Source organism: Hymenobacter frigidus (assembly GCF_014640435.1).
Classification (GTDB): Bacteria; Bacteroidota; Bacteroidia; order Cytophagales; family Hymenobacteraceae; genus Hymenobacter; species Hymenobacter frigidus.
This window is the reverse complement of sequence record NZ_BMGY01000013.1, coordinates 1-100,884: the sequence shown is the minus strand read 5'-3', so window position 1 is coordinate 100,884 and position 100,884 is coordinate 1. Positions and strand designations below refer to the sequence as shown.

Sequence of the window (100,884 nt, the reverse complement as noted above, 5' to 3'; positions counted from 1 at the left end):
AGGAAGCGAAAGGGTCCATGCCCGAAACTAACCTACAGCCCGCTTACTTTTGGTGCGGAAGCCCTAGTATCGATGTACTTGCTCGACCCCAAAGGGCGGCACCGGGTATGGGGGGCGTTCGGCCCCGGCCCGTTTGCCATTCTCAATACCATGACCGTGCCCACCCGGCTGGTGAAGTTTAAGCAGGGCGCGGTGCAGCGCATACGCTTCGACCTGCAGGCCGACCGCCAGCGCACCACCGGCACCATGCGGGCCGAGTATTCGGGCCTGCAGCTGGAGTTGCTGGGCTACAAAGAGGATGAGATAAAGAAACCGCTGCTGAAACGGGTTATCTCGAAGGCGGCCAACGTGGTAGTTATCCGCGACCAGAACCCGCGCAAGCGCGGCGAGCTGGTGACCGGCGAAATGACGAGCACCCGCGAGCCGCGCTTTTCGATGTTCACCCTTTGGCGCCAGGGTATCGTAAGTGGTTTGTTCCACAGCATTGGCGTGCCCCAGAAATTAGCGCAGAAGCTCAGCGAATCGAAGGACGAAGCGCCCCTGCCCAAGTAGCAAAGCGGAATTCACAGCCTGAAGACGCTGTACCTTACGACAGCAATGGCTTAACGCTAGCTTTGTTTTGAACATTTTGGGCCTGCGGGACCTTTTTTGCCATTCGCCCGGTGGCGCAGCTACACCTATGATAATCCTCGCCTTTTTCCTCGCTCACTGGTACCTGTCGCTGTTTACGCAGACGTTTTTCCAGCACCGCTACGCCGCCCACCGCATGTTCACGATGGGCCCGCTCACGGAACGGGTGTTTTTCCTGCTGACCTACGCCACGCAGGGCAGCAGCTTTATGTCGCCGCGGGCCTATGCGCTGCTGCACCGCATGCACCACGCCTACTCCGACACGGCCCACGACCCGCACTCGCCCCACAACAGCACCAACGCCTTCACCATGATGTGGAAAACCCGCACCATTTACCAGGATTGCGTGAACGGCACCAGCGTGGCTGCGGAGCGCTTCGCCGGCGACTATCCGGTCTGGAATTCGCTGGAGGAGTTCGGCAACAAGTGGTACTCCCGCGTGGGCTGGGCGGTGGTGTACGTGCTGTTCTACGTCAACTTTGCTACCGCCTGGTGGCAGTTTCTGCTGCTGCCCATCCACCTAAGCATGGGCGCGGTGCACGGGGCCATCGTGAACTGGGCCGGCCACAAGTACGGCTACCAAAACTTCGATAACAACGACAAGAGCCGCAATTCGCTGTTTTTCGACTTCCTCACCGGCGGCGAGCTGTTTCAGAACAACCACCACAAGCTGCCCAGCCGCGTCAACTTTGGCGTGAAGAAGTGGGAGCTTGACCCCTCCTACCCCGTCATCTGGACCCTGGACAAGCTGGGCATTATCAAGCTGCGCCTGGTGAAGGTGGCGGCGCTGGAAACCGCCGCCGCCCAGGCAGCGGCAGCGGCTTAACGGTTTCGAACAACGCAAAAAGGGCCTCTTCCGGACGAAAGAGGCCCTTTTTGCGTCAAGCGCAACTGCCTTACTAAAAAATAACGCGGTTGATGCTGAACTGGCTCACGGCTGGCATCCGGCCCGAAAATAAGGCGTCGAGGTTGGCGTATAGCACGTAACTGTTGCCGTCGCGCCGGGCCAGGGTGGTCGGGAACTGGGGCTGCGTGGCGAAAGTACCCGAAAGCGTGGCCGCCCCGAAGCCGTTGGTGGTAGCCAAGCGGAACACCTTGGCCTGGGCGTTGCACACCACTTGCAGCGTGTTGTTGTCCTGCAGCAGCAGGCCATCGGCGGCCGTTAAGTTTTGCGTGGTGGCCACGGTAGTGAACGTGCTGGGGGCGGCCAGCGGAATTTTAAACAGCTTGCCCTCATCCGACTTGGCCACCAGCAGGTAGCCGTCGGGGTGAAACACGATGCCGTTGAGGCCGAACGTGCCGGCCGGGGCCACAAACTGCGGGCTTTCCAGAAAAACCGAAGCGACGTTGGTCGTGGCGTCAACTTTATAGATGATGCCGGAGAAGCTGTCCGTCACGTAGGCATTGCCCTGGACGTCCACGGCGATGTCATTGGCGAAGTGGCCCACGTTGGGACGCAGAGTGCCCAGTTCCACCACCACGGGCGCGGCCGTGGGCGTGGTGCGGTTGTAGATGGCCAAGCGGGCCAGCTTGCGCAGGGTGGCAGTGCTGGTGCGCTGCTGGTTGGCGCCGGGGTCGGAAATAGCCACCAGCACGCGGTTGCGGGGCTCGTCGAGGTACATGCCAATGGCCGACACCAGCTTGGGGTCGTCGGGAAAGGCCGTGCTGTAGGTGCCGTCGTCCTTCACCTGGCCCACTTGGCCGGTGGTGAGCGAGGTAACCAGGAACCGCTTGTTGGCGGCGTCGTATTGCACGCCTTCGGGGTAGAGGCCCGCCCGGGTGAACGTGATGGTGGCCGGAGCCTCGGGCACCGGCACGGGCGGTTCGGTATCGCCTTTGGAGCAGGATGAAAGCACGGCCAGGCCGAGCAGCGCCACCGAAGCCAGGCGGCTGACCGCCGCCGGGGAAAAATTGCGCGAAAAAGTAGCAGACATAAGCAAATGGAGTTAGTGAACGGTGTAGCGCGAGGCTGATTCGTGTATCGACATTTTTGATACAGCCATCCCAGCCTTTTGGTTATGGTGTGCGCGGCTGATTCCGTGAAAAAAACCGATGGGCCCACCCCTGCGCCGTACCTTTGCACCCGAATACCCCGCGACCCCATGATTTCCATCTCCGACCTCGACTTTCACTTTGGCTCCCGTGCCCTGTACGACAACGCGAGCCTGCACATCAAGCCCAAAGACAAAATCGGCCTCATTGGCCTGAACGGTACCGGCAAATCGACGCTGCTGCGCCTGCTGGTGGGCGAGTACAAGGCCGATGGCGGCAATATTTCGATGGCCAAGGACGTGAGCCTGGGCTTCCTGAACCAGGACCTGCTCAGCTATGACACGCACGAAAGCATCCTGCACGTGGCCATGCAGGCCTTTGAGGAAGCGCTGGAGCTGCAGAAGAAGATTGATGACATTCTGGTGCTCTTCGAAACCGACTACTCCGATGACCTGATTGACAAGCTGGCCACCATGCAGGAGCGGTTTGAGGCGCTGGGCGGCTACACCATGCAGTCGCGCGCCGAGGAAATCCTCGAAGGCCTGGGCTTCAGCACCGAGGAGCTGACCAAGCCGCTCAAGTCCTTCTCGGGCGGCTGGCGCATGCGCGTGATGCTGGCCAAAATCCTGCTTCAGCAGCCCTCGCTGCTGCTGCTCGACGAACCCACCAACCACCTGGACTTGCCCTCCATTAAGTGGATAGAAAACTACCTGGCCGACTACGAGGGCGCGGTTATCATCGTGAGTCACGACCGCGAATTCCTGGACCGCACCACCAACACCACCGTGGAGGTAATCGGCGGCAAGCTGGTGCCCTACGCCGGCAACTACTCCTATTACTTGGAAGAAAAAGAGGAGCGCAACATCATTCAGAAGGGCGCTTTCGAGAACCAGCAGTCCCAAATCCGGGCTGCTGAGCGGTTCATTGAGCGCTTCAAGGCCAAGGCCAGCAAGGCCAAGCAGGCCCAGAGCCGCGTGAAGGCGCTCGATAAGCTGGAGCGCATCGAGGACGTGGCCCAGGACGCGGCCAAAATCAACATGAAGTTCACCTTCAAAACCGAGCCCGGCCGCCACATCCTCCGCATGGAGCACGTGACCAAGAAGTACGACCAGAAGCTGATTTTCCGCGACACGAACGTGCACATCGAGCGGGGCGACAAAATCGCACTCATCGGGGCCAACGGCAAGGGCAAATCCACGCTCATGCGCCTGGTGGCCGGCACCGAAGCCCCCACCGCCGGCAAACACCAGCTGGGTCACAACGTGATTATGTCGTTCTACGCCCAGCACCAGTTGGAGAGCCTGACGCTGGACAACGAGATTTTGCAGGAGATGAGCGAGGCCGGCTCGAAGCGCAACGACATGGAGCTGCGCTCGGTGCTGGGCTCGTTCCTGTTCACGGGCGAGGAGGTTTTCAAGAAAATTAAGGTGCTAAGCGGGGGCGAGAAAAGCCGCGTGGCCCTGGCCAAAACCCTGATTTCGGAAGCCAACTTCCTGCTGCTCGATGAACCGACCAACCACCTGGACATGGTATCGGTAAACATCCTGATTCAGGCCCTGGAGCAGTACCAAGGCACGTTCATCGTCATTAGTCACGACCGGTTTTTTGTGGAGAACGTGGCGACCAAAATCTGGTACATCGAGGATTTCCAGCTGAAGGAGTACCCCGGCACCTACGCCGAGTACGAAACGTGGCAGGAAGACCGCGAGAAAGCCGCCAAGAAAGCCGGCCTGCCCAGTCCCTCGGCCCCCAAGCCCGTCCCGGTGGAGCAGCCCAAAGCGGTGCACGCATCCAACAGCAACGACGCGAAGAAAGCCGCCAAAGAGCTGGCCGAAGTGGAAGTTCGCATCACCGCGCTCGAAAAAGAACTGGCGGTGTACGAAGCCCAATTGGCCGACTCGGCCATCTACGCCAACGTGGCAATGCTGAAGGACGCTACCCTCAAATTTGAAGCGGTGAAAAAGGAGCTGACGGCCCAAACCAAGCGCTGGGAGGAATTGATGTAACCAAGGAAATCCTCGGTTGCTGAGGCTCCGGGGCGGCGTCGTTGCAAGGATTTATTTCTTGCAACGACGCCGCTTTTCTTTGTTCAATTGTTGATGAGACGAATGCATTTTTTACCTCCAACCAATGTTTGGATATCCACACGCCCTGTTTTCATCACCTGATAAGGGTGCCAGGCATGAAACCGTTTGAGTGCCCACGCACAAGTAACCGGATGAAGAAGAACGTCATTCCGAACTTGCCAATGCTTGCCGCTGCCAACCGACTTATATGACATAAAGAAGAACGTCATTCCGAGCTTGCCGAGGAATCTTGCTCGCGCCAGTAGGCGGCGCGGATGACTCCGGCGAGATTCCTCGGCAAGCTCGGAATGACGTTCTCTATCCGGTTGCTTGTGCGCGACTGTTTAGTTGTTCGAAAATGCCATCCCGCCCGTCCTAATCGTCTGGAATCTGCTTACCGCAACACGAATTTTCGACAATTATAATCTCTGCTTATAAAAACATCAATTAAATCAATTTTGATTATGAAAAGAGTGGTTGTAAGTTTGTACCAGTCCTAACTCTATGAGCGGACTAAATCCAGCATCATCGAATAATTAACCCTATCGAAGGAGCTGGCTAACATAATCAGAGCGGTCGATTTTTGACCACCAAGATTCGCAAAACAGGACGAAATAAAAATCATTATCAAGATGGAAAACCTGCATAGCCTCCCCCCGGAAAACTCAGTCTTGTACGAACTCAATGAGCCGGCAGCCCAATGCCCGTTTAGCACCGGCGCGGTGAAGAAAAGCGCCGGTGGCGGCCGCACCGTCCGCGATTGGTGGCCTAATATGCTGAATATCAGCATCCTGCGCCAACACGCGGACATGTCAAATCCCCTGGGCAAAGATTTCAATTACGCCGAGGAGTTCAAGAAGCTGGACCTGAATGCCGTCAAGCAGGACCTTTTCGAGCTGATGACGAACTCGCAGGACTGGTGGCCGGCCGACTACGGCCACTACGGCCCGTTCTTCGTGCGGATGGCCTGGCACAGCGCCGGCACCTACCGCATCGGCGACGGCCGCGGCGGCAGCGGCTCCGGGGCCCAGCGCTTTGCGCCCCTCAACAGCTGGCCCGACAACGCGAACCTGGACAAGGCCCGCTTGCTGCTCTGGCCTATCAAGCAGAAATACGGTCAGAAGATTTCCTGGGCCGACCTGATTGTCTTCGCCGGCAACTGTGCTCTGGAGTCGATGAACTTCCAACCCTTCGGCTTTGGTGCCGGCCGGACCGACGTATGGGAGCCCCAGCAAGACATTTATTGGGGCCCCGAAACTGAGTGGCTGGGCGACAAGCGCTACACCGATAAGCGGGAGCTGGACAACCCGCTCGGCGCCGTGCAGATGGGCCTCATCTACGTGAACCCGGAAGGCCCGAATGGCGTACCCGACCCGCTGCGCTCGGCCCACGATATCCGCGAAACCTTCGGCCGCATGGCCATGAACGACGAGGAAACCGTGGCGCTGATTGCCGGCGGCCACACCTTCGGCAAAACCCACGGAGCTGCCGACCCCGGCGAACACGTGGGCAGTGAGCCCGCCGGTGCCAGCATGGAAGAAATGGGTCTGGGCTGGCGCAACAGCTTCGGCCAGGGCCATGGTGGCGACACCATCACCAGCGGCCTCGAAGGTGCCTGGACCAGCACGCCCGCCTTGTGGAGCAACGACTACTTCGACAACCTGTTCGGCTACGAGTGGGAGTTGACCAAGGGCCCCGGCGGAGCACACCAGTGGCGGCCAGTGGACGGCGGCGGTGCCGGTACCATTCCCGATGCCCACGACCCGGCCAAGAAGCACGCCCCCTTCATGCTCACCACGGACATCGCCCTGCGCGTAGACCCGGCGTATGAAGTTATTTCCAAGCGCTTCCACGAGAATCCGGACGAGTTTGCCGATGTCTTTGCCCGCGCCTGGTTTAAGCTGACGCACCGCGACATGGGACCCAAAGAGCGGTACCTGGGCCCGGAAATCCCCACGGAAGAATTGCTCTGGCAAGACCCAATCCCAGCCGTCACCTACCAATTAGTTGACGACCAAGATATCGCCACGCTGAAAGGCAAGATTCAGGCTTCCGGCCTGTCGGTGAGCCAGCTGGTGTCTACGGCCTGGGCATCTGCCTCCACCTACCGCGATTCAGACAAGCGCGGTGGTACCAACGGTGGCCGCCTTCGTTTGGCTCCGCAGCGAAACTGGGAAGTAAACAACCCAGCGCAGCTGGCGCAGGTACTCCAGAAACTGGATGGTATTCAGCGGGAGTTCAACGGTGCCCAAACCGACGGCAAGCAGATTTCAATGGCCGACCTGATTGTGCTGGCTGGTGGTGTCGGCATCGAGCAGGCTGCTCAAAATGCCGGGCATGAAGTGACGGTTCCGTTCACCGCTGGCCGCGCCGATGCTTCCCAGGAGCAAACCGACGTCATGTCGTTTGCGGCCATGGAGCCGGCAGCCGACGGCTTCCGCAACTACCTGAAGTCGCACCACAAGGCGGCGGCCGAGGAAATGCTGATTGACAAAGCCCAACTCCTGACGCTGACCGCGCCGGAGCTGACGGTATTGTTTGGCGGCCTGCGGGCCATCAACATCAACTCCGACCAGTCGCAGCACGGCGTCTTTACCGACCGTCCAAACACGTTGACCAATGATTACTTCGTGAACCTGCTCGACATGGGCACCACGTGGAAGGGTACGACGGATGCGCAAAACGCCTTCAACGGCCGCGACCGCAAAACCGGCGCTGTGAAATGGACCGGCACCCGGGTGGACCTGATTTTCGGCTCGAACTCCGAGCTGCGGGCCCTTGCTGAAGTGTATGGCTACGCCGATGCCCAGGAGAAGTTCGTAACCGACTTTGTGGCCGTCTGGACCAAGATGATGAATCTGGGCCGCTTCGACCTGGCTTAAGAGTAAGGCAAACCGGCCAGTAGTTGTCGTGCCTGTTTCGTGATGAAAGGTGGCCTCGGAAGAGGTCACCTTTTTTTGTGCGGGGCGGCCACTCGGCTGGGCTGGGGGCGGCGGGCACCGCGAGCAGCCGACGCAAGCTGTACTTTCGCATCATGCGCTTTTCCAGTCTCTTTGCTTCCCTCCTGCTCGCTACCGCCTGCGTGCCGCTCGGCACGCCCATCACCAGCACCACCCCGGCCGCTCCTGGCCAGCAAAAGCCCCCCGAATACTACGCCGACAAAACCCTGCGCTATCGGGACTACACCTACGCGCCCGAGGTGCGCAGCGTGCAATGCTACGTGGCCACCGGCCAGCCCAACGAGGTGTTTCAGCCGCCGGTGGTGCCGCTGGGCCAGAGCCCCGGCATTCTGCTGGAGTTTGACGTGCTGGGCGAGCAAAGCCAACGCTACACGGCCAAGCTCATTCACTGCGACGTGGACTGGAAGCCCTCTGTGCTGACGGACATGCAGTTTCTGAACGAGATAAACGAGTTTCTCATCACCGACTTTCGGGTGGGCACGGGCACCAAGGTGCCGTATTTCCACTACCGGCTACGGGCCCCGCAAGTAAAAATCAGCGGCAACTACCTGCTGGTGGTGCAAAGCCCGGGCAGCGTGCCGGTGGTATCGCGCCGGCTGCTGGTGTATGAAAACCGCGTGCAAGCGAGTTTGCAGCCCGGCATTGTGATTGGCGGCCAGGAGCGGTTTACGCTGCAGCAGCTCGACTTTGCCATCAGCTACGCCAGCGTGGAGCTGGTGAACCCGGCCGTGGAGGTGAAGGTGGTGCTGCGCCAGAACTTCCGCTGGGACAATGCCAGGTACAACCTGCGCCCCACCTTCGTGCGCGACGCCGAGCGCCGGCTCGACTACCAGTACTTCGGTTTCGAAAACGCTTTCCCGGGCCTGAGTGAGTACCGCTTCTTTGATACCCGCTCGGTGCAGGCCGCCGGCATTGGCGTGCTGCGCGTGGACCCGCGCGCCACGCCCGTCACGGCCCTGCTGCAGCCCGAAGTGACGCGCAGCCAGCAGGCCTACAACCAGTACCAGGATGCCAACGGCCAGCGCGTGTTCGAAAGCCGCGAGTACGGCAACGGCGCTACCAACGCCGACTACGCCAACGTCACCTTTCAGCTAAAGGCTACCCAGGCCGCCCCCGGCCCGGTTTACGTGTTCGGCGCGCTCACCGACTGGCAGCTCAAAGATGAGTTTCGCCTCGCCTACGACGAAGCCCAACAACTTTACACCGGCCACGCGCTGCTCAAGCAGGGCTACTACAACTACGACTTTGCCGTGGCCGGCGCCCGCGGTGCGGTCCCCAATGAAGTGTACTTCGAAGGCACGCACAATGAAACCGAAAACCAGTACGACCTGCTGGTGTACTACCGCCCGCCGGGAACCCGCACCGATTTGCTCATCGGTTACCAAACCACAGGGTTCAACAGCCGCCGATAGCATCTGGCAACAACCCGCTGCGTCGCGTTGCGTTTGTTAGCGCACACCTCATGCCGGCAACAGGCGGACCAATTCCGGCCCGTTTTCCGGTTCTGGGTGCCTCTTTCTTATGAAAACACGTCTTACTCTGACGGTTGGCGCGGCAGCGGTTTTGCTTTTTAGCCGCTGCGCCGTGAACCCCGTCACTGGCAAAAAAGAAGTCATCTTGGTATCCGAAGGCCAGGAAGTGGCCATGGGCGCGCAGTCGGACCCAGCCGTGACGGCCCAGTTCGGTTTGTATTCCGACCCGAAGATGCAGAAATTCATCGACGAGAAAGGGCAGAAGATGGCCGCCATCTCGCACCGCAGCAGCCTGAAGTATCAGTTCAAGGTCGTCGATTCGCCGGTGATTAACGCGTTTGCCGTGCCCGGCGGCTACGTGTATTTCACACGGGGTATTATGGCTCATTTCAACAACGAAGCCCAGTTTGCCGGGGTCTTGGGCCACGAAATCGGGCACGTTACGGCCCGGCACTCGGCCCGGCAGCAAACCAAGGCCATTCTGGGCCAGGTGGGGCTGATGGGCGCCATGATACTCTCGCCCCAGGTGGCGCAGTTTGGCGACCAGGCCATGCAGGGCATGCAGCTGCTGTTTCTGAAATTCGGCCGCGACGACGAGCGGCAATCCGACGAGTTGGGCGTGCAGTACTCGTCCAAAATTGGCTACGATGCCAGCCAAATGGCCGATTTTTTCCAGACCCTGTCCCGTGAGCAGGCTAAGAGCGGCAAAGAAGCCATTCCCGACTTCCTCTCCACCCACCCCAACCCCGAAGACCGGTACAACACCGTGAAGCAACTGGCCGAGCAGTGGAAACAGGCCAACGGCAACCCCAAGCTCGCCGTGAACCGCGACCAGTACCTACGCCTCATCGACGGCATGGTGTATGGCGAAGACCCCAAGCAGGGCTTCGTCGAAAACAGCGTGTTTTACCACCCCGAGCTGAAAATCCGCTTCCCCGTGCCCACTGGCTGGAAGCATCAGAACACGCCCCAGCAGTTCCAAATGGCCGACCCTGCCGGCAAGGCCCTGCTCATCCTGATGACGGCTCCCGGCGCTTCGCTCGACGAGGCTGCCCAGGCCATCGCCAAGCAGCTTAGCCTGCAGGCAGCCGAGGCCCCGCGCCGGACCACCATCAACGGCTTTCCGGCCCTGGCTTTCGTGGCCGACCAAGTGCAGCAAGACCAGCAAACCGGCCAGCAAGTAGCGGGCGTGCGCGTATTGGGCCATATTATTCAGGACGGCAAAACGTTGTATGCCCTGCTGGGCGTGACCGCTCCGGCCGATTTTCCGACCTACGCGCCGCAGTTTAGCGGCGTGGCCGAGGCCTTCCAGCGCCTGAGCGAGCCCAACAAGCTCAACCGCCAGCCCGAGCGCGTCCGCATCGTGAAGCTCAAATTGCGCAGCAACTTATCCAAAGCCCTGACCACCAACGGTGTGCCCGAGAAACGACTGGAGGAAATGGCTATTCTGAACGGCATGCAGCTCAACGAGCAGGTGAACGCCGGCTCCCTGATAAAGGTGGTCGGAAAATAACTGGCATGTTGTTGGTTTACGCGCACCTGCCCTTGCCGCGCAACCCTGTTCCCAGCGGCGCGTTTGCAAGCTCAGCCGTCGCAGCTTACGCGGCGCATTTAGATTACTTTTTGGACTATGAATTTTTCCTTCCTTCGTACCAGTGCCGCGTTGCTCCTGCCCCTCACGCTGGTCAGCGCCATTCCCACCAGCCCCAATCAAGGCCCCAAGCCCGACCCGGCCGTGATTGCCCAGTTCGGCCTGTATAACAACGCCACGCTGCAGCGCCTGATTGACACCAAGGGCCAGCAGATGAACAAAGTATCGGACCGCCCCGGCGACTACGGCTTCACTATTGTCGACTCGCCGGTGATTAACGCCTTTGCCACCCCGGATGGCCACGTGTACTTCACGCGCGGCATTATGGCGCACTTCAACAGCGAAGCCCAATTTGCCGGCGTGCTCGGCCACGAGTTGGGCCACATCACGGCGCGCCACGGCCAGAGCCAGCAGCGCCGCTCCACGGCCGCCGGCATCGGCATGCTGCTGGGCTCCATTGTGGCCCCTCGGCTGATGCAGTCGACGGTTGGTGGACTGCTGCAACAGGGCGTAGGCCTGGGCATACTCAAATACGGCCGCGACGATGAACGCGAATCGGACCAGTTGGGCGTGAAGTATTCGACCAAAATCGGCTACGATGCCAGTCAGATGGCCGACTTTTTCCAGACTCTGCAACGCAACCAGTCGGCTGGCGGGGGCTCTTCCATGCCCACCTTCCTCTCCTCCCACCCCAACTCGGCCGACCGCTACACCACGGTGAAAAGCCTGGCCTCGCAGGCCAAGCAAAATGCCGGCGGCCGGCAGCTCACCGTGGGGCGCGATACCTACCTGCGCATGATTGACGGCTTGGCCTACGGCGAAGACCCCCGCCAAGGCTACGTGGAAAGCGGTGTATTCTACCATCCCGACCTCAAGTTCCGCCTGCCCATTCCTTCGGGTTGGAAGTCGCAGAACTCGCCCACCCAGTTTCAAATGGCCGAGCCTAACGGCAAAGCCCTGCTGGTCTTGATTCCGGCCGGTGGCAACTCCCTCGACGAGGCCGCCCAGGCCTTGGCCAAGGGCATCGGCCTGCAAGCGGCCAATGCCCAGCGCACCACCATCAACGGCTTTCCGGCCGTGGTGATGCAGGGCGACCAAGCCGGCCAACAGGGCCAGGCCGGGGCCCGGGTGCTGGCCCACATCATTCAGGACGGCAGCAGCTACTACGGCATTGTGGGCCTGAGTTCACCCGACGCGTTTGCCAGCTACTCCAATACCTTTAGCGGGGTAGCCCAGGGCTTTGCCCGCCTCTCCGATGCCAGCAAGCTGAACCGCCAGACCGAAAAAGTCCGCATCCGAACCGCCACTGGCAACCAAACCCTAGCCTCAGCCTTTGCCGCCGCCGGCATCCCGAGCCGGCGCTACGAGGAACTAGCCATTCTGAATGGCATGCGAACCACCGACCGCCTGGGTAAGGGGATGTTGTATAAAGTGGTGGGCAAATAAATCACGGATTACACGGATTTCGTAATCGATTCAGAGACCGTGAAATCCGGGAGCCTGAAAACCCAAAAAAAGGCTTGCCAAATGGCAAGCCTTTTTTTGGGTTACGACAATCGCAAATCGTCCACGAAATCCGTGAAATCCGCGCGACTCCGTGGTCTTAGACGTTGAAGCGGAAGTGCATGATATCGCCGTCCTGCACCACGTATTCTTTGCCTTCCACGGCCATTTTGCCGGCTTCTTTGATTTTCACCTCGGTCTTGTACTCCTGGTAATCCGCGAGCTTGATAACCTCGGCCCGGATGAAGCCTTTCTCAAAATCGGAGTGGATGACGCCGGCCGCGGCGGGCGCTTTGTCGCCGCGGTGCACGGTCCAGGCGCGTACTTCCTGCACGCCGGCGGTGAAGTACGTAATTAGGTTCAGCAACTCGTAGCTGGCCCGGATGAGCTTGTTCAGGCCCGATTCGGTGAGGCCGTATTCGCCCAGGAACATGGCTTTTTCCTCGGGGTCTTCCATCTCGGCAATCTGCGCCTCGATGGCGGCCGATACCAGCACCACTTGGGCACCTTCGGCCTTCACGTGCTCACGCAGGGCGCTTACGTGGTGGTTGCCATTGGCCGCAATGCTGGCTTCGTCCACGTTGGCCACGTAAATCACGGGCTTGATGGTGAGCAGCTGCAAATCGGCCACCGCCTCCAACTCGTCAGCGGTAGCAACCACGGCGCGAGCGTTCTGGCCCGCTTCCAGCTCGGCTTTAAAGCGCTGCAGCACGATTACTTCTTTTTTGGCCAGGGCCTCGCCGGCTTTGGCGCTGCGCTCCGACTTTACCAGCTTCTTATCAATGCTCTCCAAATCTTTGATTTGCAGCTCAGTGTCGATAACATCTTTGTCAAAAACGGGGTCAACCCCGCCGGCTACGTGCACGATGTTGGCGTCGTCGAAGCAACGCACTACGTGGATGATGGCATCTACTTCGCGGATGTTGGCGAGGAATTTATTGCCCAGGCCTTCGCCCTTGCTGGCCCCTTTCACCAAGCCGGCGATGTCCACGAATTCGATAATCGTGGGCAGCACGCGCTTGGGGTTCACAAGGGCTTCCAGAATCTGCAGGCGCTCATCGGGCACGGTGATGACGCCCACGTTGGGCTCGATGGTGCAGAACGGGTAGTTGGCCGATTCGGCCTTGGCGTTCGATAACGCGTTGAAAAGAGTGGATTTACCGACGTTCGGCAAGCCGACGATACCGCAGCGGAGGCCCATTTTTTGGAGTTATTGAATGTTGAGTTATGAATCAGGCGTTAGCCTAATTCGGCCGCAAAGGTACGGCTTGCAACCACGCAAAACGGCGCGAACAGATTCTCATCCATTCGCGCCGGTAAAATTGGTCCGGGAAATTACCCGCTACCCACTACTCGTTAACCACTCCTTGCTAATAGTTGTCGTCGCTCCGGTTGGGGTCAAAAGCGGGGCGGTCAAGCTCCGGCCGGGGACGGTCGAGTTCCGGCCCAGGGCGGTCGAACTCGCGGCGGGGCTGGTCACGGTCGTCGTAGTCGCGGGGGCGGTCAAGCTCGGCCACTTCTTCGGGGCTCAGCAGCTCTTCGCGCACATAGTCCACGGCATCCTGCAGGGCATCCACAAATTTGAGAAAATCCTCCTTGTACAGAAAGATTTTATGCTTTTCGTAGCTCACGGAGTCGTCGCCGTTCTGGCGCCGCCTGCTTTCGGTGATGGTCAGGTAGTAATCCTGGCCGCGGGTGGCTTTCACGTCGAAGAAGTACGTGCGCTTGCCGGCTTTAATGCGTTGGGTATAAATTTCTTCCTGGTCGTGACGGTCGTCCACGGCGTTGGGTTGGGGTATGAGTGGGAAATAGAATCGGTCGGTTGATTGAAAGGCCTAACTTACGAAATGCGGGCTAAAGATAGACGACTAGAGTGGTGGCCGTGTTAGAAGGGTATCTTTGAAGTCTGTCATCCTGAGCGCAGCGAAGGACCTTATGATGCTTCTGCAGACTTGCATTACTAGCAACTCTCTAGCGGTGATAAGGTCCTTCGCTGCGCTCAGGATGACAGACGTTTCCAAGCGCCAAAATCCTTTCTCGCGCCACTTACCCATGCCCCTCGACCTCGCCGCCATCCGCTCCTTCGAGAACCTCGAATTTCTGGCCCGCCAGCTGGTCGATGGGTTCATCACCGGCCTGCACCAGTCGCCGTACCACGGCTTTTCGGTCGAGTTTTCGGAGCACCGCCTCTACAACCCCGGCGAGAGCACGCGGCACATCGACTGGAAGGTATTTGCCCGCACCGATAAGCTATTTGTGAAGCGCTACGAGGAAGAAACCAACCTGCGCGCCCACCTGCTGCTCGATGTGAGCCCCAGCATGTACTACCCCAGCCCAGGCTACGACAAGCTGAAGTTCAGCATTCTGGCGGCGGCCGCGCTCACCACGCTGCTCACCCGCCAGCGCGACGCCGTGGGCCTCGTCACCTTCGCCGATACCATTGAGCTGCAGACGCCGGTGCGCTCCACCAGCACTCACCGCCATACCCTGCTGCTGGCCCTGCAGCAGCTGCTGGAGCGCCCGCCCGCGCCCAAAACCGGGCGCGGCACCGATGTGGCCGGCACCATTCACGCCATTGCGCAGCAGATTCCGAAACGCTCGCTCGTCATTCTCTTCAGCGACATGCTGGGGCGCGGCGCGGCCGAACAGGATGCTGCCCTGTCCGCTTTGCAGCACCTCAAGCACCAGCACCACGAAGTGCTGCTTTTCCACGTGCTGGACCGGGCCACCGAGGCCGATTTCGACTTCGCCGAGCGTCCCTACATTTTCGAGGACGTCGAAACCGGCCTCGAAATCAAGCTCCAACCCGGTCAGATTAAGGAGCAGTACCGCGCTGCCATGACGGCCTACGAGCAGGAGCTGGCGCTGCGCTGCGGCCAACTCCGCATCGATTTTGTTCCCGTAGATGTGCGAGAGCCCTTCGAGAAGGTGCTGTATGCCTACTTGGTGAAGCGCGGCAAGGTGCGGTAGCAATCCGCCAGCTCAGTTCACTTATTCTTCGTTTCTATTCCCAAATTCGTGTTTTTACTTCGCCTGCTTCTCATTTTCGCGGTTTCCCTACTGGTCTTTGCTCCCATCACGGGCTACATTGCCTATAGCTACGGCCGGTCGTTCTGGCGGTGGTTTGGGTTTGGGCTGGTGGTGCCATTCTTTTCCGTATTCGTGGCTTTGTTCATGGCCATGCGCACCCGGGCCACCGAGGACGAGGCCACCAATCGCCTACCGCGCCCCTAGTGGTGGGCGCAGCTTTTGCCCCGCCTGAAACCTGCGCCACGCAACACCCGGGTCCAATGACAACCCTGTCGGCCTTAGTTTTGCAGCGACATCAGCACCGCAGTTTTGTTATGGTTGAGGTCCTTATGGTTGTTCTGACTCCGTTGTTTTTCGTGCTGCTCGCAACGGCGTTTATGGCCGCCAGCCACGGCAGACCGTTCTGGCGGTGGTTTGGCTGGCGAGTGCCTTACCTATCGCTGTTCGTGGTGCACCACGATAAAACGCGGCTTGCCGTAGCCGTAACGGCCTAATGAGCTCGACCAGCGCGGTATTTTTTGCTTATTTCTTTGCTCACCTCTTCCCCTTTTTATGTACCAATCCCTTCTCCTGCTGCACTCCTGGTCCCGCTGGTTCGTGCTGATTTTCGGCCTTATTGCCGTGTACCGCGCCTACGTGGGCTGGACCGGTCGCCGCCCCTTCCTGAAGGCCGATAACGGCATGGGAGCCGCTTTCTCAGGCTTTGTATGGCTCCAGATAATTATCGGCCTGGGCCTGTATTTCGGCCTCAGCCCCTACGGCCTCAAGGCCATGAAGGTGGCGGGCGCGATGAAAGACCCAACGGCGCGCTTTTTCGGTATGGAGCACGTAGCCATAATGATTCTGGCCGCCATCGTGGCGCAGGTGGGCCGCATTGTCGTCAAAAAAACGGGCGATGCGACGCTCAAGCACAAGAAGGCTTTCCTGTACTTCGGCGTGGCCCTGGTGCTGGTGCTGATTATGATTCCGTGGGGCATTTGGAATCCGTACCGGCCCTTGTTCCGGTTCTAAGCCCTGCTTTTTCCCAACAAAAAAACGCCTTTCCGCATGTAGCGGAAAGGCGTTTTTTTGTTGATGCCGGGCCGGCTACGGGAACATGCCGCCCGCTACTTCAAGCCGTGTAGCGACACTCCGACACCTGACTCAGGCTTTACGCCGGCACCCCTATGTGGCCGTACGTGCCCTTGCTTTCACATGCGCCACTTCCAATATTGCGACTCCAGGTATTTTCCTGGTTTTTTTTCCGACACTCTTCCCTTCTGTCGTTCGATTACTCCACACCTCTGGCGGCGGTAGTAGCCACCGACGCCCTTGAAAATGCCTCCGGCGGCGGCCCACTGGCCCAGCACGCCTGCCTCGACTGCGGCGCGGCCCTGACCGACCAGTATTGCGCCCACTGCGGACAGCCGGCCGACACGCACCGCGTCACCCTGAAGCACCTCTTATTTCACGACGTGCCGCCCTCCGTCTGGCATGTGGACAAGAGAATCGCACACACCTTCTGGCAGATACTCACGCGCCCCGGCCTCACCATCCGGGGGTATTTGGCCCGACTTGCGACCGAACCTTGCGCCAAAGCAGCCCCGCGCCGCCGCCACGCGGTAGCTGTGGCAGCCTGTGCCCGCCGCCCGCCCAAAATCGCCCGTGGTTTTGGGCGGGCAAGCCGGTATTTTTTTGAAAATGAGCGCGGCGGGCATCGTCGCAGAGCAAGCCGATTTTTCATTTTCAATTTTTGAATACTTAAGTTTGACCCGTTGCGTGTTAGGCGTAGCACTCGGCTATACTGCCCGCTTACCCTTTGCCATTCCGTTTGTGTCCAACGCGCCGCACCGTTCCTACACCGTAGAAGACTTTACCGATTTGATAAACGCCCGCTTGCAGCAGTTGGAGCGGCGGAAAGAAGCGCAACAGCATTATGGCAGTTTGTTGGTGGTGCTGCGTCAGCAGGTCGATGCGTACCGGCAGCGGCGCACGGCCAGCTGAACACTAGCGCTGGGGATTCAGCGGCAGTTTCCGCGGTTGGCCCGCAGTTTTAAGATTCGTTGAAACATTGTTTCTTATTTCGAATGCCCGCCTTTCCCAAGGCGGGCATTTTTTGTGCCCCATCGCCAAAAATCCTACCTTCGTCGCCTCACTCCCCCATTCCCACCCACCATGACCAACCTACAAGACCACGCCCACATCGGCGGCCAAATGCTGCGCCCCGAAAGTTTGATGATGAGCTACGGCTACACGCCCGCCTGGAGCGAAGGGGCCATCAAGCCCCCCATTTTCCAGACCTCCACCTTCGTTTTTAAGAACGCGGAGGAAGGCAAGGCCTTTTTCGAGCTGGCCTACGGCCTGCGCCAGGCCAACCCCGACGAGGAAATGGGCCTCATTTACTCCCGCCTCAACAACCCGAGCCTGGAGATTCTGGAGCACCGTCTCTGCCTCTGGGACGGGGCCGAGGAAGCCGCCAGCTTTGCCAGCGGCATGGCCGCCATCAGCACCACGCTGCTGGCCCTGCTGCAGCCCGGCGACGTGGTGCTGCACTCCGAGCCCGTGTACGGCGGCTCCGACTTCTTCCTGAAAAACGTGCTGCGCAAGTTTGGCATTGAGGCCGTGGGCTTCCGGCCCACCGATACGCCCGCGCAGCTGGCCGCCCGTGCCGCCGCCATCGTGCCCGGCCGCCTGGCCATGATTTTCGTCGAAACGCCCGCCAACCCCACCAACCACCTCGTGGACCTGGAAGCCTGCGCTGCCCTGGCCCGCCAGTACGCCACGGCCGATAAACCCGTGCGCCTCGTGGTCGATAATACCTTCCTCGGCCCGGTGTTCCAGCACCCGCTCAAGCACGGGGCCGATGTGGTGTTGTACTCGGCCACCAAATTCCTGGGCGGCCACTCCGACCTGATTGCCGGTGCCGCCCTGGCCAGCAAGCCGCTGATGAAGGAAATCAAAGCCATGCGCACCTTCATGGGCACCATGTGCGACCCCAACACCGGCTGGATGCTGATGCGTAGTTTGGAAACCCTGAAGCTGCGCATGGAGCGCGCCGCCCAATCGGCCCAGACCATCGCCGACTGGCTGCGCCAGCACCCGCTGGTGGCCCGCACCTACTACCTCACCCACCTGGAGCACAACCCCGCCCAGCAGGACATCTACCGCCGCCACTGCCTCTCGCCCGGCTCCATGATTTCCTTCGATATCCGGGGCGGTGAGGCCGAAGCCTTCCGCTTCCTCAACGCCCTCAAGCTTATCAAACTAGCCGTGAGCCTGGGCGGCACCGAAAGCCTCGCCGAGCACCCCGGCACCATGACCCACTCCGACATCACGCTCGACGAGCAGCGCGAAATGGGCATCACCCCGCAAATGATTCGCCTGAGCATCGGCGTGGAAGACCCACAGGACCTGATGCTGGATTTGAGCCAAGCGTTTGAGGCCGTGGGGGTAGTGAAGGAAATGGAGTTGGAAATGGCGTAGGGACTAATTATTAGCCACCAAGCCAAAGAGCCTGCCGCTTCATCAGCGGCAGGCTCTTTGGCTATAAATTCCTAATCAAGTCTTCTAACTCGTGTTGGCTAATGCTGGCCGTATCAGCTTTGTCGTAGATGTAAAGCAAACTCACCGTTTGGGTTGCTTCATCGGTTACAAGCACCGTTTCCAAGTGGGTAATGACGCGGGCCCCACCGCTCTTGCCCCGGCCTTTGCTACGAATGGCTAGCCGGACTTTACACGCATTCTGCCCCAGGGGGTGTACCAGAGTCCAGTTTGGCCAACAATTGGGCTTCCAATGTTGCCAAGTCGGCTTTCAGCGACGGGTACTTCTTCAGCAGCTTCTTGGCTGCCACCAAAAAACTCGGCGCGGTGACAATGTTAACCGGCATCGTCCAAAAACTTGCGCAACGAAGGGAGCGGTTGCCCGGCCCGCTGTGCTCCCTTCACCTCGGCAAAACCGGCGCTGATGCCCTGCATAATTTGCAGTTTCTGCCGGAGCTGCTGTTGCCGACGTTGCAGCTTTTCCCACTCGGCATAGGCTACCACCACAGCGGTGCGCTCGCCAGCTTCGTTGGTGAGGTATTGAACGTTGCTTTTCATTTCATTAAAACTGCAATGAGCGGCGACTGGTTCAGCCGCCGCTCGTCAACCTACTGCCCCAGCACAATGGCGAACACCAGCGGCGCCACAATGGTAGCGTCCGATTCGATGATGAACTTCGGCGTTTTTTCGCCCAGCTTGCCCCAGGTGATTTTCTCATTGGGCACGGCGCCCGAGTAGCTGCCGTAGCTGGTGGTAGAATCCGAAATCTGGCAGAAATAGCCCCACAGCGGCACGGTGGTGCGGCCCAGGTCCTGGTGCAGCATGGGTACCACGCAGATGGGGAAGTCGCCGGCAATGCCGCCGCCAATCTGGAAGAAGCCCACCGTGCTGTCATCGGTGGCCTGGGCAGTGTACCAGTCGGCCAGGTACATCATGTACTGAATACCGGTACGCATGGTGTGCACGTTCTTGATATCACCCGTCATCACATGGCCGGCGTAGATGTTGCCGAGCGTAGAATCTTCCCAGCCGGGGCAGATGATGGGCAGATTTTTCTCGGCGGCGGCCAGCATCCAGGAGTCTTTGGGGTCAATCTGATAGTACTGCTCCAGCTCGCCCGAAAGCAGAATCTGGTAAAAAAATTCGTGGGGAAAGTAAGCTTCGCCGGCCTTGTCAGCCTTTTCCCAGAACTTGAGTACGGTATGCTCGATGCGGCGCATGGCCTCTTCCTCCGGGATGCAGGTATCGGTCACGCGGTTCATGTGACGCTTGAGCAGGGCGGTTTCGTCGGCTGCGGTCAGGTCACGGTAGTTGGGCACCCGCTCGTAGAAATCGTGGGCTACGAGGTTGAAGATATCCTCCTCCAGGTTGGCCCCGGTGCAGCTGATAATCTGCACTTTATCCTGGCGAATCAGCTCGGCCAGCTGAATACCCATTTCGGCGGTGCTCATGGCTCCGGCCAGGGTAATCATCATTTTACCACCCTCGGCGAGGTGCTTGTTATAGCCATCGGCGGCGTCGATGAGGGCGGCCGCGTTGAAGTGGCGGAAGTGGTGACGGAGAAAATTGGATACTTGCATTTGGAAGAATTGGGGTGTTGTTATGCGTTTTGGGGTCAGGCAGAAAGACCGTCATGCTGAGCGCAGTCGAAGCATCTCTATCGCGCAAGTATTAGTTACTATCGAGGTAGAGATGCTTCGACTGCGCTCAGCATGACGCGCTGCTTGGGTGTTGTAATTCCGGCTAAACCGGCGATTCAATCATCAGATTGTGATTGGTGTAGATGCAGATATCGGCCGCGATGTGCAGCGCGTCTTCCACCATCTGGCGGGCGGTGAGGTGAGGCGCGTGTTTCTTGAGAGCCAGCGCGGCGGCCTGGGCATACATGGCCCCGGAGCCGATGGCGGCCACGTCGGAATCGGGCTCCAATACGTCGCCGGTGCCGCTCAGGATTAGCAGCTCGTCTTTATCGGCCACCACCATCATGGCTTCCAGCTTGCGCAGGTACTGGTCCTTGCGCCATTCTTTGGCCAGCTCGATGGCGGCGCGCTTGAGGTTGCCGCCGTAGCTGGTGAGCTTCTCGTCGAACTTGTCAAGCAGCATGAAGGCATCAGCCGTGGAGCCAGCGAACCCGGTCACGACTTTACCGTCTTGCAGCTTGCGGATTTTGCGGACGTTGCCTTTGGCTACGTGCTTGTCCATGGTGGCCTGGCCGTCGGCCCCGACGGCGATTTCCCCGTTGTGGCGCACGCCCAGGACGGTAGTAGAGCGGATTTTTGCTTGCATAATGGGGCAAAAATACAACGGGCAGGCGCAGTAGCGGCCGTCATGGGTGTTTGAATAAAATAAGAACGTCATGCTGAGCTTGCCAAAGCATCGCGCAGGCAGCAGTAATTCTTTTCTTGCGATTGAATTACTACCCCACGCGAGATGCTTCGGCAAGCTCAGCATGACGTTCTTTTCGGGTCGTTCAACCCTACTACTTGCTCACCCGAAACTGCAGCTTGGCGAACAGGAAGCGGCCGTTGCTGCCCATTTGCACGGCATCCCAGGCCCCACCGTTCTCGGTGACCTGGGGGTTGAAGAAGTCGGGATATTGGTTGAACAGGTTGGACGCACCCACCGAAAGACGCAACTGGTTGGTGAGGCTGTACGAGAGCGCCACGTCGGTGGTGAGGCGGTCGCGGTAGGCATTGCGCTCCGTGTTGTAATCGTAAAGCAGGACGTGGCCGAACTGTACAAAGCGCACCAGCGCCCCGAAGCGACCAAGGCTGTAATCGAAGGTCAGGTTGACTTTGTAGGGCGGTGCCGAGGCCTTCACGAAGGCCTGCTCGCGCACGCCGAAGAAGATTTCTTCCTTGCCGGCCAGGCCCGGCGTGGTTTTAGCATTCCCCACGATGAGCAGGCGGTTGAGGTTGGCGGCCAGCGTGGTGGTGAGGCGGCCGGTGCCCACGGCGCTGCTGTTCGAAAGCACCGCGTCGAGGCCCCAGGTGTCGGTCGAAATGGCATTGGCGAAGAACTGGGCCTGGCCCACGCTCAGGCTTTGCAGAATGGGACCAATCTTGTCGTCGTCGTCGGCAAAGGTGCCGGTGAGCACAATCCGGTCCTTAATATGGATGTAGTAGCCATCCACCGTGAAGTTCAATACCGAGCCAACGCGACCCGTGAAGCCCACGCTGGCTGACTGCGACCGTTCCTGCTTCAGGGCCGGAATGCCCACCGCCCGCGATACCGCACCGTTGTTACGGTCCAGCAAAATATCAACCGGCTTGCCGCCCACCACGTTGGTAAACACGGTGTTAAAGTTAATCTGCGCCAGCGAAGGAGCCCGGAAACCAGTGCTTGCAGTGCCGCGCAGCGAGAAGTTTTCGTTCAGTTTGAGTCGGGTAGCTACTTTACCAGTTACGATGCTGCCGAAATCGGAATAGTTTTCGGACCGTGTGGCGAGGGCTACTAAAAACGACTTGGTTACGTCCAGTTCGGCATCGGCATATAAGCTGAAGTTATTCCGACTGGCATTCACCTCATTGCGGGGCTGGAAGCCGGGGAAACCTTGCGAACCCGCCGCCCGGTCATTTAGCGCGCCGGGATACTTGCGGTACGACCCCTCTTCGCCGGCAAACAACGAGTACCATTCGCGGCGGTATTCGCTGCCCACAGCCACGTTCAGGCCTTCGAGCACCGTCTTGAAACTACGGCTTGCGTCGAGGTTCACCACATTTTGCTGGAGCTGAAACCCACCCGCGTCGAACGAACGGGGCGAAGCCGCACCCAGCGTGGCGTTCAGCGTGTTGTCTACGCCGTAGTGAAAGCGGTTCGAGCCAAAGCCGTTGCTCAGGTCCACATCGAACCCACCGAAGGTGCCACGCACGCCCGCCACGCCGTGGGCATCAGTGAGGGAGCTGGTGATGATGGGGTCGAAACCGTTGGGGTACAGGGTCGGGTTGCTGCGCGGGTTCGGAATGGGGTTGTCATCGTCGTCGAGCACGGTGGGAAAACGCGTGTAGGCGTAGGCTTCACCCTTGCGAAAGTTCACCCCGCCAAACAAGTAGCCGTAGATGTTCTCGCTGATGGGCAGCTTGCTGTTAAGGTACGCCGACGTGTTACTAGCCTTCGGGTCGCCATACTGACGGCGCTGAATGTCGTCCGGAGCCGGCACGTTGGCCCGCTGGGTGTGCTGGCGCTGGTTAAAATCGACAGTCGCGTTCACGAAGCCCCCTTTGCCCACGCCCACCCCGTAGTTGAGGTTGGCGTTGAAGTTGCCGCCGTCGAAAGTCTTGTCGTCAAAGCGGTACTTGGCGGTGTAGGCCCCGTAGTTGGCGTTGGCTGTGAGCTCGTTCACGCTGGTTTTCAGCACGATGTTGATGACGCCCGCAATGGCATCGGAGCCGTACTGGGCCGAAGCCCCATCGCGCAAAATCTCAATCCGCTCGATGCTGGCGGCCGGAATCGTGTTCAAGTCGGTGCCGGTGTTGCCCCGGCCGCGGCTGCCAAACAGGTTCACGAGGGCCGACTGGTGCCAGCGCTTGCCGTTCACGAGTACGAGGGTCTGGTCGGGGCCGAGGCCGCGCAAGCTGGCCGGGTCCACGTGGTCGGCGCCATCGGCCCCGGTCTGGCGGTTCGAGTTGAACGAGGGCGCCACGAATTGCAGCAGCTGGTTCACGTCGAGCTGGCCGGTTTTGGCCGTCACCTCCCGGATGTCAATGATATCAACCGGCGAAGGCGAGTCGGTCACGGAGCGGTTCACACTGCGCGAGCCCACTACCTGCACGGCATCGAGGCTGGTGCTGCTTTCGGCCAGCTTGATGCTGGCGGCTTCCGTCGAAGCCACTTCCTGCGTAACGTAGCCCAGCGAGCTAATCACGAGGCGGGGCGCAGCCGTGCGGGTTCGCAGCGTGAAGCGGCCGTCGCCGCCGGTGGCAGTGCCGTTGTTGGTTCCTTTTTCCACTACCGAAGCCCCGATTACGGGCCGGCCGGCGGGGTCTACCACCTGGCCGGTCAGGTTGGCTCCCTGGCCCCAGGCCACCCCACTCACAAGGCAGATGAGCGGCGTTAGTAAACTGTTTTTCATAAATCAAGCAGAATTTAAAGGTGAAGACTGGCCGCAACTTGCGGCACTGTTGGGTTGTGCGGCAAGCACAAGCTAGTGCATTTCCGCACAAAAAAACCAGCCTTGACCGGCTGGTTTTTTTCGTTATTTCTTATCATTGGCTCAAATCATCAGGCGCATAGGGTCTTCCAGCAGGCTTTTCAGCGTTTGAAGGAAGGCCGCACCGGTGGCACCGTCCACCACGCGGTGGTCGCAGCTCAGCGTCACCTTCATGATGTTGCCGATAGCGAGTGCGCCGTCTTTGACAATGGCGGTTTGCTTGATACCGCCCACGGCCAGAATGCAGGAATCGGGCGTATTGATGATGGCCGTGAATTCATCGATGCCAAACATGCCCAGGTTCGAGATGGTGAAGGTGCTGCCCTCCCACTCGGCCGGCTGCAGCTTCTTGGTTTTGGCTCGGCCGGCCAGTTCTTTTACTTCGGTCGCGATTTGGGCAAGACCTTTCTGGTCGGCGTTGCGAATCACGGGCACGAGCAGGCCTTCGTCCACGGCCACGGCTACACCGATGTTGATAAGCTTGTTCTGGCGAATTTTATCGCCGAGCCACGAGGAGTTCACCACCGGATGCGAGCGCAGTGCAATAGCCGCCGACTTCAGCACCAAGTCATTAAAACTCAGCTTAATGGGCGACAACTCATTGAGTTTCACACGAACCTCGATGGCCTTGTCCATGTTGATTTCCATCGTGAGATAGAAATGCGGGGCCGTAAACAGGCTTTCCGACAGGCGCTTGGCAATCACCTTACGCATCTGCGACACGGGCGTGTCGGTGTAGGTATCGGCTGCCGGAGCTGGGGCGCTACCGGCGGGCTGGACGGCTGGAGCAGCGGCGGGCTGAGCAGCCGGAGCAGCCACAACGGCCGGAGCAGCCGCTGGCGTGGGCGCAGGCGCGACCGCCGTTCCGGGCTGGAAGTTCTCCACGTCGCGCTGCACAATGCGGCCGTTATCGCCGCTGCCTACTACCTGGGATAGGTTGATGCCCTTTTCCTTGGCAATGCTCTTCGCCAGCGGCGAGGCCAGAATGCGACCGGTAGTAGCCGGAGCCGCAGCCGGCTGGGCCGGAGCGGCTGATTCTGCCGGGGCCGGGGCCGGGGCAGCAGGTTCAGTTGGCGCATTTTCTGCCGGAGCAGGAGCTGCTGCCGGAGCAGGAGCTGCGGCGGAAACCGCAACTGCGGCGGCCCCGCCGGCTTGGCCGCCGAGCAGGGATTGAATATCAGCGCCTTCCTCGCCGATGATGGCCAGAATGCCATCGACAGCTACGGCTTCGCCGGCTTTGGGGCCGGTGTAGAGCAGGGTGCCGTCCTCGTAGTTTTCGAGCTCCATGGTGGCTTTGTCGGTCTCGACTTCGGCCAGAATATCCCCGGATTTCACTTTGTCACCCACGTTTTTCAACCAAGCGGCAATGGTGCCTTCGGTCATCGTGTCGCTCATCTTGGGCATGCGCACCACGGTGGCTTTTTTGCCATTGGCGGGCGCGGCCGGAGCTGCTGGTGCAACAGGAGCTGCCGGAGTAGCGGCGGCGGGTGCAGGAGCCGGAGCAGCGGCAACTTTAGGCGCTTCCAGTGCGGGTGCGGGTGCTGCGGCGGGAGCCGGCGCAGGCTCGGCTTTGGGCGCTTCAGCGGCCGGGGCCGCGCCGCCGCCCTGGCCGCTGAGCAGGCTGGAAATGTCTTCGCCTTCCTTGCCCACAATGGCCAGGATGCCATCAACCGGCACCGAATCATTCTCTTTGGGGCCAATATAAAGCAGGATGCCGTCCTCGTAGTTTTCGAGCTCCATGGTGGCCTTGTCAGTCTCGACCTCGGCCAGAATGTCCCCGGATTTAACTTTATCACCCACTTTTTTGAGCCAGGCCGCGATGGTCCCTTCGGTCATCGTGTCGCTCATTTTGGGCATTTTTATGATTTCGGCCATCGGATTTGTCGCGCTTGTATAGAAGAGGCCAAAATTAGCCCGAAAAGTTGGGGAGGGCAATGTTATGGGCAGGAGAATGAAAGCGCTGGCCCAAATAACAATACAGCGTCAGGCTTCACCTGGCGTCCGCGTAGTTGAAGCCTGACATTCGGACTACATCAAAGCAACCAACCGCAAATCAGCCCGCGACCTGCAGATGCGAAACGTCCAGAAAATTCTTGATAGTGAAAACCGTGCCCGTAAACTCCAGCTTGTACAGGCATAAGTTGCTGTGCTCGAAACCTTCCATGTAGCTGAGCGGGTAGTTCAGGAGCTGGCAGAGCAGCACGCGCATGGCCCGGCCGTGCATGCAGACGAGCACGGTGCGCTCGTCGTCGCGCGATTTCAGCAGCTCGATGACGGGGCGCTGGCGGGCGGCTACTTCTTCGGGGCTTTCGCCACCGGTGAGCCGGCCGTCGGTACTGCCGGCCGCCCAGCCGGCCAGCACTTCGCGGTATTCGGCGTCTTCTTCCAGGGTAATGCGAGTGCCTTCGCGCACGCCCCAGCTTATTTCGTTGAGGCCGGCGTGGGCTTCGTGCGGGTGGCCGGCATCCAGAAACCGCTGCACCGATTCCTGGGTCCGGCGCAGGGCTGAGGTATAAACCTTATCGAAGGGCACGTGGCCGTAGGCGGCGTAGAACTGCGCGGCCTGGCGGCGGCCCATCTCATTCAGGCTCGAATCGATGCCGCTGCCCTGCACAATGCCTTGCACGTTGAAATCGGTCTGGCCGTGGCGCAGGAGAAAGATGGTTCGGGGCATTACGCTGCGTGGTAGTTTTGTGCGACCGTGCGTCAACAATCCTACAAAGTACGGGGTTTAAATCCCGACCGTTGACCGGCAACACCCGAATATCACCCACGACTGCGAAGTTATTTGCCGCGCAGTCTGCCCGCCTGCCCTTGCCCCATGACCCTGGAAGAAGTGAAGCGCTGGACCGCCTCCCGCCCCACCCTGGCCGATGCCCTTGGCATTGAAATCACCGCCGTGGCCGATGACTACCTCGAAGGCCGCATGCCCGTGGATGGCCGCACCCACCAGCCCATGGGCCTGCTGCACGGCGGCGCCTCGGTGGCGCTGGCCGAAACCCTGGGCAGCATTGCCGCCGCCCTGCGCCTGCCCGACCGCACCACTCAGGCCTGCGTGGGCCTGGAAATCAACGCCAACCACCTCAAAGGAGTGCGCGATGGCTGGGTGCGCGGCCGGGCCACCCCGGTGCACGTGGGCCGCAGCACCCAGGTGTGGGAAATCCGCATCACGCACGAGGAAACCGGCGCGTTGGTGTGCATCAGCCGCATTACTATGGCCGTTATCGACCTGCCGGCCGCCCAGAGCACGCAGGCCTGATGGGCGTAATTGAACCCCGCCAGCTGCCGTGGCCAGCCGGGGCCGCCGGCCTTCCGGCCGAGGCCCGGCTGCGCCATTTGGCCGCCGGAGCCCTGCGCACCGGCCGGCCGCTGGCCCTGTGGCGCGAACCCGGGGCCGACCACCCACGCCTGCTGATTGCCCGTTCCCTCGAAGCAGCTTACACCGGCCTGCCGCCTGCGCTCGATGAGCAGGCCCCAGCGGGCTTTGCGTTTTTTCCCTTTCGCGACTCTGACCACAACCCGGCCCTGTTTCTACCCGCCGATGTGGGCTACGACCTGACCCAGCCAGACTTCGTGACCGTGGCGCTGGCCGCCCGCGACCTCGTGCCCAACCTCACCGCCTGGCTGGCCGCCGCCCCCGCGGAGGTGCTAGCCTGGCACTACAGCCCGCGCCCAGCCCCCCACGCTGCTACCGAAGCCGAATACAAGCAGTTTGTGCGCGAGGGCGTGACGGCCATTGCGGAAAAGGAAGTGATGAAAGTAGTGACTTCGCGGGCCGCCCGCCGCCCGCTGCCCGCTGGTTTCGACCCACTGGACGCGTTTCTGGAACTGAACCGGAAGTACCCACAGGCGTTTGTGTCGCTGGTGAGCGTGCCGGGCATTGGTACCTGGCTGGGGGCCACGCCCGAGGTGCTGGCCGAAGTCACGGCCGATGGCACGTTCCACACCATGGCCCTGGCCGCTACCCAGCCGCTGAAGGCCGATGTTTCGCCGCGCACAGCCATTTGGCGGCAGAAGGAGATTGAGGAGCAGGCCCTGGTGGCACGCTACATCGTAAACTGCTTCAAGCAGCTGCGGCTGCGCGAGTACCACGAAACCGGCCCGCGCACGGTCATTGCCGGCCAGCTACTGCACTTGCGCACCGATTTTGAAGTGAACCTGCGGCAAGTGCCCTTCCCCAATTTGGGCACCGATATGCTCCGGCTGCTGCACCCCACGTCGGCCGTGGGCGGCATGCCCAAAGTAGCGGCGCTGCAGTTTTTGCAGCAGCACGAGGGCTACGACCGCGCCTACTACAGCGGCTTTCTGGGCCCGGTGAACGTGGCCGCGCCCGGCGTGGCCCGCCTCTACGTGAACCTGCGCTGCCTGCAACTACGCCCCGATGAGGCCATTCTCTACGCCGGTACTGGCCTGACGGTGGACTCCGACCCGGCGCGGGAGTGGCAGGAAACCGAGATGAAACTGCAGACCGTGGGTGCGGTGGTCGCAGTTGCCGCTTTCTAACATTGGTCCCAAGACGAGTTAACGAATCGAGGAAAATGTTTCGCGGCGCCCAGCATGGTGTTCGTTCCGCACGGCGTCAGAAATAGTTGCCCTTTGCGTTGGCCCTGCCCCTTCGGCCAATACCTTCGCTTCAACATCTGTCCAAATTCATTCACTTGAAGCAACGTCCCGTGCTCATGCGTTTTTATACCATGTTATTACTGCTCATCGGCTGGGCTGAACTAGCTGCGGCGCAGTCGCCGGCGTTGCTGCAGGCCTATGCCCGCACCAGTGCAGTGGCGGGCCGGGAAGAGGAAGCCAGCCGGTTTATAGAATCTTTGTTTAAGGCCGGGACGTTGCAGCGCGACCGGCTCGGCAACGTGGTGCTGGTGTTGGGCCGCGGCACCCCGCGCCGCCTGCTGGTGGCCCCGCTCGATGAGCCGGGGTACGTTGTGAGTCAGATTCAGGACAACGGCTATTTGCGGGTAGCGCCCGTGGGCGGCGGGCAGGTTGGGCCGCTGTTTCATCAATTTTTGGAAGGCCACGATGTTCGGATTATAACCGAGCGCGCCGCCGTCAACGCCATTTCGTGCGTGCCGTCGTCGCACTACGACAACCAACGGGCGGAACCAGAGCGGAACAAAGCGCCTTTTTCCTGGCAGGCCGCTTTTTTGGATGTGGGCGCGGCTTCGGCAGCCGACGTGGCCCAGCAAGGCATCCGCTTGCTCGACCCGCTCACCCTCGACAAACAACCCGCTCTTATTGGGCAGCAGTGGGTAGCGGCCCCGGCCATGAAAGCCAAAGCCGCCGCCATGGCGCTGGCCACGGCAGCCCAAACCCTGGCGGCAGCGCCAGTGAAGGGCACGGTGGTCATCGCCTGGACCACCCAGGAATTGCTGAATGGCAAAGGCTTTGAGGCCGTGGCCAACCAGTACGGTCCTTTTGAGGAAGTGTACCGCTTCGACCGGACGCTCGCAACCGAGGCCACGGGCACCGGGCAATTCTTGGCCACCCAAGCGCTGCTGGCTGCCGGACCGGGGCAGGTGCTCGTGCAGCCTCCCCGCCCGGGCCGCAAGCCGGTGCTGCCCAATGCCAAACTCGCCACCGCCCGCACCATCTTGCTGGGGCTGCCCGCCCGGTACGCCAATACGCCCGTGGAGGCCGTCGCGGTGGCCGATGTGCAGGAGCTCGCCAAGGCTTGGCTGCTGGCAGCCGAAGCGCCAACCGCGGCGCTGGTGGCGCTGCCGCTGCCAGCCGCTGCCGCCGGGCCTGCGCCCCCGGCCCTGTTGCCGTCGGTTAAGCTGTTGGCGGGCCTGGTGGCCCAATATGGCGTGAGCACCGCCGAAACTCCGGTGCGGGAATTCATCGCCCGGCAGCTACCGGCCTGGGCCAAACCGGTGGTAGACCAAGCAGGCAACCTGACTATGACGTTTGGGCAGGGCAAGCGCCACCTCGTGTTTGTGGCCCATATGGACGAAGTGGGTTTCATGGTCGACTCCATTCGCCCCAACGGCCGCTTGGTGCTCGCCCTAAAAGGCGGGGCTTTCCCCTGGCTTTGGGAAGCCCAGCCGGCCCTGCTGCACACCCCCGGCCAGGCCGATATCGCGGCCGTATTTGAGCCGCGACCGGCCTACATGCAGGCCACAAAAAGCACCTTTACCATCCCGCTCACGGTTTTTGCGGGCTATACTTCGGCCCAGCAGGCCCAGGCGGCAGGCATCCGCCCGGGCAGCACTTCCGTGACCATGCCCAAGCAATTGCGGCCCTTGGGTGCGCGGCGCGCAGCGGCGCGGGGTCTCGATGACCGGGTGGGGTGCGCGGCCCTGCTGCTGAGCTTACAAGGGCTGGACCCCGCCAAGCTGCCCTGCCGGGTTACCTACGTGTGGTCGGTGACCGAAGAAATTGGGCTGCTGGGCTCGGCTTTCGCGGCGCAGCAGCTGCAGGATGCCACCGTGGTGTATCCAATCGACACGTTTGTATCGTCCGACGCGCCCCAAGAGTCCCAGGCGTTTGGCTATTGCCCGCTGGGGCAGGGTGCCGTTATTCGGGTGTTGGAAAGCCCCAACTTCGCCCCGCGCAACTTGGTACGCGAAGTGCACGCGCTGGCCGACCGCAACCAAATACCCATTCAGGAAGGCATGACGGCCGGTGGCACCGACGGGCTGGAGTTTCTGAATTACGGCATTCCTTCCGTTCCACTTTCCTGGCCCGGCCGCTACTCCCACTCGCCCGTAGAGGTACTGGATTACCGCGACATGGACAGCTTGGTGCGCCTGTTGCGGGCATTGGTGCTGCCACCAGCCGCAGCCAAGTCCGCATCGCAGGTCACCAAACCACGACGCTAACCACGGCCGCCACGCGCCGCCTTTCGCATTTTTGACTGCCACCATTTCATGACAATTCAAGCCGTTTATAACATCGCTGAAATCTGCGCCCGCCACGGCATCACCGACGTAGTGCTCTCGCCCGGCTCGCGCTCGGCCCCGCTCACGCTGGCCTTCGCCCGCCACCCGGCCCTGACGGTGCGCGTGGTGCCCGATGAGCGGGCGGCGGCCTTCATCGGCCTTGGCATTGCGCAGGCGCAGCGGCGGGCGGTGGCGCTGGTGTGCACCTCCGGCACGGCGGGTTTGAACTACGCGCCGGCCGTGGCGGAGGCTTTTTTTCAGCAGATTCCGCTACTAATTTTCACCGCCGACCGGCCGCCCGAATGGATTGACCAGCTTGATGGGCAGACCATCCGCCAGCACAATTTGTACGGTGCCCACGCCAAGGGCGCATTCGAGTTTCCAGTTGAGACTTCACACCCCGATGCCAAGTGGCATTCGGCGCGAATAATTAACGAGGCCATAAATCTGGCGCAAGCCGCGCCGGCCGGGCCGGTGCAGGTGAACGTGCCGTTGCGCGAGCCGTTTTATCCGAAGGCGGGGGAGGAAATTCGGTATGAGCAGGATGTGAAGATTATTCGGGAAACTCCCGCAATTTTTTTAATATCCGAGACTGAAATAGCCGAATTGCGACAGCATATTCAGCAAGCCAAGCAAGTGTTGGTAGTATCCGGACAACACCAAGAAGATGCACAGCTTAATGCGGCGCTGGAAAACTTTCAGTCAGTTTTTGGAGCAACCGTAGCTGGTGATTCAATTGCTAATATTCGCAGCCATTCCGATTCAATAATTACGAATCAGGATATTTTCTTGACGGGGTTTAGCCAGGAACAAAAGTCCTTTTTGAAACCTGATTTATTAATTACGTTCGGGCAGTCACTTATTTCCAAAAGCCTTAAACTGTTTTTGCGGGACAGTGCTCCGGCACAGCATTGGCACATTCAGGCCAATGGCTCCGCAGCCGATACTTTCCGTTCCTTAAGCCGCCTTATTCGCACCGAGCCAACAGATTTTTTCCAAACTCTGACGAGTGCAATCGCGCGTGGCAGCTCAGCTGCAATGGCTAAATCTGGCTTCAACCTAGCTTGGACTTCGGCCCAGCAACGTGCAGGAACCGCTTTGCAGGATTTTTTCAGCAGCCAAGGAGATAGACACCAGGGCTTTCAGACAGTTTTTAATGAGTTTTCGGCATTTGCCGATACGTTGGCTTCCGTACCTGCGAACACCGCCCTGCATCTCGCCAACAGCATGGCCGTGCGCTACGCCAATATCCTAGGCATCCCGCAAGGCCGGCAAATTGAGGTTTTCGCCAATCGCGGCACCAGCGGCATCGACGGCTGCACCAGCACCGCCGTGGGCGCGGCCCTGGCCCAGCCCGACCGCCCGGTGGTGCTGCTCACCGGCGACGTGGCGTTTTTCTACGACCGCAATGCCTTCTGGCACAACTACCCGCTGCCCAACCTGCGCGTAGTGCTGTTCAACAACCACGGCGGCGGCATTTTCCGCATGATTGACGGGCCGCGGCAGCAGCCGGAGTTGGAGGAGTTTTTTGAGACCCGGCAGGCCCTAACGGCTGAGAACACGGCGCGGGATTTCAACCTGCGCTATTTCCCGGTTTCGTCGTTTACTGAACTCGAAGCCGCGCTACCGGTTTTCTTTGCAGCCGAAACCGGCGCGGCGTTGCTGGAAGTCTTTACCGACTCAAAAACCAACGCGGCATTTTTTGAAGAATACCGTAGTGCGGTAAAACAAGCCTTTTCGTAACTGTCATGCTGACGAAGGAAGCATCTTATCACGGCTGCTTTCGTCGGATTTAGTAACCCCAGCGGCGCGGACGTGATAAGATTCTTCGCTGCGCTCAGAATGACAACCTTATATGACCGAACCCATTAGCTGGACCCCGATTAAGGAGTTCAAAGAAATTCTCTTCACGCAGTTTGGCAGCATCGCCAAAATCAGCATCAACCGGCCGCAGGTGCACAACGCCTTCACGCCGCTCACGGTGCAGGAGATGATTGAGGCCATGCGCACGTGCCAGGACCGCACCGATATCGGCGTGATTATCCTCACCGGCGAGGGCGGCCGGGCCTTTTGCTCGGGCGGCGACCAGAGCGTGCGCGGCCATGGCGGCTACGTGGGCGAGGACACCGTGCCCCGCCTCAACGTGCTGGAACTCCAGAAAATCATCCGCTCCATTCCCAAGCCGGTCATTGCCATGGTGGCGGGCTGGGCCATCGGCGGCGGCCACGTGCTGCACGTGGTGTGCGACCTGACCATCGCGGCCGACAACGCCCGCTTCGGCCAGACCGGCCCCAACGTGGGCTCGTTCGACGGCGGCTTCGGGGCCTCCTACCTCGCCCGCGTGGTGGGCCAGAAGAAGGCCCGCGAAATCTGGTTCCTCTGCGACCAGTACGACGCCCAGGAAGCCCTCGACATGGGCCTGGTGAACAAAGTGGTGCCGCTCGATAAGCTGGAGGAAACCACCGTGGCCTGGTGCCACAAGATTCTGCAGAAAAGCCCGCTCGCGCTGCGCATGCTCAAATCCAGCTTCAACGCCGAGCTGGATGGCCAGGCCGGCATTCAGGAACTGGCCGGCAACGCCACGCTGCTCTACTACCTGAGCGACGAAGCCAAGGAAGGCCGCAACGCCTACATGGAAAAGCGGCAGCCGGACTTCTCGAAATTTCCAAAATTTCCGTAAGGCGCGGCTCGTTCCCCGCCGGCACAAGGTCCGTCGCATTTCGTCCGCGAAGCGTGACGGGCCTTTTTTTGGTTGGCGATGCGCGGACGCGCGCTGGCCGTTGCGACCGGCCGGGCAGCAGCCGCAACGCTTGTTTGACAACATGGCGGCGGAAGTACTTCTATGAAATATTCGCACAAGGTTTAGTATCAAGAGTTCTGTTGAACCCGAGTGCTAAAAAGCCCTGCCTATCGCCAAGCCTCAACAAATGCTGCCCTAAAGCAACCCTTGCGAAACCTATACTTTTACCAGCCGACAATACTGATGGGACTCACCGACCTGAAAAAAGAGCTGAAAATACTGGACAAGGACCAACTCGTTGCCCTGATTGCCGATTTGTACAAGAAGAACAAGGCGGCCCAGGAGTACCTGGATTTCTACGTGCAGCCCAACGAGCGGGAACGGTTCGAAAAGTACCGGACCAAGGTGGTGGAGGCCTTTTTCCCCAAGCGCGGGTATCAGCTCCGGCTGCGCGAGGGCAAAAAGGCCGTCAGCGACTTTCAGAAGCTGGAACCGGCGGCGGAGCTGCTGGCCGACCTGCTGCTCGTATTTGTGGAGACGGGCGTGCGGTTTACCAATGAGTACGGCGACATCGACGAGGCTTTCTATACCAGCCTGGAAAATACGTACGCCAAGGCCCTGACCCTGATGCAACAGGAAAAGCTGCTGGTTCAGTTTGCGGCTCGCACGGCGCAGATAGTACGCGACACCCGCGGCATCGGCTGGGGCTTTCACGACTACCTGACCGAGACGCGGGAGGAATTTTACCCAAAAAAATGAGGCCGTCAGCCTTTCCGGATGCGCCGGATGCCCTTCAGCCAGTAGTAAAACGCCACCGAAGCAGCATGAACAAACCCCTAACCCCCAAACAAGCGGAGCGGCTCCGCGAGCAAATCGCTGACGTGAAGCGGGTGCTGGCCGCCGAAAAGCGCCGCTTCGGAGACTACGACGACAGCCAGGGCTACCGTTATTTGCCGCCGAAGCTGTACGTGCAGCTGGGCGATTACGCGGGCGGCCTGCGCTACGTGCGGTGGTTCGATAAAAACTTCGGCGATGATATCGGCTATCCCGACTTTTTGTTTGAATGGACCATTCTACTCTTCAAAAACGGCCGGTTGCGGGACGCGGAGCGCAAGGCGGTGCAGACGTATTGCCTCAATACGTACCTGTACGACCAGTTTTTTGGTCGCCCGCTGGTGCCGCTTGCCAAGTGGGAAGGCTCGAACCTGGAAATGCCCTACCTGGCCGAGCAGCTGCCCTATTCGAGCCAACAGCCCGCACTGGCCGATTTTGCTGCTTGGCTGGGCCAGTTTGAGCACTCAGAGGAATACGTGGCTTTCACGACGCGCTTCGTCCAGCTCCGCCAGCAGCTGAAGGTGGCCGACGGCTACGAAACCCGGCGGGCCTTGCTCGACGAGCTACGCGGGCTGGAAACCGGGTTTTGACCGCGGTGGCCGGCGCGAACCGACGGCCGGGCCGGGCCGCGTCCCGCAGCTGGCAAACCGACGGCCGCTCGGGCGGGTTACTTGTTGCACTTGCCACGGCAGGAAAAAACATGCCTTATTTGCACTCGTGACGGACGCTGACTTTCACCAGGCTATTGGCCGCATCCGCCGGCGGCACTGGCTGCACTACCCCGTGCAGGCCCTGCTGATGGTGGGCGGCATCCTGGCCGGCAGCAGCCAGGCCGCTGTGGGCCCCACGCTGGAGCCCCGGCTGGCCACCTGGCCGACGCTGCTGGGGCTGCTGGCCCTGCTGCCGGTGGTGGGCGGGCTGCTCTACATCGTGTCCCGGTACCTGCGGCCCAACCTGCGGCGGCCGGCCGAAGAAAACCTGCGCATCTATCAGGGCCGGGTGGTGCTGCGCAACAGCCTGCTGGGCCTGCTGGCCTTGCCCCTGCTCGTCTCGTACGCCATTGGGCACCACCCGCTCGACCTTGCTTTGGGGGGTATGATACTGGTGGCACTAGGTTGGCAAACGCGGCCCTCAGCCCAAACGTACCAGCAATGGCTGCTTGGGTAGCACCGGGCCGGTCCTGCTGGCGGTATTTGTTGCTCTTTTAATGTGGTGATTTATATGTCTGTTGCTTCCGCCAACCTCCCTACTTCTCTCCTGCTCAACGGCCGCGAATACGCCTACGCCGCCATCCGCGAATACCCCGCCCAGCTGGATGGACCCGTGAACGGCTATGAAGCCAAGGTGCTGGATTTCATCCGGCAGTGGCTGAATGGCACCCAGGAATTCAGCCTCACCACCTCCGGCAGCACCGGCCCGCCCTCGCCCATCGTGCTGCGGCGGCGGCAGCTGGAAGCCTCCGCCCGCCGCACCGCCGACTTCTTCGACCTCGGGCCCGGCGACCGGGCGCTGGTCTGCCTCAACTGCGAATACATCGGCGGCATGATGATGCTGGTGCGCGGGCTGGAACGCAACCTGCACCTGACCATCGTGGAGCCGCACGCCGACCCTTTCAGCTACGTGGCGGCCGATGCGGAATTCGATTTCACGGCCTTTGTGCCCTTGCAGTTGAAAACCGTGCTGGCGGCTGGCCACGCCCCGCGCCTCAATCAGATGAAGGCCCTGCTGATTGGTGGGGCACCGGCCGACGCGGCGCTGCAACAGGAGCTGCAGCCCCTCACGGTGCCGGTGTGGCTGACGTATGGCATGACCGAAACCTGCTCGCACGTAGCCCTGCAGGGGCTCAATGGCCCGCAAGCCACCACCGCCTTCCGGGTGCTGCCGGGCATCGCGGCCGGGCAGGACGAGCGCGGCTGTCTCACCCTGCGCGGCGACGTGACCGACGACCAGCTCATCATTACCAACGACGTGGTGAATTTGCGCGATGCCCACACCTTCGAGTGGCTGGGCCGGGCCGATTTTGTGATAAACTCGGGTGGCGTGAAGGTGCCGGCCGAGAAAGTGGAGCTGGTGCTGGACGTGGCCTTGGCCGAAATTGGGGCCGGGCGGCGCTGCTTCGTAGCCGGCCAGCCCGATGAGCGACTGGGCCAAACCGTGACGGCTTTCATTGAAGGGCCGGCGCTTTCCGCTGGTTTGGAGGAGGAATTAAAGGCGCTACTGGCCGGGCGGCTGGGCCGCTACGAACAGCCCCGCCAACTGGTCTACGTGCCCGAATTCCAGGTTACGGCCACGGGCAAGCTCAACCGGGCAGCCACGCTGCGCAGCTTGTAGCACAACGCCACGGTTCAGCCCGGAAAAATACTTGACCGCTTGGAAGAATAACGATAGGCCTGGGGGGAATTATGTGGTGAAGCTGTTTAGAAAATCGATTTTTTTGAGCGTTTGTCATCCTGAGCTTGCGAAGGACCTTGCCACGGCTGGCTGTTTGTAGTAATCCCTTCGATGCGGCCGTGGTAAGGTCCTTCGCAAGCTCAGGATGACAGAATATTCGACTTTCTAAACAGCTTTCACATGAAAAGACCTTTTACGCCAGTTTTCAGTGGAATTCTCGTTGGCACATTGCTGCTGCAAAGCTGCGCTACCATCATTGCAACCCCCTTTCAGACGGCGCGCGTGGTGGCTCCGCCCGCCGGCAGCACGGTGTACGTGAACGACAAGGAGGTTAAAACCAAACCCATTGCGGGCAGCAACGACGTGAAAGTGCGGGTGGCTGATGGCCTGACGGCCAAGGGCCGCGTGGTGCGGGTCAATGCCGAAATGGGCCTGGCGCTCATCAAAATTGATGCGGATGGTTTCTCCACCTTTCGACTGCCCAGCGTGAGCTGGGCCAGACTGTCTCGAAGGGCATCATCAGCGGGCGGCGCAAAATAGAGGGCCACGCGCTGCTGCAAACCGACGTGAGTATCAACGGCGGCAACAGCGGCGGGGCCTTGGTAGCCCGCTCGGGCCAGCTGCTGGGCATTGTGAACGCCAAGCTGGTGGGCCGGGGCATCGAGGGCATCGGTTTCGCCATTCCGGCCGAGCAGGTGACCGAGGCGTTGCAGCTCAAGTTTATCGACTAGTTGAAGCGGCGGGCGGGCCGGGCGTTGGCATAGCTTAAGGAGAAAACGGCCGGCTGTCCTCGGGACAGCCGGCCGTTTTGCGTTGCGCGCACGGCTCAGTCGGGCCGCATGTTGGACTGCGTAAAGAGCGGCTCCTTGTCTTTCATCACCTTAATCAACTCGCCCAGAAAGACGTTGCCGCGGAGGTAGAAAACGGGGCCGTTCAGCTCTTTTTGGATGGCGGCGGGCACGAATACCGGCTGCCGCCAGCCCAGGCCCGTGCCCACGCCAGCCCAGCGAAACACCCGCAGCTGGGCGGCCATCGCGGGCTCCACTACACCCAGGAAGTCATGGGGCGTTTTGTCGAGGTCGCCGGCGGCGTTTTGGTAGCGAACGTAGGCCGAGCCCGTGCCCAGCTGCAGGTTGGCGCTGAGCTCCCAGCGCTTGGTTTCGAGCAGCGCGTAGCCGGCATACACGGCCAGGTAGCGGAAGCGCAGCTCGGCGTCGGCGTCCTCGGCGGCATTCTCGGGCTTGGCCCGGCGGGTAGGCACGCCGGTGCTCAGGAAGTAAATGGCCGCCCCGGTCCGGAAGCGGTTTTTGAACTCGATGCCCAGCTTCAGGCCGTTGATGGTGGTGAAGTGGCGATTGATGATGGAGTAGCGGGAGTCGTACTGGGCCACGAAGCGGTTGTGGGGCAGGCGCAGAATGGCGGGGCGGCGCAGGACGGTATCGGCCCGCGGAACCGGCGCAGACTGGGCCTGCGCGCCCACCGGCAGCAGGACCAGACCCAACAAAACAACGCGCACAAACCACTCCATCACGAAACTACTAGGGGCAACCGCCGGAAACCACTCCGCATTTCACCCGGTCCCAACCGCTGCCTGACCCCAACGCTTTGCCGGTTCACCTGCTAACGGCTGGCGCGGCCCGGCGGTTGCCGCTAGTTTTGACGCACTTTCACGACCTGCCCACCATGCTCACACCCGACCTCCTCTTTGCCGTTGCCAACCCCGTAGCTCTGCTGGGCTGGGCGCTGCTGGTGCTGGCCCCGCGCTGGCGCGGCACCCGCGCCGTGGTGCTGAGCGGAGCGCTGCCCCTGCTGCTGGCCGCCGCCTACGCCGTGCTCATCGGTTATCAAACTGTTGCCCACCCGGCCACTGGCGGCGGGTTTGGCTCGCTGGGGCAAGTGGCGGCGCTGTTTCAGGAGCCGTGGGCGCTGCTCGCGGGCTGGGTGCATTACCTGTGCTTCGATATGTGGATTGGAGCCTGGGAAGCTCGCGACGCCCAGCGCCGGGGCGTGCCGCATTGGGCCCTGGTGCCGTGCCTAGCAGCCACGTTCATGCTCGGGCCGTTGGGCTTGCTGCTGTACTCGGCCGTGCGGCGGCGCTACCCGTTGCCTGTACCAGCCGCACGCTAATCTTCGATTTTTAAGCTGCTCGACTCATGAAAACTGCGCTACTTTCCTCGCTCAATTTCTCCCCGGCCGGCCCTACGGCAGTTCCCAGCACGCCACCGGTGCGGGAGTGGCTGCGCACGCTGCATCGCGTGAATCCGGCGCTATCATGGACGGGCTGGCTGAACGTGGGGCTGGCGGGACTAGCCCTGGTACTGCTGCCCCTCGACCAGCGCCTAGTAACCGGAGCCTTGGTGTGGCTCAAGCTACTGAAATTTTCGCTGTCCATCATTGCCTTCGCCTGGACGCTGGGGTGGCTACTAGCCGATTTGCCGGCCGCGGCCCAGCGCAGCGTGCGCCGCCTCAGCCTGGGCGTGGCCCTGAGCATGGCAGTGGAGCAGGCCGTTATTTTCATTCAAGCGGCCCGAGGCACCACGTCGCACTACAACCTCGCCACCGCGTTCGACGGCCTCCTTTTTGCCGCCATGGGCATCTTCATCGCGGTGAATACGGCCATGACCGTCTGGGCCCTGTACTTGGCATGGCGGCACCGCCCGCACGGGCCGGCGGGCTACGTGTGGGGCTTGCGCCTGGGCCTGCTGGTGTTTTTGGTGGGCTCGATGCTGGGCGGCCTGATGATTCACAACGCCCAGCACACCGTGGGCGCGCCCGATGGCGGCCCCGGCCTGCCCGGCCTGGGCTGGAGCACCCGCGCCGGCGACCTGCGCGCGGCTCATTTCCTGGGCATGCACGCTCTGCAAGTTCTCCCGCTGCTGGGCTGGGCCCTGAGCCGCTGGACACCGCGCCGGGCCGCGCTACTGACGTGGGCCGGGGCCACGCTGTACGCCGGGGCCGTGGCCGGACTCTTCGCGCTGGCCCTGGCGGGCCGGCCGCTGTGGGCGAGGTAACTCCGGCGCGTTTGACATCTTTGCAGCATGAATGACCGTCGGTTCCGCCGCTGGGGCATCCCCGTGCTGGCCCTGCTCATTGCGCTGCTCAACGGACCGTATGCGGGGGCCGACGCGCCGGCCCGGTTTGTGGTGAGTTGGGGGGTCGCGCTCTACTTCACGGCGGCGCTGTGGGTGGGCAGCCGAGCGCTGTGGACGTGGCTGCTGCGCCGCCTGCCCCGCGTGGAGCAAACCGGGCGGCGGCTGTGGGCGCTGGCGGGGCTGTCGGTGGCGTTTGTAGCGGGAGCCACGGTGCTGCTCATGCTGCCGCTGCACGCACTGGCCCCGACCTTATTCCCATTGAAACCGGTCCACTTGCTGCACCAGATGCAGTTCAATCTGCTGCCCACGGCCGTGGTTCAGACGCTGTACGAAGCGCTTTACTTTTTTCAGCAATGGGAGGCCAATGCCCGCCGCGCCGACCAGCTGGCCCGCGCCAGCACCCAGGCCCAGCTCGACGCCCTGCAAAGCCAGCTCGACCCGCATTTTCTGTTCAATAACCTCAACACGCTGACGGCCCTCATCGAGCCGGGCAATGCGCCCGCCCAGCAATTCGTGGAGCAGCTGGCCGATGTGTACCGCTACGTGCTGCTGGCCCAGGGCCACGCCACCGTGCCGCTGGCCGAGGAGCTGGCTTTCGTCGAAACCTACCTGGCGCTGCACAAAGTCCGGTTTCGGGATAATCTGGTGGTTGATATAGCCGTGCTGCCCGCCGCCCTGACCCGCCGGGTGGCGCCGCTCAGCGTGCAGGTCTTAGTTGAGAATGCGCTGAAGCACAACGTGGCCTCGCGCCAGCATCCGCTGCACCTGCGCCTGGCCGTGGCGGCCGGGCAACCGGATGTGCTGATGGTCGAAAACACGCTCCGGCCGCGCACCGCCGGCCTGACTCCCGGCACCGGCACGGGCCTGGCCAACGTGCGCCGCCGCTACGAGCTGCTGCACGCCGCCCACCCAGTGGAAGTGACGCAGGCCGATGGCCAATTCCGGGTGAAATTGCCGCTCCTGTAGCTCCTTTCGCCCATGACCATTCTCCTGCTCGAAGATGAGTACCCCGCCGCCGAACGCCTCCAGCGCCTGCTAACCCAGGCCGCGCCCGGAGTCCAGGTGCTGGCCGTGCTCGATACCGTGGCCGCCGCCCTGGCCTGGCTGGCCGCCAACCCCGCGCCCGACCTCATCCTGAGCGACATTCAACTGGCCGACGGCCTGAGCCTAGAAATCTGGGAGCAGGCCGTGGTGCCCAGCCCGGTCATATTCACCACTGCGTTTGATACCTATGCCATCCGGGCTTTTCAGGCCAACAGCATCGCCTACCTGCTGAAGCCGGTGAAGCTGGCGGAGCTGCAAGCCGCCCTCACCAAGCTGCGCCAATGGCCGGGGAGGAAATTAGGAATTAAAAATAAAGAATTAAAGAACGTTGCAGGCTCAACCGAAGCAATTTTTAATCCTTCATTTTTAATTCCTAATTTTCCAATTGAGCGTTTGCTTGATGCCCTACCCCGGCCCGGCCGGCCCTACAAAACGCGGTTTTTGGTTCGGCAAGGGGAGCAGCTATTGCCCCTGCCGGTGGCTGAAATTGCCTGGTTTCTCAGCCGAAACGAAACCGTGACGCTGGTGGCCGCCGATGGCCGCCGCTTTGTGCTCGACTACACCCTGGAGCAGTTGGAAAGCCTGCTCGACCCGGCCCAATTTTTCCGCCTCAACCGCCAAGTGATTGCCCAGCTACCGGCCGTGCGCCGCCTGCACCCGCACTTTGGCGGCAAGCTGCTGGTGGAGCTGCACCCCGCCCCCGCCGAGGGAATCCTGGTGAGCCGCGAAAAAGCCAACGCCGTGAAAGCGTGGCTGGAAGGGTAATAGCGGTGGGAAATGGGAAAATGGGCAATGAGCAAGGGGAACGTCATGCTGAGCTTGTCGAAGCATCTCTACCGCTTCGTTGCAATCAGCATTGAATAGTTACGCGGGAGAGATGCTTCGACTACGCTCAGCATGACGTTCTTAGCTTTGTAAGAACAAAAACTACCTGTCCAGCCAGCTCTTGAACACGTTCACCTTTTCGCGGCTCACCAGCACCTGGGTATCGGGAGCGAGGGGCTTGAGCACGGTTTGCAGGCGGGAGTTGGTGTAGTGGATGATGTCCTGAATGGCCGACTGCTGGGCCAGGTAGGCGCGGTTGAGGCGGAAGAAGCGGCGCGGGTCGAGCAGCGTTTCGAGTTGGTCCATGGTGTAGTCGACCACGAATTTTCGGCCTTCGATGGTTTGCAGGAAGGTGGCTTTTTCGAGGCTGAAGAAGTAGGCAATCTGGTCGACGGGCACCACCTTCAGGTGTTCGCCCACGCGCACCACAAACTGCGTTTTGTAGGGGACGGCGGCAGGCGCGGTTTGCTGCATCTGCTGCATAAGCTGGGCCAGCAGCGCGGGGTCGAAGGCGGGCGCGGCGGCGGGCAGGCGGGCACGCAGCTTAGCCAGGGCCGTTGTCAACTCCGCTTCATCAATGGGTTTGAGCAGGTAGTCCACGCTGTTCACCTTGAAGGCTTGCAGGGCGTACTGGTCGTAGGCGGTGGTGAAAATAACCGGGCAGCGCACCAGCGTCAGTTCAAATATCTCAAAGCTCAGGCCATCGGCCAGGTGAATATCCAGAAACAGCACGTCGGGCACGGGTCCGGCTTCGAGGAGTTGCACGGCTTGCACCACCGATTCGGCCGTGCCCAGGATTTGCACGGGTTCGGGCGGGCGAACCAGCATGTCGGCGAGGCGGCGGGCGGCGAGCGGTTCGTCTTCGACGATGAGGGCGCGGAGAGGCATGGAGGGTAACGCTAAAGCAGAAAAAGGCGAAGGCAAAAGAACGTCATGTCGAGCGCAGCCGAGACATCTCGCGTGCAGCACTAATCTAATCGGCAGCTTTACTACCCCTGGCGAGATGTCTCGGCTGCGCTCGACATGACGTTCTAAAATTCATTCATCACAGCTTCAGCAGCGGCAAAGCAACCACGAATTCGCCCGCCTCTTCGCCTATTACCAGCGGTTTATCCGTCAGGAAAGCGTAGCGGGCCGCCAGGTTTTTCAGCCCCCGGCCCGACGACTCGCCCGGCGCGAGGCGGCGCGGGCGCAGCGTGTTGCGCACCGTGATGGTGCGGGCGGCGGTGTCCAGGGTCACGCGCAGGTGCAACGGGTCGGCCTGGAAGGCGGTGTTGTGCTTAATGACGTTTTCGAGGAGCAATTGCAGAGCCAGGGGCGGCACGTGATACGGCGCCAGGGCGGCGGGCGGCAGGTCCATTTCCACGGCCAGGGCAGCGCCCAGACGGGTTTTTTGCAGGAACAAATAGCTTTCGGCAAAAGCTACTTCGTCGACCAACGGCACCAGCTCCTGGCTCTGGCTGTCGAGCACGTAGCGGTACACCTGGCTAAGCTGGCGAATGAAGCGCACGGCGCGGACCGGGTCGTTTTCCTCCACCAGGCTGGTGAGCGCATTCAGGGAGTTGAATAGAAAGTGCGGGTCAACTTGGCGGCGCAGGGAGTCGAGGCGGGTCACGGCAGTTTCTTTTTCGAGGCGCTCGGCGCGCACGGCGGCCTCGCGCCACCGGAAGAAAAACGCCCGGCTGTGATTGAACAGCGAAATAATGACCGTAATGATGAGCGGCAGCATCAGCGGCCAGTACATGGCCGGGGCAAACAACTGGGCCAGCGGCTTGCCGCGCAACAGCAGCAGCACGGCGTTCATCAGTAAAATAACCAGCACCGAGCCCCCCAACGATACCGACAGCGTGAGCAGCCGCCGCCGCACGGGTTGCACCGTCCAGGTATAGCGCCGGTTGAGCCATTCCACCACGTAGCCGTTGGTCAGCCATAAACTCAGGCTGTACATCAGGGTGTAGCCGTAGGTGATGGCAAACGCTGCCCAGCTGCCCAACGCCCGCGGGTTTACCAAGACGCTGATGACGAGCGAAAGCACCAGCATGATGCGTAGGGCTTTCCACCAGCTGTGCGCCGCGCCGCTGGGCAAGTAGCCGCCAGCCGCGGGCGGGCCCACCGGAAGCGGACGAACCGAAGAAGCGTTGGGGGAAACCACGGGGGAGAAGGGAAATGTTTCCATCAAAGTAACAAAAAAGGCCGGGCGCTGCTCCCCCGCCGGTTGGCGAGGCCCAGCGCCCGGGCAGGCAGTCGCTTACTTGGTGGCCTCGGCGCTGGTTTTGGCCAGCATGGCGTCGTTCATTTTCTCACCCCAGGCCGGGCTCAGGGCCGTGGCGGGCCTGAAGGTGGCAAACAGGGCTTTGGCCTTGGCGTAGAGGGGCTGCGCTTTTTCGGCCCCGCCCCCGAACATGGCGGGACGGTAGAACAGGTCGTTGCCGAGCAACAGGTACACGCGGGGGTTGCCGGGGGCCAGGGCCTTGGCCTGTCCCAGGGCGTCGGCCACGCGGCCCGCGTACACCATGCCGCGCGTCATCGGGCTCACCATGATGCGGCCCTGGTAGATGTAGGCTTGCAGGATGAGCACCTCGGCCTGGTCGGCCCCGGGCAGCTTCTTGGCCTGGTCCAGCGCGGTCTGGGCCTGGTCGAAGAGCTGGTCCTGCTGGTCGCCGTCTTTGCCGGCGAAGCCGAGCTTGAGGTAGCCGCGGGCCTGGTAGTAACGGGGCTCCCAGGCGCTGGGGGCGGCAGCGGCCACCCGCTCCAACTGGGCAAGGTTGGCCTGCACATCAGCCGGGGTGGCGGCGGCGCTTTGGGCCGCCACGGTGGCCGTCATCACGATGAGGTAGGCGCTGGGGGCCGTGCTGGCGGCGGGCGCGGCGACCGAAGCCGAAGCCAAAGCAGTAGTTTTGGCTTGGGCGGCGGCTACGAGCGAAGCAGCGGCCAGGGCGAGGGTGGGAAGAGTGGTTTTCATGGCTTTGAGATGAATGAGGGGATGAAATGGAGCGTTGTGCGGGGATTGATGATTCAAAGGTGGCGGGCGGCCAAGGCGCGGGAAAATGCTTGTGACCGAAGCGTCGTTTGAGGCGGATGAACCGCCGGGCCGGACGGACCGTAGCGGGAGCCCGGTTAGTCGGGCCGCTTGTCCAAATCCACTTTCGACGTCTTATTAATCGAAATGAACACGCCTACAAACAGCATGCGGGGGGCGGGCTGCGTCACGGCCACGCTACGGAGCTGGCCGCTGGCATCGGGCTGCCCGGCGTAGGTGTGGCCGAAGATGTTGTTGCGCCCCAGTACGTTGCTAGCCGACACGTACACAATGGTGAACTGGCCGAACCAGTGCGTGAGGTAGCTCGCGTTCAGGCTCAGGTCTTGGTAGGCGGGCAGGGTGCTTTGGTTGTAGCCCGGCAGGTTGGGGTTGTGGTAGCGGCGGCCGCTGCCGTAGGCGTAGGTGAAGCCGAACTGGGTGTGCATTTTGGCCACGTAGTATTTGCCTACCACGCTCAGGTTGTGCCGGGCGGCGAAGGTGGGCACGGCCTGAATCGGGTCGGCGCGGAACTGGCGGCGCGTGTCCAAAAAGCCGTAGCTCACCCAATAATCGGCCATTTTGATGGAGGTGCGGTCCCGAAACAGCACGTCGAGCCCCCGGGCATAGCCACTGCCGGCGTTCTGGTACGCGGCGGGGTTGAAGGGCTGGCCGCGGTCGAAGGTGGTGAGCCGGGCGTAGTTCTTCTGGTAGATTTCGGTCCGCAGCGTGCGGTCCTTCACCTGGTGCTGATACGTCAGCAGGTAGTGTTCGGCCCGCTCAAACTGCAGGGCGCGGCTGACGCGAAGCAGGTCGGTGGTGGGGGTTTGGTAAAACCAGCCCCAGGCGGCCGAAAGCTGGCTGTTGGGGCCGGTTTTGTAGGCCAGGCCCAGGCGCGGGGCGGCGTTCCAGCGGCCCAGCAGGCGCGAGTATTCAGTGCGCAGGCCGGCGCGGCCCGCAAGGCGCTTGGCCAGCACCAGCTCGCTTTCCGCGAAGCCGGCGGCGCGCTGCTCGTCCACGCCCAGGGCCAACGGGGCGGCATCGACGGTGGGCTGGTACTGCTGCCGGTAGCGCTGGGCATAGCCTTCGAGCCCCATTTTGAGGTTGAACCAAGTGCTGGCCGAGTCGTTGGTGAGCACCGCACGGGCCACGGCCGAGCGGTCAAGCTCGTGCACGGTTTGCACGTCGGGGCGCAGGGTGTTTTCGTCCTGGGTCAGGGCCAGGCCGGTGTTCAGGCTCCAGCCGCGGCGGAGCGGGGCGCGGTAGGTAGTGTTGAGGTAGAGGTTGTCGTTGGCCAGGCGGATGGGCCGGCCGGCGGCTTCAAATTCGGGGTTGGCATCGGGCTGGCGCAGGGCCAGGCGCTGCCGGCCGTAGGTGGCGTAGAGCTTGAATAGACCGGCGGCCCCGACTTTGTGAGCCAGCTTGAGCGCGCCACCCAGGGCCAGCGGGGCTTTGTCCCAACCCAGGTTTTGCGGCACGAGGTGGTAGTACGGCGCGAGGTTGGTGTAGTCGGCGCTCACGGCCACCGACGTCCGCGCCCAGCGCCTGGTGCGCGAGAGGCTCCCGCCCACGCTCATCAGCGAGACGCCGGTCTGGGTTTCCTCGGCCAAGTCGGTGGAGTGCAGGGCCACCACGGCGCTCAGGGCCTGCCCGTACTCGGCCGAGTAGCCGCCCGTGCTGAACACCATGCCCTTGAACAGAAACGGCGAAAACCGCCCCCGGGCCGCCACATTGGGCACCGCCCCGGCATAGGGCGTTTGCACGGGCAGGCCGTCGAGGTACTGCTTGGTTTCGGAAGCGGCCCCGCCGCGCACGAATAGCTGGCCGGTTTCGCCCACCCGGGTGGTACCGGGCAGGGCGTTGAGCGCCCCGGCGATATCGCCCAGCGCACCGGCCGTAGTCACAATATCGAGAGGCTTGAGCACGCTGGCCCGCTTCTCGTCGCTGGCCTCGAAGGCCCCGGCCGTCACCACCACATCGCCGAGCTGGGCGCGGTTTTCTTTGAGCTTAATGGTGGGCAGCGAGACAGCGCCCTGGCCCAGCGTCACAGGCAGCTGCTGCGGCTCGTAACCAATAAAGCTGACCACGAGCACCGCGGACCCGGCGACGTGGTCCGTACGGAAGCTGAACCGGCCCAGCGAATCGGTGCTGGCCCCGTCGAAAGTGGTTTTCAGGAATACGTTCACGCCGGGCAGGGGCCGCCCGGCGGCATCACGCACCTGGCCGGTGAGTGAATGAGTGGTGGGATGACTGAGTGACTGTTGGGCCGGTGTGGTTTGGGCCCGGACGGCTGGGGCGGCGCCTAGCAGCAGGAGTAGCAGGAGCAGCGGGAGTAGCGGGGTTTTCATAGAGCCAGCGGTTAGTTGATGGCTCAAAGGTGTTGGCCGCGCCTACCCCCGTTCAACTCGCTGTTGCCGAAGCGACGAATGAGCCGGATGAACCGCCGAGCCGGCCGATGAATCGGACGACGGCCCGCCTGTCATCCTGAGCCTGCGAAGGACCTTCTCACCGTCAAACGGCTCGCAACAATCCAAAAGGCGCGAGCGTGACAAAGTCTTTCGCGGTGCTCAGGATGACGGACGGGCGCAGGATGACCAATAAAGTTGACTCTTCAACCAGAAAATCAAATCACCAAGCCGCTACCGGATGTATTTTCGGCTTCCCGTCCTTCCCCCCGCCGCCATGCGCTTCCGCACCTTTCTCACCTACCTCAGCCTGCTGCCGCTGAGCGCCTGCACCAAATCGTGCAACGACTACGATAACAACGAAGAGTTTGCCCGGGCCAAGCTGCCGGCTTACTCCGAAACCGGGGCCCACACCCTGGGCTGCCGCTTGGGGCCGCAGGCGTGGACTGTGCTGGGCAAGCACCAAACCAGCAGCCCCCTCGGTAGCGGCTGGATGCCCAATACGCTGGAGGTATATGGCGGCTACTCGGTGCCGCCTCACCTGACGGCCATCGGCCAAATGACCGGCGTGCGTGACAGCAAGGAATTCTACGATGTGCAGCTGAGCCTGAACATCCGCCTCACCGACACTTTGGGCGGCCTGCACCTGCTGGGCTCCGATACCTCGCGCACGGTTTCCTCCTCCCGCTTTACCGAAACCCTGGAAGCCCAGGATATGCTGACCTACCACGATTTCCGCAGCAACTTCCGGCACCCGGTGCGCCTGCTCGTGCGCAAGCTCGACCGCCAGCAGCGCATCATCAGCGGCACGTTTGAAGGGCAGCTGTACGGTGGGGCCAGCGGCCGCGACTCGCTGGCCGTGGCCGATGGCCGCTTCGATTTGAAGTATTAAGGCTGTTTAGAAATTGCCGGGCTTCGTACCACCAGCTAACCCCGCGAGCGGCGGACTCAAACTTTCTGGCTCATCCTCACGCGCGCCCACCACTTTGTGCTGAAGCTGTTTAGAAAGTCAAATTTTTTGGGCGTTTGTCATCCTGAGCGCAGCGAAGGACCTTATCCCGGCTACAACACGCTTGAACGAGACCGTTCAGCTGTGATAAGGTCCTTCGCTGCGCTCAGGATGACAGACTTCTTGACTTTCTAAATAGCTTCACTATCCACGCCCTTCACCAGCATCCACAAACACTTAGGATAATTCGCCAACCAGGCACGGCAGCAGCGCGGCAAGCAGGATACTACTTGCCAAAGTCGGGGAAGAGAGGGCGGCCCAGCAGGCTACCAAGTTACACCCTCCCGCCGCTTGCATCAGGACGCCTAAAACCTTTGGGAAATAACCTACCTTAAAAATCAGATATCCATTCATCAAGCAAGTGCCGCCAAAAAACAACAGCGCAAGATTCGCCAGAATCGGCACCTGTTGAGGACCAAAGACCTGCTGGTACTGGGCACTTTCCAACGTGGACAGCACCAACAGCAGAAACACTTTGCTTGCGGCCTCCACCGCCAGGGAAACCAGATTAGAAAACAAAGCCAGCAGCAGCAGGCTTTTGCTTGCGGGCCGAGGAAAAAGCCCCAAACAAGATGATGACGTGGTAGAACGCGCCGCCGAGGCGGGCGTAGCCCAGAGGCGCAATTTCAATCGAACGAATGGCCATTGGAGATTAGCGCTGCCTGAATACTAGCGCCGGACAACTGTAGCGAGCTTATGCTCCGCCATATCATCCGCAGCTGCAGGCTGGTTCTTTGCGGAAACCAGGCTTCGGGTTGTAGTTAGCAAATGCGGATTTAGGACCGAGCTTTTAACTAAAGTCCTGACCCAAATGACGGCAAATGCCCTCCCCCTATTTTGCGTACTTGCGCCAAGCCGAAAAAGTGCGAACTTTGCCTGCCAGCGACTAAAATCCACTACCTGCCCAGCCTTCATTACGGCTTCATCCCTGCTCACCAGTTTTGCGTCAACAATTCTCTTTCATGGCTGATTTTCCTGCTTCCATCGATTACCAAGCGCTGTTTCGCGTCCTGCCTGGTGCTTACCTGCTAATGACCCCCGATGGCACCATCCTCGATAACTCCGACCAACACGTGCAAGTATCGCTGCTGCCCCGCGAGCAGGCCTTAGGACGCAATATTTTCGCGGCCTTTCCCTCCGCCCCCGAAAGCCAGCGCGACCTTGCGGCCTCGCAGGAGGAAGTGCGCCGCACCTTGCAGCCCCACGCGACGCCGCTGCTGCGCTACGACCTGGAGCGCCCCGCCGCCCAGGGCGGCGGCACCGAGGAGCGGTACTGGCAGATTACGAACTATCCCCTGCTCGATGCGCGCGGCGAGCTGCAGTACCTCCTGCTAGCGGCGCAGGACGTGACCGATGCCACGCTGGCCGCCCAGCACGCGGCCCAGGTGCAGCAGGACCTCAAAGAAGCGACCACGCGCAACCTTTTCATTCTCGAAAGCCTACCCCTGATGGTGTGGACCTCCAGTTACGATGGCTTGGTCGATTCCTTCAATGCCCGCTGGACGGACTTTACCGGCCGGCCGCTCGCCCAAACCCTGGGCTGGGGCTGGGTCGAAGACCTGCACCCCGACGACGTGGAGCGTACCCGCATCCGCTGGCAGGCCGCCCGCGACCAATGCAGCCCCTACCAGGCCGAATACCGCATGCGCCGCCATGATGGCAGCTACCGCTGGCACCTGGCCACGGGCGTGCCCCGCCTGGACTCCGACGGCCGCATTCAAATGTGGGTGGGCTGCAACACCGATATCCACGAGCAAAAGCTGATGGTGGAAGAGTTGCTGCAAGCCAACGAAGAACAGGCCCTTCTCTCGGACCAGGCCTACCAGCAAGGTGAGCTGGCCCGCCAGCAGCGCCAGCAGCTGCATACCCTCCTGATGGAGGCCCCGGCCTACGTCAGCATCATGCGCGGGGCCGAACACCGCTACGAATTTGCCAACAACCGCTTCCGCGAATTGGTGGGCAACCAGGAAACAGTGGGCAAAACCGTGGCCGAAGTTTTCCCCGAAATCGTGGGCCAGAGCGTCATGAAGCTGCTCGACGAGGTTTTTCGGTCCGGAGAGCCGGTCATCGGCCACGAATTGCTGGTGCAGATAGCCGCGCCCGACGGCAGCGGAACGCTGCGCGACACCTACTTTAACTTCTCGTACCAACGCTTCGAGGAAAACGGCATTCCCGTCGGCATCACGGCCTACTCCTACGACGTCACCGAGCTCGTGCAGACCCGCCAAGCCCTGCAGCAGCTCCGCGGCGAGGCCCCCAGCCGCTAAAGCTCCCCGCTTCACCCTTCGGTTTCCGTTCTTCTATCTCCTATCCGCTCCTCATTCACGCATGGAATCATCCGCTTTCGACCTTCAGCAGGCGCGCGTCAAGCAGGTGCTCTTCAAGTCCCGGCTGCGCTCCATGCTCTACGGGGTGCGGGAGCCCGACGAAGCACTTTTTTCACGGCCCGTCAACCCGCTCGGCCAGTGGCTCGACACGGTGGTGAAGCCCCGCTACGGCCAACACCCGGAAGTGCGCGAAATCGAGCTGGTTCTCCAGCAAATGCTCGGCACCGGCCGCACTCTGGTTGCGCAGTACCAAAACGGCCTGATTGAAGAATCCCGCACCGGGCTCGATAAAATCAATGCCCAGTCAGACCGCCTCAACGCTCTGTTTGACCGCCTAAGCCAGCGGCTGGTGTTGCGCGACGCATAGCGCCGGCCGGCTGCGGGCTGGCCTCATAATGACCTTATAGATTGAACAGAGCCGCCGCGTTGCGCGTGGTGGCTTCGGCCACTTCGGCTTCGGTTTTGCCCAGGAGTTCGGCCACGCGGCGCAGCACGAAAGGCAGGTAGGCGGGCTCGTTGCGCTTGCCACGGTGCGGCACCGGGGCCAGGTACGGGCAATCGGTTTCGAGCAGCAGGTGCTCCAGGGCTATGCCCGGCAGCACCTTATCAGCCCCGCCGTTTTTGAAGGTGGCCACGCCCCCAATGCCCAGCAAAAAGCCCAGCTTGATGGCCTGCTCCGCCTCTTCGGGCGAGCCCGAAAAGCAGTGAAATACGCCGCGCAAGGTGCCGTCCTGCGCGGCTTCTACCAGGGCCAGAGTTTCGGCAAACGCCTCGCGGGTGTGCAGCACGATGGGCAGATTATGCTTTTTGGCCAGCTGCAGCTGAATTTTCAGCGCCTCCTGCTGCTCGGCCAGCAGCGTTTTGTCCCAGTGCAGGTCCAGACCGGCCTCGCCCACGGCCGCGAAGGGCCGGCGGCCCAGCCAGGTTTCTACTTCGTACAAGTCCTGCTCGAAGCTGCGCGTGACCGAGCACGGGTGCAGGCCCATCATGGCAAAGCAGGTTTCGGGGGCCTGCAGCTCCAGCTCCAGCATGGCGTCGATGCTGCTGTGGTCGATGTTGGGCATCACGATGGTGCGCACGCCCGCGTCCTGGGCGCGGCGCAGGGCATCGAGCCGGTCGGGCTTGAACTGTTCAGAATAGAGGTGCGCGTGCGAATCAGTAATGTGCATTTTTTTATTTTCAATTGATAATGAACAGTTGATAGTGAGCAGTTAACCGCTATTCATAGCGCCGCCCCTTCCACACCACGGCCCCGCCAAACAGCTGGAACCGCAGAATGGCTCCGGTGAGCGCCAACGTGTACAGCTCGAACAGCGGCAGCAGCCACCAGCGCAGCCGCAGCCCGGCCCGGCGGTGCGCGACATGCGCCAGCAGGCCTTGCACCAGCACTTTTGCTCCCCACACGCCCAGCGCCGCGCCCACCCCCGCCACCCAGCCCACGCCCAGCAGCGCGGGCCAGAATCCACTGAAAAACAGCAGCTCCAGGCGCAGGCGCAGCGGCAGCCCGGCTACTCCACGCAGCCAGCGCTGCCGCTGGCGCAGCAAGGTCGCCCAGGTAGGCATCGGCAACGAGTCGGCCCGGATTTCCGCCGCGAACACCTGCCGAAACCCGAACCCTGCCGCCAGCACGGCCTGGAACAAGGCAAAATCCTCGGTCACGGAGAAGGGCAGCGCCTCGTAGCCGCCAGTGGCCTCGTAGGCGGCGCGGGTCACGAGCATGTTGTTGCCCATGGCCGTCACGGGCCGCCCCAAATCACTCACCACCTGCACCATGCTCAGCGACAGCAGCCAGTCGATGCCCTGCATCTGATGAAACAGTTGCGGCCCGCCCACCGCCGTAATGCCCGTGACGGTGCCCACTCCCGGCGCGGCATGGGCCAACAAACCCGCAATCCAGGTGCGGGGCAGGCTAATATCGGCGTCGGTGATGAAGAAAAAATCGGTGGTTGCCTGCCGCGTCAGGTGGGCCAGCACGTTGGCTTTGCCCCGCGCCTGTCCCAGTGTTTCGGTGATGGGAACGACCCGAAACCGCCCTTTGAAGCCCTGCATGGCAGCCATGGCTACGGCGACTGTGCCATCGGTGCTGCCATCGTCACCGACGAATATTTCCAGTAATTCTTCCGGGTAATCGAGATTCCGCAGACTGGCCAGGCAGCGCGGCAGGGCTGCTGCTTCGTCGCGCGCCGCGATGAGGATGCTTACGCGGGGCAGCGGCACCGGCAGCGGCTGCCCCGGCGCGGTACCGCGCCCACTGGCAAAGCGCCAGGCCGTGAATGCCATGCCCAACAGCCACAGCCCGAGGTAAATCCCTAATAAAAGCAGCCCCAACCCACTCACAGCGCCGAGAATTGATACCCCTGCCCGGCCAAGTGGGCCAGCACGCGTGGTAGCACAAAACGCAGGCGGGCGCTAGCCTTTTGGCTGTCGTGAAACACCAGCACGTCGCCGGGCCGCACGGTGGCCAGCGTGTCGCGCAGGCAGCTTTCGGGGCTGAGGCTGGGGTTGTAGTCCCGCGTCAGCACCGACCACATGATGACCCGATAATCGGCCCGCAAATCACGCAGTAAAGACCAGGTAAGCCGGCCGTACGGTGGGCGAAAAAGTGAACGTGGGAACTGATAATCAGCCCCTCCTGCCCTCACTCCTTCCAACTCACCTATTATAACCTGACACTCGGCTACATCGGCCAGGTAACTGGCGCGGCCCGTGGCCCAGGCGCTGCGATGTTGGTGGGTATGGTTGCCGACCCGGTGGCCAGCCGCCAGGGCGGCGCGGGCAATATCGGGGTAGCGTTCCAGGTTCTGGCCCACGCAGAAGAATGTTGCTTTAGCTTTAAACAGCGCCAGTTGCTCCAGCACCCAGGGTGTTTCGTCGGGGATGGGGCCGTCGTCGAAGGTCAGGTAGATTATTGGGGCTTCTGAAAGCGCGTGACGCGGGCCGGTCCATTCGCAGCCGGGCAGCAGGGCGTGCAGCAGCCGAGGCGGGCGGGTGAGCAGGGCCGCATCGAGCCGGGCACGCATGGGCATCAGGAGCGCACGATGCGCATAAACGGCACGCTGGTATCGGGCAGCGGCCCGAGCACGGTGGCCAGCGCTTCAAGGAAGGCTTCGGCGGTGTTGGGGCGACCACCGGCGGGGCCCCGGCCCAGCTGGCGGTGCATCTCACCGGCCCACTCGCCCACCACGGTGGGCGTGCCGGCGGGGCCGCTCAGGCCCAACGCGGCTTCGAGGGTGAAGTAGCGGGGGCGTAGTTCCTCAGCTTCGGTTTCGGCAGGCTCATCCTTTTCTTCATACACCAAAGCCGAAAAATGGGCCTCCATCGTGGCCTGGGGCGGTGGCAGGTGGAACAGCGCCGTGACGCGGCCGGCTACTTCGTGCCAGCTCAGGCGCAGGCCTTTGGGGGCCACTCTATCCACAACATGTACATTTTCAGCGGCTTTGTTCCACACGTAGTGCAACAGCTCGCGGGCCAGGGTTGGGTCGCTCAGCTCGCGCCGCACCGATGATGGACGGCGCCAGGCCAGCTGCGGCAGCAGCACGTGCGTAAAATTGTAGGGATGCAAGCGAGCCATAACGAAGTGCAAAAGTAACGCCGCGACGCCATGCTTTCATGAGGAATGAGGAAGTTTGAGCCGAGTCAACCAATAGCTAATCCCTCATTCCTCGTTTTTAACTACAGCCTTGGTGATGGCCTGCCACAATACCTCGGCACTCTGCGCCCACGAAAACCGGCGCAGATTCTCCTGGCCCTGCGCCACCAGCGCCTGGCGTAGGTCAGCTTCATTCCACAGCCGGGCCAGGCCCGCGGCAATGCTCTCGGCGTGGTGCGGGTCGACGAGCAGCGCGCCACCGGCACCGGCTACCTCCGGCATCGAGCTGACATTGGACGTGAGCACCGGGCAGCCGCTGGCCTGGGCTTCCACAATCGGAATGCCAAAACCTTCAAAATAAGGCACGTACACCGTGGCCCGAGCCGCCGCGTAGAGGCCCGCCAGCTCAGCGTCGGCCACGCGGCCGGTGAAGTGCACCGCCGATTGGTGACGCATCAGTTGGTAAGCAGTGAGGATAGGGCCAGCTTTCCAGGCCTTGCGGCCCACAATGAGCAGCTGGGCTTCGGATACGGCGGCTCCGCCGACGGTTTTGAAGGCATCAAAGGCCCGCAGCAGATTGCCCAGGTTTTTGCGCGGCTGCAAGGCTCCCACGAACAAAAAATATGGCTGCCCGTGGCTGAACTGGCGCCTAGTTTCCCGCTGCCTGTCCGGCGACTGGGGCTGAAATAAATCGGCCGGCGCGTTATAAGCCACGCTGATTTTATCGGGCGCGATACCGTAGGTCTGCACGATATCCGCCTTTGTGGCTTCCGACACGGCCACCAGCTGGGCCGAAGCGCGGGCGAAGCGCGGCATGAAGAAGTGGTAGTACTTGCGTTGCAGCAGGCCCACATCGAGCGGAAAATGCTCGAAGGCCAGGTCGTGCATCACCGTCACGCGGGGCACGCTGGTATTTAGCGTCGTGAAGCCGTCGGGGCTGAGAAAGACGGTGGGGCGGTGCCGGGCCAGCCACCGCGCCACCGCGCCCTCGAACCAGGCCACGAACAGGAACGGGTGCCGCGCCGGGGGCCGCAGCACATGCGGCACCACGTTGGCCCCAAACAGATAGCGCGGGTCATACGCCCGGTCGAACAGAAAGTGGAAGGTGACCTCCGGGTGCTGGGCCACCAGCCGCAGCAGCGTCTCACAGGTGAAGCGGCCAATGCCTTCGAGGTGGTCGCCGGGCAGCAGAAAACGGGTATTAACGGCGACGTGCATGTTTTCAATTAAAAATTAAAAATTAAAAAGTCTGCGTTTGGGAATAATAGCCCCAAAACCAAGAATGAATCAGAGGAAGGTCGCGCTCATTTTTAATTTTTAATTCTCAATTTTTAATTACCCTTCCCCGGCAGCAGTTGGGTGATTTCGCTGCGGCGCACCAGACCCGTGCCCAGCACAATCAGCCCAAATACCACGGCCATGATGCCCGCTTCCAGCCACCAGCTTAGGTAGAGGCCGTATTGCAACCCGTACCACGCCCCGCACAGCAGCCCGAAGGCCAGCAGCAGCCGGGCCAGCAGGCGGCCGGGCACACCCACGCCGGTGCGCCGCGCCACCAACACCAGATAGCCCACCGACACGGCCACCGCGCAAATCAGCGTATCAACCGACGCCGCGACCGCTCCGAATTTGGGCAGAAACACCAGGTTCAGGCCGATATTGAGGGTAATGCTGAGGGCTACCAGCCAGCTCACGGCGCGCTCGTGGGTGGTGCTGGTGAGCAAGGTGCTATAGATGGCGAAGAAGGCGTGTATCAGCACGTTGACGAACAATATCTTCAGGCACAGCGTCATGCGCGCCAGTTCGGCCGGGCTGCTGTGGCTGAACTGCCAGAACACCACCTCGCCCCGAAAGAAAATGAAGGCCACGATGAACAGCAGCGGCAAGGTCACCACACGCTGCCCGAACCGGAGCAGCTCGCGCTGGGCCGCGGCATCGCGCGGGACGCTGGCAAACTTGGCAAAGAACAGCGGCAGCACCGTCCAGGCGTACATCATCACGGCATCGACCCAGCGGTAGGCCCCGGCGTAGTAGCCGGCCTCGGTGGGTGAGGCCAGGCGTTCGAGCATCACCATGTCGATGCGCTCGTTCACGCCATACAGCAAGGTCATGAGGGCGAAGGGCAGGCTGGCGCGCAGGGCGGTGCGGGCCACGGGTGCCTTCCAGCGGTATTTTATCCGGCCGAACAGCCGCGTCATCAGCCCGTAGAGCAGCACGGTGGTGAAGACCGCCGCGCCCAGCCGCGCGCCCACGTAGCGCGGCAGCGTGAGGCCCACCGGCAACAGCACGAGCACGGCCCCGAGCAGCAGGAATTTCTCGACCACCGAGAGCACGGCATCGGTATTGAATTTCTGGTGGGCCTGCAGGGTGCCGCGCAAAAACTGCCCGTACTGGGCCAGCAGCAGCGCCGCGCCCACGGCCAGGAGCAGCAGCAGCTCGGAATCGCGGTAGCCCAGCAGCCAGCCCACCGCCAGCATGGCCGCCAGGGCCACAAAGTTGAGGGCCCCGCGCAGGGGCAGCAGCGTTGGGAACGTGTCGGCCATGAAGCCGGGCTGGGCGGCCACGCGCTGCACGGAGTAGGGCGTGAGGCCCAAATCGGAGAGGGCGGCCACCACCAGCGTGAGCGCCGAGAGCGCCGTGATGAGGCCAAACGTGGCGTGCCCAAGCCGGTCCTGCACCAGGTTTTCGACCACCACCCAGCCGGGTTTCACCAGCAGGTTGAGCAGGACGACGAAGCTGATATTGCCAAAAAACCGTTTGATGGGGACGAGGGTGCTAAAACTATCAATACAAAAATCCGGGCTCTGCCCCGGATTTGCAAAGCTACGCACCGCGCCGGGGCAGTGGCTGCGGTGGCGGTATTGGGCTACTTTCCGGCTATCTTTGCCCGTTGCCCTCCCGCGTTCCACCCTCTGAATTATTCGTGCGGGCTTGGGCATCCTTTCTTTCTCTATGTCTGCACCTTCTTTCTCGCTGGTGGGCCTCGGGCCCATTATCAACCGCTGGAAATACTTCGTGGCCGGAGCCGTTGCTTTGGCCGCCATCGTGAGCATTATCGTGGCACTGCTGCTGCCCAACGTGTACCGCTCCACCGCTATTTTCATTCCTACCAACCCGCAAATGGCCGACCCTGACCGGCTGCTGGAAACCGGCAACCAGCCCGGCAGCAAGCTGGAGCTGGGCGGCCGGGCCGAGGATTTGGACCGCGTCATCACCATTGGCGAATCGCAGCCGGTGGCCGAGATTATTATCAAGCAGTTCGACCTCTACCAACACTACAAGGCCGGCGCGCCGGGCGATGATGCCGTTGACAACTACGTGCTGAGCGAGTTCAGCAGCAACCTGGGCATTGTGCACAACGAGCGCGACGCAATCGAGCTGACTTTTGCCGACGAGGACAAAAAACTGGCCGCCGCCGTGGCCAATGCCCTGGTGCACGCCATCGACTCGGTGAACCAGCAGCTGACGCTGGAAAACCGCCGCACCGTGCTCGACCTCTACCGCCAGCGCTACGAGTACCTCAGCACCAGCTTTGAGCGCAGCCGCCGCGAGCTGATTGGAGCCCGCAATCGGTACGGCATCTTCGGGCTCGAAATGCAGGGCCGCTACATGGTGAAGCAGCTCATTGAAACCGAGGCGGCCCTGCGCAAGGCCGAAGCCAGCGGCGGCGACGTGGCCGGCCTGCGACGCAGCCTGCGCGGCCTGACCCGCGCCGACGGCGGCAACCTCATCAACCTGGAAAGCTACGTGCGCGGCACCGACTCGCTGGCCATGTTCACGACCCGCGTGGCCGACCTGCAGACCCGCTTAATCTCGGCTCGCAGCGCCTACGAAACAGCCGAGCTAAGCATCACGGGTCGGATTTCGAGCGTGTATCTGGTGCAGAAAGCCTACCCGGCCACCAAGAAATTCAAGCCTGTGCGCTCGCTCATCGTGCTGGGCTCGGTGCTGCTCACGCTGGTGCTGTCGGTGATGTTCATCGCCCTGCTGGAATTGTACCGCCACAACCGGCCCGGGGCCGTGCGCCCGGCGTGAACCCGCCCGTGACCGACCGGCTGCACCAGATTCTGCGCGGCTTCGATGGCCCGCAGCGCCTGTTTATGGGGTTTGTGGGGCTATTGGTGGCTGGTGGTGCGGCGGCGGCGCTGGCCCAGATGCCAGCGTTGCTGCTACCGGGCCTGCTGGCTGTGGGCGTGCTGGTGGCGGTAGTGGAATGGCGCTGGCTCTACTACCTGCTGTTTTTCCTGCTGCCTTTCACCGAAGAAATCAGCCTGTTTGGTGGCCTGAGCATGGACGTGCCTTCCGAGCCGCTGATGCTGGCCCTCACCGCCTGCGTGGCCGGCACCCTGCTGCTGGGCGCGGGCCGGCTGCCGCGCCGCGAGTGGCTGCACCCGCTGGTAGTGGTGCTGGGCCTGATGCTGCTCTGGACGGCCGCAGACTCCGCTTTTTCGGTCGACACCACCAAGTCCATCAAGTACTTACTGGCGAAGGCGTGGTACATCACGCCGTTTTTGTTGGGCACCCTGCTGGTGGTGCGCCGGCCCAACGACACCTGGCGCTTTGCGGCGTTCTACGCCGTGGGCGCGGGCCTGAGTGTGCTGTACGTGGCCAGCCGCCACGCCACCAAAGGCTTTAGCTTTGAGCAGATTAACTGGGCGTTGCACCCGTTTTTCCGCAACCACGTTATTTACGCCACCATGCTGGCGCTGCTGGTGCCGTTTGCGTGGTTCGCGCTGAAGTCTACGCGCAACGTGGGCGGCCGTTTGGCGTGGCGCGTGGCGCTGGGGCTGCTGCTGTTCGGGCTGCTCACGTCCTACACGCGGGCTTCTATAGTGTCGCTGCCGCTGGCGGGCCTGTTTTACCTGGCCATGCGCTTGCGCCTTGTCAAAGCATTGTTGCTGACCGTGGCGCTGGGCACCACGCTGGCCGTGACCTACGAGGTGAGCGGCGACAACTACATGGAGCTGGCCCCCAACTACGAGCGCACGATATTTAATGGCAAGAATTTCGAGAAGCACCTCGAAGCCACCTATAAGATGCAGGACGTGTCGGGCATGGAGCGGGTATACCGCTGGGTAGCCGCCGCCCGCATGATAGCCGAAAAGCCGCTGGTGGGCAGCGGGGCAGCCACTTTCTATCCCGAATATAAGCGCTACACGCTCAAGAGCTTCCGCACGTACGTGAGCGACAACCCGGAGAAATCAACTACGCATAACTACTTTCTGCTCCAACTAGCCGAACAGGGAATTCCCGGTTTCTTGTTGTTCGTGAGCCTGATTGTGACGACCCTATTGCTGGCCGAACGCCTCTACCACCGCTCCCAACAGCGGCCGGAGGTGCGGCGCGTGGTGCTGGCGGCCACGTTGTCCTTCGTGGTCATCGTGTTTCACCTCACGCTCAATGAGCTGGTGGAAGTTGACAAGATTGGGCCGGTATTTTTCATCTGCCTGGCCCTGCTGGTGCGAGCCGACTCGTGGCTGGCCGAAGAACCAGTGAGGAGTGAAGAGTGAAGAGTGAGCAAAAGAACGTCATGCTGAGCACAGCCGAAGCATCTCGCGTGTGGTAGTAACTTTTTTCTTGCGATTGGATATGCTACTACACGCGAGATGCTTCGGCTACGCTCAGCATGACGTTCTAGTGGGATTCCGTCTCCACTACTGACCTTGACGTTACTTAAACCGGCAGCTAAGAATCGTCACATCATCGGCAAACTGCTCGTTGTGAGCGCTGAAGGTATTGATGCTGCTCATCAGCTCTTGGTGCAGCTTGGGCAGCGGCAGGTAGCGGCAGCGGCGCAGTACGCTCAGCACGCCTTCTTCGCCGAACTCGTTGTTATCGGCATCAAATACCTCGGTCAGGCCGTCGGTGTAGAGCAGCAGCAGGGACTGCGGCGAAATTTCGACCTGGCCCACGCGCAGTAGCGGCAGCTCTTCCATGATGCCGAGCATCACGGTACCGTCTTTCAGGGGTTTCACGGTGCCGTTGTCGGCCAGTAGCAGCGGGTCGTTATGGCCGGCGTTCACGTAATGCAGCACGCGGGTGCGCCGGTCGTAAATGCCGAGGAAAGCGGTAATAAACTTCTCGCCGCCCGAGTTGCGGAACAGCAAGTGGTTGAGCTCGGGTACGATGGTGACCAGCTCTACGCCCTGGCGCAACAGCGTGCGCAGCCCGGCCTGGAAGTTCGACATCAGCAGCGAAGCCGGCACGCCCTTGCCGCTCACATCAGCCACGCACAGCAGCAGGCGGTCAGCATCGATTTCGACCACGTCGTAGTAGTCGCCGCCTATTTCGGTGTGGGGCACGTAGGTGCGCTCCATGGCCAAATGGGCGTCGTTGGGCAGCTTGCGCGGGAAAAGCATGGCCTGCACTTCCTGGGCAATTTCAATTTCCTTGCGCACGGCGGCATCGGCCACGCGCTGGGCCTGGAGGCGGCGGCTTTCCACGGCCCCCACCAGTGTATTAGCCAGCGAGCTGAGGAAGGGAATGAGCTGCTGCCGGTCGAAATCACTGCGCACCCCGCCCACAAATACGTAGGCCGCCACTTGCTTTTGCCGAAGAATAGGGATAACCAGCTCGTACCGGTCCCAGGCGGGGTCGAGGTGCAGGTCTTCCACGGCCTGGGGCTGGGTTACGCCGCCTTCGAGCAGGTGCGGCGTCATTACCAGCTTCTCGGCCTGAGCCAGGTCGGTGCCCAGCGCCAGGCGCGCCCGGAATTCATGGCCTTCGCGGGCCACCAACAGCAGATGCACCACGTTGCGCTGGCCCTGCAAAGTGAGACGAAGCATGTGGTAAAGCTCGTCCACGGAGTGGTCGCGGGCCGTCATGTCGTGCGCCATGCCCAGCACGGTATCCAGCTCGAACTGCTTGAGCAGCAGCTGCCGCTTGAGCTGTTTGATTTGCTCATCGCGCACTGTTACAAGCCCGCCAGCGGGCTCGGCCACAGATTCGGCAGAAAAATGGGGAGCGGCGAAAGCCATATAGCAAGATACAAATTATCGTGCAGACGTGCACGTGACGCTGCAAACTTAACCCATCACGGGGGTTTTGGGGTCGTAGGCGTCGCGCAGGCCGTTGCCAAGTAGATTGAAGCTGAGCACGAGCAGCGAAATGGCCGTGCCCGGCAGCAGCGTGAGCCACAGGCCGGCCTCGGTGCCGAGCAGGTCGTAGCCTTCTTTCACCATCAGGCCCCAGCTGGGCGCGGGCGGCTGCACGCCCAGCCCCAGGAAGCTCAGCCCGGCTTCGAGCAGAATGGCGGCGGCAAAATTACTGGTGGCCAGCACGATGAGCGGGCCGCGCATATTGGGCAGCAGGTGCCGCGCAATGAGGCGGGCGGTGGGCAGCCCGAGCACCCGGCCAGCCTCCACGAAGGTGGCCGAGCGCAGGCTGAGCATCTGGCCGCGCACCACCCGAGCCACATCAACCCACATGGTGAGGCCCACGGCTACGAAACTGACCCACACGCCTTTGCTATCCAGGGCCAACGAAATAGCAATAACCAGCATGATGCCCGGAATACTCCACACCACGGTCATCACGCCAAGCAAAACCGAATCGACCCAGCCGCCGAAGTAGCCGGCCACGGCCCCCACGGCCATGCCCAGCACCACCGAAATCAGCACCGCCACCAGCCCGATGCCCAGCGAAATGCGCGTGCCCAGCAGCAGCCGGCTCAGCTCGTCGCGTCCGGCCTTGTCGGTGCCCAGCACGTAGAAACGGTTGATAAGATGCTCGTCGCGCACCAGGCGCTGTAGCTCGGCGCGGGAACCAGGATGGCCCACTACGGTGCTAAGGGCCAAGCGGCGCAATCGGCCAGCCTCGGCCGAGTGCTCGCCCAAGGGCTTGAGGATGATGGAGTCGCCGACAAACTGGTAGCCGCCGATGGGCGTTTCCTGCACGGCGGGCTCGCGGCCGCGCAGCCAGGTGGTCAGCAGGTTATCGGAGGCCACGCCGAAACGGGCCGAATCGGGCAGCGGCTGGCGCAGCAGCAGTACCCGCAAGCCGGGACGCTCCTTCTGAATCTGGACAAAACCGTGGTTGGCGTTGGGCGAATTATCGGGCAGCACCCAGTAGCCCAGCAGGGCAATGAGCGTGCAGAGGGCAATAAAAGCCAGTCCGGCTACGGCAGGTCGGTTTTGCCACAGGCGCTGGCGCACGTAGTAGCCGGGCGGGCGGGCAGCCGCACTCACGGGGGCCGGGGCTATCGGCGCGGCGCTCGAAACTGCCGTGGCCACCGCTAGCGGGTATTGTGCTGCAACAGGCCTTCTTTGGAAGCCAGGTACGAGGCATCGCGGGCAATGGCTCCGAACGAAGTGGTTTCGTAAGCCAGCTCGGTGTCCGGGTCGGGCCAGTAGCTGCGAATGAGGCCCTGCTCCAGCAAGGTGCGGAGCTGGTCTTCCAGCTCGGGCGCGGGCAGGCCGGTTTTCTGGAGCAGCGCGCGGAACGGGGTAACGAAGTAAAGCTCGTCGAGTAGGTTGAATTCGGGGTCAGTCACGGGGAAATTGGGCGTGAGGCGGTGGTTTGGGCAAATGTAAGCCCGGCGCTGGACAACCCTGCTCCTCACTCTTGTGCCTAATCTGAAAAGCAACGCCAAGATAATTCCTTAATCCGGCACGATATGATGTACTGTAAGTCGGACAAGCCTATATAATGCTGGCTTTTCAATTAATTTAAAGCAGGTTTACATCAGACAACATAAAGCTGATAACCTCTTACACCAATGGATAATGACAAGTCATAAGCCTTTAAAAAGCATTGCTCATAATTTTGGTCACTCATTTATCAGTTTGATGAACTGGATAAACGATGACTATTTCTTAGGTCATTTATTAAAGCAGGCAAGAGCTACAAATTTGAATAGGCTGGAAGTGGATATATTGACGGGCACTGCGAAACCTGGACGACTCACAACCAATTCGATTTGTGATTCAATTAAGCACCGGTGTAACTGGTTTCCGACTTTGGTTGTCAATAGTGGAGCATCAATGGACTTTGTAAGTAGTGCCATCATGATTATAGAGTTTGACCTGTTAACCGCAAGGCCTTCAATAATTTATAGTAAGCTTATTGAGACTCCATTCACCTGTGAAATAAGAATAATCGATGAAAGAGGGAAGGAGTATAATTCCAAACACGAAGGGTGGTGGTATCCGGAATCATGAGCGAATACCTTTTGCACTGCACATGTACAATGAATCGGTATTCTACAAGACTCACCGCACGGCCCGCCCCTTCCACTCGTAGCCGCCGCGCCAGCCCGCCGCCCCTACCGCCAGCGCATATGGCGCGTACAGCAGCTGCAGCGGCAACAGTCCCCACAGCCACTTCCGCTGCCCGAAGAAGCGGAGTACCGGCCCCAAAAACCACGCATCGGCCCCGAGTTTTAGTACCCAGGCAGCCGCCACCCAAAGCCAGAGACCGGGCCAGCAAGTGGCGGCCGTAGTGCCGGCCGCCAGCGCCACGTTGGCTCCCAGCACCAGCAGGGCCAGGCGGCGCGGGGCGGCACTGTGGTAGTGTCGCCACTTGCTGGCCCAGCGCACCCGCTGCCGCAACAACGCCCGCAGCGTGGGTGGCGCGGCCGTGCGGGCAATAGCCGCCGCATCGGCCAGGAAATGGGTTGTGCTGGGAAAAGCCGCGTGGATTTTATGCAGCAGAAATTCATCGTCGCCGCTGGCGAGGTGGGCGTTGTCGGTGTAGCCCCCCACGGCCTCGAAGGCGGCGCGGCGATAAGCCAGGTTGGCCCCGTTGCACATGGTGGGCTGCTGGCGGGCCAGGCAGGCCGCGCCCACTCCTACCAGGCCCGCGAACTCCAGGCCCATGAGCGTGGTGAAGAAGGTATTTGGGCCGGTAAGCAGCACCGGGCCGCTGATGAAGTTGGCCTGCGGGCGCAGGGCGAGCAGTGCCGCATAAGCAGCCAACCAACCGGGGCTGAGGCGGCAGTCGGCATCGGTGCATACCAGCCACGGGGCGCGGGCCGCTTGCAAAGCGGCTTGCAGGGCGGCTTTTTTGCCAGTTTGCATTTTGGGTAAGCCGATAAGACGCACTGCAATGCCGGTTTCTTCAGCCGCCGCCGCTACCAGAGCGGCGGTGGCATCGGTGGAATGGTCGTCGGCGATAAGGACTTCGAAACGGGCGGTGGGCAGAGTTTGGGCGGCGAGGTCGCGCAGGAGTTGGGGCAGATTTTCGGCTTCGTTGCGGGCAGCAATGAGAACGGAGAAAATCAATGAAGAATCAGGAATGAGGAATGAAGAATTAACAGGTGACGATTCCGGATTCCTGATTCCTGATTGACCTTCAAGCGCAGCGGCATTCTCGGCCCAGCCAGCCCGGAGCCAGACCATCAGCCCCGCGTACAGCAGCGGCAGCACCAACAGCCCCATTCCCACGGCCACTATCATTTACTGCTCCGTTTTTCGCGCAGCACGCGCAGTCCCGGCACCAGCAGCAGCCCGGCCGCGCTGGGCAGCGCGATATTAATCACCCACAAGCTCAGGCTGGCGCTGAGTACCGGCAGCGCCGGCTGGCCCAGCAGCCCAAATAAATGCGTGGCGGACAGCTCCCGCACGCCCACATCGGCCAGCGCGTTGAGCGATGGTACCAACGATTTCAGAAAAAACGTGCCCGCCACGGCGGCCAGCCCCGGCCCCAGCGGACCGCCCACGCCGTACGCCGCCAGCAGCAGCATAAACTGCCCGCAAAACACCGCGTAGCGCAGCCCCGAAATAGCCAGCACCGCGTGCAGCGCCGCCGCCGGATACGTGGGCATGATGGCCAGCGCCGGCCGGAACCGCCGCAGCGGCCGCCACACGTCCAGCGCCGCCAGTAGCAGCTGCGAGCGGTAGAGCGGCACCAACACCAGCCCGCTTAGCAGCAGCGCCGAAACCGCTACGCCCACCCCAGCGGCCGGGTAGCCTTTCAAATAAAACTTCAGCAGGAAGTAGAGCAGGCCCGCCACGCCCGCCAGCACCGTGGCCACCAGCTGGCAGTAGCGGCCCAGAAAAACGGCCCCCAGCGCACTCACGCGGCGGCTTTTGAGCTCGATGATGCGGCCGGCGTAGTCGCCCACGCGGTTGGGAGTAGCGAAGCCCAGCGTGAGGCCCACCAGCACCGCCCGGAAACTGCGCCCGAACGTGACGGGCTCCAGGTGCCGGGCCAGGCGGTACCATTTCCAGGCTTCGAGGCCCCAATTGGCGGGCACCAGAGCCAGGGCGAGCAGCACGGGGCCGCGCCCGGCGCCGCTCAGCGTGGTGCTGAGCAGCTGCCGCCAGGCCGCGGCCGTATCGGGGGCGGCGAAAATGGAATTATAAAGCAGGCCCAACGTAAGCAGCGTCACCCCAATTTTGCCCCAGAATACCAGACGGCGCCACTGCCGGGCCCGGCGGTTTTCGGGTTCGGGCGGGGCTGGAATTTGGCCGGAACCCGAGGCGCTGGCTTCGGCCGAAACCGACGCCTCGGCGGCAGCGGCCTTGCTGGGGTCGTAGCTTTGTGCCAAATGCCTGCCCCCCTTCGCCCCCGCCCCGCTCCCGCTGTCGAACTGCTGCCCAAAGTCATCATGGGCGTCGACCCCGGCACCCAGATTATGGGCTACGCCCTGATTGAGGTGCGCGGCCAGCGGGTCGACGTGCTGTGCTACGACGTTATCAACATGAAGGCCTTGGGGTCGAATCACGCCGTAAAGCTAAAGCGGATTTTCGACCGCATGCTGGAGCTCATCGACGAGTACCTACCTGATGAGCTGGCCATCGAAGCCCCGTTTTTCGGCGTCAACGTGCAGAGCATGCTCAAGCTGGGCCGGGCCCAGGGCGTGGCCATTGCCGCCGCCCTCTCCCGCCAGATTCCTTACGTCGAGTACGCGCCTACCAAGGTAAAGCAGTCCGTAACCGGCTCGGGCTCGGCTACCAAGGAGCAAGTGGCCCACATGCTGCGCCAGACGCTTGCGCTGCCGCCCATCGCCGCAGCCAGCACGTTTCTGGACGCCACCGATGCGCTGGCCGTAGCCCTGTGCCACCACTACCAGAAGGGCAACGCCGCCGGGGCCAGCGGCGGCAAAAGCTGGGGGAAGTTCCTGGCCGAGAACCCCGAGCGGCTGGGGGCGAGCACCACCACGAAAAAAGCGCCTCGGAAAACGGCCTGACTTGGACGGGGGCCGACTAACGCACCGCCTTGGGCCAAATGTAGTTTTTCGACCATTCCTGAAATACCTGCACTTCGGCGGGGTGCGCGGCCAGCCACTGCTGCACCTCGGTGTCGTCGGTTTTCGATGCGTGAACGAGGTAGGTAAATGCCGGCACGAAGCCTTTCTTCTCCAGTTCCACGAAATACGGCACGTAGTAATTCCAGGTAAACCCGGTTTTAGTTTCCTTTTCATCAAGTTCCCCCAGCACCTTGCACAGTTTCCCAAATCGGCTGCTGAACTGTTCTATCGGCGTGGGCACCGGCATTCCTGGCGGTGGCATCAGGGCCGCGGCGCTTGATATAGACAACAGCATTTCGGCCGGGCCAAAGTTGTCCGACCCTTTGCTTTTACCATTGGCACCTTGCAGCGCCTCGGCCGAGATGTTGATGGAAATGGAGTTTTCGCCCGTTTTGACGGCACCTTGGCTCATGGCTTGGTCGAGCAACGGCAGACGCTGAGCCGCGCGGGCACTGTGCGGCTCCAACACCAGAAACCGGCCCAGCGCCATCATACCCGGCACGCGGGCGTGGCTACCAAGTTGCATCATCCCCAGGCTCATGTGTGAGCTGCCGTGCCGGGGGTTGAGGGCCACGGCTTGCTGGAAACTATTGATGGAAGCCGGTATCTGGCCACTGGTGGCTTGGGCTACACCCGCGTTGTAATGCAGCGAATACGCATCGGGGTGGCGCTTCAGCCCCTGCTCATAGGCTTGGTTGGCCTGCTTGCTTTTCTTCATGGCATCGAGGCTGTTGCCGTAGGTCACATAAACACTGGCGTCGATGTCGGGGTTAGTTTTCACCAGCTTTTCGCAGATGGCCACGGCTTCGGCATTGCGGCCCAACTCATTATAAGTGAGTGCCAGCTCGCTGAGGGCTGTTTCGTCTTTGGGCGCGGCGGCTAGAGCCTGCTGGTATTTGGCAATGGCTTCGTTGTACTTGCCAGCGTCGTAGAGCCTCACGCCCTCTTGTGTTAGTTCGCGTACGGGGGTAGAATTGTTGCTTTGCGCCAACACGGTACCAAAGCAGCAGCTCCACAGCAGGACAATTAATACTCTCATCAGGTAGAATGATTTTCGGTTTGGTAGTAAATCAATGGTCTTTTGCTCAATCTGTTTCACTGGTCAGCAAGCCCCGAAGTCACTCTGCATCAACCCGCAAGTCCCCCGCCGCATAGGTCACCGCGTAGCCGCTGATGTCCACCCGGTCGCCGCGCAGCTTGCACCATAAGTCACCGCCACGGGGCGAAATCTGGCGGGCGTGCAGCTCGGTTTTGCCCAGTTTTTGGGCCCAGTAGGGAATGAGCGTGCTGTGCGCCGAGCCGGTGACGGGGTCTTCGGGCACGCCCACGCGAGGGGCGAAAAAGCGCGACACGAAGTCCACGCCGTCGGGGCCGGGCGCGGTGGCGATGACGCCCACGTACTCGAGGGCGGCGATGCGGGCGTAGTCGGGTTTCAGGGCCCGGACTTCGGCTTCGGTGTTGAATACCACCAGCAGGTCGCGGGCGGCCAGCACGTGCAGGGGCGTGGCGCGCAGGGCATCCGTGAGGCCGGTGGGATGCGTGGTGAGCTCCTGTGGCGGGCGCGAGGGAAAGTCGAGCGTAAGGCGGCCGTCGGACGCGCGCGAAACCCGCAATGGGCCGCTCTGGCTATGAAACGTGACCGCATCACCCAGAAAACCGAGGTGCTGAAACAGCACGTGGGCCGAGGCCAGCGTGGCGTGGCCGCACAGGTCGATTTCTACCGCCGGCGTAAACCAGCGGATGTCGTACTCGGCCGGCGTACCGGGGCGGGGCACGATGAAGGCGGTTTCGGCCAGGTTGTTCTCGGCCGCGATTTGCTGCATGAGCGCAGCGGGCAGGGCGGTTTCGAGCGGGCACACGCCGGCGGGGTTGCCGGCAAAAGCCGTTTGGGAGAAGGCGTCGACGTGGAAGTAGGGTATCACGGCAGGAATTGAATTGGGGATAAGAGCACGCATTGGCAGGGCAAGAATACGACTTTGTGGCGGGGTGGAAAGCGTGGCGCAATTATTTTCAAAATAACTTAGGGCCGGTGCAACCCAGCGGGGCGGCGGCCGGTCAAGGCAGCACGAAGCGGGTCGTGCACAGTCCGCTTTCCTTATTCTTCTTTCTGCAATGCCGCCTCCCACTGCTCCGGTCGACGAGGCCTTGCTGGCGGCGTGCCGGCGGGGCGAATCTGCGGCCCAGCACCGGCTCTACCAAAAGCTTTCCTATCTACTGATGGGCGTGTGCCTGCGCTATTGCCCCAACCGGGCCGAAGCGGAAGACGCCCTGCAAAACACGTTCGTTAAAATATTCACCCGCCTCGACCAATTCCGGGGCCAAGGGCCGTTTGAGGCCTGGGCGCGGCGCATTGCCGTCACCACCTCGCTGCACGCCCTGGAGCAGCACCGCCTGCGCCACCCCGGCCCCGGCGTGGACCTCGACGGCGCAGCCACCGAGCAGCCCAGCACCGCGCCCTCGGCCCTCGATAACCTGGCCACCGCCGACCTGCTGGCCCTGCTGGCCACGCTGCCGCCGGGCTACCGCGCCGTGCTCAACCTCTACGCCGTGGAGGGCTACTCGCACCAGGAAATCGGCGAGCTGCTGGGCATCGCCGAAGGCACTTCCAAATCGCAGCTGGCGCGGGCCCGCCGGCTGCTCGAAACCCGCCTGACGGCCCAGCACCACCCCCAACTGCCATGACCGACCGCCACCCCGACGACCTGTACGATGCCCTGCGCGACCGCCTGGCCGACTACGGCCAGGAGCCGCCCGCGCCGCTCTGGGCCAACATTCGGGCGCAGCTGCCGCCGCCGGTGGCCCGGCCCCAGCTGCGCCGCCGCCGCTGGAGCCGCGTGCTGCTGCTGGGCCTGCTGGTGGCCGTGGTGGGCAGCACCTACTGGCTCTGGCGGCATACTGCGGCCACTGGTCCGCTTGCCCACCGCACGCCTACGACGGGCGCTCTAGGTATTGAGCACAGACTGGGGAAAGAAGAAACAGGCGCGACTACTCCTATCCCACCCGACGCTGCTCGCACTGGCGGACCACAAACTTCTGCTTCTTCAACAAGCACCAAGCGAACGGCCGCAGCCCCGAACGCCGCTTCTTCACCGACTTCGACGGATACTTACGCTGCCAATACGGTTCCGGCAGTTGCTGCCGATGCTACCACGTCTGCTGGTCCGGGTATTGCGAACGGCAAACAGGCAGCTCGGGCAGGGCGTGGCCGGCTGGCAGCTGGTCGTACGTTGGCTGGCCGGGCTGGCACCACAGCCCGGGAGCCCGGTTTCGGTGCCGACAGAGCCGGCGATGAGTCGGAAGGAAGCCGAGGTACTCGCTCGGTTCGGAACAGAGCGGCTGGAAACGCTGCATTTGTGCGGCAAACCACTGTTGAGCACCGCGCGCGTCGCCGGACAGCGCGTAGCACCATAATCGTTTCTGCTGCATACACCGGTTCGCCCGCGACTCGACCGGCACCTCCGAGCCTGGGCGTGGTTGCCAAAAGCACACTGAGCACGAGGCCCACAGGAATTACCGACCGCAATGAGTCTTCGGAAACCACGGCGGTGCAGCGCACGACCCGAACGGCACCAACTTCCTTGGCGACGAATAGTCCACTGCCCGTCGCGACTAATTTCTCAGTGACTGCGGCGGCTGAAACTTCTACGGTGGCTACGAGCCGGGTAGCCGCCTCGCCCGTGGCCCTGGAGCTCTCCGCTGTGCCGGGGCCGTTCGTGCGTGCACAGCCAGATTCATTCTACTTACCTAAGCTGCTGGCGCGGCACTGGGCCTTGCTGGTGCTGGCTGGCCCGGCCCTCACGCACCGCCGCGTGGGAAGCAGCGCTTTGGACCAGGCTACTGCTACATCACCTGGTGTTAGACCGTCATCGCCCATTACGAGGCCCGATAGCACAACCCACCAAATAGCGCAGCAAGAGCGCCAAAGCACTGGTTTTGGGGTGCAGGTGCAAGCAAGCCGGGTGCTTAACGGCCGCTGGACCATCAGCGCGGGCCTTGGCTATCAGGAATATGCGAGCATGGTTGAAACGACCGAAACTATTGCTAACCGGTTTATGCTGACTTCGACCTCCACCATCACCCACCGCGATACCTACCAGTTTCTGACGGTGCCCGTGCAGGCGCATTACGTGTTGGGCCAGGCTGGAAAACGCCTGCGCTACGGCCTAGTGGCCGGCGCCGAAGCGGCTATTTATCTGGGTGGCAGCAACCTGCAGCTCACCGGTAATATCAAAGACTGGAACACCAGCAACAACCCCTACCGCTCACTCAACCTCGCCCTGAACACTGGCTTGGATATGCGTTATCGCCTCGCTCCTCGTCTGGAAGTGGTGGCACAGCCCACGGTCACGTACTTCCTCAACCCGCTGGCCAGGCCCGCCTCCGGCCTCCCGCCGCGCTACTTATGGGGCGGCAGCGCCCTGCTGGGCCTCTCCTACCACCTGCGCTAACGGGCCGCTCTACTACTCCACGCCGGCGATAAATGTGTCGCGCACCTCGGGCCACCGGCCAGGGTGAGTACCTGAGCGGCGTGCTGAATCAGAAGCGAGTACGGGGCAGAATCGGTCATGGGCGGGCGGCGGAGCGGGCCGGTAAAGTACGGCCAGCGCACCCAGCTTTGCGTATCTACTGACGTTTGCTCTGCTCCTGCCCTATGCCCGATTCCGAAGCGCCCCTTATTCTCAGCCTGACGCTCGACGACGCGGCTCAGACCTATTTCAATGCCCTGCGCCGCCAGCACTTTCCGGCCCGCATCAACTACCTGGCCGCGCATCTCACCTTGTTTCACCATTTGCCCGGGGCCGAACTTGACGCCGTGAGCGCCCAGCTGCACAGCCTTTGCCGCGCTCAGCCGCCGCTGCCGCTGGCCGTTACGGGCCTGCGCTCACTGGGCCGGGGCGTGGCCTTCACGCTCGAAAACGAGGAGCTGCGCGCCCTGCACCACCGCCTGCAGCAGGGTTTTGCGCCCTGGCTCACGCCGCAAGACCAGCAAAGACTGCAGCCGCACGTCACCATCCAAAACAAGGTGGAGCCCGCCGAGGCCCGGCAGCTACTAACCGATTTGCAGACCGAATTTGCTCCGTTTGGGGCGGTGGGCACCGGCCTGCACCTGTGGGCCTACCGCCAGGGCCCGTGGGAAAGCGTAGCAGTTTTTCCCTTCGGCTGCTGCTAAGTAAGCTGCCGGTTTGTTGGGGGCGTGCCGGCCATCGAAAATGATTTGGGGCCCCGGCTCCGGCGGGGAAATAGCCGTTGCGGGGTCGGGCCGCTGTCAATTATGGTCCGGTGAGCATGGCGCGTGTCGTAACAAATATGGTCGGTTTTTGAAGACTTACCGACCTGCTTGCGCATCTTCCCAGTCGACCAACGCTTGCTTCCCCTCGCGGACAACCGGCGGCTGCCCCAAGCTATCGGAGCGCAGAACGGGGGGTGCTACCGCACCGGGGGCAGCAGGCCCGCCCAGCGCAGAAAGTCGCGGCCTACCACGGGCCAGTAATCATCGTCGTAGCTAGGTTTTCCGTCGGCTTTCAGCCTAAAAAAGTTGTGCTCGCGGCCCAGGTAGCTATGGAAAGCAAAGTTAGTTTTGTGCAGGCGCATCGTTTCCAGTCGCAGGAAATCATCGCTTAGCACCGCTTTGTCGCGGGTGCCATAACCGATAAAAACCGGCACCTTGGTTTGGAGCAGCACGGTAATTGGTGGGGTGGAAAAGCCGTAGGTGCTACGGTTGTCGTCGCCCGGCGTGCAGTCAGTCCGCGTGGGGTCAGCCACCACCTCACGCCACCATTTGAATGCTTGCCGCACAACGACGGTATCACCAGCAGCTTCTTCCTGCCGGTCATCGGCAATTATAGACAACATTCTTCCCAGCGGGTTCCCACTCAAATACACGGCTCGATTGACCAGGCCCGGTACCGCAGCCAGATGCGCCGTGATAGTCGTGCCCGCCGAATGGCCGCCCACCGTCACGTTGCGGGACTCGACCCAAGGCTGCTTTTTGAGATAGCGCAACACAGCCGTATTACGGCGCACGTAGTAATCGACGTAGTTGCGCTGGCAGTAGGCAAGCGGCGGAATACGGGTCTTTTTGTCCACGAAGCTACCATTGGCGTCTAATTCCTTCAAATCGGCTATTAGCGGAATACCGGGCTTGCCGATGATGGCCAGATGGCAGCCGGCCACCAACGAATCGGCTCCGAGGCGGGTGGCAAACGGAAATACCCGAAATGGCCCCAAACTATCGACGAGCACTAGCGGCGTGGGCAGCGAGCCCTGACACCACAGTAGCAGCGGCTTCCGAAGCTTCTCCTCCCCTTTCTTCGATTGCACCAGCACGTCCACGCTGTCCTTCCCAAACAACACCACCAGGTGCAGGTAGCCAAACTCCTCCAGCGTGCGCCGGCCAGGCAGCACTTGGGCAGTGGCAGGCCGCTCCATCCCCAACAGCAACACGAGTAACCATCCCAAAACACGCATTCTTTTCTCCCGGCAAAGCTCCGCGGCAGTAGTGCCGGGGCGGCGCAAGGACCTTACAGGCCCACCGGCAGTTGCACCAGCCGCAGGTAGTCGCCCAGCCCGGCGGGCTTCTGAAATACGTGGATGAAGAGGATATGCTCCTCGCTGCGGCTGCGCCATGTTTCGGCGTAAAAGCCCTCCACGGCATAAAGCGTCAGGTCAAAGCTGTCCTCCTGGCGCTCGGCCAGACGGGTGCCGTGCCGGGCAAGATGCTCGGCCTGGTGGCGCTGGTGCAAGGCTTTGAAGGCGGTAATGGTCATGGCAGGCGGAACGGGGATTTTGCAAAGTTCGTGCGCAGCCGCCCTACTTTGTGCCATGAATCGTTTCCGCTTTCCGCATCCCCTGGTGCTTATTGTAGGCTTTATTATCCTGGCCGCCGCGCTGAGCTACGTGCTGCCCGCCGGCGAATTTGTCCGCCGCCTCGACCCCGCTACGGGCCGGCAGGTGGTAGTGGCCGGTTCATACCACGCCGTACCCGCCGCCCCCGTGGGCCCGCTCGACGTGCTGGTGGACGTGCCCAAGGGCCTGGCCGACGCGGCGGCCGTGGTGTTCCTGATTTTCCTGGCCGGCGGGGCCTTCACGGTGGTCGACCAGACCGGGGCCTTGCGCTTCGGCGTAGACTGGCTGCTGCGCCGCGCCCACGGCCGCGAGGTGCTCGTGATACCGCTGGTGGGCCTGCTCTTTGCCATCATGGGCGCGCTGGAAAACATGGGCGAGGAGATTATTCCGCTGGTGCCGGTGCTGCTGGTGCTCATGCGCCGGCTGGGCTACCCCGTGCTCACGGCGGTGGCGGCCAGCGTGGGGGCGGCGTTTGTGGGGGCGGCATTCAGTCCAATCAACCCCTTTCAGGTGGGCATTGCCCAGAAGCTGGCGCAGCTGCCGCTGCTCTCGGGCGGGGCCTACCGCCTGGGCTTTCTGGTGGTGGCCGTGGCGGGCTGGCTGTGGGCCACCACGCGCCACGCCGTGCGCCACCGCCAGGCCCCCGACCTCACGGCCGATGCCGCCGAAGCGGCGGCCGGCCCGGTGGCCAGCGGCGGGCGGCCCGGCCTGGTGCTGCTGCTGATGCTGGCCGCGTTTGGCGTATTTGCCTACGGCGTGGTGCAGCTGCACTGGGAGTTCGAACAGATGTCGGCGCTGTTTCTGGGGCTGGGGCTGGCGGCAGGGCTGCTGGGCGGCCGGGGCCTCACGGGCACGGCCGAGGGCTTCATCGCGGGCTTCCGCGACATTGCGTTTTCGGCCTTGCTCATTGGCTTTGCGCGAGCCATTTTCGTGGTGCTCGAACAAGGCCGCATCGTGGATACCATTGTGCACGGCCTGGCCGAGCCGCTGGGCCACCTTCCCGTGGCGCTGGCCGCCCTGGGCATGATGGGCGTGCAAACTCTATTGCACGTGCCCGTGCCCAGCGGCAGCGGGCAGGCCACGCTCACCATGCCGCTGCTGGTGCCGCTATCCGATATCTTGGGGCTGTCGCGCCAAGTCACGGTGCTGGCGTTTCAATACGGAGCGGGCCTCTGCGAGCTCATCACGCCCACCAACGGCACGCTGATGGCCATGCTGGCCGCCACCGGCGTGCGGTTTGAGCAGTGGCTGAAGTTTGCCGCGCCGCTCTGGGCCGCGCTGTTCGCGCTGGGGGCGGTGGCGGTGGTGATGGGCATCATCGTGGGCGTGTAGGAGTCCGTGCGAAAAGAAGAGCGTCATGCCGAGCGCAACCGAGGCATCTCGCCCGCATCGTTGTGATGGTTCTGATTACTACCCCACGCGAGATACCTCGGCTGCGCTCGGCATGACGTTCTGGCTTTGTTCAGGTTAGTCGGCCCGCAGCTCGGCGGCGGCGAATACGCGCGGCAGTTTGCGCCGCCGCTCCACAATCATGAAGGTAGCCGTGTCGGTAGCTTCGTCCCAAAACACATCAGAGATGAGCCCGAAGTGGCGGTACTGGCCGGGCGCGGGCGTTACCTCTTCCACCGAATCGCCGAAGCTGAACTTGGGCTTGTGGTAGATTTCCTTGAACAGCTCGGGCCGCACCAGAAACTGCTGTTCGTCGTAGCGGATGGTGGCCCACTCGCCTTCACTGTCCTCCGAAATTTTCTCAAATAGCTTGCCCACGGGCTCCAGCAGCTCGAACGCGCGGCGGTTGGCGGGGTGAATGTAGCGGAACCCGTAATCGGGCGACCAGCCGTAAAGGCCAAAAACAACGGGTTTGGGACGGCGCATAAGAAGCGGTAAAGCGAGAGCAAAGGTTACCCCCAAAACCTGATTCACACGCTCAGAGTTGCCTTACGCCGCTCTTGAGTCCGCTTCGGAAGCCCTTATCAGTGCCTCGGTTCCAGGGAAAAGTAAGGGGCTGGTATAGCAGGGTGACCACGCTCAAAAACTGGGGACGTTCAGGCTTTGAGACCCGGGCAGGACTTCTCAATTACCTGTTAAACAAGCCATCAGAATACGAAGAGGCCGCGCTTTTAGCCTAAAGCACGGCCTCTTCGTATTCTGAGAGTACCCACTGCCCAATACCGGCCGCATTTTCGGCTGCCCGGACGGCGGGCAGTCTGCTTTCGATGCCCCACTCTTCCGCTCCCAAACCCGCTTCCAGCGCTAAATCAGCCCCCAAGGCAACTACTAAAGCCGCCCCGACCAAAACCGCCCCCACTGGCCCCGCGCCGCAGCCCGGCATGGGGGCCGTGCTGCACGCCGCCGGCACCACCTTCCGGGTCTGGGCTCCGCACGCCGACGAGGTGTCCGTCATCGGCACGTTCAACGACTGGGACGCGCTGAAAAACCCGCTGCAACACGAAGCCAACGGCTATTGGGCCACCGATGTGCCCGCCGCCAAAGCTGGTAACGAGTACAAGTTTCACCTGACAAACCAGGGCCAGACCTTTGACCGCAACGACCCCTACGCCCGGGAAATGACCAACTCGGCCGGCGCGTCGGTGGTGCACGACCCGGCGTTTGACTGGGGCGACGACCATTTCGAGATGCCCGCCTGGAACGACCTGGTGATTTACGAATTGCACGTGGGCACCTTCAACGCCCCCGACCAGCAGCAAGTGGGCACGTTTCGGAGCGTGGCCGAAAAGCTGCCCTATCTGCGCGATTTGGGCATCAATTGCATCGAGCTGCTGCCGGCGGCCGAGTTCCCGGGCAGCCGCTCCTGGGGTTATAATCCGGCCAACCCGTTTGCGCTCGAAAGCGACTACGGCGGGCCGGTGGCCTTTAAGGAAATGGTGAAGCAGGCCCACCAGCACGGTATTGCCGTGGTCCTGGACGTGGTGTACAACCACTTCGGCCCCGGCGACCTCAACCTCTGGCAGTTCGATGGCTGGAGCGAAAACGACGGTGGCGGCATCTACTTCTACAACGACTGGCGCGCCAAAACGCCCTGGGGCGAAAACCGCCCCGACTACGGCCGCCCCGAAGTGCGCCGGTACATCCGCGACAATGCGCTGATGTGGTTGGAAGAATACCGCTGCGATGGCTTGCGGGCCGATGCCATTGCCTTCGTTCGCAACGTGAACGGCGAGGAAGACCCCGGCGCCGACCTGCCCGACGGCCATAGCCTGATGGGCTGGATTAACGCCGAAATCGACCAGACAATGCCTTGGAAAATCACCATCGCGGAAGACCTGCGCGGCAATGCCAGCATCACCGAAGCGGTGGCCAATGGTGGCCAGGGCTTCGACTCGCAGTGGGACAACGCCTTTGTGTACCCCATTCGGGAGGCCCTGACCACCCAGCACGACGCCGACCGTGACATGAGCGCCGTAGCCGAAGCGCTGACGAAATCCTACAATGACGACGCTTTTCAACGCGTTATTTACACGGAAAGCCACGACGAGGTGGCCAACGGCAAAAGCCGCGTGCCCAAGGAAATCATGCCCGGCGACGCGGCCCACTGGTTCCCGAAGAAGCGCGCCACGCTGGGCGCGGCGCTGGTGTTCACGGCCCCCGGCATCCCCATGCTGTTTCAGGGCCAGGAGTTCCTGGCCGATGGCTCGTTTGTGGACACCGAGCCTTTGGATTGGCAGCAGGCCGAGGACTACAAGGGCTTAGTGCACCTTTACCGCGACCTGATTGCCCTGCGCCGCAACCGGGCCGGCCTCACGCCGGGCCTGCGCGGGCAGCACATCCACGTATTTCATATCAACAACGAGGCGAAGGTGCTGGCCTTCGCCCGCTGGGATACGGGCAGCGAGGCCAGCCAGGCCACCATTGTGCTGGCCAACTTTGCCAACCAAACCCACGAGGCCTACACCATCGGCCTGCCCGAAGCGGGTAGCTGGAAGGTGCGTTTCAACAGCGACTGGCGCGGCTACGACGGCGAGTTTGGCGACATGAACAGCTTCGGCATGGAGGCCGAAGAAGGCCCGCAGGATGGCTACGAGTGGCAGGGCAGCATTCCGCTGGCTCCCTACTCCACCCTGATTTTATCGCGGGAAAGTTAAGTCGCCACGCCTCGACATCAGATTCAGCCGCCTCTAACTATTTACTCAGAAACGTCATGCTGGACCCATTGCACCCATCAGGGCGTTTGTGTGCATTTCTAATAGCAACCCATGCAGACTCCCGCCACCTTTATTAACAGTCCGGCTTCGGAGCTGCGCAATGCTGTATTCATCGTGGCCGGGGTTTTTTCGGCGGCGTTTGGGCTGAAGGGATTCCTGCTGTCCAGCCACTTCATCGATGGCGGGGTAACGGGCGTGTCCATGCTGCTGGCGGCGGCGTTCAACCTACCACTAGCGGCGCTCATTCTCATCATCAACCTGCCCTTTGTGGCCCTGGGCTACCAGCAAATGGGCCACCGCTTTGCCCTGCGCAGCGCTTTGGGCATCGGTGGGCTGGCGCTGGTGCTGGCCGTCGTGCCCTTTCCCGACGTGACACCCGACAAGTTGCTCACGGCCGTATTTGGCGGCGTGTTTATCGGGGCGGGCATTGGGCTGGCCATGCGCGGCGGGGCCGTGCTCGACGGCACCGAAATTGCCGCCCTGCTTGCCAGCCGGCACCTGATGCTGCTCAAAGTCAGCGACATTATCCTAATTTTAAACCTGGTAATTTTCCTGGGAGCCGTATTTATTCTCGGCACCGAGCCGGCGTTGTACTCCATGCTCACGTACTTTGCCGCAGCCCGCGTCATGGAATTTGTGCTCAACGGCATCGAGCAGTACACCGGCGTCACTATTGTGTCGGAGCAAAGCGAGGCTATCCGGCTCGTTATCACCGAGTTTTTGGGCCGGGGTGTGACCCTCTACCAGGGCAAGGCCGGTTTCGGTAAGCGCAACGACCAGCTCAGCGAGCGCGACATCATCTTCACCGTCGTCACGCGCCTAGAGCTGCCCCAGCTCCGGGCCGAGGTGCAGCGCATCGACCCGCAGGCTTTCATCGTGCAGTACGGCATCGACGACGCCCAGGGCGGCATTATCAAAAGGCGGCCGCTGCACTAGGCGAGCAACCCAAGCTGCAAAGCCAGGAATTACGCAAACGTCCCGGATATTAGCCCCATCGGGGCGGCATACCGGCCGTAACCAGCTGTCAATCAGTCCCAATATCCCGGCAGGGCAACACCCGCCCATCGTACTGGCAAGTGTTGCCCCGCCGGGACTTTACGATTCATTATCTGATGATTACTACCGGTATGCCGCCGCGTTGGGGCTTCTGTAAAGGGCGAGGTGCGTAAAGCCTAACTCTCTTTGCAACCTGCAGCTACTTCGTTCAAAATTATACCGGGGCCTGGTCGTAGCGCTCGCCCTCAGCCGTGGGCCAGCTGCCCTCAAACATGAATTCGGCCAGCGGCTTGCGCACGCGGGGACCGGTTTCCTTCTCGCGCAGGCCGTCGGGCAGGGTGGCGGCGTCGCCGGGATAGCCGAGGGTGAACACGGCCACGGGCTCATAGTCGGCCGGAATATTGAAAGATTCACGAATCTTGTCGGGCGAGAAGCCGGCCATCTGGTGAATTTGCAGGCCCAGCTCGGTGGCCTGAATGGCCAGGGTGGCCGTGGCCTGGCCCACATCGTGCCGGGCCCAGGCGTTGGGGTTGGCATCGTGCGAAAAGTGCAGCTTGGCAATGCTCACGGCGAGCACGGGCGCCTTGTTGGCCCATACCTGGTTGAACTCGCCCAGGCTGGCCAGAATGCTGTCGTAAGCGGCTGGCTGCTCGGCGCGCGCGCCCACCAGGTAGCGCCAGGGCTGCTCGCCAAAGCAGGACGCGGCCGAGGAAGCGGCGGCAAACACCTGATGCAGGGCTTCGGTGGGCACGGGTGCTTCGGCGTAGGCGCGGGGGCTGCGGCGCTGGGTCAGCACGGGCAGAATGGGGTGTTCGAGGGTGAGAACGTTGGTGGTATCAGCCATGGGTTGGGATGAGTAAAATGGAACTTGCGGCTGCCGCCTGCATTGGTACGGCGGCATTGGCAGAGCGGGTAACCGCGCTGGCCGTGCGAAGTTTCCGGACGAGCAACGACAGGGATTTCAGCGGACCGGCAAAATTATTCCACCTCCAATGGCAACTAAATCGCAAGCGGCTTACCTTTCGCCACGTTCCCGGCATTCTTTTCGCCCCACTCTTGCTTTTCTATGCAGCCCACGCCCCACGCCCCCGATGCCCTTTTCCCCGATGCCCTATTGGTGGAAGTGGCCTGGGAAGTCTGCAACCAGGTAGGCGGCATCTATACCGTTATCCGCAGCAAGGTGCCGGCCACCATGCCCGCCTGGGGCGAACGGTACTGCCTGCTGGGGCCCTACTTCGCTAACCAAGCCCAGGGCGAGTTTGAGCCCATGGACGAGCTGGCCCTCCATACCGCCTCCGACCCCTACGCCGCCGCCGTGCGCGCCATGCGCGCCCAGGGCTACGACGTGCAGCTGGGCACCTGGCTGGTGACCGGCCGGCCCCGCACGGTGCTCATCAACCCGTTTCAGGCTTACCCGCAGCTGGGCCAGCTCAAAACCGACCTCTGGACCCGCCACGGCATTCCGGCTCCCGACACCGACGATTTGCTGCACCAGGTTATTGCTTTTGGTCACCTCACCACCATTTTCTTTCAGCACGTAGCGCAACAGGTAGTGGCCGGGCAGCGCCTGCTGGGCCATTTCCACGAGTGGATGACCGGCGTGGCCATTCCGGAGCTGCGCCGCCTGCAGGTTCCGGCGCACCTGCTGTTCACCACCCACGCCACGCTGCTGGGCCGCTACCTGGCCATGAACGATGCCGCATTCTACGACCACCTCATGTGGGTGGACTGGGAAGCCGAGGCGAAGAAATTCAACATCGAGCCGGCCGTGCGCATGGAACGCGCCGCCGCCCACGGCAGCCACGTTTTCACCACGGTGAGCGAGCTCACGGTGCGCGAGTGCATCTATTTACTGGATAGAATTCCGGATGCCGTGCTGCCCAACGGCCTCAACATTGAGCGGTTTGTGGCCCTGCACGAATTCCAGAACCTGCACCAGCAGTACAAGGCCAAGATTCACGAATTCGTGATGGCGCACTTCTTCCAGTCCTATGCTTTTGACCTGGACAAGACGCTGTACTTCTTCACCTCGGGCCGCTACGAGTACCACAACAAGGGCTTCGATTTGACCCTGGAGGCCCTGGCCCGCCTCAACCACCGCCTGCAGCAAAGTGGGCTGGAAGGCCAGGTGGTGATGTTCTTCATCACCAAGCGGCCCTTCACCAGCATCAACCCGCAGGTACTGGAGCGCCGCGCCGTGCTCGATGAAGTGCGCGAAACCTGCCGCGCCATCGAGCATCAGGTGGGCGAGCGGCTCTTTTACGCCGCCGCCGCCAGCCAGGACCACAAGCTGCCCGAGCTGGGCGCGATGGTGGACGACTACTGGAAGCTGCGCTACCGCCGCACGCTGCAAAGCTGGAAAACCACCGCCCTGCCGCCCGTCATCACCCACAACCTGGTAAACGACGGCGACGACGACATCCTGAACTTCATGCGCCGGGCCGACCTGCTGAATCACCGCCACGACCGGGTGAAGATGGTGTATCACCCCGATTTCGTGTCGCCCTCCTCACCCCTGCTGGGTATGGAATATGGTCAGTTTGTGCGCGGCTGCCACATGGGCGTGTTCCCGAGCTACTACGAGCCTTGGGGCTACACCCCGCTCGAATGCGTGGCCCGGGGCGTGCCCGCCATCACTTCCGACCTGTCGGGCTTCGGCGACTACGTGCTCCAAACCATTCCCGACCCCGAGCAAAAAGGCATTTTTGTGGTGCACCGCCAGGAAAAATCCTTCGACGAATCGGCCGAGGAGCTCACCGAGATGCTCTGGCAGTTTGTGCAGCTCAGCCGCCGCGAACGCATCATGCAGCGCAACGCCGTGGAAAGCTCAGCTGAACTGTTCGACTGGAAAAACCTGCGCGTGCACTACGACCGCGCCTACGCCTTGGCGTTGGAGCGGCAATAAATCCTCAGCGTCCTCAGCGGAAACCTCAGCGCCTTCTGCGGGCTAAATTTCAGCCAACGACTTTTAGCCCGCAGAGGCCGCCGAGGTTTCCGCTGAGGGCGCAGAAGCAGATTAACAACGTTACCATGAACAGCAGATTTCTCACTGCGACGGCGTTCTGTATGATTACCACCGCCACCCTCGCCCATGAGTTCTGGCTGGAAGCACCGCGCTTCCGGCTGCAGCGCGGCCAAACGGTAAGCCTGCGCCCGCTGGTGGGCGAAAACTTCCACGGCGAGCCCTGGACCAACAAAGCCGCCAAGGTCCAGCGCCTGGTTCGCTACGGCCCCGCAGCGGCCGACAGCACCGACCTCACGCCGGCTCCCGGCTTCGCTCCTACCGACACGTTCCGCACGGCCTTCACCTTTGCGCAGCCCGGTACCCACGTCGTACTGCTGCGCTCCACCAACTCGTTTATTGAGTTGCCCGCCAAGCAGTTCACCGCTTACCTGCGCGAGGAAGGCCTCGACTACGTTCTGAAGCTGCGCCAGGAGCGCGACCAGACCGCCCTGCCCGGCCGCGAAGCCTACCGCCGCTGCGCCAAGACCCTGGTGCAGGTGGGCGATGCCGCCGCCACCTCGCCCGCTACCGACAGCGCTTACCGCCGAGTCTATGGCTTGCCGCTGGAAATAGTACCCGAGCAAAACCCCTACCGCCTGGCCGCCGACAAAGCCCTGACGGTGCGCGTACTACGCAATGGCAAGCCCGCTTTTGGGGCGGCCGTGCAGGTGTGGCAGCGCCAGCCCAACGGCTTGCCCACCACCCATTATACCACCCGCGCCAACCAAAACGGCCGTGTGCTGTTACGCTTGTCCGGCCCGGGACCCTACCTGCTGGCAGCAGTGGATATGAGCGCGGCCCCAGCCTCGTTTCGTGACCGCGCCGACTGGCAATCGACCTGGGCATCGCTCACCTTTGCCGGGCCGGCTGCGGCCGCTTCCCGGCCGGCCACAAAACATTAGCCGACTTCACCCCAGATTTTAGGTTTTTTCTTTACCTTCGCTGTTCTCTTAGTCTCCTTGCCCTACGCTGTATGAAGTACACGATTGATAAAAAAGAAAGCTACACCATCATTACCATTGAGGAAAAGAAGCTCGACACCACCGTCGCGCCCGACCTCAAATCGGAATTCGTGAAGCTGAACGCCGAAGGCATCAACAACCTGATATTAGACCTTACGAACGTGAAATACACGGATTCGTCGGGCCTCAGCTCTATTCTTATCGCCAACCGTTTGTGCAATTCCACGGGTGGCCTGCTGGTGCTCACCGGCTTGCAAGACCACGTGCTGAAGCTTATCACCATCAGCAAGCTCGAGTCGGTGCTGCACATCCTGCCCACCGTGGAGGAAGGCATCGACCGCGTATTTCTGCACGCCATCGAGCGCGACCTGACGGATAAAGAGTAGGGCTTTTTAGTTGTCAGTAGTTGGTTGCCGATTGTCAGTTATTGAACTTGGCAACCGGCAACCATTTTTTTGTTTCCGGCCCATTCCCCTCCTGCCCTTCGCGCACCTAACAATTATTCGCCTTGATTTTTGAGCTGAAGATATTGGGCTCGGCTTCGGCCACGCCGGTCATGGCCCGCCACCCCACGGCACAGGTCCTCACGGCCGGTGCCAGCAACTATCTCATCGATTGCGGCGAGGGCACGCAGTGGCGGATGCTGGAGCACCGGGTGCGCCCGCACCACATACGGGCCATTTTCATCTCGCACCTGCACGGCGACCATTACTTTGGCCTGTTTGGTCTGCTGGGCACCATGCACCTACAGGGCCGCACCCAGCCGCTCACCATCATCGGCCCACCCGGCCTCGACGAGGTGCTGCTGGTGCAGGCCCGGGTTTCGAGCATGCAACTGGGCTTTGCGATGGAGTTTGTGGCCGTGAACACCGAAATCCACGCCGTGGTGTACGAAGATGAGCACCTGAGCGTGGCCACGCTGCCCATGCGTCACCGTATCCCCTGCGCCGGCTACTTGTTCACGGAAAAGCCGCGCCGCGCCAACTTGCTAAAGGACAAACTGCCCACTGACCTCTCGCCGCAGCAGCTAGCCCGCCTGGCCCAGGGCCACGACCTGCCCGCCGACGACCAGCAGCCCGGCCTGCGCCACGCCGATGTGGCCGGCCCCGTGCCCGTTCCGCGCCGCTACGCCTTCTTCTCCGACACGCTGTATACGCCCGCCCTGGCCGACCTCATTCGTGGGGTCGACCTGCTCTACCACGAGGCTACGTTCCTGGAAGAGATGCGCGACCGGGCGGCCCAAACCCATCACAGCACCGCCCGCCAGGCCGCCCAGATTGCGGAGGCTGCGGGTGCGAAGCGCCTGCTGCTGGGCCATTTTTCCAGCCGCTACAAATCCTTCGAGCCACTGCTGCACGAAGCCCAGGCCGTGTTCAGCACCGCCGAGCTGGCCACCGAAGGGCTGGTGGTTTCACTTTAATTAAAAATTGAGAGTTAAAAATTAAAAGTGCCCAAGCATCCATTGCTGCGGCACCCTTCGGTAAGCCGCCGTGGCCCCTTTTTAATTTTTTAATACCTGATTTTTAATTCCCCTCTCCGCCATGTCCCGCTTCGCGCTCAAAAAACAGCAGCTTTACCTCGTTCTCAGCGGCATTTTTTTGGTAAATGCCCTGCTGGCCGAAATCATCGGGGTCAAGATTTTCTCGGTTGGTAAACTGGTATCATTCCTACCCGGCAACCTCACGGCCGGCGTGCTCATCTGGCCGGTGGTATTTGTGACCACCGACATTATCAACGAATACTTTGGCAAGGCGGGTGTGCTGCGCATCAGCTACCTCACGGTGGCGCTTATCCTGTTCGCCTTTGGCGTTATCTACCTCACCACCAAGCTGCCCCCGGCTGATTTTTGGCTCGATGTGAATAAGACGGATAATCAGGGCCGGCCGTTCAACATCGACTTTGCCTACCAGAGCATTTTCCGCCAGGGCTTGGGCATCATCACGGGTTCCATTATAGCGTTTGGCGTGGGCCAGGTGCTGGATGCCACCATTTTCGCAGCCATCCGCAAGGCCACGGGCGGCCGGTATATCTGGCTGCGGGCCACGGGCTCCACGCTGATTTCGCAGCTCGTTGATTCGTTTGTGGTGCTCTACGTGGCCTTCTACGTGTTCGGCAACTGGACGATGGACCAAGTGGTGAGCGTGGCGAACACCAATTACTGGTACAAATTCGCGGCCGCCATTTTACTCACGCCGGTGCTGTATCTGGCGCACTTCCTGATTGACCGGTACTTGGGCCAAGAGGAAACGGCCGAGCTGCAGGAAGCGGCGGTGGAGAATATGAGCGTGTAGGAGTACATTGCGCGTACCTGCCCAATCACAAATACATTTTCACCCCTTTTTTCTTCTTTTTCATGCGTTTTCTGTACCTGCTCCTTACCCTTGTGCTACTGCCTGCCATTGGCTTCGCGCAACGCGACTTCACCCCAGGCACCTACGAGCTAACCAACGGTACAAAAGGCGAAGGCGAACTTAAGTACAAGTCTGGTCCGGGAGCCGAGCTGGTGGTAAAATCCGGCCCGAAAAACAAGAAAGCATCTTTTGCTCCAGAGGAAGTAAAGTCCTTTCGGGCGGCAAGCAAAAACTTTATTTCCGTGCATGATTTCACACTCGACAGCGGATTGCCCATGTCGATGAAGTTTCGCGTCAAGCACGATTTTGCCGAGGTACTCGATACCGGTCGGGTGGAGCTGCTGAGCTATACGCTCATGGTGGCCAACAGCCGGCCGGGCGGCATGAGTCTGATGAATGACAATATTATGACGGGGCTCATCCTGCTACGGCGTCGGGGCGAACCGCTAAGCAGCGTCCCGGCCGTTGCCAAAAAGGCCCGCCCCATTATCGCGACGTTCATCAAGGACCGGCCCGATTTGGTGGCGCGTCTCAACAAGGAATCCTACACCATCGAAACCGTGCGGTCCATCATTCAGGCCTACAACTCCGAGCCGAAGCGCTAACGGAATGTCCCGCATGCTCATCGGCATCCCGAGCACCGATTGCCCGCGCTTGGGCAACCCGTTCGGCACCAACCCGCTAAACCCTGCCGTCTCTCCATGATTGTTTCGGTGCGCTTATTCTGTTTGCTACTGGCGGCGGGGCTTTTTCTGCCTAAGCTGGCGCGGGCGCAGTTCATATTTGCACCCGGCACCTACCAGCTGGCTAATGGCACCAAGGGCACCGCTTCGCTGAAGCTGGTGCTGGCCGAAGGCGGCCGCCCCACGGTGGTAGTGGGCAGCAAAAACAGCAGGGAGCGCACTTTTCGCCCCGCCGACCTGCCGGCTTTCACCATTGACACGCATCGTTTTATTCGGGTGAATGACTTCCGTTTTCTCAGCGGCACCGATGCGGATTTTCCGGGTGCTACCTGGCTGGAAATGCTTGAAACGGGCCCGGTGGAGCTATTTTACTACCACTACCAGGCTGAGTTGGGCCCGAGCTTCAAGGCCCACGTGAAGCTGCCCGTGCTGCGCAAGTCCGGCACCGCCACGTTCTTTGCCTACGCGCCCGGCCGCACGCCGGGCTTCGACCAGAAACTAGCCCCCGGTGGTTTCGTGGCATCCCTTTTCCCGGCCGACCCCGTGCTTCAGCGGCAGTTTGCCACCAACAGCGTCAGCCGGGCCCAGCTCGCTACCGTGGTGCACGCCTACAACCAGGGCGTGCGCTTAAAGCCTTAATCAACGCTATGTCCCGCATTCTTACCGGCATCCAAAGCACCGGCCGCCCCCACTTGGGCAACCTGCTCGGGGCCATCCTACCCGCCATCGAGCTGTCGAAAAATCCGACCAACGACTCGCTGTATTTTATCGCCGATTTGCACTCGCTCACCACCGTGCGCGACCCCGACTTGCTGCGGGCCAACACCTACGCCGTGGCCGCCGCGTGGCTGGCCTGCGGCTTCGACACCGAGAAAAACCTGTTTTACCGGCAGTCCGATGTGCCGCAGGTAACCGAGCTGACCTGGTACCTGAGCTGCTTCACGCCTTATCCGATGCTGGCCAACGCCCACTCGTTCAAGGACAAGTCGGACAAGCTCTCGGACGTGAACGCCGGCCTCTTCACCTACCCCGTGCTGATGGCCGCCGACATTCTGCTTTACGACGCGGAAATCGTGCCCGTGGGCAAAGACCAGATTCAGCACCTGGAAATTGCCCGCGACATTGCCAGCGCCTTCAACGCCCGCTACGGCGAAACGCTGGTGCTGCCCGAGGCCCGCGTTGATGCCCAGCTCATGACCATTCCCGGCACCGATGGGGCCAAGATGAGCAAGAGCTACGGCAATACCATCGACATTTTTCTACCCGAAAAAGACCTGCTGAAGACCATTAAAACCATTATTTCGGATAGCACTCCGCTGGAGGCCCCGAAAAGCCCCGACGAGGATACCACCTTCAAGCTCTACTCGCTGCTGGCCACGGCCGAGGAAACGGCCGCCATGCGCCGCAACTACGAGGCCGGCGGCTACGGCTACGGCCACGCCAAAAAAGAGCTGTACGAGCTGATTCTGCGCCGCTTCGCGCCGGAGCGCGAGCGGTTCAACTTTTACATGAACAACCTGCCCGAACTGGACGCCCAGCTGGCCATCGGAGCGAAGCGGGCGCAGGAGTATGGAGCCGGTGTGCTGGCCAAAGTGCGCCAGAAAATGGGGTACGGTGTCTGAACCGCGGATTTAGCGGCTCAGATAACCTGTTCGTTCAGGAAGCTGAAACCTACTTTGCTGCCGCGGCTCACCTGCTGGTTCTCTAGTTTCTGCTTGACGCTGATTTTTTGAATCTCGGGCAGGGCGGGAGCGATAAGGTCGTTGTTGACGGCCGCAATCATGGCGCTTTCCACAAACAGGCGCATGGCTTCGGGCGTCACCGCGTTGTCAGACATGTCGTTGGCGGGCAACTCCAACTGCTGCACACCTTCCAGAAAATAGTTGTTGTCGATGTTGACCAGCAGGCGGCCTACCAGATAGCCGGGGTCGTTGAGGCGCTGGTACTTAATGCTGTCGGCCATGAAGTTGTAGGCCATGATGTGACCGAAAAAGCGCCGCCGAAAATCCCCGGCCACGTAGGGGCTGGGCATGGGGCCGTACTCGTCGGGAAAGGTGACGACGTTGGAATGCATAATGAAGATGAGCAAATCACCCGAAAACCGGATGTGAAACTCCATGTCGTTGATGGACCGGTACTCAATCACCACGCTCGAATCGAGCGGTGTCAGCTTGCGGATGAGTTCCACCACCAGCTCCTGCGACACCAGCCGCAGGCAGTCGAACGCCGCCAGCGCATTGCGGTAAATGGCCTGTTTGGCGGTTGACTTCTGCTGAAGGCCATCAAAAATTTGATTGAGACGGTCGGCCGGAGCTTGAATTGGGGAGCCGGCCGCCGCGGTGGGGCGATTGTCGGTGGAAGTGGCTCCGGAACGGGCGATTTCAGACGTGGCGACGGTGACTAAATTAGCAGCAGCAGCCGTTTTCTTAGCTCGTACCGGACGAGGGGCCTTTTTCCGGGGCGGTACTGGCGGGGGCAGCTCAGCCGGCAACGGCGGCGTGTCGGTGGTGAACAGTTCGGGGTCGACGGACTTTTTGGTGGGTGATTTGGCCATGCGAGAAGGGAATTATGCCCGGAAACTAGCAGCAAGGATAGGAGAAATGCGGCGCGTGAAAGCACTACCGCAGCGGCGGCAAACCTATAATACGGGAGGTACGCAAGGAAGCACGGCCCTAGTTTCACTTTCCGTGGCTGACTGGGTGGAAAACCCAGAATCGTTGGCCGAGCCCAAGCCCGGCGGCGCGCTCAATTGGTGCACAGCTGCCCAGGCGGGGCTGCGAAACGCCACCGTGCGCAGCCCCGCTCCAGCCCCTGCCACAGCCGGCAGTAGCATGGCCTGGGCCGAAGCCTGACGCAACGCTTCCCCCACCGAGCGCACGGCCCCGGCCGGTACAGCGCGGCGCTCCAGCTCCGCCAAAAGCGCATCGCCGGCCACGGCCGCAATGCGTTGGGTAAGGAGTACTTCCAGCTCGGCCCGGTGGGCCACGCGGGCGGCGTTGGTGGCAAAGCGGTTGTCAGAAGCCCAGTCTGGTTGGTGTAGAGCCCCACACAGCTGCCGGAACTGCCCATCGGAGCCCACGGCCAGCACCAGCTGGCGGCCATCGGCGGCCTGGTACACGGTACCGTAGGGCACAATGCTCGGGTGGCCCGAGCCCAGAGGCTGCGGGTCGTGCCCGGTCACCAAATAGGTGGACGCCTGGTTGGCCAGTGCCGATAAGGCACTATCCAGCAAGCTGACCTGCACCAGCGCACCGCGCCCCGTTCGTTCGCGCTGAAACAGGGCAGTAAGCAACCCTTCCTTCAGTTGATGCGCGGCCAGCAAATCGACCATGGCCACGGGCATTTTCTGGGGTGGCTGCCCGGGACCGGCGGCATTGAGGTACATGAAACCAGCTTCGGCTTGGAGCACAGCATCGTAGCCGGCGCGGGTATTATCGGGCCCGTAACCGGTGAGGTGGCCGTATACGAGGCGCGGGTTTGCCAGGGAAAGCGTGACGTAGTCGGCGCGCAGCTTTTCAGCGTCGCCGGGCTTGTAGCTGGCCAGTACAATATCGGCAGATACAGCCAGACGGTGCAGGGCGGCCTGGCCGACGGGCGTGGCCAGGTCCAGCACCAGCGATTTTTTGCCCCAGTTAGAAGCGGAAAAATAAGCCGAAACCAAAGCGTCAGCAGCGACAGAAACTTGTGTTTCGGCGGTGGTTTTCCAGGTACGGGTGACGTCGCCAGCGGGGCTTTCTACTTTGAGGACTTCGGCCCCGAGCTCGGCAAAGAACTGGCCCACCTGCGGGCCGGCCAGCACGGAAGCCAGCTCTAACACACGGAGACCGGCGAATGGGGGCGGGTTATTCATTGGCGCGTTGCTATAATTTTTTTCCAGCGAAAGCTCGCTACGCGGAGTTACACTGTTTTAGCTAGCCAAATATCCGTAGTCGCGCAGTGCCGTTTCAAAGTCACCCTCCAGCTTCAGCAATCGGCCTTGGCGCAGCAAATAAACGACGTCGCACAGCGGCAGCACTTCGGCGTAGCGGTGGTCGGTGAGCAGCAGGCCCTTGCGCAGTTTCGTTTGCCGCATCTCATCAGCCAGTGTTTCGACGTGCACGGGCATGATTCCGGAAAAGGGCTCATCAAATAGCGAGAAAGCGGTATCGGCGTGGAGCAGCAGCAACACTTGCAGCAGGCGCGCCGAGCCGCCCGACAGCTCGCCGGGGCGGCAATGGAGCTGCTGGCGCAGGTCGGGAAAGCTGGCGGTGGCCTTTTCGGGGTCTACGCGCAGCAGCCGGGCCGCCTGGCGAATAGACAGGTAAGGCGGCAGCAAGGAGGCTTGCGGCAAGTAATTGACCAACCCGGGCACCCGAAATGCGGGCGCTACATAGCACCCGTTCACGCGCACCGAGGCGTCGGGCACGGCGCGCGCGCCGAAAACCGTTTGCAGCAAAACGGATTTTCCGCTGCCGTTGCGGCCCAGCAGGCCTACTATTTGGCCCGACTGCACCCGCAGGTACACATCGGCCAGCACCGGCCGTGAGTCAAAGGCCAGCCGAATACCATCGGCTTCCAGCACGTGCGGGCCGGTCCCGAATTCGGGGCGCTTGCTCATGCGTAGCAGGCGTTCAGGGCCAGCATCAAGCCACTGAACAGGAGGCCGTCCAGCACGGCCACCCCGCCCCACAGGAACCGCCGCGATACCCCCAAATTGTAGTAGAACCAGTACTGATTGGGGCGCATTCGCTCGGCCAAGTACCACACCACCGGCCCGGTCATCAGCTTGATGAGCACGAGCTGCGGCAATATGCCTCCCCTGGCCCAGCCTTCGAGCAAGGCGGGCCGCAGCACACACCAGAGGATAAGCACCGAAATGAGCAGCATAAACGGCGCGACGCTGCGGTAAAACAGCAGCACCACCCGCAAATGGGTAAGTAGTATGGTCATAAGTTGGGAGGCCAAATGGCCCTGCCAAACGCGGTTTGGCAAAGATTATTCTACTCGCCCGGCCCGCGCAAACACGGGAAATACTACCTCCCGCTCACCGCTTCCCCACCACTGCGCCACTGCCGCCGCAATCAGGCCCACGGCATCCTCGCCCCGCTCCTGCTGGTACTTGGCCACGCTCGACCACGTGCGTAGGTACTGCAAAAACCACTCGGCCGACCACAACCGCCGCACCGCGAAATGTGCCCGCCGCACCTCGGCAAACGGAAACGGAATGCGGGCGTATTCGTCGTCGATGTGCCAGCGGTTGGCGTCCCAGTACGGGCCCATGGTGTCGCGGTAAAACTGCTGAATGAGCGGGTCAATAGCCGGGCTGATTTGCACCAGGCCGTAGCCCCATTCGGCCAGCACCGCGCCGTACCGGGCCACGCGGCGCACTTCGGCGTGGTAGGCGGCCGGCTCAAACCAGTGCACGCCCTGCGCCACGGTGATAAGGTCGAAGCGCTGGGCCGGGAACGGCGTGTGCTCGGCCCGGGCGGTTTGGTAGTGGATGTTAGAGCGGAGAATGGCTTGCGCCAGCTGGTTGGCGCTGAGGTCGGTGGCATCTACCCGAATAAAGGAATCGGCCAATACGGCGGCTACCTGGCCGTTGCCGGTGGCGCAGTCCCAGGCCCGCTCGCGGGCCACTACCTGAGGCAGCAGCCAGGTATAGAGTTCGGCGGGATAATCAATGCGGTAGCGAGCATAGTCGGCGGCTTGAGCAGAGAAACGGTCGAGAGCGGGCATGAGGACGTGGAGGTAGTGGTGGCGACCTGCAAGAACGTCATGCTGAGCATGTGGCGCATCAAGCCAGGGACCGAGGCATCTCGCGTGGGGCAGTAACCCAATCGCCGCGACGGATTTGATTAGCAGCAGCACGCGAGATACCTCGGTCCCTGGCTTGATGCGCCACATGCTCGGCATGACGTTCCTATTTATTACGCACCATAACCTCCGTCCCGCCCGCCGTATCTTTACCTCAAATCAAGCGGTTTGCTGGCCCAGATATCAAGGTCAGCCCTTTTACAACTCTCATTAGCTGAACCTTGACTTTTCACGAATTTAACCTCCACGACGACCTGCTGGCTGGCATCGATGCCATGAATTACAAGCAGGCCACCCCCGTTCAGGAGCAGGCCATCCCCAAGATTCTCGAAGGCAAAGACCTGATTGCCTGCGCCCAAACCGGTACCGGCAAAACCGCCGCCTACCTGCTGCCGCTGCTCGACAAGATTTCGCACGCTAAGCACGGCCACACCACCACTCTCATTCTGGTGCCCACCCGCGAGCTGGCCACCCAGATTGACGAACAGGTAATGGGCTTCGGCTACTACGTGGAAGCCAGCAGCATCGCCATCTACGGCGGCGGCAAATCCGAGGGCTGGGAGCAGCAGAAGCGCGCCCTAACTTCGGGGGCCGACATTATCATCGCCACGCCCGGCCGCCTCATTGCCCACCTGCAAATGGGCTACGTGAAGTTCGACCAAATCAAGTACTTAGTACTCGACGAAGCGGACAAGATGATGGACATGGGCTTCAGCGATGACATCTTCAACATCGTGCGCCAGCTGCCTACCAACCGCCAGACGCTGCTGTTCTCGGCCACCATGCCCAGCAAAATCCGCGACTTCTCGCAGCAGATTCTCAAGAATCCCGAAGAAATCCGGCTGGCCGTGTCCAAGCCCGCCGCCGGCATCGACCAGCAGCTCTACATGGCGTATGACCGCCAGAAAATCTACGTCCTCGAGCACATCATCAAAACCCAGGACGTGCAGAGCATGGTGCTCTTCACGAGCCAGAAAGCAGCCGTGGGCGGCATCGTAAAAGCCGTGAACAAGCTTGGCATCGAAGCCCGCGGCATCAGTTCCGACCGCACCCAGGAAGAGCGCGAAGAAATCATGCGCGCCTTCAAAAACAAGCAATTCCCGATTCTGGTAGCCACCGACGTGCTCAGCCGCGGCATCGACATCGACTCGCTGAGCCACGTGGTGAACTACGACATTCCCCGCGCTGCCGAGGACTACGTGCACCGCATTGGCCGCACGGCCCGCGCCGCCACCAAGGGCACGGCCATCACCTTCATCTCGGACCAAGACCAGGACCGGGTACTGAAAATCGAGAAACTCATTGAGCGCGACCTCGAAAAGCGCGCCATCACCGAGGAGCTGGGCCTGGGCCCGGCCCCGGAATTTGACCCCAAACGCTTCGCCGGCCTCGGCGGCAAAATCGGCGGCCGGCCCACTCGTGGTGGCCACGGCGGCGGCGAACGTGACCGCGGCCCCCGTCCCGAAGGCGACCGTGGCCCGCGCCGCGAAGGCGGTGGCGGGCGTGATGGTGCCCGCGACGGTGGCCGCCCGCCCCGCCGCGACGCGCCCGACCCCAAAGACCCCAAGCACCTGGAGCGCCTGGCCAACGCCAAAAATGCCCTGGCGGCCCTCGATGCCGGCCATGCCCCGGCCGTACCCTACCAGCGCCCGCCACGTGCCGAAGGCGAGGCCCGCCCCGAGCGCCGGCCCCGGCCAGAAGGTGAAAGCCGCCCACCCCGCGAGCCGCGCGCCGAGGGAGAAGCCCGCCCGCCCCGTGAGCCTCGTGCCGAAGGCGATGCCCAGCCACCCCGGCCCGAAGGCGACCGCCGTGGCAACCGTGGAGGCCGCAATCGCGGCGGTCGGGGTCCCAAAGCGGAAGGCTCGTCAACGGTAGCAGCCAACGAAACACCCGTTACTCCGGTAGCTCCCGCCGAATAGGCGCGGCGCCAAACATAAAAAAAGCGACCTCAAGAGGTCGCTTTTTTTATGCAGTACATACCCGGAAATGAAGGTGTTTTTAATGAGCAGCCAGCGCAAATAATTGGCTCAAAAGTGGCGTGGGTGACACCAGACAGTCGGCCTGCTCCCGTCCCAGGCGATACGCCTCGATGCTGGCCAGCCCAAACCAACTCCCAAAACGCTCGAACACGCGACATCTGTAGCACGCGAGCAGCTGCTCGGCGGGGGTCTGCCAGGGCGTGGCCGGAAAATCGGTTAGCAGGAAGGGGAGCGCCTGCTGGTAATTGCCGGCGTAAAACCGCAGCGGCCGGGCTTCGGCCCCAAACTTCAGTAGCAGAAAAATGGTAAAGGCCCAGCCGGTCTGGCCCGCCGTGGGGGCGGCGTAGCCGTCGTGGTAGGCCCAGTTGAATTTTTTGGTAAACGAAGCGAAGACGCAGCGTAGCAGCTCGGCCCGGTGCGCGGGCTGCCGCAGCCGCTCGCCGTTTTTAGTGAGGGTCAGCCGGCCGTGAACCTTCCGGAGCAGGCCCGCCAGCACCGCATTGTGGTGAACAGTGGACAGGCCCGGCGCATCGGTTTCGCGGTGCAGCTTCCCGTATCCCTCTTCGATGGATTCTTCCCGGATAAAGCCGAACCCGTACAGCTCATGCAGGTATTTGCCCGGCAACGCGCCCAGCGCCGTGAGCTTGATGAACCCGTCGCGGTGCACGATGCGCAGAAATTCCTCCGTCAGGCGCAGGAAGGGAATCTGGTCGAGCACGGCGGCCGGCAGCTCGGGGCGCAGCCGTACCGGCGATTGCGGCCCCCAGGGGTCGTACAGCAGCTCGTGCATCTGCGCGGGCGCGAGGCCGCTGAAGGCCGGCAGCGGCGCATCGTTGTAGCGCTGCAAATAGGCGTCTATCTGGGCAATTTGGTCAGGGCTCATGCGGCAAGCAGAAATCAGGTTGGTGCGTTTCGCATCACCAAGATACCGGCTTGGCTCTATCCCAGCACCTGCCCCACCCCAAACAGCACCGTGAATACCAGCGTGCTCAGCGCCATTTGCTTCAGCAGCGGGTCGAGCTGCATCGATTCCTGCCGCTGCCATATTTGGATGGCATTGAAGGCGAATAGCGGCGTAGCCAGCGCAAACAGCCATTGCCACGGCGAATGGTACGTGAGGGCCACAAACACCGTGGCACAGCCCAGGCCCAGCAGCAGCAGCAGCCAGTGGTAGCGCCGCGCATGCGCCGGCCCCAGCCGCACCGGAATGGTGATTTTGCCCGCCAGCACATCAGAGTTGATATCGCGGATATTATTCACGTTCAGCACCGCCGTGGCGAAGCAGCCGAGCGCGGCGGCCGGCAACAGCACCGGCAGCGGCAGGGCCCGCGTTTGCAGAAAATAGGTGCCGCACACGCCCACCAGCCCAAAAAACAGAAATACGGAAATGTCGCCCAAACCGGCGTAGCCGTAGGGGTTTTTGCCCGCCGTGTAGTTCACCGCCGCCCAGATAGCGGCCAAGCCCAGCGCCAGAAACGCCAGGAACAAGCCCAGCCCGGCCGCGCCCAGCGCCACCCACAGCAGCGCGAGGCCGCTGGCCAGGGCTAGCAGGCCACAAATCCACATCCCGCGCTTCATTTGGGCCGGGGTGATGGCCCCGCTCTGCACGGCGCGCTGCGGACCCTGGCGGTGCACGCTGTCGGCCCCGTTCTGGGAGTCGCCGTAGTCGTTGGCAAGGTTACTCAGGACTTGCAGCAAAATGGTGGTGAGGGCCGCCAACGCCACCACCGGACCGTTGAACTGGCCGGCAGCAGCAGCTAAAAAAGCCCCGGTGAGAATGCTGGCCAGGGCCAGTGGCAACGTACGGGGCCGGAAAGCGGAAATCCAGGGTGACATGGGCAACGAGAAAAACAAATAGCAAAAAAAGAACGCCATGCTGAGCTGGCCAAAGCATCTCTACCGCAGAACTAATCAAATTTAGTTGCGCAGTAGAGATGCTTCGGCCAGCTCAGCACGACGTTCTAAATAATTCAGAAACGGGCGCTAAGTGCCCACGCATAAGTAACCGGATAAAGAAGAACGTCATTCCGAGCTTGCCGAGAGAATCTCGCTCGCGCCAGTGGGCGGCGCGGATGACTCCGGCAAGATTCCTCGGCAAGCTCGGAATGACGTTCTTTTTGGTTGACTACGGTTACTTATGCGCGACTGCTTAATTACTTCGAGATGTCGGCCACTAGCTCGGGGCTCAGGGGCGTCACTCCCGAGCCGTAGAATTTCACAACCTGGCCTTTTTCATTCACCAAATACTTGCAGAAATTCCAAGTCGGCTCGTCGCTCACGATGCCGTTTTTGGTCTTATCGGCCAGGTACTTGTAAAGCGGAACGGCGGCGGCACCTTTCACGGCCACGGTTTCAAAAAGCGGGAACGTGACGCCGTAATTCTTCTCGCAGAATGAGGCTACTTCCACGTTCGAGGCCAACTCCTGGTTAAAGCTATTCGACGGAAAGCCGAGTACGGTCACCTTGTTACCATATTTCTTCGACAGCTCCTCCAACTCCTTGTACTGCGGGGTGTAGCCGCACTTGGAGGCGGTGTTCACAATCAGCAGCTTCTTGCCTTTGTACTTACTCAGTTTCACTTCCTTGCCATCAATGGATTTCACGGTGAAATCGTACACGGAAGCAGACTTTGCGGTGGTTTCAGCAGGTGTGGTCATGGCGATAGGGGCAGCAGGTTTGGCAGCGATAATGACAACGGCCGTAGCGGCGGTGGCCAGCGTGAGAAAAACAGATTTTTTCATGAGTTGGCGAAGGGTTGAATTGCTTGGTCGGATGCGTAACCATACGGAAGTCAGTAGGTTTTCGAACGGTGGCTTGTAGCGTGGACTCTGCGAGTCCGCGAGTCCGCGCAGGTGAGCTTCCGATGCGCGGACTCGCGGACTCGCAGAGTCCACGCTACAAATCAGGTGGTGGGCGGCGTGAGCCACTTCTCCATCTGCACGGGCTGGTAGGCGGCCATTTGGGCCAGCAGTTCCGCGGGGTCTGCCGATTGCAGGAGCTGGCCGCGGTTTTCGGCGCGTAGCAGCTGGTCGTCACGCATGCGGTCGAGGGCCAGCAGCAGGTGGTCGTAGTAGCCGTCCACGTTCAGTAGGGCCACTGGCTTTTGGTGCAGGCCCAGCTGGCCCCAGGTCAGGACTTCAAACAGCTCTTCGAGGGTGCCGTAGCCGCCGGGCATGGCGATGAAGCCATCGGCGCGGTCGGCCATCATCAGCTTACGCTCGTGCATGGATTTCACGACGTGCAACTCGGTGCAGCCCAAGTGCGCCAGCTCTTTATTCGCCAAAAAATCGGGAATGACACCGACTACCTGGCCGCCGAGGGCCAGCACCGCATCGGCGATGGTGCCCATCAGGCCTACGCGCCCGCCGCCGTACACCAGCGTGAGGTTTTGGGCCACCATAGCCGCCGCGAGGGCCTGTGCCTGGGCAATGTAGAGCGGGTTGGTTCCGGCGCTGGAACCACAGTAAACAGCAATGCTTTTCATAGTTTGGGTGTACCGCGGACTCTGTGAGTCCGCGCGTGGTGGGGTCGTTGTGGTGGTCGTTCAACCGCGCGGACTCGCAGAGTCCCTCCGGGTACGACCACGCTACATGCGCTCCGGCACTTGCATGCCCAGCAGGCCCAGCGATACCTTAATCTGCTCGCCCACGCGGGCTGATAACGCCACCCGCAGGCTCCGCTTGGCCACATCGGTTTCCTGGAAAATCGAGACTTCCGCATAAAACCGATTATAGGCTTTGGCCAGGTCGTAGGCGTACTGCGCCACCACGGCGGGCGAGAGGTTGCGGGCGGCTTCGGCCACTACGGCGGGGTAACGGGCCAGCTCCTGCACCAGCTCGCGCTCGGTGCCTTCCAGCTGCGTGATGCTGCTCCAATCGGCGGTTTCGCTGATGCCCAGCTCGGCGGCTTTGCGGCGAATGGCGGCGATGCGGGCGTGCGAATACTGAATGAACGGCCCCGTGTGCCCCTCCAAGCTCACCGACTCTTCGGGGTTGAAGAGCATGCGCTTCTTGGGGTCCACTTTCAGCAGGTAGTATTTCAGCGCGCCCAGGCCCAGCATGTAGTAAAGCTCCTCCAGCTCGGCATCGGCCAGGCCTTCGGTTTTGCCTTTTTCGAGGGTGGCGGCTTTGGCGGCGGCAATCACATCGCGCACCAGTTCGTCGGCGTCGACCACGGTGCCCTCACGAGATTTCATCTTGCCGGAGGGCAGGTCCACCATGCCGTAGCTAAGGTGATGGATGGCGGCGGCGTAGGGCTTGCCCAGCTTGGCCAGGGTGGCTTGCAGCACCTGCATATGGTAGTTCTGCTCGTCGGCGATAACGTAGATGCTGCTGTCGTAGCCAAAATCTGCGTATTTCAATTCGGCCGTGCCCAGGTCCTGGGTGATGTAGACGCTGGTGCCGTCGGCGCGGAGCAGGAGCTTTTCATCGAGGCCCTCGGCCTGCAAATCGACCCATACCGAGCCATTTTCCTTCTTGAAGAACACGCCTTTGTCGAGGCCTTCTTCTACCCGCTCCTTGCCCAATAGGTAGGTGCCCGATTCGTAGTAAAACTTGTCGAAATCGACGCCAATGTTCTTGTACGTCTCATCGAAGCCTTCGTAAACCCAGCCATTCATCGTGCGCCACAGGCTGACCACGACTTCGTCGCCGGCTTCCCAGGCTTGCAGCATCTGCTGGGCCTCGGCCATGAGCGGGGCTTTTTTCTTGGCAATATCGGAGGCCACGCCCTCGGCTTCGAGCTGGCGCACTTCTTCGCGGTAGTGCTTCTCGAACAGCACGTAATACTTGCCTGCGAGGTGGTCGCCCTTCAGGCCCGACGACGCCGGCGTTTCGCCCTGACCGAAGCGCTGGTAGGCAATCATCGACTTGCAGATGTGAATGCCGCGGTCGTTCACTAGGTTGGCCTTGGTGACGGTGGCGCCGGTGGCCTTCAGAATTTCCGCCACCGAGTAGCCCAGAAAATTGTTGCGCAAATGGCCCAGGTGCAGGGGCTTGTTGGTGTTGGGCGAGGAGTATTCCACCACCACGTTCTGCGGGCCATCGGTAGCCACGGGGGCCGTGGCGGGCTGGGCGCGCAGCTGGTTGAATACGGCCAACCACTCGGCATCGGCAACTTCGAGATTCAGGAAGCCTTTCACCACGTTGTAGCCGCTCACGCGGGGCTCGTGGGCGGTGAGCCACTCGCCCAGCGCCTGGCCGATTTGCTCCGGCCCCTTGCCAAACGCCTTGGTGAGCGGAAACGTGACGAGGGTGAAGCTGCCGGCAAACTCCTTGCGCGTGGGCTGGAGCGTGAGGCTGGCGGCGGGAATATCGAGGCCAAAAACTGCCTGAGCGGCGGTTTGCAGGGCGGTTTTGAGGGAGTTTTCTAACTGTTGCACGGGGCAAAGGTACGTGCCGACAAACGGTCATGCTGAGCTTGTCGAAGCATCTCTACCGCTTCGCCTGACGCCGAAACCTCACCCCTGCCGGGCACGGCCCCGGCCCCTCTCCTCAGGAGAAGGGAGCCAAGCGAAGCGGTAGCGATGTTACGGACCAACGCGCTGGCCACAGTTCAACGCGCAGCGCGTAACTGCTGGCCGATAGGTGAAGCGAGTTTGTAACTCGCCGCCGGGCCGGCCCAGCGCTACCAGCAAGCGGCCCCTGCCCCCGCGCCCGCCGGATGAATACCCCCGAAACCTGAAGCATCAAATAGCCCCGCCAGTGTCTGACATTTTTTTATTGTCACGAATGCTACTTATTGTATGTAGAGCGTGCTATTTCGTACCTTCGGTGCATGGACTTATTTGGTGAGGTGAGTGGGGCAAAGCCTTTTTTGAAATGGGCTGGCGGAAAGCGCCAGTTGATTCCTACTATTCAAGCGGCGCTGCCGGATACGTTCGCTCAAGAAACAGACCTTACCTACATCGAGCCGTTCATTGGAGGCGGTGCTGTTCTTTTCTGGATGTTGCAGCAATATCCTAACGTCCGCCGAGCTATCATCAACGATATTAATCCAGACCTGACCACGGCTTATCGAGTGGTTCAGCAGCGCCCGGAAGAGCTTATTAAGGCACTGAGTGCAGTTCAGGAGTTCTACCACAAACTTCCTACGGAAGGAGTACGCCGCTCCTACTTCGAAGAGTTGCGCGCCGAATTCAATCAACGGCCACTAGAGCCGCTTCGCAATACGGTGGTGCTCATTTTTCTGAATCGCACCTGTTTCAATGGCTTGTATAGGGTTAATAGCAAAGGCGGCTTCAACGTCCCGTTTGGTCGATACGACCGCCCCACTATCTGCAACGCAGCTACCATTCGGGCAGATAGCGCTCTGCTGGCTCGCGTAACCATCCTCAACGGAGACTTTGCCGAAGTTCTTACCCACGTTCCCAACAACGGTTTTTTCTATTTTGACCCGCCATACAAGCCGCTGAGCAAAACCGCTCTGTTCAATGCCTATGCAACCGAGACGTTTGACGATGCCTCTCAATGCCGGTTAGCTGCCTTTTGCCGCGACTTAGATGCTCAGGGCCATCGATGGTTACTGAGTAATTCAGACGTGCAAAATACGGACGTGGCTGACGCTTACTTCGATGATTTGTACGCAGGCTTTGCAGTGCGCCGTATTCAAGCTAAGCGCATCATTAATTCCAAAGCAGAAGGCCGGGGCCACATCAGCGAGTTGCTAATTAATAACTTCGCGCCGACCGAAATCCCACAGCTACTTTAAACTACAGCGTCACAAGCCAAGCTTATCCAACGGAATTTCGAGAAAGAAATAATCGCAGCCTACTTCCTCAATATAGTCGAGTACGTCCCGGTAAGACGGGGCTTTGAACCAGTCGCTGAGCAAATAATGAAACTCAACCTGTATGCCCAGCGGAGCCAATAATTTGGTGTATTGACGCAACTTGAAATGACAGGTTTGCAGCTTTTCATCCACGGAACCTGCCCCGGCTTGGTACTTTTTCTCGATGATGTGTAGGGTGCCACCCACCAGCAACGCATCATCTGGCAGCAGTTTCTTACTTAATATTTGCTTGTAATCAATGCTCTTTACTTCCAGCAGATTTTTGTAAAGCTTGTTCTTTTCGAACAGCGTACCCACTTTCTGGTCAGTAGCTCGGTCCACGACACTATCACCAACCAACTTGTAACGGGGATGGTCGATGAAAGCATCGCGCAGGTCGGCGCCACGCTCGAAGGCAAGGCCATTGCGGGTGGTATTGGCTCCACCACCCACGGTATTAGGCGAACGTCCCAAGTACTGTTTCGTAACGGGTGAAAAATTCAGATAGCGAGATGCCCAGATGGCGGCACAGTGTCAGTATGTTGAGCAGCGAGGGGTTGCGCTCGCCCCGCTCTATCTGACCGATATAGGTGCGATGAAACCCGCACTGGTCGGCTAACTCTTCCTGGGAAAGACGGCGCTCGGCTCGCCAGTAGCGCACTTCCTGACCGAAGGCCTTCAAGGTTTGTTCTCGCATCCCCAAAACACGCTACTCATTGTCTGCACAGCAACCGACAATAAGTAGCATTTACACCAATTGCTAAATTCAGTGGTAATCTTCACAAATAGGTTCATACCACTATTAATTCACCCTAACTTTCGCTTCACCATGAGTTACCCCGCCAGCGCCGCCCTTTTGAAACAATTGTTCTTCGACCACAACTACGAAGAGCGCCGTAAGCGCCAAAACCTACACTCCGCCACGGTAACAGTTGCGACCTTATCGAATGGAAGCAGCATTCAGATAGTATTTCCTGGTTATAAGCCTAACGCAACTGACTACAGGGTAGAACTGAGGTGGTCGGGTAATACAGGAGATACTGTGTTAAAAAGCAAGGAAGTGAGCAAGTTTTTTTAC

The 100,884-nt window shown here is 61.4% G+C and carries 95 protein-coding genes and 1 pseudogene; 51 read left to right on the top strand and 45 right to left on the bottom strand.

Features of this window, described 5'->3' with window-relative positions; genetic code table 11:
• Together IEW17_RS09180 and IEW17_RS09175 are read left to right on the top strand one after the other, a co-directional pair.
• Positions 1-552: pseudogene (locus IEW17_RS09180) on the top strand (hypothetical protein); the annotation flags it as partial.
• Between the two features lie 127 nt (positions 553-679).
• Positions 680-1,456 carry an acyl-CoA desaturase gene (locus tag IEW17_RS09175; protein WP_188561744.1) on the top strand — a complete coding sequence of 259 codons (777 nt, stop codon included), beginning with the start codon at positions 680-682 and terminating at the stop codon, positions 1,454-1,456.
• A gap of 73 nt (positions 1,457-1,529) precedes the next feature.
• On the opposite strand, the gene IEW17_RS09170 is transcribed toward IEW17_RS09175, so the two are convergent.
• Positions 1,530-2,564, bottom strand: coding sequence for an SMP-30/gluconolactonase/LRE family protein (locus IEW17_RS09170; RefSeq protein WP_188561743.1), 1,035 nt, complete (start codon positions 2,562-2,564; stop codon positions 1,530-1,532).
• A 168-nt stretch (positions 2,565-2,732) separates the two neighbouring features.
• Here IEW17_RS09170 and IEW17_RS09165 point away from each other — a divergent pair, with 168 nt between their 5' ends.
• The 5 genes from IEW17_RS09165 to IEW17_RS09145 all read left to right on the top strand — a co-directional run bounded on the left by IEW17_RS09165 (position 2,733) and on the right by IEW17_RS09145 (position 12,157).
• Complete coding sequence (locus IEW17_RS09165; protein ID WP_188561742.1) at positions 2,733-4,628, top strand: ABC-F family ATP-binding cassette domain-containing protein; 1,896 nt, start codon at positions 2,733-2,735, stop codon at positions 4,626-4,628.
• A 692-nt stretch (positions 4,629-5,320) separates the two neighbouring features.
• A complete protein-coding gene (gene katG, locus IEW17_RS09160) occupies positions 5,321-7,570 on the top strand; it encodes a catalase/peroxidase HPI (RefSeq protein WP_188561741.1) in 2,250 nt (749 codons plus the stop codon).
• A 152-nt stretch (positions 7,571-7,722) separates the two neighbouring features.
• The gene (locus tag IEW17_RS09155) at positions 7,723-9,060 is read left to right on the top strand and encodes a type IX secretion system plug protein (protein ID WP_188561740.1); all 1,338 of its coding nucleotides are present in this window, start codon (positions 7,723-7,725) and stop codon (positions 9,058-9,060) included.
• A 109-nt stretch (positions 9,061-9,169) separates the two neighbouring features.
• Complete coding sequence (locus IEW17_RS09150; protein WP_188561739.1) at positions 9,170-10,633, top strand: M48 family metalloprotease; 1,464 nt, start codon at positions 9,170-9,172, stop codon at positions 10,631-10,633.
• Between the two features lie 117 nt (positions 10,634-10,750).
• Entirely contained in the window at positions 10,751-12,157 is a 1,407-nt protein-coding gene (locus IEW17_RS09145; RefSeq protein WP_188561738.1) for a M48 family metalloprotease, read from the top strand.
• Positions 12,158-12,314: 157 nt separating this feature from the next.
• Here the strand turns inward: IEW17_RS09145 and ychF are convergent, their stop codons facing one another.
• Both ychF and IEW17_RS09135 read right to left on the bottom strand, forming a co-directional pair.
• On the bottom strand, positions 12,315-13,415 hold the full coding sequence (ychF, locus tag IEW17_RS09140; RefSeq protein WP_188561737.1) for a redox-regulated ATPase YchF: 1,101 nt from the start codon (positions 13,413-13,415) through the stop codon (positions 12,315-12,317).
• Positions 13,416-13,584: 169 nt separating this feature from the next.
• Complete coding sequence (locus IEW17_RS09135; RefSeq protein ID WP_188561736.1) at positions 13,585-13,995, bottom strand: DUF3276 family protein; 411 nt, start codon at positions 13,993-13,995, stop codon at positions 13,585-13,587.
• Positions 13,996-14,266: 271 nt separating this feature from the next.
• Between IEW17_RS09135 and IEW17_RS09130 the strand changes: the two genes are divergently transcribed.
• From IEW17_RS09130 to IEW17_RS09100, 6 genes are all read left to right on the top strand, one after another.
• A complete protein-coding gene (locus tag IEW17_RS09130) occupies positions 14,267-15,184 on the top strand; it encodes a DUF58 domain-containing protein (RefSeq protein ID WP_229748912.1) in 918 nt (305 codons plus the stop codon).
• 48 nt (positions 15,185-15,232) lie between these two features.
• Complete coding sequence (locus IEW17_RS09125; protein ID WP_188561734.1) at positions 15,233-15,448, top strand: hypothetical protein; 216 nt, start codon at positions 15,233-15,235, stop codon at positions 15,446-15,448.
• Between the two features lie 125 nt (positions 15,449-15,573).
• Complete coding sequence (locus IEW17_RS09120; RefSeq protein WP_188561733.1) at positions 15,574-15,738, top strand: hypothetical protein; 165 nt, start codon at positions 15,574-15,576, stop codon at positions 15,736-15,738.
• 58 nt (positions 15,739-15,796) lie between these two features.
• The gene (locus IEW17_RS09115; RefSeq protein ID WP_188561732.1) at positions 15,797-16,255 is read left to right on the top strand and encodes a hypothetical protein; all 459 of its coding nucleotides are present in this window, start codon (positions 15,797-15,799) and stop codon (positions 16,253-16,255) included.
• Positions 16,256-16,894: 639 nt separating this feature from the next.
• A complete protein-coding gene (locus IEW17_RS09105) occupies positions 16,895-17,227 on the top strand; it encodes a hypothetical protein (protein WP_188561749.1) in 333 nt (110 codons plus the stop codon).
• A 171-nt stretch (positions 17,228-17,398) separates the two neighbouring features.
• Positions 17,399-18,706 (top strand): cystathionine gamma-synthase family protein, encoded by a 1,308-nt coding sequence (locus IEW17_RS09100; protein WP_188561730.1) that lies wholly within the window; start codon positions 17,399-17,401, stop codon positions 18,704-18,706.
• Positions 18,707-19,099: 393 nt separating this feature from the next.
• On the opposite strand, the gene IEW17_RS09095 is transcribed toward IEW17_RS09100, so the two are convergent.
• From IEW17_RS09095 to IEW17_RS09070, 6 genes are all read right to left on the bottom strand, one after another.
• On the bottom strand, positions 19,100-19,321 hold the full coding sequence (locus tag IEW17_RS09095; RefSeq protein WP_188561729.1) for a hypothetical protein: 222 nt from the start codon (positions 19,319-19,321) through the stop codon (positions 19,100-19,102).
• 50 nt (positions 19,322-19,371) lie between these two features.
• Complete coding sequence (locus IEW17_RS09090) at positions 19,372-20,343, bottom strand: deoxyhypusine synthase family protein (RefSeq protein WP_188561728.1); 972 nt, start codon at positions 20,341-20,343, stop codon at positions 19,372-19,374.
• Positions 20,344-20,506: 163 nt separating this feature from the next.
• Positions 20,507-21,049 carry an ATP-dependent protease subunit HslV gene (hslV, locus tag IEW17_RS09085; RefSeq protein ID WP_188561727.1) on the bottom strand — a complete coding sequence of 181 codons (543 nt, stop codon included), beginning with the start codon at positions 21,047-21,049 and terminating at the stop codon, positions 20,507-20,509.
• 193 nt (positions 21,050-21,242) lie between these two features.
• Positions 21,243-23,834 (bottom strand): TonB-dependent receptor, encoded by a 2,592-nt coding sequence (locus IEW17_RS09080; protein ID WP_188561726.1) that lies wholly within the window; start codon positions 23,832-23,834, stop codon positions 21,243-21,245.
• A 141-nt stretch (positions 23,835-23,975) separates the two neighbouring features.
• Positions 23,976-25,787, bottom strand: a complete 1,812-nt coding sequence (locus IEW17_RS09075) for a pyruvate dehydrogenase complex dihydrolipoamide acetyltransferase (protein ID WP_188561725.1) — start codon at positions 25,785-25,787, stop codon at positions 23,976-23,978.
• Positions 25,788-25,965: 178 nt separating this feature from the next.
• The gene (locus IEW17_RS09070) at positions 25,966-26,586 is read right to left on the bottom strand and encodes a histidine phosphatase family protein (RefSeq protein WP_188561724.1); all 621 of its coding nucleotides are present in this window, start codon (positions 26,584-26,586) and stop codon (positions 25,966-25,968) included.
• 147 nt (positions 26,587-26,733) lie between these two features.
• Here IEW17_RS09070 and IEW17_RS09065 point away from each other — a divergent pair, with 147 nt between their 5' ends.
• The 11 genes from IEW17_RS09065 (at position 26,734) to IEW17_RS09015 (ending at position 37,495) form a co-directional block, all read left to right on the top strand.
• On the top strand, positions 26,734-27,171 hold the full coding sequence (locus IEW17_RS09065) for a hotdog fold thioesterase (RefSeq protein ID WP_188561723.1): 438 nt from the start codon (positions 26,734-26,736) through the stop codon (positions 27,169-27,171).
• Positions 27,171-28,415, top strand: a complete 1,245-nt coding sequence (locus IEW17_RS09060) for a chorismate-binding protein (RefSeq protein WP_188561722.1) — start codon at positions 27,171-27,173, stop codon at positions 28,413-28,415. The genes IEW17_RS09065 and IEW17_RS09060 overlap by 1 nt, the downstream gene beginning before the upstream one ends.
• Before the next feature lie 155 nt (positions 28,416-28,570).
• Positions 28,571-30,739 carry a M28 family peptidase gene (locus IEW17_RS09055; protein WP_229748911.1) on the top strand — a complete coding sequence of 723 codons (2,169 nt, stop codon included), beginning with the start codon at positions 28,571-28,573 and terminating at the stop codon, positions 30,737-30,739.
• Positions 30,740-30,787: 48 nt separating this feature from the next.
• A complete protein-coding gene (gene menD, locus IEW17_RS09050) occupies positions 30,788-32,542 on the top strand; it encodes a 2-succinyl-5-enolpyruvyl-6-hydroxy-3-cyclohexene-1-carboxylic-acid synthase (protein ID WP_188561720.1) in 1,755 nt (584 codons plus the stop codon).
• Between the two features lie 112 nt (positions 32,543-32,654).
• Positions 32,655-33,479 (top strand): 1,4-dihydroxy-2-naphthoyl-CoA synthase, encoded by an 825-nt coding sequence (gene menB, locus IEW17_RS09045; RefSeq protein ID WP_188561719.1) that lies wholly within the window; start codon positions 32,655-32,657, stop codon positions 33,477-33,479.
• Between the two features lie 303 nt (positions 33,480-33,782).
• Positions 33,783-34,298 carry a DUF6155 family protein gene (locus IEW17_RS09040; protein WP_188561748.1) on the top strand — a complete coding sequence of 172 codons (516 nt, stop codon included), beginning with the start codon at positions 33,783-33,785 and terminating at the stop codon, positions 34,296-34,298.
• A 65-nt stretch (positions 34,299-34,363) separates the two neighbouring features.
• Positions 34,364-34,963, top strand: a complete 600-nt coding sequence (locus tag IEW17_RS09035) for a hypothetical protein (RefSeq protein ID WP_188561718.1) — start codon at positions 34,364-34,366, stop codon at positions 34,961-34,963.
• A 127-nt stretch (positions 34,964-35,090) separates the two neighbouring features.
• On the top strand, positions 35,091-35,540 hold the full coding sequence (locus tag IEW17_RS09030; RefSeq protein ID WP_188561717.1) for a hypothetical protein: 450 nt from the start codon (positions 35,091-35,093) through the stop codon (positions 35,538-35,540).
• Between the two features lie 54 nt (positions 35,541-35,594).
• The gene (locus IEW17_RS09025; protein ID WP_188561716.1) at positions 35,595-36,704 is read left to right on the top strand and encodes an AMP-binding protein; all 1,110 of its coding nucleotides are present in this window, start codon (positions 35,595-35,597) and stop codon (positions 36,702-36,704) included.
• Between the two features lie 240 nt (positions 36,705-36,944).
• Positions 36,945-37,304 (top strand): hypothetical protein, encoded by a 360-nt coding sequence (locus tag IEW17_RS09020; protein ID WP_188561715.1) that lies wholly within the window; start codon positions 36,945-36,947, stop codon positions 37,302-37,304.
• Positions 37,256-37,495 (top strand): trypsin-like peptidase domain-containing protein, encoded by a 240-nt coding sequence (locus tag IEW17_RS09015; protein WP_308420608.1) that lies wholly within the window; start codon positions 37,256-37,258, stop codon positions 37,493-37,495. The genes IEW17_RS09020 and IEW17_RS09015 overlap by 49 nt, the downstream gene beginning before the upstream one ends.
• Before the next feature lie 95 nt (positions 37,496-37,590).
• Here the strand turns inward: IEW17_RS09015 and IEW17_RS09010 are convergent, their stop codons facing one another.
• The gene (locus IEW17_RS09010) at positions 37,591-38,295 is read right to left on the bottom strand and encodes a hypothetical protein (protein ID WP_229748910.1); all 705 of its coding nucleotides are present in this window, start codon (positions 38,293-38,295) and stop codon (positions 37,591-37,593) included.
• 152 nt (positions 38,296-38,447) lie between these two features.
• Here IEW17_RS09010 and IEW17_RS09005 point away from each other — a divergent pair, with 152 nt between their 5' ends.
• The 4 genes from IEW17_RS09005 to IEW17_RS08990 are packed head-to-tail and all read left to right on the top strand — an operon-like array spanning position 38,448 to position 41,665.
• Positions 38,448-38,891 carry an ABA4-like family protein gene (locus IEW17_RS09005; RefSeq protein ID WP_229748909.1) on the top strand — a complete coding sequence of 148 codons (444 nt, stop codon included), beginning with the start codon at positions 38,448-38,450 and terminating at the stop codon, positions 38,889-38,891.
• Between the two features lie 26 nt (positions 38,892-38,917).
• On the top strand, positions 38,918-39,775 hold the full coding sequence (locus IEW17_RS09000) for a hypothetical protein (protein ID WP_188561711.1): 858 nt from the start codon (positions 38,918-38,920) through the stop codon (positions 39,773-39,775).
• A gap of 27 nt (positions 39,776-39,802) precedes the next feature.
• Positions 39,803-40,822: a sensor histidine kinase gene (locus IEW17_RS08995; RefSeq protein WP_188561710.1), complete on the top strand. Its 1,020-nt coding sequence runs from the start codon at positions 39,803-39,805 to the stop codon at positions 40,820-40,822.
• A 12-nt stretch (positions 40,823-40,834) separates the two neighbouring features.
• Positions 40,835-41,665, top strand: a complete 831-nt coding sequence (locus tag IEW17_RS08990; protein ID WP_188561709.1) for a LytR/AlgR family response regulator transcription factor — start codon at positions 40,835-40,837, stop codon at positions 41,663-41,665.
• 162 nt (positions 41,666-41,827) lie between these two features.
• On the opposite strand, the gene IEW17_RS08985 is transcribed toward IEW17_RS08990, so the two are convergent.
• From IEW17_RS08985 to IEW17_RS08970, 4 genes are all read right to left on the bottom strand, one after another.
• Entirely contained in the window at positions 41,828-42,613 is a 786-nt protein-coding gene (locus IEW17_RS08985) for a LytR/AlgR family response regulator transcription factor (protein WP_188561708.1), read from the bottom strand.
• Positions 42,614-42,770: 157 nt separating this feature from the next.
• A complete protein-coding gene (locus tag IEW17_RS08980; protein ID WP_188561707.1) occupies positions 42,771-43,901 on the bottom strand; it encodes a sensor histidine kinase in 1,131 nt (376 codons plus the stop codon).
• Between the two features lie 72 nt (positions 43,902-43,973).
• Positions 43,974-44,687 carry a hypothetical protein gene (locus IEW17_RS08975; protein ID WP_188561706.1) on the bottom strand — a complete coding sequence of 238 codons (714 nt, stop codon included), beginning with the start codon at positions 44,685-44,687 and terminating at the stop codon, positions 43,974-43,976.
• Positions 44,688-44,842: 155 nt separating this feature from the next.
• Entirely contained in the window at positions 44,843-47,089 is a 2,247-nt protein-coding gene (locus IEW17_RS08970; RefSeq protein ID WP_188561705.1) for a TonB-dependent receptor, read from the bottom strand.
• A gap of 334 nt (positions 47,090-47,423) precedes the next feature.
• Between IEW17_RS08970 and IEW17_RS08965 the strand changes: the two genes are divergently transcribed.
• On the top strand, positions 47,424-48,038 hold the full coding sequence (locus tag IEW17_RS08965; protein WP_188561704.1) for a Riean_0653 family protein: 615 nt from the start codon (positions 47,424-47,426) through the stop codon (positions 48,036-48,038).
• A 294-nt stretch (positions 48,039-48,332) separates the two neighbouring features.
• Here the strand turns inward: IEW17_RS08965 and IEW17_RS08960 are convergent, their stop codons facing one another.
• Together IEW17_RS08960 and IEW17_RS08955 are read right to left on the bottom strand one after the other, a co-directional pair.
• Positions 48,333-48,674 (bottom strand): DUF4386 family protein, encoded by a 342-nt coding sequence (locus IEW17_RS08960; protein ID WP_229748908.1) that lies wholly within the window; start codon positions 48,672-48,674, stop codon positions 48,333-48,335.
• Entirely contained in the window at positions 48,664-48,801 is a 138-nt protein-coding gene (locus IEW17_RS08955; protein ID WP_188561702.1) for a hypothetical protein, read from the bottom strand. Before IEW17_RS08955 ends, IEW17_RS08960 begins: the two co-directional genes overlap by 11 nt.
• A gap of 316 nt (positions 48,802-49,117) precedes the next feature.
• Here IEW17_RS08955 and IEW17_RS08950 point away from each other — a divergent pair, with 316 nt between their 5' ends.
• Together IEW17_RS08950 and IEW17_RS08945 are read left to right on the top strand one after the other, a co-directional pair.
• Positions 49,118-50,422: a PAS domain-containing protein gene (locus IEW17_RS08950; RefSeq protein ID WP_188561701.1), complete on the top strand. Its 1,305-nt coding sequence runs from the start codon at positions 49,118-49,120 to the stop codon at positions 50,420-50,422.
• Between the two features lie 61 nt (positions 50,423-50,483).
• Positions 50,484-50,849: a hypothetical protein gene (locus tag IEW17_RS08945; RefSeq protein ID WP_188561700.1), complete on the top strand. Its 366-nt coding sequence runs from the start codon at positions 50,484-50,486 to the stop codon at positions 50,847-50,849.
• Between the two features lie 34 nt (positions 50,850-50,883).
• Here the strand turns inward: IEW17_RS08945 and IEW17_RS08940 are convergent, their stop codons facing one another.
• From IEW17_RS08940 to IEW17_RS08915, 6 genes are all read right to left on the bottom strand, one after another.
• On the bottom strand, positions 50,884-51,651 hold the full coding sequence (locus IEW17_RS08940; RefSeq protein WP_188561699.1) for a TatD family hydrolase: 768 nt from the start codon (positions 51,649-51,651) through the stop codon (positions 50,884-50,886).
• 49 nt (positions 51,652-51,700) lie between these two features.
• Positions 51,701-52,819 carry a glycosyltransferase gene (locus tag IEW17_RS08935; RefSeq protein ID WP_188561698.1) on the bottom strand — a complete coding sequence of 373 codons (1,119 nt, stop codon included), beginning with the start codon at positions 52,817-52,819 and terminating at the stop codon, positions 51,701-51,703.
• Positions 52,816-53,502 (bottom strand): polysaccharide deacetylase family protein, encoded by a 687-nt coding sequence (locus IEW17_RS08930; protein ID WP_188561697.1) that lies wholly within the window; start codon positions 53,500-53,502, stop codon positions 52,816-52,818. The genes IEW17_RS08935 and IEW17_RS08930 overlap by 4 nt, the downstream gene beginning before the upstream one ends.
• A gap of 5 nt (positions 53,503-53,507) precedes the next feature.
• Positions 53,508-54,053: a hypothetical protein gene (locus IEW17_RS08925; protein ID WP_188561696.1), complete on the bottom strand. Its 546-nt coding sequence runs from the start codon at positions 54,051-54,053 to the stop codon at positions 53,508-53,510.
• Between the two features lie 84 nt (positions 54,054-54,137).
• The gene (locus IEW17_RS08920; protein WP_188561695.1) at positions 54,138-55,289 is read right to left on the bottom strand and encodes a glycosyltransferase family 4 protein; all 1,152 of its coding nucleotides are present in this window, start codon (positions 55,287-55,289) and stop codon (positions 54,138-54,140) included.
• A 113-nt stretch (positions 55,290-55,402) separates the two neighbouring features.
• The gene (locus IEW17_RS08915) at positions 55,403-56,902 is read right to left on the bottom strand and encodes an oligosaccharide flippase family protein (protein ID WP_229748907.1); all 1,500 of its coding nucleotides are present in this window, start codon (positions 56,900-56,902) and stop codon (positions 55,403-55,405) included.
• A 121-nt stretch (positions 56,903-57,023) separates the two neighbouring features.
• On the opposite strand from IEW17_RS08915, the gene IEW17_RS08910 reads away from it, so the two are divergent.
• Both IEW17_RS08910 and IEW17_RS08905 read left to right on the top strand, forming a co-directional pair.
• The gene (locus IEW17_RS08910; RefSeq protein WP_188561693.1) at positions 57,024-58,106 is read left to right on the top strand and encodes a GumC domain-containing protein; all 1,083 of its coding nucleotides are present in this window, start codon (positions 57,024-57,026) and stop codon (positions 58,104-58,106) included.
• Positions 58,103-59,581, top strand: coding sequence for an O-antigen ligase family protein (locus IEW17_RS08905; RefSeq protein ID WP_188561692.1), 1,479 nt, complete (start codon positions 58,103-58,105; stop codon positions 59,579-59,581). The genes IEW17_RS08910 and IEW17_RS08905 overlap by 4 nt, the downstream gene beginning before the upstream one ends.
• A gap of 159 nt (positions 59,582-59,740) precedes the next feature.
• Here IEW17_RS08905 and IEW17_RS08900 read toward each other — a convergent pair whose 3' ends face one another.
• The 5 genes from IEW17_RS08900 to IEW17_RS08880 form a co-directional block, all read right to left on the bottom strand.
• A complete protein-coding gene (locus IEW17_RS08900) occupies positions 59,741-61,048 on the bottom strand; it encodes a PP2C family protein-serine/threonine phosphatase (RefSeq protein WP_188561691.1) in 1,308 nt (435 codons plus the stop codon).
• Between the two features lie 48 nt (positions 61,049-61,096).
• Entirely contained in the window at positions 61,097-62,302 is a 1,206-nt protein-coding gene (locus tag IEW17_RS08895; RefSeq protein WP_188561690.1) for an ABC transporter permease, read from the bottom strand.
• Positions 62,303-62,304: 2 nt separating this feature from the next.
• Positions 62,305-62,562: a hypothetical protein gene (locus IEW17_RS08890; RefSeq protein ID WP_188561689.1), complete on the bottom strand. Its 258-nt coding sequence runs from the start codon at positions 62,560-62,562 to the stop codon at positions 62,305-62,307.
• 718 nt (positions 62,563-63,280) lie between these two features.
• Positions 63,281-64,291 carry a glycosyltransferase gene (locus IEW17_RS08885; protein ID WP_188561688.1) on the bottom strand — a complete coding sequence of 337 codons (1,011 nt, stop codon included), beginning with the start codon at positions 64,289-64,291 and terminating at the stop codon, positions 63,281-63,283.
• Between the two features lie 170 nt (positions 64,292-64,461).
• Positions 64,462-65,559 (bottom strand): lysylphosphatidylglycerol synthase domain-containing protein, encoded by a 1,098-nt coding sequence (locus IEW17_RS08880; protein WP_188561687.1) that lies wholly within the window; start codon positions 65,557-65,559, stop codon positions 64,462-64,464.
• On the opposite strand from IEW17_RS08880, the gene ruvC reads away from it, so the two are divergent.
• Positions 65,560-66,201, top strand: coding sequence for a crossover junction endodeoxyribonuclease RuvC (ruvC, locus tag IEW17_RS08875; protein ID WP_188561686.1), 642 nt, complete (start codon positions 65,560-65,562; stop codon positions 66,199-66,201).
• A gap of 16 nt (positions 66,202-66,217) precedes the next feature.
• On the opposite strand, the gene IEW17_RS08870 is transcribed toward ruvC, so the two are convergent.
• Entirely contained in the window at positions 66,218-67,300 is a 1,083-nt protein-coding gene (locus IEW17_RS08870; protein WP_188561685.1) for a tetratricopeptide repeat protein, read from the bottom strand.
• Between the two features lie 79 nt (positions 67,301-67,379).
• Positions 67,380-68,183 carry a PhzF family phenazine biosynthesis protein gene (locus IEW17_RS08865; protein ID WP_308420607.1) on the bottom strand — a complete coding sequence of 268 codons (804 nt, stop codon included), beginning with the start codon at positions 68,181-68,183 and terminating at the stop codon, positions 67,380-67,382.
• 190 nt (positions 68,184-68,373) lie between these two features.
• On the opposite strand from IEW17_RS08865, the gene IEW17_RS08860 reads away from it, so the two are divergent.
• The 3 genes from IEW17_RS08860 (at position 68,374) to IEW17_RS08850 (ending at position 71,431) form a co-directional block, all read left to right on the top strand.
• Positions 68,374-68,943 (top strand): RNA polymerase sigma factor, encoded by a 570-nt coding sequence (locus IEW17_RS08860; protein ID WP_188561683.1) that lies wholly within the window; start codon positions 68,374-68,376, stop codon positions 68,941-68,943.
• Positions 68,940-70,709: an outer membrane beta-barrel protein gene (locus tag IEW17_RS08855; protein WP_188561682.1), complete on the top strand. Its 1,770-nt coding sequence runs from the start codon at positions 68,940-68,942 to the stop codon at positions 70,707-70,709. The genes IEW17_RS08860 and IEW17_RS08855 overlap by 4 nt, the downstream gene beginning before the upstream one ends.
• Before the next feature lie 203 nt (positions 70,710-70,912).
• Positions 70,913-71,431, top strand: a complete 519-nt coding sequence (locus IEW17_RS08850) for a 2'-5' RNA ligase family protein (protein WP_188561681.1) — start codon at positions 70,913-70,915, stop codon at positions 71,429-71,431.
• A gap of 257 nt (positions 71,432-71,688) precedes the next feature.
• On the opposite strand, the gene IEW17_RS08845 is transcribed toward IEW17_RS08850, so the two are convergent.
• Entirely contained in the window at positions 71,689-72,705 is a 1,017-nt protein-coding gene (locus IEW17_RS08845) for an alpha/beta hydrolase family protein (protein WP_188561680.1), read from the bottom strand.
• Between the two features lie 77 nt (positions 72,706-72,782).
• The gene (locus IEW17_RS08840; RefSeq protein ID WP_188561679.1) at positions 72,783-73,028 is read right to left on the bottom strand and encodes a hypothetical protein; all 246 of its coding nucleotides are present in this window, start codon (positions 73,026-73,028) and stop codon (positions 72,783-72,785) included.
• Positions 73,029-73,083: 55 nt separating this feature from the next.
• Between IEW17_RS08840 and IEW17_RS08835 the strand changes: the two genes are divergently transcribed.
• Positions 73,084-74,439 carry a YfcC family protein gene (locus IEW17_RS08835; RefSeq protein WP_188561678.1) on the top strand — a complete coding sequence of 452 codons (1,356 nt, stop codon included), beginning with the start codon at positions 73,084-73,086 and terminating at the stop codon, positions 74,437-74,439.
• Between the two features lie 135 nt (positions 74,440-74,574).
• Here IEW17_RS08835 and IEW17_RS08830 read toward each other — a convergent pair whose 3' ends face one another.
• On the bottom strand, positions 74,575-74,982 hold the full coding sequence (locus IEW17_RS08830; RefSeq protein ID WP_188561677.1) for a DUF6960 family protein: 408 nt from the start codon (positions 74,980-74,982) through the stop codon (positions 74,575-74,577).
• 341 nt (positions 74,983-75,323) lie between these two features.
• On the opposite strand from IEW17_RS08830, the gene IEW17_RS08825 reads away from it, so the two are divergent.
• Both IEW17_RS08825 and IEW17_RS08820 read left to right on the top strand, forming a co-directional pair.
• Positions 75,324-77,210, top strand: coding sequence for an alpha-amylase family glycosyl hydrolase (locus IEW17_RS08825; RefSeq protein WP_229748906.1), 1,887 nt, complete (start codon positions 75,324-75,326; stop codon positions 77,208-77,210).
• Between the two features lie 111 nt (positions 77,211-77,321).
• The gene (locus tag IEW17_RS08820; RefSeq protein ID WP_188561676.1) at positions 77,322-78,206 is read left to right on the top strand and encodes a YitT family protein; all 885 of its coding nucleotides are present in this window, start codon (positions 77,322-77,324) and stop codon (positions 78,204-78,206) included.
• A 274-nt stretch (positions 78,207-78,480) separates the two neighbouring features.
• Here IEW17_RS08820 and IEW17_RS08815 read toward each other — a convergent pair whose 3' ends face one another.
• Positions 78,481-79,110, bottom strand: coding sequence for a nitroreductase family protein (locus IEW17_RS08815; protein ID WP_188561675.1), 630 nt, complete (start codon positions 79,108-79,110; stop codon positions 78,481-78,483).
• Between the two features lie 222 nt (positions 79,111-79,332).
• On the opposite strand from IEW17_RS08815, the gene IEW17_RS08810 reads away from it, so the two are divergent.
• From IEW17_RS08810 to trpS, 8 genes are all read left to right on the top strand, one after another.
• Positions 79,333-81,171 (top strand): glycosyltransferase, encoded by a 1,839-nt coding sequence (locus tag IEW17_RS08810; RefSeq protein WP_188561674.1) that lies wholly within the window; start codon positions 79,333-79,335, stop codon positions 81,169-81,171.
• A 161-nt stretch (positions 81,172-81,332) separates the two neighbouring features.
• On the top strand, positions 81,333-82,172 hold the full coding sequence (locus tag IEW17_RS08805; protein WP_188561673.1) for a DUF4198 domain-containing protein: 840 nt from the start codon (positions 81,333-81,335) through the stop codon (positions 82,170-82,172).
• 71 nt (positions 82,173-82,243) lie between these two features.
• Positions 82,244-82,618 (top strand): STAS domain-containing protein, encoded by a 375-nt coding sequence (locus IEW17_RS08800; RefSeq protein WP_046246220.1) that lies wholly within the window; start codon positions 82,244-82,246, stop codon positions 82,616-82,618.
• A 122-nt stretch (positions 82,619-82,740) separates the two neighbouring features.
• Entirely contained in the window at positions 82,741-83,652 is a 912-nt protein-coding gene (locus IEW17_RS08795; RefSeq protein ID WP_188561672.1) for a ribonuclease Z, read from the top strand.
• Positions 83,653-83,773: 121 nt separating this feature from the next.
• Entirely contained in the window at positions 83,774-84,523 is a 750-nt protein-coding gene (locus tag IEW17_RS08790) for a queuosine precursor transporter (protein ID WP_188561671.1), read from the top strand.
• Between the two features lie 62 nt (positions 84,524-84,585).
• Positions 84,586-85,188, top strand: coding sequence for a hypothetical protein (locus IEW17_RS08785; RefSeq protein WP_188561670.1), 603 nt, complete (start codon positions 84,586-84,588; stop codon positions 85,186-85,188).
• Positions 85,189-85,284: 96 nt separating this feature from the next.
• The gene (locus tag IEW17_RS08780; RefSeq protein ID WP_229748905.1) at positions 85,285-85,905 is read left to right on the top strand and encodes a hypothetical protein; all 621 of its coding nucleotides are present in this window, start codon (positions 85,285-85,287) and stop codon (positions 85,903-85,905) included.
• Between the two features lie 8 nt (positions 85,906-85,913).
• Complete coding sequence (trpS, locus tag IEW17_RS08775; protein ID WP_188561668.1) at positions 85,914-86,888, top strand: tryptophan--tRNA ligase; 975 nt, start codon at positions 85,914-85,916, stop codon at positions 86,886-86,888.
• Between the two features lie 17 nt (positions 86,889-86,905).
• On the opposite strand, the gene IEW17_RS08770 is transcribed toward trpS, so the two are convergent.
• The 5 genes from IEW17_RS08770 to IEW17_RS08750 form a co-directional block, all read right to left on the bottom strand.
• Entirely contained in the window at positions 86,906-87,820 is a 915-nt protein-coding gene (locus IEW17_RS08770; protein WP_229748904.1) for a hypothetical protein, read from the bottom strand.
• A gap of 84 nt (positions 87,821-87,904) precedes the next feature.
• Positions 87,905-89,083 (bottom strand): CaiB/BaiF CoA transferase family protein, encoded by a 1,179-nt coding sequence (locus IEW17_RS08765; protein ID WP_229748903.1) that lies wholly within the window; start codon positions 89,081-89,083, stop codon positions 87,905-87,907.
• 90 nt (positions 89,084-89,173) lie between these two features.
• A complete protein-coding gene (locus IEW17_RS08760; protein ID WP_188561666.1) occupies positions 89,174-89,863 on the bottom strand; it encodes an ATP-binding cassette domain-containing protein in 690 nt (229 codons plus the stop codon).
• A complete protein-coding gene (locus IEW17_RS08755; protein ID WP_188561665.1) occupies positions 89,860-90,195 on the bottom strand; it encodes a hypothetical protein in 336 nt (111 codons plus the stop codon). The genes IEW17_RS08760 and IEW17_RS08755 overlap by 4 nt, the downstream gene beginning before the upstream one ends.
• A gap of 45 nt (positions 90,196-90,240) precedes the next feature.
• Positions 90,241-90,981, bottom strand: a complete 741-nt coding sequence (locus IEW17_RS08750; protein ID WP_188561664.1) for a class I SAM-dependent methyltransferase — start codon at positions 90,979-90,981, stop codon at positions 90,241-90,243.
• Positions 90,982-91,334: 353 nt separating this feature from the next.
• Between IEW17_RS08750 and IEW17_RS08745 the strand changes: the two genes are divergently transcribed.
• Complete coding sequence (locus tag IEW17_RS08745) at positions 91,335-92,978, top strand: DEAD/DEAH box helicase (RefSeq protein WP_229748914.1); 1,644 nt, start codon at positions 91,335-91,337, stop codon at positions 92,976-92,978.
• A 79-nt stretch (positions 92,979-93,057) separates the two neighbouring features.
• On the opposite strand, the gene IEW17_RS08740 is transcribed toward IEW17_RS08745, so the two are convergent.
• The 5 genes from IEW17_RS08740 to argS all read right to left on the bottom strand — a co-directional run bounded on the left by IEW17_RS08740 (position 93,058) and on the right by argS (position 98,418).
• A complete protein-coding gene (locus tag IEW17_RS08740) occupies positions 93,058-93,921 on the bottom strand; it encodes a hypothetical protein (protein ID WP_188561662.1) in 864 nt (287 codons plus the stop codon).
• A 56-nt stretch (positions 93,922-93,977) separates the two neighbouring features.
• Positions 93,978-94,874: a 1,4-dihydroxy-2-naphthoate polyprenyltransferase gene (locus IEW17_RS08735; protein ID WP_188561661.1), complete on the bottom strand. Its 897-nt coding sequence runs from the start codon at positions 94,872-94,874 to the stop codon at positions 93,978-93,980.
• 317 nt (positions 94,875-95,191) lie between these two features.
• The gene (locus IEW17_RS08730; RefSeq protein WP_188561660.1) at positions 95,192-95,779 is read right to left on the bottom strand and encodes a glutathione peroxidase; all 588 of its coding nucleotides are present in this window, start codon (positions 95,777-95,779) and stop codon (positions 95,192-95,194) included.
• Between the two features lie 161 nt (positions 95,780-95,940).
• Positions 95,941-96,522, bottom strand: a complete 582-nt coding sequence (locus tag IEW17_RS08725; protein ID WP_188561659.1) for an LOG family protein — start codon at positions 96,520-96,522, stop codon at positions 95,941-95,943.
• Between the two features lie 102 nt (positions 96,523-96,624).
• Positions 96,625-98,418 carry an arginine--tRNA ligase gene (gene argS, locus IEW17_RS08720; RefSeq protein WP_188561658.1) on the bottom strand — a complete coding sequence of 598 codons (1,794 nt, stop codon included), beginning with the start codon at positions 98,416-98,418 and terminating at the stop codon, positions 96,625-96,627.
• Positions 98,419-98,813: 395 nt separating this feature from the next.
• Between argS and IEW17_RS08715 the strand changes: the two genes are divergently transcribed.
• The gene (locus IEW17_RS08715; protein WP_188561657.1) at positions 98,814-99,746 is read left to right on the top strand and encodes a DNA adenine methylase; all 933 of its coding nucleotides are present in this window, start codon (positions 98,814-98,816) and stop codon (positions 99,744-99,746) included.
• A 9-nt stretch (positions 99,747-99,755) separates the two neighbouring features.
• Here the strand turns inward: IEW17_RS08715 and IEW17_RS08710 are convergent, their stop codons facing one another.
• On the bottom strand, positions 99,756-100,280 hold the full coding sequence (locus IEW17_RS08710; RefSeq protein ID WP_188561656.1) for a hypothetical protein: 525 nt from the start codon (positions 100,278-100,280) through the stop codon (positions 99,756-99,758).
• The gene (locus IEW17_RS08705; protein WP_188561655.1) at positions 100,264-100,503 is read right to left on the bottom strand and encodes a helix-turn-helix domain-containing protein; all 240 of its coding nucleotides are present in this window, start codon (positions 100,501-100,503) and stop codon (positions 100,264-100,266) included. Before IEW17_RS08705 ends, IEW17_RS08710 begins: the two co-directional genes overlap by 17 nt.
• A gap of 132 nt (positions 100,504-100,635) precedes the next feature.
• On the opposite strand from IEW17_RS08705, the gene IEW17_RS20885 reads away from it, so the two are divergent.
• A partial coding sequence (locus IEW17_RS20885; protein WP_229748902.1) for a hypothetical protein occupies positions 100,636-100,884 on the top strand: 249 nt, incomplete at its 3' end.

Excerpts from the sequence above, each read along its gene's own strand:
- IEW17_RS09175 (WP_188561744.1), top strand. The coding sequence starts at position 680 with ATGATAATCCTCGCCTTTTTCCTCGCTCACTGGTACCTGTCGCTGTTT.
- IEW17_RS09170 (WP_188561743.1), bottom strand. The coding sequence starts at position 2,564 with ATGTCTGCTACTTTTTCGCGCAATTTTTCCCCGGCGGCGGTCAGCCGC.
- IEW17_RS09165 (WP_188561742.1), top strand. The coding sequence starts at position 2,733 with ATGATTTCCATCTCCGACCTCGACTTTCACTTTGGCTCCCGTGCCCTG.
- katG (WP_188561741.1), top strand. The coding sequence starts at position 5,321 with ATGGAAAACCTGCATAGCCTCCCCCCGGAAAACTCAGTCTTGTACGAA.
- IEW17_RS09155 (WP_188561740.1), top strand. The coding sequence starts at position 7,723 with ATGCGCTTTTCCAGTCTCTTTGCTTCCCTCCTGCTCGCTACCGCCTGC.
- IEW17_RS09150 (WP_188561739.1), top strand. The coding sequence starts at position 9,170 with ATGAAAACACGTCTTACTCTGACGGTTGGCGCGGCAGCGGTTTTGCTT.
- IEW17_RS09145 (WP_188561738.1), top strand. The coding sequence starts at position 10,751 with ATGAATTTTTCCTTCCTTCGTACCAGTGCCGCGTTGCTCCTGCCCCTC.
- ychF (WP_188561737.1), bottom strand. The coding sequence starts at position 13,415 with ATGGGCCTCCGCTGCGGTATCGTCGGCTTGCCGAACGTCGGTAAATCC.
- IEW17_RS09130 (WP_229748912.1), top strand. The coding sequence starts at position 14,267 with ATGCCCCTCGACCTCGCCGCCATCCGCTCCTTCGAGAACCTCGAATTT.
- IEW17_RS09120 (WP_188561733.1), top strand. The coding sequence starts at position 15,574 with ATGGTTGTTCTGACTCCGTTGTTTTTCGTGCTGCTCGCAACGGCGTTT.
- IEW17_RS09115 (WP_188561732.1), top strand. The coding sequence starts at position 15,797 with ATGTACCAATCCCTTCTCCTGCTGCACTCCTGGTCCCGCTGGTTCGTG.
- IEW17_RS09100 (WP_188561730.1), top strand. The coding sequence starts at position 17,399 with ATGACCAACCTACAAGACCACGCCCACATCGGCGGCCAAATGCTGCGC.
- IEW17_RS09095 (WP_188561729.1), bottom strand. The coding sequence starts at position 19,321 with ATGAAAAGCAACGTTCAATACCTCACCAACGAAGCTGGCGAGCGCACC.
- IEW17_RS09090 (WP_188561728.1), bottom strand. The coding sequence starts at position 20,343 with ATGCAAGTATCCAATTTTCTCCGTCACCACTTCCGCCACTTCAACGCG.
- hslV (WP_188561727.1), bottom strand. The coding sequence starts at position 21,049 with ATGCAAGCAAAAATCCGCTCTACTACCGTCCTGGGCGTGCGCCACAAC.
- IEW17_RS09080 (WP_188561726.1), bottom strand. The coding sequence starts at position 23,834 with ATGAAAAACAGTTTACTAACGCCGCTCATCTGCCTTGTGAGTGGGGTG.
- IEW17_RS09075 (WP_188561725.1), bottom strand. The coding sequence starts at position 25,787 with ATGGCCGAAATCATAAAAATGCCCAAAATGAGCGACACGATGACCGAA.
- IEW17_RS09070 (WP_188561724.1), bottom strand. The coding sequence starts at position 26,586 with ATGCCCCGAACCATCTTTCTCCTGCGCCACGGCCAGACCGATTTCAAC.
- IEW17_RS09065 (WP_188561723.1), top strand. The coding sequence starts at position 26,734 with ATGACCCTGGAAGAAGTGAAGCGCTGGACCGCCTCCCGCCCCACCCTG.
- IEW17_RS09060 (WP_188561722.1), top strand. The coding sequence starts at position 27,171 with ATGGGCGTAATTGAACCCCGCCAGCTGCCGTGGCCAGCCGGGGCCGCC.
- menD (WP_188561720.1), top strand. The coding sequence starts at position 30,788 with ATGACAATTCAAGCCGTTTATAACATCGCTGAAATCTGCGCCCGCCAC.
- menB (WP_188561719.1), top strand. The coding sequence starts at position 32,655 with ATGACCGAACCCATTAGCTGGACCCCGATTAAGGAGTTCAAAGAAATT.
- IEW17_RS09040 (WP_188561748.1), top strand. The coding sequence starts at position 33,783 with ATGGGACTCACCGACCTGAAAAAAGAGCTGAAAATACTGGACAAGGAC.
- IEW17_RS09035 (WP_188561718.1), top strand. The coding sequence starts at position 34,364 with ATGAACAAACCCCTAACCCCCAAACAAGCGGAGCGGCTCCGCGAGCAA.
- IEW17_RS09025 (WP_188561716.1), top strand. The coding sequence starts at position 35,595 with ATGTCTGTTGCTTCCGCCAACCTCCCTACTTCTCTCCTGCTCAACGGC.
- IEW17_RS09020 (WP_188561715.1), top strand. The coding sequence starts at position 36,945 with ATGAAAAGACCTTTTACGCCAGTTTTCAGTGGAATTCTCGTTGGCACA.
- IEW17_RS09005 (WP_229748909.1), top strand. The coding sequence starts at position 38,448 with ATGCTCACACCCGACCTCCTCTTTGCCGTTGCCAACCCCGTAGCTCTG.
- IEW17_RS09000 (WP_188561711.1), top strand. The coding sequence starts at position 38,918 with ATGAAAACTGCGCTACTTTCCTCGCTCAATTTCTCCCCGGCCGGCCCT.
- IEW17_RS08995 (WP_188561710.1), top strand. The coding sequence starts at position 39,803 with ATGAATGACCGTCGGTTCCGCCGCTGGGGCATCCCCGTGCTGGCCCTG.
- IEW17_RS08990 (WP_188561709.1), top strand. The coding sequence starts at position 40,835 with ATGACCATTCTCCTGCTCGAAGATGAGTACCCCGCCGCCGAACGCCTC.
- IEW17_RS08985 (WP_188561708.1), bottom strand. The coding sequence starts at position 42,613 with ATGCCTCTCCGCGCCCTCATCGTCGAAGACGAACCGCTCGCCGCCCGC.
- IEW17_RS08980 (WP_188561707.1), bottom strand. The coding sequence starts at position 43,901 with ATGGAAACATTTCCCTTCTCCCCCGTGGTTTCCCCCAACGCTTCTTCG.
- IEW17_RS08975 (WP_188561706.1), bottom strand. The coding sequence starts at position 44,687 with ATGAAAACCACTCTTCCCACCCTCGCCCTGGCCGCTGCTTCGCTCGTA.
- IEW17_RS08970 (WP_188561705.1), bottom strand. The coding sequence starts at position 47,089 with ATGAAAACCCCGCTACTCCCGCTGCTCCTGCTACTCCTGCTGCTAGGC.
- IEW17_RS08965 (WP_188561704.1), top strand. The coding sequence starts at position 47,424 with ATGCGCTTCCGCACCTTTCTCACCTACCTCAGCCTGCTGCCGCTGAGC.
- IEW17_RS08955 (WP_188561702.1), bottom strand. The coding sequence starts at position 48,801 with ATGGCCATTCGTTCGATTGAAATTGCGCCTCTGGGCTACGCCCGCCTC.
- IEW17_RS08950 (WP_188561701.1), top strand. The coding sequence starts at position 49,118 with ATGGCTGATTTTCCTGCTTCCATCGATTACCAAGCGCTGTTTCGCGTC.
- IEW17_RS08945 (WP_188561700.1), top strand. The coding sequence starts at position 50,484 with ATGGAATCATCCGCTTTCGACCTTCAGCAGGCGCGCGTCAAGCAGGTG.
- IEW17_RS08940 (WP_188561699.1), bottom strand. The coding sequence starts at position 51,651 with ATGCACATTACTGATTCGCACGCGCACCTCTATTCTGAACAGTTCAAG.
- IEW17_RS08930 (WP_188561697.1), bottom strand. The coding sequence starts at position 53,502 with ATGCGTGCCCGGCTCGATGCGGCCCTGCTCACCCGCCCGCCTCGGCTG.
- IEW17_RS08925 (WP_188561696.1), bottom strand. The coding sequence starts at position 54,053 with ATGGCTCGCTTGCATCCCTACAATTTTACGCACGTGCTGCTGCCGCAG.
- IEW17_RS08920 (WP_188561695.1), bottom strand. The coding sequence starts at position 55,289 with ATGCACGTCGCCGTTAATACCCGTTTTCTGCTGCCCGGCGACCACCTC.
- IEW17_RS08910 (WP_188561693.1), top strand. The coding sequence starts at position 57,024 with ATGTCTGCACCTTCTTTCTCGCTGGTGGGCCTCGGGCCCATTATCAAC.
- IEW17_RS08900 (WP_188561691.1), bottom strand. The coding sequence starts at position 61,048 with ATGGCTTTCGCCGCTCCCCATTTTTCTGCCGAATCTGTGGCCGAGCCC.
- ruvC (WP_188561686.1), top strand. The coding sequence starts at position 65,560 with ATGCCTGCCCCCCTTCGCCCCCGCCCCGCTCCCGCTGTCGAACTGCTG.
- IEW17_RS08870 (WP_188561685.1), bottom strand. The coding sequence starts at position 67,300 with ATGAGAGTATTAATTGTCCTGCTGTGGAGCTGCTGCTTTGGTACCGTG.
- IEW17_RS08860 (WP_188561683.1), top strand. The coding sequence starts at position 68,374 with ATGCCGCCTCCCACTGCTCCGGTCGACGAGGCCTTGCTGGCGGCGTGC.
- IEW17_RS08855 (WP_188561682.1), top strand. The coding sequence starts at position 68,940 with ATGACCGACCGCCACCCCGACGACCTGTACGATGCCCTGCGCGACCGC.
- IEW17_RS08850 (WP_188561681.1), top strand. The coding sequence starts at position 70,913 with ATGCCCGATTCCGAAGCGCCCCTTATTCTCAGCCTGACGCTCGACGAC.
- IEW17_RS08840 (WP_188561679.1), bottom strand. The coding sequence starts at position 73,028 with ATGACCATTACCGCCTTCAAAGCCTTGCACCAGCGCCACCAGGCCGAG.
- IEW17_RS08835 (WP_188561678.1), top strand. The coding sequence starts at position 73,084 with ATGAATCGTTTCCGCTTTCCGCATCCCCTGGTGCTTATTGTAGGCTTT.
- IEW17_RS08830 (WP_188561677.1), bottom strand. The coding sequence starts at position 74,982 with ATGCGCCGTCCCAAACCCGTTGTTTTTGGCCTTTACGGCTGGTCGCCC.
- IEW17_RS08825 (WP_229748906.1), top strand. The coding sequence starts at position 75,324 with ATGCCCCACTCTTCCGCTCCCAAACCCGCTTCCAGCGCTAAATCAGCC.
- IEW17_RS08820 (WP_188561676.1), top strand. The coding sequence starts at position 77,322 with ATGCAGACTCCCGCCACCTTTATTAACAGTCCGGCTTCGGAGCTGCGC.
- IEW17_RS08815 (WP_188561675.1), bottom strand. The coding sequence starts at position 79,110 with ATGGCTGATACCACCAACGTTCTCACCCTCGAACACCCCATTCTGCCC.
- IEW17_RS08810 (WP_188561674.1), top strand. The coding sequence starts at position 79,333 with ATGCAGCCCACGCCCCACGCCCCCGATGCCCTTTTCCCCGATGCCCTA.
- IEW17_RS08805 (WP_188561673.1), top strand. The coding sequence starts at position 81,333 with ATGATTACCACCGCCACCCTCGCCCATGAGTTCTGGCTGGAAGCACCG.
- IEW17_RS08800 (WP_046246220.1), top strand. The coding sequence starts at position 82,244 with ATGAAGTACACGATTGATAAAAAAGAAAGCTACACCATCATTACCATT.
- IEW17_RS08790 (WP_188561671.1), top strand. The coding sequence starts at position 83,774 with ATGTCCCGCTTCGCGCTCAAAAAACAGCAGCTTTACCTCGTTCTCAGC.
- IEW17_RS08785 (WP_188561670.1), top strand. The coding sequence starts at position 84,586 with ATGCGTTTTCTGTACCTGCTCCTTACCCTTGTGCTACTGCCTGCCATT.
- IEW17_RS08780 (WP_229748905.1), top strand. The coding sequence starts at position 85,285 with ATGATTGTTTCGGTGCGCTTATTCTGTTTGCTACTGGCGGCGGGGCTT.
- trpS (WP_188561668.1), top strand. The coding sequence starts at position 85,914 with ATGTCCCGCATTCTTACCGGCATCCAAAGCACCGGCCGCCCCCACTTG.
- IEW17_RS08770 (WP_229748904.1), bottom strand. The coding sequence starts at position 87,820 with ATGGCCAAATCACCCACCAAAAAGTCCGTCGACCCCGAACTGTTCACC.
- IEW17_RS08760 (WP_188561666.1), bottom strand. The coding sequence starts at position 89,863 with ATGAGCAAGCGCCCCGAATTCGGGACCGGCCCGCACGTGCTGGAAGCC.
- IEW17_RS08755 (WP_188561665.1), bottom strand. The coding sequence starts at position 90,195 with ATGACCATACTACTTACCCATTTGCGGGTGGTGCTGCTGTTTTACCGC.
- IEW17_RS08750 (WP_188561664.1), bottom strand. The coding sequence starts at position 90,981 with ATGCCCGCTCTCGACCGTTTCTCTGCTCAAGCCGCCGACTATGCTCGC.
- IEW17_RS08745 (WP_229748914.1), top strand. The coding sequence starts at position 91,335 with ATGAATTACAAGCAGGCCACCCCCGTTCAGGAGCAGGCCATCCCCAAG.
- IEW17_RS08740 (WP_188561662.1), bottom strand. The coding sequence starts at position 93,921 with ATGAGCCCTGACCAAATTGCCCAGATAGACGCCTATTTGCAGCGCTAC.
- IEW17_RS08735 (WP_188561661.1), bottom strand. The coding sequence starts at position 94,874 with ATGTCACCCTGGATTTCCGCTTTCCGGCCCCGTACGTTGCCACTGGCC.
- IEW17_RS08730 (WP_188561660.1), bottom strand. The coding sequence starts at position 95,779 with ATGAAAAAATCTGTTTTTCTCACGCTGGCCACCGCCGCTACGGCCGTT.
- IEW17_RS08725 (WP_188561659.1), bottom strand. The coding sequence starts at position 96,522 with ATGAAAAGCATTGCTGTTTACTGTGGTTCCAGCGCCGGAACCAACCCG.
- IEW17_RS08715 (WP_188561657.1), top strand. The coding sequence starts at position 98,814 with ATGGACTTATTTGGTGAGGTGAGTGGGGCAAAGCCTTTTTTGAAATGG.
- IEW17_RS08705 (WP_188561655.1), bottom strand. The coding sequence starts at position 100,503 with ATGCGAGAACAAACCTTGAAGGCCTTCGGTCAGGAAGTGCGCTACTGG.